The organism is Paraburkholderia sp. RL17-347-BIC-D (genome assembly GCF_046027915.1).
In the GTDB taxonomy this organism is placed as follows: Bacteria; Pseudomonadota; Gammaproteobacteria; order Burkholderiales; family Burkholderiaceae; genus Paraburkholderia.
Genome location: NZ_JARESS010000011.1, coordinates 172,857 through 257,638, shown reverse-complemented (window position 1 = coordinate 257,638; position 84,782 = coordinate 172,857). Strand labels below are relative to the sequence as shown.

The following is an 84,782-nucleotide window of genomic DNA, read 5'->3' as shown; positions in this document are numbered from 1 at the left end:
AGCCGGATTCTTCCAGGCCTTTCTTGAGGTAGGCCGCTGTTTTCAGCTCGTCCTCGATCACCAGGATTCGCATCGGTTGCTCCGCGTGGGCGTTGACGGTGAAATCATACCGTCAAGCTCTCCGGCGGGTGATTACGATCCGGTAATGTTCACGCGCTCACCCCGGATTCGCGCCGGCCGTTTGCGACGAACCCTGCATGGTCGGCGCCAGAGCCCAGCCTGTTTCCCCCCGCATGCGGCGCCGCAGCACCGGCATACCGTAGTTTCTTCACCCGGCCGAACAGGCCGCGCGCCGCCCGCTGCAACGCGGCGTAACGACGGTGTTGGTGTCGAAGCGTCGGTATGCGCTCGTGCCGCCGCCGCGAGGGTTGCGACCTATTCGACGTTGTCCGCGACATCGGTCATACGGATCATGTGCGGTTTGACGACGTCGTCCTCGTCGTCATGGGTGTCCGTGGGCGGGTGGATCAAGGCCTCGAGCCGCGCCTTGGTCGCCAGAAACTCGGGCGACGTGACCTGCGAATAATCGCGTGGCCGCGACACCGGCACTTCGATCAGCTCCTGCACCTCGCCGGGATTCGCCTTCAGGACCAGGATACGGTCGGCGAGAAAAATCGCCTCGTCCAGATCGTGCGTAATGAACAGCACGGTCACGTCGATGTTGCGCCAGATATCGAGCAGGTGCGTCTGCATCTTCGCGCGCGTTTGCGCGTCGAGCGCGCCGAAGGGTTCGTCCATCAGCAGAATGCGCGGCCGGTTGGCGAGCGCGCGGGCAATCGCCACGCGCTGCTTCATGCCGCCCGACAACTGATGCGGATAGGCATTGGCGAATTTCGTCAGGCCGACCAGATCGAGCCATTGCAGCGCCTCGCGTTCCGCATGCAGGGTGCTGTGGCCGTTCATCTTCAGACCGAACATGACGTTCTTCTTGACCGTCAGCCACGGAAACAGCGTGTAGCCCTGAAACACCATGCCGCGGTCGGCACCCGGCCCCTGCACGGGCTTGTCGTCGAGCAGCACGCTGCCGCTCGTCTGCCGCTCCAGCCCGGCGAGAATGCGGATCAGCGTGGACTTGCCGCAGCCCGACGGTCCGATCACGCAGACGAACTCGCGCCGGTGCGTCTTGAAGCTGATGCCGTCGAGCGCCGTGCACTCGCCTTGCGGCGTCTCGAAGCGCTTGCCGAGATCGCGCACCTCCAGAATCACCTCGCGCGATTTCAGGCGGTCGAAACGCTCGCGTACCGCTTCGGACTGGATCAGGTACGACGGAATCGGTTGCGGATTTAACATGATGGAATCCTTTGAATGCGGTGCGGTGCGGTGCGGTGCGGTGCTGTGCTTGCGATAGGCCGTGTCACGAAGCCGTCCACTACGCCTTGAGCGTGCGGTCCCACGGGAACAGCTTGCGGCCGAGCAAGGCCAGCACGAGATCGGTGCCGAGCCCGATGATGCCGATCATCATGATCGCCGCGTAGACGTTGTCGAAGTGCTCGTAGCGCGCCTGCTGCGTGATGTACCAGGTGATGCCGGAACTGGTGCCGACCAGTTCCGCCACGATCAGGTAGGTCCACGCCCAGCCGAGCAGAATGCGCTGGTCGCGGTACAGGTCGGGCAGGATGCCGGGAATCACCACATGGGTGAGCAGCTTGAGCTTCTTCGTGCCGAGCGTCATGGCGGCTTCGAACAGGCCGTACTCGAGCTTGCGGGTGGTGTTGGCCACGATCAGCACCTGCTGGAACAACGTGCCGATCACGATGATCGCGATCTTCGGGCCGTCGTAAATGCCGAGGATCGCCACCATCAAGGCGCCGAACGCGGGCGCCGGCAAGTAGCGGAAGAACTCGAAGAACGGCTCCTGCAGGCGGGCGATCGCGCTGTACGTGCCGCACACGATGCCGATCGGCACGCCGATCACCGACGACAGCACGAAGCCCCAGAAAATCACCTGAATGCTGTGCCACAGGCTCTGATGCAGCCACACGCCGTCGCGCGATGCGGGCGGCGTGGTAAACGCGGTGTAGAACGCGCGCAGCACTTCATGCGGCGCGGGCAGATACACCGGGTTGACCGGCTCGCCTGCCGGCAAGGCCGTATGGGCCTCGCGCGCGTGGGCGAGTTCGTCGGCGAACACCTCCTTGTCGACGCGCATGCCCGGCTGGAAATAGTCGACGCTGCCCGGGCTGTCGATCAGCACCTGCGGATGCCAGATGATCGGCACGTAGCTGACCAGACACCAGACGAGAAGCGGCAGCAGGAACGAGCCCGCCCCCAGCAGCCATTTGCCGCGCGCGGAGAGTTCGCGGCGCACCGCGAACCATTCGGTTCTGTCAATGACGGCCATGTGATTCTCCGGGGCGGACTGCGGTTGCGTCGTGGGCGAACGTCGGGACCGCGGCCCTTTCGTCGATTTTGTCGATTTCGTTGCTTTCGTCGAGCCACGCACGCGCCAGATCGAGCAGCATGGCGTCCTCGTGTGCGCGCGCGACGAAGGTCACACCGAACGGCAGCCCCGCGTGTTTGCCGACCGTGCAGACGCCGGCCGGCACCGCCAGCGCGGACAGGTCGAGCAGGTTGACGAAGTTCGTGTAGTAGCCGAAGCGCGAATTCACGCGGATCGGGTCCGCTTCCAGTTCGTCGACGGTGGCGGTCGTCGCCGAGGTCGGCGTGACGATGGCGTCGATCCGCTGCCAGACGTCGGCGGCCTGCATGCGCAGGAACGCGAGGCGGTCGAAGGCGGCGAACGCATCGGCCGCGCTCCAGCGCGCCGCGCCGCCGATAATCTCGCGGATCACCGGATGCAGCGCGTCGGGCTGCGTGTCGACGAACTCGCGGATCGCCGCGAGCCGCTCCGCCACCCACGGCCCTTCGTAGAGCAGCCGCGCGGTGGCGAGGAACGGCTCGAAGTCGATTTCGATCAGTTCGGCGCCGGCCGCACGCAAGCACGTCAGCGCGGCGTCGAACGCGTGCGCGTACGAGGCGTCGCCGAAAAATTCGAGCTGGCTCGCGCGCGGCACGCCGAAGCGCACACCGCGCAGCGACGCTTGCGTGGCAAGCGGTGCGGATGTCTGCGGCGGCTGGAATTCGCGCGCATAGGGGTCCTCCGCCGTCACGCCGCGCGCGGCGTCGAACACGCACTGCGCGTCGTTCGCCGAGCGCGCGAAGATCGACACGCAGTCGAGCGATTTGCACGCCGGCACCACGCCGAGCGTGCTCAACACGCCCTTGGTCGGCTTCAGTCCGATCAGGCCGTGAAATGCCGCGGGCACGCGTCCCGATCCGGCCGTGTCGGTGCCCAGCGAAAACGCCGCCAGCCCCAGCGCGACCGATACCGCCGAGCCGGAACTCGAACCGCCCGACGCGTAACGCCGATCGAGCGCGTTGCGGCACGCGCCGTGCGGCGAGCGCTGGCCGGACAAGCCGGTGGCGAACTGGTCGAGATTGGTCTTGCCGATCGGAATCGCGCCGGCGGCGATCAGGCGCGCGACCACCGCAGCGCTGGCCGTGGGCGTGTACGCATAGGCGGGACACGCGGCGGTCGTCGGAATCCCCGCCAGATCGATGTTGTCCTTGATGGCGAACGGCACGCCGTAGAGCGGCAGCGTGTCCATGTCACGGCCTTCGAGCGCATCGGCGTAACGCATCATCTCAGCGCGGCTCAACGGGCGGATCCACGCGTGATGCGGGTCGTCGCCCGAGGTGCGGGCGGCAATCGCGTCCACCAGTTGCGCGGGCGTGAGACTGCCGGCGCGGTAGCGCGCCCGCAGCGCGGCGATCGACATGGACGGGAACAGATCGTCGGGTGATTTCATTTGCACGTAGCCTCCTCGGCGGCGTCCGCTGCAATGCCGGCGCGCATCACCATCAAACGTTGACCCGCGACGACCGCCGCGCCCTCCGCGCAGTCGATCGTTTCGATCACGCCGTCGCCGATCGCGGTGACGGAGATTTCCATCTTCATCGACTCGACGATCGCCACCACTTGCCCGTCGCTCACCCGTTCGCCTTTGCCGACCAGCAGCTTCCAGACGCTGCCCGACACGTCGGCGACGATGCCTTGCTGGCCGGCCGCAAGCGCGTCGTTCGCAGGGTTGCCGGCGGCTGCATCGCCATCCGTTTCGCCGACGTACTCGGCATGTCCGGCCGCGTTCCAGCGCTCGCGTTCCGCGTCGAAGGCGGCTTGCTGCGCGCCTTTGAAGGTGGCGATCGACTCGGCTTCGGCCTTCAGGAAGCGGTTGTACGCGCCGAGATCGAACATGGACTCCTCGATCTTCAGACTCGCGCGGCCCGCGATGAAATCCGTGCGCAGCTCGGCCAGTTCGGCCTCGCTGACTTCGTAGAAACGGATCTCATCGAAGAAGCGCAGCAGCCAGGGCTTGCCCGCCTCGAATTCGCGCGTCGTGCGATAGCGGTTCCACATCTGCACGGTGCGGCCGACGAACTGATAGCCGCCCGGCCCTTCCATGCCGTACACGCACAGATACGCACCGCCGATGCCCACCGCGTTCTCCGGCGTCCAGGTGCGCGCCGGGTTGTATTTGGTGGTGACGAGCCGGTGGCGCGGATCGAGCGGCGTGGCGACCGGCGCGCCGAGATACACGTCGCCCAGACCCATGACCAGGTAGCGCGCGTCGAACACGATGCGCTTCACGTCGTCGATACTATTCAGCCCGTTGATGCGGCGGATGAACTCGATATTGCTCGGGCACCACGGCGCGTCGGGACGCACCGATTGCATGTAGCGTTCGATCGCGATCCGCGTCGACGGGTCGTCCCAGGAGAGCGGCAGATGCACGATGCGGTTGGGCACGCGCATCGCGTCCACCGCGGGCAGCTCGCGCTCGGCCTGCTGCAGATGCGCGAGCAAAGCGTCGTGCGACAGCACGCGCGGGTCGAAATGCACCTGCAGCGAACGGATGCCCGGCGTCAGATCGACGATGCCCGGCAAGCGGTGCGCGTCGAGCCAGTTCATCAACGCATGCACGCGAAAGCGCAGGTTCAGGTCGAGCACGAGCGGACCGTATTCGATCAACACGTTCTGATCGCCGGAGCGGCGATAGACCACGCCCGTGCCCTCGCCTGCGGTGGGATCGCGATAGAGGATGCAATCGTGAGCCGGCTCGCTCGCCTGCGTCATGCGTTCCGCCGCCAGGACCGGCCCCCGTTCGAAGCGCACCGTATCGCCGGGGCGCAGTTGGCCGAGCTTCCACAACTCCTCGCCCACCACGGTGACCGGACAGACGAAGCCGCCGAGGCTCGGACCGTCAGGGCCGAGAATCACGGGCATGTCGCCGGTGAAATCCACCGCGCCGACCGCATACGCGTTGTCGTGAATATTCGACGGATGCAGCCCCGCCTCGCCGCCGTCCGTGCGCGCCCATTGCGGCTTCGGGCCGATCAGGCGCACACCTGTACGGCTGGAGTTGTAGTGCACTGTCCAGCGCGTGCCGTAGAGCATCGCGATGTCGTCGGGCGTGAAGAAATCGGGCGCGCCGTGCGGGCCGTCGAGCACGCCGAGCGTCCAGTCGTGCGTCAGCACCGGCACCCGCGCCGGATCCAGTTGCGCGCCCGCTTCGCCGCGGCCCGCGCCGTCGGCGAGATGCAGCACGTCGCCCTTGCGCAGCGCGCGCCCCGCGTGGCCGCCGAACTGGCCGAGCGTGAAGGTCGCCTTGCTGCCCAGATAGTCCGGCACTTGCAGACCGCCCTTGAGCGCGAGACACGCGCGCATGCCCGCGCCCGTCACGCCGCCGAGCTTGAGCACCGAACCCGCCGGCGCGCGTGTGACCTGCCAGAGTACGACCGCTTCGCCGTCGAGCGTGGCGGCAAGCGGCGCGCCACCCAGCACGAAGAGCGTCGCGGTGTTAAAGCGCAGCGTGGCGCCGACCATCGCGCATTCGAGCCCCGCGGCGTCGGCGGGATTGCCGAGCAGTTCGTTGGCGAGGCGGAACGACAGATCGTCCATCGGACCCGACGGCGGCACGCCGATGTCCCAGTAGCCGGTGCGCCCCGGCGTCTGCTGCACCGTGGTCTGCACGCCGCCGTCGAGCACGTCGATCGTATGCGGCGCGAACATGAAGCGCGACAGGAACGCGGTGGTCTGCTCACCACGCGCAAACGTCGCCGAGCCGGCTATGGCGCGCAGATAGTCGAGATTCGTCTCGATACCGTAGAGCTGCGTTTGTTCGAGCGCGGCACGCAACGCGGCAAGCGCGGCCTCGCGCGTCTCGCCTTTGACGATCAGCTTCGCGAGCAACGGATCGTAGAACGCGCTGATTTCCGTGCCGGAATCGACCCAGGTGTCGACCCGCGCGTCGGCGGCGAACGCGACATGCGTCAGCACGCCCGCACTCGGTTGAAACTGCTTGTGCGGGTCTTCCGCATACAGGCGCACCTGGATGCTCGCGCCCTGCGGCGCCGGCGCCAGCGTGTCGAGCGGCGCGAGTTCACCCGCGGCCTCGCGAATCATCCACTCGACCAGATCGATACCCGTGACTTCCTCCGTAACGCAGTGCTCCACCTGCAATCGCGTGTTCACTTCGAGGAAATAGAAACGGCGCGTGTCGGCATCGAAGACGAACTCCACGGTGCCCGCGGATTTGTACTTCACCGCCTGGGCGAGCCGCACGGCGCTCGCATGCAGCGCGCCTCGTTCCGCGTGTGTGAGTCCAGGCGCGGGGGTCTCCTCGATCACCTTCTGGTTGCGCCTCTGTACCGAGCAATCGCGTTCGCCGAGCGATATCACGCCGCCACGGCCATCGCCGAAAATCTGCACTTCGACGTGGCGCGCGTTTTCCACGAACTTTTCGAGGTACACGCCCGCGTTGGCAAAGTTCGCCTCGCCGAGCCGCGCGACCGACGCAAACACGCTCTCCAGTTGCACTGCGTCGCGGCACAGCGACATGCCGATTCCGCCGCCGCCCGCGGTGCTTTTCAGCATCACCGGATAGCCGATCGACTCCGCCTCGCGCAACGCCGTGCCCACGTCAGGCAGGAGCGCGGTGCCGGGCAGCAAGGCGACGTCGTTGGCTTGCGCAAGTTCGCGCGCCGTGTGCTTCAGGCCGAATTCGCGCATCTGCGCGGGCGTTGGGCCGATGAAGCGAATCCCGACGTCGTCGCACGCTTGCGCGAAGGCCGCATTCTCGGACAGAAAACCGTAGCCGGGATGCACGGCGTCGGCGCCGCACGCGCGCGCCGCTTCGAGAATCGCCGCACTGTTCAGATAGCTCTGTGCCGCGAGTGCCGGGCCGATGCACACGGCTTCGTCGGCGAGCATCACATGCATGGCGTGGCGATCGGCTTCGGAATACACCGCGACCGACGCGATGCCAAGCCGCTTGAGCGTGCGTATCACTCGACAGGCAATCTCGCCGCGATTGGCGATCAGGACTTTGCGGAAGCTCATTGGGCGTCCCATATCGTCAGTCGCACGGGCGTCGGGTTATAGCCGTTGCACGGATTGTTCAACTGCGGGCAGTTCGAAATCAGCACCGTGACATCCATCTCGGCGCGCATCTCGACGTATTTGCCCGGCGCGGAAATGCCGTCCTCGAAAGTCAGTTTGCCGAGCAGCGTCACCGGCACGTTCATGAAGAAGTTGATGTTGCTGACGATGTCGCGCTTGTTGAGCCGCGTCCCCACGCCGCATGTGCAATGCGTGATCGCATGCAGGAAGCTGTCGCGGCAGCTATGCATGTAGCGCTTGTCTAGCGTGTAGCGCACCGTGTTGCTTTCGGCCGCGCAAGCGCCGCCGAGCGTGTCGTGGCGGCCGCACGTGTCGGCCACGATGCTCAGCATCGGCTTGCCGAGGTTCGACATCAGTACGCTGCCGGCGGACAGATAAAGATTGCGTTGCGCGCGAATCGTGTCCTGCGCGCTATAGCGTTCGAGCGGATCGGCGCTGTTATAGAACAGCGTGTCGACCGCCTGATTGCCTTCCAGGTCGAGAATGCGGAACACCTGTCCGCGCTTGACTTCGTGCAGCCACGGTTCGCCGGAAGGCAGCGTGAGGTCGTAGACCGCATGACGGAGTTCGAGCTTGCTTTCGATGATAGGCATCGCGGGTCTCCTTAAACGAACAGACGGTCGGTGTTGACAAAGCCGCGCCCGTTCTCGGGGCACGCCGAGCGGCAGGGGTCGTCGGCCGGTACGCAGGCGTCGGCCGCATACGCGCGGTACGCGATCAGCTTGACGGGCCTCGGTTCGTATTCGGATGAAGGGTCGAGCGGATGCGGCGCGCTCGAAAACACCGCGAGCGTATCCATTTCGAAGCGCAGATCGAACGCGGCGCCGGCCGGCGAATGGCCCACCACGAAGTCGAGCGCGCCGTCCTCGCCGATCGCGAGTTTGCTGAAGAAGTTGATGTTGGCGACGAGGTCGCGTGTGCCGAGCCCATGCTTCGCCAGTTCGAGCAACAGGCTGTCGCGGCCGTTGCGGATCATCGCATTGCGATGCTGCTGATAGCGGGCGACGCCGTATTTAGCGGCGAACAGTTCCGCGTCGCCGACGCCGCCGAGCGGATCGTGCCAGCCGAGCGTGTCGGCGGTAATCGAGGCCAGCACGCGGCCCATGTCCGAATAGAGCACGTGGCCGCGCGTCAGATGCGCGGTGTGCTGCGCCTTCAGCGTATCGGCCATGTTGTAGCGTTCGAGCGGTTCGTCGTGCCGGTAGAGCACGGCGGCCAGGTTCGCGCCGCCTTCGGTATCGACCACGCGCAACGCCATGCCACGGCGCAGCACGCCGGACCAGTGCGTGCCGGCGGGAATCACCGTTTCCCACGCCACATGCGGGATCGGTGCGAGTTCGACAGGGGATTGCGTCGACATGGAGGCTCCAGGGTATCGGTTGGGAATAAGCGTGAGAGGGCGATTGACCGACATCGCGACCTCCCGGGCTTTTATCCCTCCGTGGAGCCTCGCCGGCGCCTTGAAAGAAGGTGAACGGCAAGACCGGATTGCTCTCGGACCAGGCATCGTGCGCATCAAGCGTTCGACCGGAACCCTAGCGATCCTGAAGATGATGCAAATTACTTCGCACCTCTCGCTGCGTAGCTAAGCGAGTTGTGTGCCAGGCTCATGTCGAGCATGCGGCAAGCGCGGCGTGGCAAGGGATTGGATGTGATGAGCGATTCAGTTTGCTAGGTGAGGGTCGGCGGCACGCGCACCAGCGTCGTTTGTGAATCCGCACCAGTTGAATGCGCCGGGCACCACGATTGGGCTCGATATGAGCGCGCGCGACACTGGCGATGGCTCTAGCCGATGGCATGGTGTGTGCGTATCGATGCACCACGTCCACCACCTTCATCACTCGACCATGCCGACGCTTGCCGCTATTCGACGCGCGCTGTACACCCTGATGTCGGCACGTTTCATCGAACTGCAAAAGCAGCAGCGCCGCTCGTAGTCAGAGCGGCGCTGTTGTCGTGACACTCAACCTTGGGCATCCAGTTCCGTGCTCGCATAGCGCGCCTGCTGGCCGAAGCTCGCCAAGGCCTTCGAACCGTCGGGCAACACCAACTCCCCTCGTTCGAGACGTTCCTTCAGATAGGTAAAGCTCTGCGCCGTCTGCGCGAACAGATGGTCGCCGGCCGACACGGGCGGATATTTCGCCACCGCTTCGGGCGTCGCGAACTGCTGCAGCGGTGCGACGATCGTGTGATAGTCGCAGGCAAAAAAGAGCGGGAACGAGTAGCGCTCCTCCCTCACTTTGCGCACGCGATGCGACGTCGCGACATAGGTCCCGCCTGTCCACACTTCCAGCATGTCGCCGATGTTCACGACGAACGCGTTCTCGACCGGCGGCGCATCGATCCACTCGCCCTCGCCGTTCATCACTTCAAGTCCGGGCGCGGTCGGCAGCAGGATCGTGAAGCATTCGTAGTCGGTATGCGCGCCGATGCCGGGGCGGTCTTCCGCGGATGGATCGAGCGGATAGTGGATCAGGCGCAACTGGCTCGGCGGCTTGCGCAGATACTGGTCGAAGTGCTGTTCGGGCAAGCCGAGCGCAAGCGAGAAGCCGCGAAACAGGGCGCGGCCGAGTTCGAACGCCGCTTCGTAATAGCCGCCCACCGCCTCGCGAAAACCCGCTTGCTCGGGCCAGCTATTCGGGCCGAGCATCGGCGTGCCGGCGCGTACATCGGGGTCGTCGGCGGGCAGTTCGCGGCCGGTGTCGAAGGCTTCCTTCCTGTCGCGCTTGCCGTCCGCGAAAACTTCCTCGCCTTCGGGCACGTAGCCGCGATGCGCCGCCGACTTGCCGATGTAGTAGCGCATCTTCCAGTCATGTTCGGCGGCGAAGAAGCGCTTGGCCTGCTCGATCAGCGCGCGTTGCTGTTCGCGTGATACCTGGTGGCCGGTGACATAGAAGAAGCCGGCCTCGCGTGCCGCGCGATCGAGTTCGCGCGCGGTCGCGAGGCGCCGGTTCTGGTCGTCGCTGAAAAGGCCGCTGACGTCGACGATGGGTAACTGCTGAAAACGGGTGTGGGTTTGGCTCATGAGAGGCGCCTAGGCAAGCTGCGGGTTAGTGTGCGTTTGCCGTCCGCCGCGAACCTCACGGGCGGCGAGAAATGCAGCCAGATGGCGCCGTTCCTCGCGGCCCATCCATGTGTTGATCTCCCACAGATCGGCCACCGGCGCGTTCGTAAACGGCAGCGTGTGCAGATAGCCGTCGGGGCCGAACTCCGGCGTCATCGTCGTGACGGTGTAGCCCTGCTCGATCTGCGCGGTCCACAGCGCTTCCCAGATGCGCTGATGCGAGGCGAGGCAGTCCGCGTACTCGGGCGCCGCCGGGTGCGGCACCTGCGGACCTTGCGGATAACCGACACGCCCATGCAGATGATGCGCATGCGGCGCCAGTTCGAGGATCGTGTCCCACTCGCTGTCGAGCAGCCGCTCGCACACCGACACCCAATGACTGAAGTCGCAGGTCAGCTTGAGCGCGGGCACGGCGCGCGCGACGTCGCGAGTGATCCACGGGTTGTAGAACGAGCGCCCGCGATGCGTTTCGAAGCTGCAGATCACGTCGTGCTGCGCGGCGATCTCCACGGCGCGCGAGAAAAAGTCCACCTGTACCGCCGCCGGCCACGCGTCACAGCCGGCCATCACGTTGAAGAAGCGCGGTTCGAGCGGCTTGCCCCAGACGATCTTCTCCTCGAAGTCCCGCAGATGATCGGCCGGCGTCGCCGAACGCTCCGGCACATAGCTGCCGGCCGTCGTAATCTCCGCGATGAAGCCGAGGCCTTCGTCCGCGATGGCCTGCGCAAACGCATCTCGCGCCGCTCCGCCGGCCGGCACGGGCGCTTCGATGCCGTCGAAGCCGGCTGCCCGCACGAGCGGAGCGGCATCGCGAGGACCGCCGTCGAATCCCCAGAACGTTTTGAACAATTCGAATTTCATCGCCTCTCCATTTGCATGCAAAATTGCATGCAATAGTACACATGAAAAGCATGAGTCAATAAACTATCAGAGCGTGGCCGCACATTATTTCCGCGCGCCCGATTTCCGGCTCAATTAGCACTTAAACTGTGCAGCCCTCCTCCTCGTGGTGAATCGATGAAGAAGAAAATTGCGCGTACCAAGGGGCAAGCCGTCGCGCGCGCCATTCTCGACATGGACTGGCAGTGGTCGGCGCATTTCGGCGATCTCGGCCTGAACGACCTGAACTACAGCGATCTGTTCTGCCGCATGTGGGTGGATCAGGACGACTACTTCGCCAAGACCGCGCTCTACGAATTCATGCCGGGCGTGAGCCGCCGCACCGCCGTGCGCTACGTGCAGGAGCTGATCGACAGCGGCTGGCTACTGGAGACGAGTTCCGCCGCGGATCGCCGCATCAAGCAGGTGAGCCTCGCGGCGTCGATCGAAGAACGTCTGGAGCAGTTTCTTGCCTATGTGCATCAACGGTTTGCGGCGCTGGATTGACAGTGCCTACGCGGGACGTGGGGGTAAAGCGTCCGCATACTCTCCGCCGCAAATCCCGCTGGCATATTTCTCGCTAGATGTTTGACCGAGAGGTGCGGCAGCGTCGCATCTTAGGGATGCTAGGGTTCCGGTTCGCGAGAATGTCTGGTCCGAGAGCAGCCCGGTGCGCCGACTGGTTCGATTGCAGGCTTCATTGCAAGCACGAACCGACGGCCGCACTACACGGCGGGACAAAAGCCCGGGAGATTGGCGATAGCAATGTCTATCGTGCCTCTCCGTGGCCGGTGTGTGTCTCCCGCAGTTTCCGCGCTTGATCGTAGCTTGCGCGCGGGAACCGGTCATGTTGTTTCATCGCGCAGTCGCCGCGCGGTCCAACTCAACAATCGCAACTGACCGGTCTCCTGGAGAAAACGATGAAACGCTTCGAATCCGTCCGCACTTCCCGTGCTTCACTCGCCTTGCCTGCCCGCTTCGCCTCGGCCCTTCGCGTGCGTGGCGCCCTCGCCGCGGCCGCCGCCGCACTCGCTCTCGGTCTTACGGCGGGTCTTGCCGCCACGCCGGCGCAAGCGGCCGCGCCGCTCGCCATCGGCTATAGCGACTGGCCCGGCTTCGTCGCCTTCCAGGTCGCCATCGAAAAAGGCTGGTTCAAGGAAGCCGGCGTGGACGTCAATTTTCAGTGGTTCGATTACTCGGCGTCGCTCGATGCGTTCTCCGCCGGCAAGCTCGACGCGGTCGGCGCGACCAACGGTGACGCGCTCGTGACCGGTGCAAGCGGCGCGAAGAACGTGATGATCCTGCTGACCGACTATTCGAGCGGCAACGACATGATCGTCGCCAAGCCGCCGGTGCGCACAGTGGAAGGACTGAAGGGCAAGAAGGTCGGCGTCGAAATGGGCCTCGTCGATCACCTGCTGCTCGACACGGCGCTCGAAAAACACGCGCTGAAGGAATCGGACCTCACGCTCGTCAATGCGAAGACCAACGAATTGCCGCAGGTGCTCGCCTCGTCCGGCGACGTCGCCGCGGTCGGCGCCTGGCAGCCGAACGCGGGCGAAGCGCTCAAACGCGTACCGGGCTCGCGGCCGATCTTCACCTCCGCCGACGCCCCCGGCCTGATCTACGACGCGATCACGGTCAATCCCGTCAGCCTGCAATCGCGCAAGGCCGACTGGGCCAAGGTGATCAAGGTCTGGTACCGCTGCGTGGCCTATATCAACGATCCGAAGACACAGCCGGACGCGGTCAAGATCATGTCCGCGCGGGTCGGTCTCACACCGGCGCAGTATCTGCCCTTGCTGAAAGGCACGCATCTGCTTGACTCCGCCGCGGCCAAGAAAGCCTTCACCAAGGGCGACGGGCTCGACTCCGTGTACGGTTCGAGCGTGAACGCCGACAAGTTCAACGTGCGCAACGCCGTGTACAAACAGTCGCAGAATGTGAGCGCCTATATCGATCCGGCACTCGCCAACGCGCAGTAAGCGACCCGCCAGGCACGGCATCCATAACCGCTGAAATAGCCCGCAGACCCGAAACTGTTATTCTTGCGTCTCTCCCGACCGTCAACTGGTCGCCTGCCGCCTTCGGGCGGCACTCCAAGCGGCGCTTTTGCGCCCGACTTCCGAGAGACAGGAATTTGCATGTTCGGTTTTCTGCGCGGCTATTTTTCCAACGACCTGGCAATCGACCTCGGCACGTCGAACACCCTGATTTACATGCGCGGCAAGGGCATCGTTCTCGATGAACCCTCGGTGGTCTCGATTCGTCAGGAAGGCGGTCCGAACGGCAAGAAGATCATTCTGGCCGTCGGCAAGGAAGCAAAACAGATGCTCGGCAAGGTGCCGGGCAATATCGAGGCGATCCGCCCGATGAAGGACGGCGTGATCGCCGACTTCAACATCACCCAGCAGATGATCAAGCGCTTCATCCAGATGGCACACGAGTCGCGTATGTTCGCGCCGTCGCCGCGCATCATCATCTGCGTGCCGTGCGGGTCCACTCAGGTGGAGCGGCGCGCGATCAAGGAGGCGGCGCATAGCGCGGGCGCCTCGCAGGTCTATCTGATCGAGGAGCCGATGGCCGCGGCCACCGGCGCGGGCTTGCCGGTGTCGGAAGCGACCGGCTCGATGGTGGTCGATATCGGCGGCGGCACCACGGAAGTGGGCGTGATCTCGCTCGGCGGCATCGTCTATAAAGGCTCGGTGCGCGTGGGCGGCGACAAGTTCGACGACGCGATCGTCAACTACATTCGCCGCAACTACGGCATGCTGATCGGCGAGCAAACGGCCGAAGCGATCAAGAAGGAAATCGGCTCCGCGTTTCCGGGCTCCGAGGTCAAGGAAATGGAAGTCAAGGGCCGCAATATGTCCGAAGGGATTCCGCGCAGCTTCACGGTGTCCAGCAACGAGATTCTCGAAGCGCTGACCGATCCGCTCAACCAGATCGTCTCGGCCGTGAAGATCGCGCTGGAACAGACGCCGCCGGAACTCGGCGCGGACATCGCCGAGCGCGGCATCATGCTGGCGGGTGGCGGTGCGCTGCTGCGCGATCTCGACCGGTTGCTCGCCGAGGAAACCGGCTTGCCGGTGTTCGTCGCCGAAGCGCCGCTGACCTGCGTGGTGCGCGGCTCGGGTATGGCGCTCGAACGGATCGACAAGTTCGGCGGGGCGTTCTCTTACGAGTGAGCCTGGCTCGCATCAGGAGATTCAAGCCGCTCACGACACGAAGGGCAGCTTGCTATCGCGCGCCGCGGCGAGCATCGACAGTGTGATCTTGCGCACTTCCAGCTTGCTCTGCGTGATATGCGCGCGCAGCAGAATGATGGCTTCGGTCAGGCGGTTGCGTTCGATCAGGTTGAGCATGGTGGCATGCTCGTCGTAAGTGGCGCTGGTGCGGTGCGGCTTCAGAAAATCGAGCCGCCGCACGATGCGGATGCGCTCGGTCACTTCGTTATGCACGCGCAGCATTTCCGCATTGCCGGTGGCGGCGACCAGTTGACGGTGAAAGTTTTCGTCAATGCCGAACATTTTCACCGGATCGCTCTCACGCAATTCCGGCGCGACGCACCAGATCGCTTTCAATTCCTCGACGGCCGCATGCGCGATATCGCCGCCCGCGCCGACCCGCTCCACCGCCGCGACTTCCAGCACGATGCGCAGATCGTACAGCTGATCGAGCTGATCGAAGTTGATCGGCGACACTTTCCAGCCGCGCCGGAAACCCACTTCCAGATAGCCTTCGCGTTGCAGACGGAACAGACCGTCGCGCATCGGCGTGCGTGATACGCCGTAGTGTTGCGCAATGCCGTTCTCCGAAAAACGGTCGCCGGGAAACAGGCGAAAGCTGAAGATGTCGTTTTTGAGCTGCTGATAAACCTGCTCGGCGAGCGGGTTGGCCGCGGCCGGCGCGGCGGGCGTCTCCAGCAGATTGGTCGGGTCGTCGTTCATGATGCCAAGGTCCCTTTTTTCTTAGTTGCCCTGCTTCCACAAACCGCCGCAATGAGCGAATCGCACCTTCGGATACTTCGCGGTCATCTTCAGCACGTGCGGGTCTAAGCAGCCGAACGAGGTCGCGAAGATCAGCGTGGCGCCGTCCTGTTCGATCATCGCTTCCATCGTCTTCTGCACGGCGATGGTCTCGGGCACGTTCTCTTCTTCCACCACCTTCACGTCCGGCATCTTCTTGATCACCGCGGCGGCTTGCGCCTGTGCCTGGTTGTAGCCGTAGTCGCCACGCGCGCCGACGTAGATCTCGCCGACGGTGGTCTTCGGCGCGGCGAACACCGACCGGATGGGCAGAATATTGCCGAGCGTCGACAGGCTGGCGCTCTTGATGAAATGGCGGCGGTTGGTCATGGTGTCCAATTCCTGATCGAAGGTTAAAGAGCGCGGGTCCGGGGATCGGTTGACGTGTTTCACTTCAGGCTGGCGAGATACGCGAGCCAGCCGCCGAACGGCGTGATGTCGAGCGCGCCGCTGTCGTCATCCACGGCCGACGGCTCGCAGATGAAACCCTTCACGCTGTGGCCGTCGGCGAGTTGCAACGTGCCGATGCCGAGCGGCGCGGGCACGTCGGCGACGAATTGGCCGAAGCTGCGCAGCGGCACTTCCCATAGTTCGATGGCGATCGGCTGGCCTTGCCGCTGCGTCGCGCGCACGAGACCGGGTTTCGGCGGCTGCGTGTTGGCGAGCGCGTAGAGCTTGTAACCGGGTGCGGTGTGCGTCGCCTTCACGAAACGCGCGCCGGCTTCCTGGAGCTGCCAGTTCAACGGCTGGCCGCGCAGATGCGCGCCGACCACCGCGAGGGTGATGGTGGGCTCCTGGAACGGCAACGGCGGGATGAGCGTGGGCGTTGCTGTTGAAGCCTCGGCAGCATTCGCGAACAAGGCCTGAATCCGCGCGCCGAGTTCGGCGAGACGGCGGTCCGCGCCACTCGGTGCGATCAGCGTGACGCCGGCCGGCAAACCGTCGCTGCGCCGCTGGCACGGCACCGCCAGCGCGCACAGATCGAGCAGGTTGACGAAGTTGGTGTAGTGGCCGAGCTGGCTGTTCAGTTCGACGGGATTGGCCTGCACGTCGGCGATCAGCGGATGCGTCGGCGTGGTGGGCACGATCAGGATATCGATCGTGCCGAAGAGCGCTTCGGCGTGCCGCTTGAGATCGGCCAGCGCGTACTGGCCATTGAAGGCATCGGCGGCGCTGAACTGCTCAGCCTTGCCGATCACTTTGGCCACGACCGCATCTATCGCTTCGTGATGGGTTTCAAAGAATGTGCCGAGCGCCGCGCGCCGTTCCGCGACCCACGGGCCATCGTAGAGCAACGCGGAAACGGCCTTGAGCGGTTCAAAGTCGATAGCTTGCGTCGGCAGATGGAGATGCGACGTGAGCGTGTCGAGTGCGGTTGAAAACGCCCGGCCCGCGATGGCGTCGCCATAAAACTCCAATCGTTCCGGCACGCCGATGCGCGGCGCCGAACGCAGCAGGCCAAGGCTCGGCACCTTGCGCGAGTAGCCGTCGAGCGAATCGAAGCAGGCGATTTCGCGGAGCACGCGCCAGGCATCGTCGACGTCGTGGGCGAACACGGAGATCGTGTCGAGGCTTCGACACGCGGGCACCATGCCGCGTTTGCTGACCAGTCCCAGCGAAGGTTTCAGACCGACCAGACCGTTGAATCCCGCCGGCACACGACCCGAACCCGCGGTGTCGGTGCCGAGCGAAAACGCTACGCAACCCGCCGCTACCGCGACCGCGGAGCCCGCACTCGAACCACCCGACACGCGCAGGGGCGACTCAGTGTGCCGCACGGCGCCATACGGCGAACGCGTGCCGACCAGGCCGGTGGCGAACTGATCGAGATTGGTCTTGCCGATCAGGATCGCGCCGGCGTCGATGAGCCGCTGCACGGCGAAGGCCGATGTGTCCGGCGTATAGCCGAAGGAGTCGCAAGCGGCCGTGGTCGGCAGGCCGGTTACGTCGATGTTGTCCTTGACCGCGAACGGCACGCCGAACAGCGGCATCTGTTCGAACACGGCGCTGCCCTGCGCTTCGTATAACACTTCGAGCGCTTTCGCGCGAGACTGCACGTCGGCTGTCGGCACGCGCAGAATCCAGACTTCCGGCCGGTCGATGGCGTTGATTTGCGCCAGCGCCGAGGTCACGGCTTCGGTCGGCGTGAGGCTGCCCGCGGCGTATGCCGCGAGTAGACCTTTGACCGTCATGGGTGAGGAAATGGGCACCTGTTTTTCCTTGAGTTCAATCTTGAATACAAGTTTGGACTCAAATTAGCAGGAGCTATGCCAGTTGCTTATTTCATCGCGGAGAATCGGTTCAAAGCCAAGCCGGACGGCGCTTCGCTACGTCAGTCAAAGTGGCCGGGCCGCGCTTGAAACGACGCTGCGCCGCGCTGCCGATGGTGCAGCGCTCACCAACTCGGGGCTCACGCGCCCTGGATTCGCGCCGACGCGCGCATCGTCAAAGCGGGCTGCGACGCGACGGCCATCATGAACGCACGCACCTTTTCGCGCGCCTCGTTTCGTGATCTTGCCGCTTACGCGTATGACCGAAGCATTCGCGGCACGCGAGCGCAACGAATCCGACGAATCAACGCGGTTCGCCGCGCGGGCCGAATCGCCAGGCGCGCAGACATCGCGCAATGTGTTTAGCGTTTGCAAAGCGCGCTGGCCCACGTGCGATTCGCGGCTCACATCATCTAACAATTGGCGGTCTATACTCGCGGCACCTTCCGGCGAACCTTCAGTAGCGGAGCTTCGATGCACAATCCAAATCCCGCCGGCACCCACGGCGGCATGGTCACCAGTCCTCATGCGTTAGCCAGCGAGGCCGGCCGCGATGTCTTGCGCGCGGGCGGCAATGCCATCGAAGCCGCCATCGCGATCGGCGCGGCGCTGTGCGTGACGTACCCGCACTTCACGGGCCTTGGCGGCGATGCCTTCTGGGTGATCGGCGACCGGCAAGGCACGTTGCGCACGCTTTCGGGCATCGGCCAGGCCGCGGCGCAACTGCCGGCGTTCAACGGTGCGATCCCGTTGCGCGGTCCCGCGTCCGCGATCACCACCGCCGCGACCGTCGATACATGGAATCAGGCTTACGAAATCAGCCAAAGCGTTTGGGGCGGCATGCAGTCGTGGTCGTCGCTGTTCGACCGAGCGCACGAGCTTGCCGCTGACGGCTTCCCCGTCACGCCGTCACAGCATTTCTGGCAAACCATGCGCGCCGACGAATTGCAGGCGTTGCCCGGTTTCGCGGCAACTTTCGCGCCGCATGGCCCTATTCCCGCGATCGACGAGCGCTTCGTGCAACCGGCGCTGGCGAAAAGCATCGAGCGCATTGCGCGTTTCGGCGCGCGCGAATTCTATGAAGGCGACCTCGCTGAGCGAATTGCCGATGGTCTCCGGCAAGCCGGTTCGCCACTCACTGCTAGCGACCTCGCCCGCACGCATGCGCGCAACGAAGCGCCGCTGCGTGTCGCTTATCGCGGCGGCGAACTGGTGAGCCTGCAGCCGCCCACGCAAGGCGTGACGACCTTGCAGATCATGGGCACGCTGGAGCGCTTCGATCTTGGATCGATTCCGGAAGGCAGCGCCGATTACTATCACCTGCTGGTGGAAGCCGTTAAATGCGCGTTCGTGGATCGCGACCGCTTCGTCTGCGATCCCGAGTTCAACATCGTGCCGGTCGAAGAGATGCTCTCGCCTGCCACGCTCGACGCCCATGCCCGCTCGATCCATCAGCGTAAAGCACGCGTATGGCCGCATGTTTTCCGTCCGGGAGATACGGTATTCATCGGCGCGACGGATCGCGAAGGCCGCAGCGTGAGCGTGCTGCAAACGGTTTACTTCGACTGGGGCAGCGGCGTGGTGGCGGGCGACACCGGTATTCTGTGGCACAACCGCGGCGCGTCGTTCAGCACGAACCCCGCGCATCACAACGCCGTGCAGCCAGGCAAACGGCCTTTCCATACGCTCAACCCCGGCATGTACGTGAAGGACGGCCGCCCGCAACTGCTGTTCGGCACGCAAGGCGCGGACGGTCAGCCGCAAACGCTGGCCGCGATTCTCACGCGGCTGATCGACTACGGCATGGACCCGCTGAGCGCCCTCGCGCGCCCGCGTTTTCTGCTCGGCAAGACCTTCTCCGACACGCGTGATGCATTGAAACTCGAAGCGGACGCCGGCGCCGACGTCTTCGCTGCGCTCGCCGCACGCGGACATGAAGTGAGCGCGATCGATGCGCAAAGTCCGTTGGCGGGGCATCCCGGCGTGATTCGCATCGAGGCGGACGGGTCGGCGACGGGCGCGCACGATCCTCGCAGCGATGGCCGGGCGCTCGCTGTTTGACGCGATGGGCGCTGACGCGTCACTCTAACGTGAAGCGATCCCGCGTCGTCACATAGTCGCTCGCGCCGAAGCGGCCCACCGGGAAATAGTGTTGCAAGCGCACGCGCCACGTTTCCGTGTCGATCAACTCGTCCCGCGCGTGCAACCGGTGCACGCGTCCGATGAAAATCTGCCGGCTCGTCGTCTCCAGCGTCTCCCATGTCGTGCACTCGAACGCGACCGGCGCTTCGGCGATGCGCGGCGGCTTGACATGCGAGCTCGGCACCGGCGTCAAGCCGACCTCGGCAAGCTCGCTTACATTCGGCGGCAATCGTTCTCCGCAGCGGTGCATTTTCCCGGCGATCGCTTCGTCCGCGAGATGCACCACGAACTCGCCGGTGCGCACGATATTTACCGCCGTGTCCTTCAGCGTGCCGTCGGCCACGCGGTTGACGCTGATCATCACGATCGGCGGCTCCTCGCCGAGCATATTGAACATCGAGAACGGCGCGGCGTTGATCGTGCCGTCCGCACCGAGCGTGGTGACGAGTGCGATCGGACGCGGCACGATCAGGCTCGCCATCAGCTTGTAACGTTGATATTCGGTGATCGCTTCGAAGTCGATTTCCATGTCCGCCGCCTAGTTGGGAGTCGCTGATGCGGTGATGCCGAGCAACTGGCCGAGGCTTTTTTCGCCGCGCATCCGCGAGGTTTCGATGCGTTCTTCGAGGTCGCGCAGATGCGCTTCCATATGCGCGATCGCGCCCGCTGCATCGCGCGCCTCGATGCAATCGACGATTGCCGCATGCTCCGCGTGTTCGCACGGCGCATGCCCCGGCGGTTCATACACGCCGACGATCAGCGAGCAGCGCGAGACCAGTTCCTTCAGGTAGTTTTGCAGAATCGAGTTGCGCGCCAGCGCGGCGATGCGCATATGAAAACCGCTGGCGAGCGTCGCCCACGAAGGCTGGTCGAAGCGATGCATCGCTTCATGTTCGCTCGCGAGCTGTTGACGCAATGCCTTGATGTCTTTGGCGTTCGCGCGCTGCACGGCCAGCTCGACCAGCATCCGTTCGACGGAGCGTCGCGCCTCGAAGATCTCGCGCGTTTCCTCGGGCGTGGGTTCGGCGATCACCGCGCCCTTGTTCGGGCGCAACACGACGATGCCGTCATACGCGAGCTTTTCCAGCACGCGCCGCACCACCGCGCGGCCCACGCCGAACAACTGGCACAACTCGGGCTCCGGCAGCTTCGTGCCCGGCGTCAGACGATGATTCAGCACGCCGTCGAAAATCGACTGGTAGATGCGTGCGTCTTGATCCGCGTCGTCTTTCACGACTTTCTTTGCGGTGGCCACGCCGGCTTTCGGGCTCACGCAATGGCCGGGCGCACGATACCGTCCCGCTCCAGCACGTCCATATAATTCGCAATCGCGCCCGGCGTGGTGATCCACGCGTCGCCTCGGGCGCGTGCCGCGGCGATATGTTCGAGCGCGCGGCGCAGATGCCGCAAGCGATACGGCTGCCCGACCAGATACGGGTGCAGTGCGATACCCATCACGAGTGCCTGCGGCTGCGCGCCGCGATTGGCCTGTTCGAGCATCTCGTCGAACTGATCGATGATCATATCGGCGAAGGCACGGCCATCCATATGGCGGCCCACCATCATCGGCAGATCGTTGAGTTCCTGCGGATATGGGATCGACCACAGCGGCGCACCGCGCGTGGCCATTCGCACGGGACGATCGTCGTGACACCAGTTCAGCGTATAGCGGTAGCCGGTCTCGGCGAGCAGATCAGGCGTCAAGTGCGACTCCGAAATCCACGGCGAAAGCCAGCCGTGCGGCGCTGTGCCGGACACTTCCGCGATCCGTTCGCGGCAATGCAGAAGCAGCTCACGCTCGCTGGTTTCGTCGAGATCGCTCTGGCGATGCGCATTCGTGTGGCCGTGCCCGATCAGTTCGTCGCCGCGCGCCACGCAGGCTGCGATCAACTCCGGGCAATGATCGTAGAGCGCGGTGTTGATGAGCGTGCCCGCGGGCAACTCAAGTTGATCGAACAGTTCGATGCAGCGCCACGCACCGACGCGATTGCCGTACTCGCGCCAGCTATGGTTCAGCACATCCGGCTGCGGCGAGACCGGACCGAGCGCGGCGCCGAGCCCTTCCCCAAAGGCAAAGTGCTCGATGTTGAAGCCCAGATAAACCGCGAGGCCGCTGCCGCCAGGCCAGCGGTACGCGTCGCTGTCGGTGATCGGGCGGTACGCGAAGCGGCCATGCGTGGCGAGCAATTGACGCGCGCGGTTCTCTGCAGCGGGCATGTTCCGTGTGTCGTTCATTTGAAGAAGCCGTGGGTAAGGAAAAGCGCCTGGCCGCAGCAGCGCATGAACCGGAATGGCCAGTTCATGCCCCGCGACGGACCCGGCACGCACCGTGATCGCGCAAAAAGAATCGTTAAATCGCTAACGATCGACGCTGCAGATCGTTTGCAATATGTGAGCCAACTCGTAGACGTTAAGCACACCGGCGCGTCGGCAATTCGTCAACCTCGCGATGCGAACGATGGCACATGTCTTGCATTTGCTTGGCGTCGATCAGGCGCGGCATTGGTTTTCGTGCGCCTTGCTCTGCGTCGCTTCTTCGCCGCTTCTTCGCCGCTTCTTCGCCGCTTTTTCGTCGTTCACGAGGACACCTCTTCATGATTCAGCCTGCTTCAACGGTGCTCGAAACCAAAGCCGCCGACATCGAACTGGTGCACGTGTCGAAGCAATATGGCGACTCGCTCGCCGTCGACGCGATCGATCTGCGCATCGCCGGCGGCCAGTACTGCTGCCTGCTCGGGCCGTCGGGATGCGGCAAGACCTCGACCTTGCGCATGATCGCCGGGCATGAATCGGTCACCGAAGGTGACATTCTGATTGCCGGCCGCAACGTCACGCGCGCCGAGCCCGCTGCTCGCGGCACGGCCATGGTGTTCCAGAACTACGCGCTGTTTCCGCATCTGAGCGCGCTCGACAACGTTGCGTTCAGCCTGAAGATGCGCGGCATCGTCAAAGACGTACGGCGCAAGCGCGCCGCTGAGTTGCTCGAACTGGTCGCCATGTCGGCGTATGGCGAACGCAAACCGGCGCAGCTATCCGGCGGCCAGCAACAACGTGTCGCGCTCGCCCGCGCGTTGCTGAACCGGCCGGGCTGCCTGTTGCTCGACGAACCGCTCTCCGCGCTCGACCCGTTCCTGCGCGTGCAGATGCGCGCCGAACTCAAGCGCTGGCAGAAGGAACTCGGCATTACCTTCGTACACGTTACGCATTCGCAGGAAGAAGCGATGGCGCTGGCCGATCTCGTCGTGGTGATGAGCCATGGCCGTATCGAGCAAAGCGGCACGCCGCACGAAGTGTTCAATCGTCCGCGCACCGAATTCGTCGCGCGCTTTCTCGGCGGCCACAACGTCTTCAATAGCAACGGCCGGTCGTTTACCGTGCGCGCCGATCATCTGCGCATCGTGCCGCATGGCATTACGCCGGTGCAGACCGCGAGCGGCGACAACGGCTTGACGCGCATCGGCGGCGTGCCTTGCACAGTGCGTGAAGCCGAATATCAGGGCACGCATCTACGCGTGACGCTCGATCCGCTCGACGGCTCGCCCGAACTGGTCTCGCTCGTGAGCGACGGCGATTACGACCCGACGCGGCTCGGTCCCGAGGCGCGCGTGGTGGTCTGGTGGGAGGAGCGGGACGCGCATCCGCTCGCAGCCTGAGTATTGAATTTCGCGCATCAGCCAGCCGATAACCGAACGTCAAACGAACGTCAACTGAGGAGAAAGCAATGAGTGAAGCGAACGAAAGCCCGGCAGCGGCCGCAACGGATGTGAAGGAAAAAGGCCTGTCGCGCCGCACGTTCATCAAGGGCGCGGTGGCGGCGGCCGGCATTGCCGGTTTTCCGTACGTGCACGCGCAGGAAAAAATCACGTTGCGCTACCTCGGCACGGCGGTCAACCAGAGCGCCGACATCGCGAAGAAATTCAAGGAAGACACCGGCATCGAGATTCAATACGTGCCGGTAACCACCGACGACGTCGCCAAACGCATCATCACCCAGCCGAACTCGTTCGACATCGTCGACACCGAATACTTCGCGCTCAAGAAGCTGATTCCGGCGGGCACGCTGGCCGGCATGGACGCAAAGCGAATCAAGCTCGCCGACAAGATCACGCCAGTGCTCACGCGCGGCGAAGTCAACGGCAAAAAGATCGGCGATCAAGGCACGGCGCCGAAGAAGGTCATGTTTCTCACCGGCCCGCGTTCCACGGAATTCTCCGCCACGCCGACCGAGTGGATGACGCTGATTCCCACGACATACAACGCGGACACGCTCGGCATTCGGCCCGACCTGATCAAACGGCCCGTCGACAGTTGGGCGGAACTGCTCAATCCGCAGTTCAAGGGCAAGGCCGCACTGTTGAACATCCCCGCGATCGGCATCATGGACTCGGCCATGGCGATCGAGGCGATGGGTCACATGAAATACGGCGACAAAGGCAACATGACCAAAGCCGAGATCGACCAGACCATCAAGATCCTGATCGAAGCAAAGCGCGCCGGCCAGTTCCGCGCATTCTGGAAGGACTTCAACGAGAGCGTGAACCTGATGGCCTCGGGCGAAGTGGTGATCCAGTCGATGTGGTCGCCTGCCGTGACGAAAGTCCGCACCATGGGTGTCGCCTGTAAATTCCAGCCGCTCAAGGAAGGCTATCGCTCGTGGGCGTCGGGCTTCGGTTTCCCGCGCTCGTTGCAAGGCAAGAAGCTCGACGCCGCCTACGAGTTCGTCAACTGGTTCCAGGACGGCTGGGCGGGGGCGTACCTGATGCGTCAGGGCTACTACTCTGGCGTGCTGGAGACCGCGAAGACGCACATGCAGCCCTACGAGTGGGACTACTGGATCGAGGGCAAACCGGCCGCGCAGGACATCAAGGCGCCGGACGGCCAGTTGCTCGAAAAGACCGGTACCGTGCGTGACGGCGGCTCGTACAACCAGCGTATGGGCGCGATTGCCTGCTGGAACGCGGTGATGGACGAAAACATCTACATGGTCCAGAAGTGGAACGAGTTCATCGCGGCTTGATCGGCGCCGTGGTTCGATATGACAGCCGGCACGCGACACGCCGGCTGTCACCACCTGTCCGAATCAACGCATAGTCATTCCTTAGAAACATGCCCATGGCAACGATCGACCTTCCCTCCCACGCGCAGGACGAGCCCGTCAAACACCGCCGAGCGCCGGCGTGGTTACAGGCGACGCCGCTCTCGCTGACCTTCCTGCTGTTTTTCATCGTGCCGCTGGTCATCACGCTGATCGTCAGTTTCTGGGACTTCAACGAATACCAGATCATTCCTGCATTTACGTTGAAGAACTACGCGGCGATCTTCAACGGCTGTTCGTCGCTGACGGATGTCTGCGTCACCTTCAAGACGTACTGGTCGACGCTCAAGTTCTGCGCGATCGTGTGGGCGGTGACCTTGCTGCTGGGGTTTTCGATCGCCTACTTCCTCGCCTTCCATGTGCGCACCACGAGCATGCAGACCGTGCTGTTCCTCGTCTGCACGATTCCGTTCTGGACTTCGAACGTGATCCGCATGATTTCGTGGATGCCGCTGCTCGGGCGCAACGGTCTCGTGAATCAGGCCCTGCTCGGCACGCACGTGATCGATCAGCCGCTGGAATGGCTGCTGTACTCGAACTTTTCGGTGGTGCTCGCTTTCGTTCACCTCTACACGTTCTTCATGATCGTGCCGGTCTTCAACGCGATGATGCGTATCGACCGCTCGCTCCTCGAAGCCGCGCGCGATGCCGGTGCGAGCGGCTGGCAAGTGGTGCGCGACGTGGTCCTGCCGCTGTCGAAAACCGGCATCGTGATCGGTTCGATCTTCGTCATCACGATCGTGATGGGCGATTTCCTGACCGTCGGCGTGATGGGCGGCCAGCAGATCGCGTCGGTGGGCAAGATCATTCAGGTGCAAACCGGCTACCTGCAATTTCCCGCAGCAGCCGCCAACGCGATCATGCTGCTCGCCGTGGTGCTGATGATCGTGTGGGGTTTGACGCGGGTCGTCGACATTCGCAAGGAGCTGTGAAGATGCAGGCCATTCGCGTCAAACATCGGGAGCGCCGTCCGGCGAGTTTCTATTGGCTCGCGCTGCTGTTCGGCCTATTCGTGCTGTTTCTCTACGGACCGGTGATCACCATTTTCATTCTGTCGTTTCAGGGCCCCGAGGGCGGCCTCACGTTTCCGATGCGAGGTGTGTCGCTGCACTGGTTCGCGATGCTGCGCGACGGTGTGGGCGATGTCGACATCTGGGGCGCGTTCGGGCGCTCCGTGCGGCTCGCGTTGGCGGTCACGGTGCTGACGGTGCTGTTTTCCGTCGCGGCGGGCCTCGCGTTTCGCCGAAAATTTCGCGGCGATACAGCGGTGTTTTATGTCTCCGTGGCCAGTCTGATCATGCCGTCCATTATCGTTTCGCTCGGCATCGGCCTGACGTTCCGTCTGCTGGATAACGGCGTGAAGTACTTCGCCTCCGCGTGGGGCTATCAGTCTTTCGCTGACAGTTACACCACTTCGATGGGCCTCTTCACGTCCGCACTCGGCGCACATCTGACATGGACGCTGCCGTTCGGTTTGCTGGTCATGTTCGCGGTGTTCAACCGCTTCAATCCGGCTTACGAAGAAGCGTCGCGCGATCTGGGCGCAACGCCGTGGCAGAGTTTCCGGCACGTGGTGCTGCCTATCATCGGTCCGTCGGTAGTGGGCGTCGCCATGTTCGGCTTCACGCTCTCATGGGACGAGATTGCCCGCACTTCCCAGGCGATCGGCGATCAGAACACTTTGCCGCTGGAGTTGCAGGGCCTCACCACGTCGGTGACCACGCCGGTGATCTACGCGCTGGGCACCATGACGACGGTGTTGTCGTTGACCGTGATGGGCGTGTGTCTGCTTGCCGTGCGATTGCTGGCGCGCAGGCGCGCAGTGGCAGGATTGAAATAAGCCGCGCGCCTTGCCGTGGCAAGCGCCTGGACCATTTCACTCCTGCTGCTAAGAATCGGCCAAATACTTGGTTGCTAGCACCCTGCCGCGTCCCTTACCGTTCTCTGATTGCGCCTCACGCGCACCCCGTTTCGGAGAACCCATGTCCGCAGTTCAATCAACGAATCCCGATCACAGCATCGCCGACGCCGCGCAACTTTTCGGCGACGACCCGCTGACCCGTCGCTTCGCGCCGGTTTTCGCGCGTATCGCCGAGGGCGCGGTCGAACGCGAGCAGCATCGCGAACTCGCTTATGCGCCCGTCGAGTGGCTGCGCGAAGCGGGCTACACCAAACTGCGCGTGCCGAGGCAATACGGCGGTGAAGGCATCTCGCTCGCGCAGTTCTTCGCGCTGGTGACGCGCCTGGGCGAGGCGGATTCGAATCTGCCGCAAATCCTGCGCGTGCATGGTGGCTTTATCGAGTCGCTGCTGGAACAAGACGACGAATCGCTGCGCGACCGCTGGCTCACGCGGATAGCGCAAGGTCAGATCGTCGGTGGCGCGGTGTCCGAGCGCTCCAGCGTCACCAACAACAGCGTGCGTCTCACGCAAACCAACGGCGCATGGCATCTGGACGGCGAGAAGTACTACACCACAGGCACGCTCTACGCGGACTGGGTGGACGTCACCGCGCACGACGGCCAGAGCGACGTGCGCGTGCTCGTCAAAGCCGACGCGCCGGGCCTCGAACGCATCGACGATTGGGATGGTTTCGGGCAACGGCTCACGGGCAGCGGCACGGCGCGCTTCACGCATGTGCCGGTTTCGCACGACAACCTCTACCGTCGCTATAACGCCTCCGAGCCGCGTCGCAACAGCCTGCTCACGGCTTACTACCAGGCGCTGCATGTCGCGAATCTCGCGGGGATCAGCCGCGCGGCGTTGCGCGATGCGGTCGCGTTCACACAAGCCAGGACCCGCACGTTCGGTGTGCCGGGCGAATCGAGTCCGCGTGACAATCCGCTCGTGCATCGCGTGGTCGGTCGCCTCGCGAGCCTGGCTTACTCGACGCAGAGCATCAGCGCGTCGCTTGCGCGCGCCATCGACGATGTCTCGGTCGCCCGGCATGAAGGCCGCACCAGCGAACAGACGTACATCAACCTGGACATCCAGACCTTCCAGGCGCAACAGATCGCCATCGAGCAGACGCTGCAAGCCGCGACGCTGCTGTTCGAAGTGGGCGGGGCGTCGGCGACCAGCGAGACGCGCCGCTTCGATCGCTACTGGCGCAATGCTCGCGTGCTGGCGTCGCACAATCCCGCGATCATTCGCGAGGCCGCGATCGGTGATTTTTACCTGAACGGCAAGGCGCATAGCGAGCGCTTCGGTGTGGCGCGGCAAGCGGCATCGGCGACGGAACTGGCAGCGGCACCGGCATAAAGACCACTATCGCGCGACCGGAACGCGGGTCGCCGGCTTCATGTGGCACAGTATCGTCAGACGCATGCGCTAAGCTTGCGCAACCGAACAGCCCTGACGAGCAACATGAAGAATCTGCCTGCCTACGAGCCGCCGGTCGACGAGAACCAGCTTCTGCTGAAATGGATCCGGCGCGCGCGCGAATCCCAGATGAGCCATTACGACATGGCCGACCTGCTGTCGGCGCGCGACCGCCAGGTCGGCTGGCTGGTGACCGCCCTCACCGCTTTCGTCGGCACGGCGGTGTTCGCATCGCTGAATTTGTCCGCAGTTTCGCCGGGACTCAGGATTTTCATCGGCTTCGTGAGCGTGACGGCCGCGGTCTCGGCCGCGCTGCAAACGTTCCTGCGCTACGCGGAGCGCGCCGAAAAGCATCGTGCGGCCGGCGCGCGCTATGGCGCGGTGCGCCGCAGGCTCGAAGCGATTTTCGCGGGCGATGCCGATGCGCGCGACGGCCACTACCTCACCGCGATCCGCGACGAGCTCGACCGGCTCGCCGAAGATTCGCCTAACGTGCCTCCGCGCGTTTTCTATCGCACGCAGCGAACGCTGTCAGCGGATCGGCAGCGCAACCGCGACAACTAATGCGTGAATTCAACGCGTGGCGGACACCAGCATTATCATCGGGCGTTCGCGTTCTTCCGCGAGTTCGGGGCGCGCGGCGAGGTCCGCCTCCGTTGGTCCCCACTCGTCGACATGGGCAATCGTGAAGCCCGCGCCGATCAGATGATTGAGCAGCGTGCCGATGGTGCGGTGCTGCTTGACGACGCCCTCGGCCAGCCAGTTGCTGACGCGCGGGCCTTCCAGTTGATAACTGTCGATCGGCCACTGTTTGCGGCCATTCGCGTCGATTGACCAGCCGGGCTGCTGTGGCGCCATGAAGATCGGATGCTCAATCGAGAACACCAGCCGCCCGCCCGGCACCAGCGCGCGATGCACGTGGTCGAGCAAGCCGCGCAGATTTTCGATGTAGTGAAACGCGAGCGAGCTATACGCGAGATCGAAGGCTGCCGGCGACAAGTCGAGCTGTTCGAGATCGGCGCGCGCATACGTGAGAGCCGCATCGCTCGAACCCGCGCGGGCGCGTTCGAGCATCTTCTCCGATACGTCGACGCCGAGCACCGAGGCTGCGCCCGCCTCACGCGCCCAGCGGCAGAACCAGCCATAGCCGCAGCCGAGATCGACCACCCGCAAGCCGTGCATGGGCGGCAGCAGCGCGCGCAAAGCCGGCCATTCGGGCGCGCCGGCGAGCCTCTGTTGCGAGCGGCCCAATTGGCTGTAGTTCTCGAAAAAGGCCGGATCGTCGTAAATGTTTTGCGTCATGGTTGACGGCTTTATTCGCCTGCGGTGAGGTCGCTGGCGTCGATCCCCAACTCCGCTGCCATGCGGCGGACTACGGCCTGCAGCCGGCTGACTTCATCCGCGAGACGCTTCTGTTCGGCCTTGACCGCTTCGAATGCGGACAGCGGCACCGAATCGTCTTCCTCACCCGGCTGCGCCAACTCGCTTGCGCTCACTTCACCGCACAGCAGATGCGTCCAGCGGTTTTCGCGCTCGCCCGGCACGCGGGCAAGTTTCACGACGCGTGGCGGGTCGTTGGCCGCGAGTTCGTCGAGAAATGCCTCGACCGACGAGATATCCGCGAAGCCATGCAGACGCGCGCTGTTCAGGCGCAATTCGGCCGCGGTTTGCGGACCGCGCAGCAGCAAGGTGGTGAGCAACGCCGCCGACTGGCTCGGCAGCCCCAACACGCGATTCATGTTGTGTTCGAAACGCGGCACGCGGCTGCTGCTGCCTTCCATCACGAGGCTGAGCCGTTTCAATCCGTCGACGGCGGTCAGCACCTCGGCTTCCGTGGCGTTCATCACCGGCGTGCGGCCGGTTTTCTGGTTGCAGCCTAAAGTCAGCGCGTTGAGCGAGAGCGGATAGCTGTCCGGCACCGTGTGCTGCTTTTCGACGAGCACGCCGAGCACGCGTCCTTCAAGCAAGGTCAACGCGCGGATCGAAGGACGGGAAAAAGCGTCGGGAGTGGAGTTCATAGATGATGTCGCGGCATGAGCCGCCGGGTCTCGTAAATGATGTGCTTTACCGCTGCACAGCCGGGCGGCGCTTTCTGGTTTGTGGGCACTATGATAAACGGCCCAGGCCGCGCAGGTGTATGAATCTCCGCTACGGAAAGGCGCGCGTGAAGCTCCGGTGGCATGAGTCGAGCGGGCGTTATCTGTGGATGCTCTCGAGCGTGTCGCCACACCCGCTGCAAGCGTGAAAGGCGCGTTGATCGAGCGCGTTCGCTCGTCCCTTTACGACACGTCGGCGCTGCGCATGAACCGGCACGCGTAAGCGGAGCCGCCGGGCCCGTGCATTTTTTCGTTGTTGACGATTTTCCATATTAGAGATAATTTCCCTAATATGGAAAACACACTCTCCGACGACAACGCCATCGACCGCCGCATCGCGCAGCGGCTACGTGCGCTGCGCGCCGAACGCAACTGGTCGCTCGACGAGCTCGCCAAACTCAGCGGCGTCAGCCGCGCGACGCTGTCACGCCTCGAAAACGCCGCCGTGAGCCCGACGGCGAGCGTGCTCGGCAAGCTCTGCGTCGCGTACGGCCTGCCGATGTCGCGCCTCATGCATATGGTCGAAGAAGACTTTGCGCCGCTCGTGCCGCGCGACGCCCAGCCGCTCTGGACCGACGCCAGCATCGGCTTCCGGCGGCGCTCCGTGTCGCCGCCCGCGCAGGCGCTGAGCGGCGAAGCGCTGGAATGCGAACTCGACGCGGGCGTGCGCATCACCTACGACGCGTCGCCGCGGCCCGGTCTCGAACATCATCTGATCCTGCTCGAAGGGCAGTTGCAGATCACCGTCGACGGCCAGAGCCACGATCTGCAACCGGGCGACTGCCTGCGCTATCAACTGTTCGGGCCCAGCGCTTTCGTGACGCCCGCGCATAGCGCGGCCCGCTACATTCTCTTCATCGTGTGAGCCAGAGCATGAGCAAGACCACCATCACCCAATTCACCGCCGACGACCTCGTGCGCCATCTTCCCGAACTCGGCGCACTGCTGCGCGCCTGTGTGCATGACGGCGCCAGCGTCGGCTTCGTCATGCCGTGTGCCGTCGACGAGAGTGAAGCGTTCTGGAACGGCAAAGTGCTGTCTTCGCTGCGTGCCGGCGGGCTGGTGCTGTTGGTCGCGCGTCAAGGGGAGACGATCGCGGGCACCGTGCAACTCGACTACGACACGATGCCGAATCAGCGGCATCGCGCCGAGGTGCGCAAGCTGCTGGTCCATCCCGCGTTCCGCCGTCAGGGCATCGCGAGGGCGCTGATGACCGAACTCGAACGCCATGCGCATGGGTTGCAGCGCAGCCTGCTCACGCTCGACACCCGCACCGGCGACCACGCCGAGCCGCTTTATACCGGCCTGGGTTATCGGACGGCCGGCGTGATCCCGGGCTATGCGCGCGGCACGCATAGCCACGAGTACGATGCGACCACCATCATGTACAAGGCGCTATGACGAGCGTGCAGACTGGTCGCTACGGCTCAAGTCGTCCGTGAATACTTGAACGTGCCCTGCGCGCTGGCAATCAGCAGCTTGCCGTCCACCCAGGCCTCGCCGCGCGAGAAGAAAATCGAACGGCCCGCGCGCTCCAGAAAACCCTTCGCGGTGACCGATTCGCCGAGTCCCTTGTCGAGGTAATTGGTGGTCAGCGACAGCGTGAAAGCATGCCGTGCCGGCTCGCCGCTTGCCGCAAAGAGTCCGGCGTAGCCCGCCGCCGCATCGAGCAGCGTCGCGATCGCGCCGCCTTGCAGCACGCCCTGCCGATTGAGCTTGCTCGCATCGATCGGCATCAGCAGTTCGGCGTAGCCATCGCGCCATTGCGTGAGACGAACGCCGAGCGATTCGAGAAACGGATTGTCGATGGGAAAGTCGGACATGGGCGTACCTTTGTGTTCGAGATAAGAAATGCGGGGGCGCGCGTGGTGCGCGGCCAATGATGAACAGTCAGCATACCAGGATTCACGACCGGCAATTGTCCGAGACGGCACCAGACTGCGCCGGCTAACTGTTTTCGGCTTGCGCTCGCTGCATCGCTCGATGACCCATTGATCGGCCGCGCCCCTGCCCGCTTCACCGGCCCGATTGCCCGCTCTCAGGCACAATCGGTTTTTCGCCGCGCCCGCGGCCCGACGTCATTCGCCCGCCTCCCATCCTGCCTCGATGAGTTCAGCCACTTCCACCGACGGCGCGCCGCACTGGCAGCGCAATCTCTATGTCTGCCTGTTCGGCTCGTTCACGACCATCGTCGCGATGACGTTGCTGCTGCCCTTCCTGCCGCTCTATGTGCAACAGCTCGGCGTCCATTCGGCCGCGGCCGCCGTGCAGTGGTCCGGCGTCGCGTTCGGTGCGACGTTCCTCGCCGCCGCGCTGGTGTCGCCGCTGTGGGGACGCATGGCCGACCGCTACGGACGCAAGCTGATCCTGATTCGCGCGAGCCTCGGCATGGCCATCGTGATGTCCTTGCTCGGGCTCGCGCAAAATGTCTGGCAACTGGTGGGGCTGCGGTTTCTGGCGGGTCTCGTCGGCGGCTATGCATCGGGTGCGACCGTGATGATCGCCACGCAGACGCCGCGCTCACGCACCGGATGGGCGCTCGGCACGCTGGCTTCGGGCGTGATGGCGGGCAGTCTCGTCGGCCCGCTGGTGGGCGGCGCGCTGCCGCCGCTGATCGGTATCCGCAACACGTTTTTCATTGCCGGCGCGATGATCTTCTGCGCGTTCATCGCGACCACGCTGCTCGTCAAGGAGCAACCGGTCGAGCGCAAGGGCGGCAAGGCGCACGCAGCGGACGCGGCGACCGGCTGGGCCAGCGTGCCCGACCTGCGGCCGGTGCTGGCAATGCTGTTCACCTCCGGCTTGCTGATGTTCGCCAACATGTCGATCGAGCCGATCATCACCGTGTACGTCGCCCAACTGGTGCACGACGCAAGGCACGTCACGCTGGTGTCCGGCTTCGTGATGTCGGCGTCGGCGTTGGGCAGCGTGCTGGCGGCTTCGCGTGTGGGGCGTCTGGCCGACCGCATCGGCGCGCCCAGGGTGATCGTGGTGTGTCTCGCCGTGTGCGCGGCCTTGCTGGTGCCGCAGGCGTTCGTCACGAGCGGCTGGCAACTGGTGGCGCTGCGCTTTCTGATGGGCTTGGCGCTGGCCGGCCTGCTGCCGTCGATCACGAGCGTGATCCGCCACAACGTGCCCGACCGCTCGGCCGGCTACATTCTCGGTTATGCGACTTCGGCGAATTACGCGGGCCAGGTGGCGGGTCCGCTCGCGGGCGGCTTTGCCGGCGCGCATTTCGGCATGCAGGCGGTGTTCCTCATCACCAGCGCGTTGATGCTCTGCGGGGCGCTGTTCAACGGCTGGGTGTTCAGAGGCTCGGGTGCCGCGTCTGGCTCATCGGGCAACGGATAGCGCGTCTGAAGCGAATCAACGACGCGAATCGAACGCGATGCGTACCGCGAGTCCGGCGAGCACGGTGCCCATCAGCCAGCGCTGCACCAGCAGCCACACCGGACGGCCGGCGAGAAACACGGCGATCGAACCCGCCATGCTTGCGATCAGCGCATTCACCGTCACGCTGATGACGATCTGCACGCAGCCAAGCGCAATGGACTGCGCAAGCACGCTGCCGTGCCCCGGCGAAATGAATTGCGGCAGCAGCGACAGATACATCACCGCGATCTTCGGGTTCGCGAGGTTGGTGACGAGGCCCATGGTGAACAGCTTGCGGCGGCTGTCGTGCGGCAGATCGCGGACCTGGAACGGCGAACGGCCGCCCGGCTTGACCGCCTGCCACGCCAGATACGGCAGATAGAGCGCGCCGCCGAAGCGCAACGCGTCGTACGCGTACGGCACCGTCAACAGCAGCGCCGTGATGCCGAACGCGGCGCAGAACATGTAGAACACGTAGCCGAGCGCGACACCGCCGAGCGAAACGAGGCCCGCGCGCCGCCCCTGGCAGAGCGATCGCGAGATCAGATAGATCATGTTCGGCCCCGGCGTGAGCACCATGCCGAGCGAGACCAGACCGAAGGCGAGCAGCGTTGGGAAAGCGGGCACGTCATTCTCCTCTGCAAATGAAGGTTGGGCGGTGCCGCCAAATATAGCCGATGCCGGCCATTCCGGCGCGACATACGGGCCCGAAAATTCGTAGCGACGCATGTCCCGCCTTCATCTCCACTCAAGCAGTTTCAGACCGCCGCTTGCGCAGTGCATAGCAGGAAAGACTTGCGGTGAAATTTTTTGAACGGTATTGTCGAGCCGTTCTGCAATGCAAGCGCGGGAGAGATCGTCAGACGTTCGTGACGACGCCGACGGAGCAACCGCCCCGGAAACTCTCAGGCAAAAGGACCGCGCAGCAGGAACATCTGGAGAGCGGCGCACTGGACTACCCTGTGCGCCCACCGAAGGGGATTCCCCGCACACGGCTCGCATCGGGCCCGGCTGCCGCGGGGAAGAAACTCTCAGGTACATGGACAGATGGGGCATCGACGCCGGTTTCGACACGAAATCGACACCGGTGATGCTCAACTACTCTGGACCATGTCATGTCACGAATCGCCATTATCGGCGCCGGCATTACCGGCGTCACGACCGCTCACGCCCTCGCTCAGCGCGGCCACCACGTCACCGTCTTCGAGCGCCATCGCTATGCGGCGATGGAGACCTCGTTCGCCAACGGCGGCCAGTTGTCCGCCAGCAATGCCGAAGTCTGGAACAGCGCGGCCACCGTCATGAAAGGCCTGCGCTGGATGCTCACGCGCGACGCCCCCTTGCTGCTCAACCCCGCGCCCACCTGGCACAAGTACTCGTGGATGGGCGAATTCCTGCGCGAGATTCCGCACTACCGGACGAACACGGTTGAAACCGTGCGGCTCGCGATTGCCGCGCGCGAACATCTGTTTTCGATCGCCGAGACCGAAGGCATCGACTTCGATCTGGAGCGGCGCGGCATTCTGCACATCTACAAGACCCGCAAGGAATTCGACGCCGCGAGCAAGGTGAACGAACTGCTGCGCGAAGGCGGGCTCGACCGCAATCCGGTGACGGCGAGCGAGCTGCATGGCATCGAGCCCACGCTGCACGGCGATTTTTACGGCGGCTTTTTCACACCATCCGATTCGACCGGCGATATTCACAAGTTCACGCGCGGCCTCGCTCAGGCGTGCGTGCGGCACGGCGTCGAGTTTCATTACGATGCGCAGATCACGTCGATCGAGCAGCCGGCGGAGGGCCGCTTTACGCTGACGGTCGATCTCGAAGGCGAGTCGCAGCGGTTCGCGTTCGAGCGGATCGTCGTGTGCGCGGGCGTGAAGAGCCGCGATTTCGCCTCGATGCTGGGCGATCACGTGAACATCTACCCTGTCAAAGGCTATTCGATCACCGTCTGTCTCGAAGACGAACTCAGCCAGCAGCACGCGCCGTGGGTGAGCCTGCTCGACGACAGCGCGAAGATCGTCACGAGCCGGCTCGGCGTGGATCGTTTTCGCGTGGCCGGCACGGCGGAGATCAACGGCTTCAACCGCGATATCCGTTCGGACCGCATCGCGCGGCTGGTGGACTGGACGCGGCGTTATTTCCCCGAGGTGTCGACCTCGCGCGTGATTCCGTGGGCGGGCTTGCGGCCGATGCTGCCGAGCATGTTGCCCAAGGTGGGCCGCGGCAAACGGCGCGGCGTGTTCTACAACACCGGGCATGGACATCTGGGCTGGACCTTGTCGGCCGCGACGGCGCAGGTGTTGGCGGGCGCGATTCAGTAGCGCTTGCTGACGCAGGGTTTTGCAGGCGGCGGTAGCGCGATGTCACCACTGCCGCCGCCGAATGCAAAATTCGCCACTTCTGCTAGTGTTCTCCCCATACGCATCAGTGCCGCGGAGAACTCCATGCCCTACACCCGTGCAGCGAACCACAAGGCAGGCGGCGCACGCCTGAGCGACGCGCAGATCGCCGCGGAGGCGACCCGGCGTCTCGCCTGGGACGCCGCGGTCCCCGAACACGCCGTGAAAGTCCACGTCTCGCGCGGCCGCATCACGCTGCGCGGCGAACTGCAACGCGATCAGCAACGCACCGCGGCGCTCGAAGACGTGACACGCCTGTTCGGCGTAACGGGCGTGTCGGATCACACCGTCGTCAAGGCAAGGTGAAGGTCAGCCGGTCTGCGTTTGCCGCAGCAGCATGCGGCAATGCCGCGCGATCTGCTTTTCCTCTTCGGTGTGAATCGCCCTCACCTTGCCCGCCGGATCGCTTTCCGTTAGCCCCATGAAAGCCAGCCCGTCGCACACGCGCCTGCGAATCTCTCCGCTGTGCTCGCCGATGCCGCCGGTAAACACCAGCAAATCGATTCCGCCCAGCAACGCCGCATAGCCGCCGATCGTCTTGCGCACGGCGGTCGCGAACGCATCGAGCGCGAGTGACGCATTGGCATCGCCCGCTGCTGCGCGTTTTTCCAGAGCTTGCATATCGCTTTCGCCATCCGCGTAACCGGCGAGGCCGCTCTGGCGATTCAGCAGCGTCTCCAATGCGCCGGCGTCGAGCTTCTCCACGCGCATCAGATACAGCAGCACGCCTGGGTCGAGATCGCCGCTGCGTGTGCCCATCGGCACGCCGCCGGTCGGCGTCAAACCCATCGACGTATCGATCGATTGGCCGTCGCGCAACGCGCACACGCTCGAACCGTTGCCGAGATGCGCGAACACGGCGCGCGCCGGCAAGTCGGCGCCGAGCCGCGTCACCAGCGATTCGTACGAGAGACCGTGAAAGCCATAGCGCATCACACCGGCTTCCGCATAGCGGCGCGGCAACGCAAGGTGTGCCGCGCGCGGCGGCAGTGTCGCGTGAAACGCCGTGTCGAAACAGGCGAAATGCGGCGCGTCGTCGAAAATCTTCTCGGCCTCGTCGATCAACGCAAGCGCAGGCGGAATATGCAGCGGCGCGAAGTGCACGGCATCATGCAATTGACGGCGCACGTCGGCGGTAATGCGCTGATGCGCGCGCAGATGGGGTCCGCCATGCACCACCCGATGCCCCACTGCCGAAGGCCGCGCATGGTGCTGCTCCGTGAGCACATGGGCGAGCTTTTGCAACGCATCGATCTGCGATTCGAGTACGCGCTCCTGCTGCACCAGCACCTGGCCATCGGGCGCCTTGATCCGCAAACTGCCGTCGTCACGCCCGATGCCTTCCGCACTGCCTTCCAGCAACAGGGATTCGTCATCGCCCGCGTGCTTGAACAGCCCGAACTTCAGCGACGACGAACCGCTGTTCAACACCAGAATCGTTCGATCGTCAGCGCTGTTTTCAGTGTGCATGGTCATGCCTCGCTCAGCCTTTCCACGTCCAGTTGCGGATTTCTTCCTTATCGATGCCTTCGGAATGTGCATAAGCCAGATGTTCGATGATCTGGCCACGCAACCATTCCTTCGCATGGTCGCCGACACCGCGCAGCTTCGGCACGCGGTCGATCACGTCGATCGCCAGCGAAAAGCGGTCGACCTGGTTGATGATCGCCAGTTCGAGCGGCGTGTTGATGTTGCCCTTCTCGTGATAGCCGTGCACATGCAGGTTGTCGTGATTCGTGCGGTTATAGGTCAGCTTGTGAACCAGCGACGCATACGAGTGGAAGTTGAAAATCACCGGCTTGGTCGCGGTGAACAGCGAATCGAAATCGCGGTTGGACAAACCGTGCGGATGCGCATGCTCGGGCATCAGGCGGAACAGATCGACCACGTTGACAAAGCGGATCTTCAGGTCGGCGAACTGCTCCTTCAGAATCTGCACGGCGGCGAGCGCCTCCATGGTCGCGATGTCGCCCGCGCAGGCCATCACCACATCCGGCTCGACGCCCTGATCCGTCGACGCCCAGTCCCAGATGCCGATGCCCTTGGTGCAATGCGTGACCGCCGAGTCCATGTCGAGATACTGCAGGTGCGGCTGCTTGTCGGCGACGATCACGTTGACGTAGTCACGCGAACGCAGGCAATGATCGGCGACGCTCAACAGGCAGTTCGCGTCCGGCGGCAGATAAATACGCACCACGTCCGGGCTTTTATTCGTGACGACATCCAGAAAGCCGGGGTCCTGGTGCGTGAAGCCGTTGTGATCCTGACGCCACACGAGCGACGTGATCAGCAGATTGATCGACGGCACCGGCTGCCGCCAGCCGAGATCGCGCTTGGCCTTCTCCAGCCACTTGGCGTGCTGGTTGAACATCGAAACGATCACGTGGACGAAGGCTTCGTACGTGGCGAACAGACCGTGGCGGCCGGTCAGCACATAGCCTTCGAACCAGCCTTCGAGCGTGTGTTCGCTGAGCATTTCCATCACGCGGCCGTCCGCCGCGAGGTCGCCGCCGTCCGCGTCGCTCGGCTCGGTTTGCGCGAGCCAGGTTTTTTCCGACGCTTCATAGATCGCGGTCAGCTTGTTGCTCGCGGTTTCGTCGGGGCCGAACACGCGGAAGTTCGTCATGTTGTTGCGCATCACGTCGCGCAGGAACTTGCCGAGCACCTCGGTCGGCGACGTGTACGAGCCGCCCGGCTTTTTGACCGCCACCGCGTAATCGCGAAACGGCGGCATGTCGAGCGTCTTGCAGAGCAAGCCGCCGTTCGCATGCGGATTGGCGCTGATGCGGCGCGCGCCCACGGGCGCGAGTTCGCGCAGTTCTTTCACGAGGCGCCCTGCTTCGTCGAACAGCGTCTCAGGCTCGTAACTGCGCAGCCAGCTTTCCACCAGCTTCAGGCTTTTGCCGTTGGTCACCGGATCGAGCACGGGCACCTGATGCGCGCGCCACGAACCTTCCACCTTGTGTCCGTCGACTTCCTTCGGGCCAGTCCAGCCTTTGGGCGAACGCAGCACGATCATCGGCCAGCGCGGCCGCGACGCGTCGTTGCTTTCACGCGCACGCTGCTGGATCGCGCGGATTTCGCCGATGCACTGTTCGAGCGTCACGGCCATCTGCTGATGCATGACGGCGGGATCGTCGCCTTCGACGAAATACGGTTTGTGGCCGTAGCCGGTCAGCAAAGCTTCGAGCTCCTCGCGGGGAATGCGCGCGAGAATGGTCGGATTGGCGATCTTGTAGCCGTTCAGATGCAGCACCGGCAACACCGCGCCGTCGCGGATCGGATTGAGGAATTTGTTCGAGTGCCAGGAGGTGGCGAGCGGGCCGGTTTCCGCTTCGCCATCGCCGATCATCACGGCGACGATCAGATCGGGATTGTCGAACGCGGCGCCGTAGCCGTGCGAGAGGCTATAGCCGAGCTCGCCGCCTTCGTGAATCGAGCCGGGCGTCTCGGGTGTGCAATGCGAGCCGATGCCGCCGGGAAACGAAAACTGCCGGAAAAAACGCTGCATGCCGGCTTCGTCTTCGCTGCGGTCGGGGTAGATTTCCGAGTAGTGCCCTTCCAGATAGCAATGAGCCAGCGTGGCCGGCGCGCCATGACCGGGACCGGCCACGTAGATCATGTCCAGATCGAGCTTTTTGATGAGCCGGTTCAGATGCACGAGCAGGAAACTCTGCCCCGGGTCCGAACCCCAGTGGCCCAGCAGGCGGTTCTTGATGTGTTCGGGCTTCAGCGGTTCGCGCAGCAGCGGATTGTCGCGCAGATAGATCATGCCGGCCGACAGGTAGTTGCAGGCTCGCCAGTAGCGGTCCATGTTGCGCAACGTGTCGGCGTCTAATGTTTGCGGCGGCGTGGGATGAGAGGTTGCTTCAGCCATGGTGTCACTCCTTGGAAAGGACTGTCAGGCAGGTTGGCGGATGCGGCAACGGTGATTCGTGAGGCGGCCGGCGCGAAAGAAATCAGCGGTACCGGCCATGCTGTCATGCGGATGACACAACGAAAGCGTAAGGGCAAAGGCCCGTGGCAGCGGGCCTTTGCGCCCTTGTCTGGTGATCGTCAGTGTGACAGGAAGCGGGCCGCATGGTTCGACGCAATCGTCCAAAGCTTGATCCATCTGCGACTGCGCGACCGTGATGACATTCCGCCTCATGACGCATGCGTTAGACTTTAAGCGCGTATTAAGCGAATGCCTTTAAGCTGCTCATGCTTCATGCGCGACGGCGGACCGCATCTGGCGCGTACCACCTTGCTCGCCCCTTACCAAACATTCCATCATGCCGACACCCAGTCGCCTCAAAGCGCCGTTGATCCTTGTTCTGACATTGGTGTTCCTGTTCGCGGGTGTCGCCATTCTGATCGGCGTGTTCGGCTTGCTGGTCAAGCTGTTCGGCCACGCCTGAGTGCCGCTGCGCGGGCGTCGCCGGCGCAAAATGTGTATCCTGAGCAATCTTCCCGGCGCCTTCACGTGTGGTCTCCCGCCTTCCCGAGACCTGGGGCGCCCAGCCTGATTGCAAGGAGATTCCATTGACGGACCACGCTGATACTTCCCCGCCCTCCGGTCAACCGATCGACCCGGAGTTGCTCGAACTGGCGCACCAGGTTTTCGACCTCGCGCGGAGCGGCGATGCCGCCATGCTCGCGGCGGTGATCGAAAAAGGCGTGCCGCCGAATCTGCGCAACGACAAAGGTGACAGCCTCGTCATGCTCGCCAGCTACCACGGTCACGCGGACGCCGTGCGCACGCTGCTCGAACACGGCGCCGATCCCAATCTGCGTAACGACAACGGACAGACGCCGATTGCAGGCGCGGCGTTCAAGGGCTTCGACACCGTGATCGAAACCTTGCTCGCGCATGGTGCGGATGTCGAAGGGGCGTCGCCGGACGGACGCACCGCGTTGATGATTGCGGCGATGTTCAATCGCACGGCGATCATGGAATTGCTGATTGCGCATGGCGCGGACCCGAAGGCCCGCGATGCGAACGGCGTGACGGCACTGGATGCGGCGGGCCGCATGGGCGCCGGCGATGCGCAAGCGCGCCTGAAGGAACTCGGTTCATAAAGCGAAACGGTATTGGCAGGCGGCGCTGTTGCTCTCCATGTGAATGACACATTCATGGAGACGCGCCAGCGCCGCGAACCCTCTAGCGTTTCTCAGCCAACAACGACTCCACGTCGATCTCCGCCAACTCGCCGATCCGCTCCACCGTCACATCCGCCGGCGGATTGCTGGAGATCTCTTTCGGATCGAATGCATAGTGCCCCTGGCGGGGAAACACCGTCGTCAGTTTCGCGCCCCACGCCTTTTTCATGGCTGTGAGAATGCGCAGCTTGTCGTCGACCATGACATAGTGGCGCGCGGGATAGCACTCCATCACCTGATCGAGCATCAACTCTTTGTGGATGTAGATCAGCACGCGCCCTTCGACCTCGTCCCATAGCCCAGAGCGGGAGATCTTGCGCGGCTGGAACACCACGTCGCCGTCAGAGAGAATCACCGTGGGACCGCGCTCGCCCACATGCCGGAGCGCATCCAGCGCGCCCGGATACAGGCGGTTCGCAAACGGATAGTCGATCAGGAACGACGACATCAACAACAGCCGCGTGTCCCGCGGATGCTCCGAGCGATAGCGCTGCAGCGCGCCCAGGTAGTCGGCATAGCCGAGCTCGGTGCGCAGGTTCTCGAAGATTTCCCAGTACCGCGCGCTGTTCTCCGCGCCGAACTCGCGCATCATGTGCGCGCGCAGATCCGAGAGCACGTGGTCGTTGTCCAGCAAGGTGTTGTCGCAGTCGAACAGAAACACGACGTCGTGCGGCGTGGAGGTGGTGGCTTGCATCGCGGCTCCCTGGAATCAGCTTTTCGGCTTATCGGACGGCGTGGCCGATTTCTCGGCGTGGCCACCGAAATCCTTCCGCATGGCCGAGAGCACGCGGTTCGCGAAATCCGCCTCGCCGCGCGAACTGAAACGCGCGAACAGCGCCGCGCTCAGCACCGGCGTAGGCACGCCTTCGTCGATGGCGGCCGCCACGGTCCAGCGCCCCTCGCCTGAATCGGATACGCGTCCTGCGTAGTTTTTCAGCTCGACATCGCTAACGAGCGACCCGGCGATCAGATCGAGCAGCCATGAACTGATCACGCTGCCGCGCCGCCAGACTTCGGTGACGTCGGCGAGATTCAGATCGTACTGGTATAGCTCGGGTCGGCGCAGCGGCGAGGTTTCGGCGTCAGCCTCGCGCGCCTGCTTGCCGGCGTCGGCGTGATGCAGAATGTTCAGACCCTCGGCGTACGCGGCCATCATGCCGTACTCGATGCCGTTGTGGACCATCTTGACGAAGTGCCCCGCGCCCTGCGGCCCGCAATGCAGGAAGCCTTGATCCGCGGTGCTCGATCCGGCGACACGGCCCGGCGTGGCCGGCTCTGAGCCGGCACCCGGCGCGAGCGTCGCGAAAATCGGTTCGAGCCGCTTCACGACCTCAGGCTCGCCGCCGATCATCAGACAGTAGCCGCGCTCGCGGCCCGCCACGCCGCCGCTGGTGCCGACGTCCACATAGTGAAGTTTGCGCTCGGCCAGTTCGGCGCTGCGGCGGATGTCGTCGTGGTAATAGGAGTTGCCGCCGTCGATCACGATGTCGCCCGGCTCCAGCAACGGCACGAGTTTCTCCAGCGTCATGTCGACCACGGCGGCGGGCACCATCAGCCACACGGCGCGCGGCTTCTCGAGTTGCGCGACGAGGTCTTCCAGCGACGCCGCGCCCGCTACGCCGTCCTGTTTCAGCCTCTCCACCGCCGCCGGTTGCACGTCGAAGGCGATACAGTGCTGACCGCCGTTCGTCAGGCGCCGCACCATGTCGGCGCCCATGCGCCCCAATCCAATCATGCCTAGCTGCATATCTCGCTCCGGAAAGTGCCTCGTTGCGCTGCTGGATTTGCTTCGACGTTTTGCTTCGTTCTACCGCGGCTATGTTGCGTTTTCGCTGAGCGCTTCAGTGGCGGCGTCAGGAATCGCACCTGGCTACACTTACTGTAGTGGTCTTTCTTCGCGTGCGCCGGACACACGGTAGCAGCCCTGATTCGCTCTTGCAGCGAAGCGGGCATCGCCCATGCATCGAAAGACGATACGCCTTTTTGCAGAGGTTTTGCGCGGCGTAAAGTTCCTGGGCAGCGTGCGCTTGCGTCAGGGTTGCGCGGCATGGCGCCCGCGCAGGCTTCGATTCGGCTGACCGCTTTCTTGCAGTTCGTGTTTGCCCTTGAAGCCGGCGCGTCTAGCGCTGTCGCTGTCGTGCCTGGAGTTTGCCGTATTGCGAACGCGCAAAACGCTTCACGGCGTTCCACATCAATGGATAGCGGTAGCCCGGCACGGCGAACAGCACCAGCGCGCACAGCGCCAGCAGGCCGCAGAACAGAAACGTGCCGCGATAGCTGAACGCCTGCACCAGCAAGCCCGACAACACGCCCGAGAGAATCGAGCCGACGCGCGCCGCATTGAAGAACAGCGCGGTGGCGCGGCCCGGCGACTGCGGCATCAGATCCTGCACATAGGTCATGCCGAGGCACGAGGTCACGGCGACCACGAATGCATTGAGCATCTGCATCGGGATCAGCACGTGGACATTCCCCGCCAGCGACATGCCGACGAAATACACCGCGTGCACCGCGGCGCAGGCGGCCAGCCAGTTCGGCTTGTGCAGCGCCGACGACTTCGCGCCGAGCGCGAGCATCATCGGAATCTCCATCAAGGCGCCGAGGCCGAGCATGACCGACACGTCCAGATGCGTGCCGTTCAGCCCATGCACGATGTAGAGCGGCAGCACGATCATGGTCGCGTTCGCGGCGAGGCCGAGCAAGGTGAGCGCGGCGACCGCGCGGCCGATGTCGTTGGCCGAGGCGACGCCCGGCAAGTCCTCGTGCGCATCTTCGCCGGGCGCGGTCAGCGGCGGCACGGTGATCGAAGCCGACGGCTCCGACGCCGTGTCTTCCACCGTGTGATCGCCCAGATGGCCCTGCGGCTCCCGCATGCGCCATACGATCGTCGCGCAGGCGCCGAAACTGGCGGCGGCGAACAGGAAGAGCCCGTAAAAGCTGCTGGCGGCGAGCACCAGCGCGCCCACCGACGGCCCGAACACCCAAGCCGCCGACAGAATGGTCCGCAAGGTCGCGCTGGCGAACACGCGCTCCGCCGGGTCCGCTACCGGCAAGGCCGCGCGGCTGAACGAGAACACCATCGAAATGGCCGAGCCGCCCGCGCCGATGAAGATGATCCCGACCACCAGCAGCAGCCGGTAATCACGCACGACGCATAAGCACAGATAGCCGAGCGCCGCCGCGATCAGCGCGGCCAGCAGCAAGGGCCGGTGCCGCCCGCTCGCGTCGCTCCAGCGGCCCGCGAAGGTGCTGGCGAGCACCCCGCTCGCCGCGATCAGCGTCATGAAGACGCCGAGCCTGAACGGCGTCATGCCGGCGCGCTCGACGCCGAACAGGGAGAGATAGGGAGCGGTGAACGACATCGCCACACCGAGCATGAGCGTCGCGGCGGCGAGCGGCTTGAAGCCGGGAATGCGCAGCAGGTCGAAAAAACGTGAGGTTTTTAACACGAGGGGCGGTGGGTCAGGGAAAGCGAGCCTGCGACGCGCTATGCACGCCGCACACTTCGTGGCCGGAACGACCGGGGCATTATCGGCTTAGCTCGCGGGCGCGTAAACCCGCGCCACCGCATCCCAAAATTGCAGACCGCACCGTTGCCGCGCCACCGACGGCGTGGAGCACGCTACTTGCCGTCCGCCGCGCGCATCTGCTGCGCTTGCGCCTTGTAGTCGTAGGTCGGATAAAACTCGGTGCGATAGCCGCCCCACGCGGTCGTTTCGATCGCCCGGTTGACTTCGCGCAGGCGGCTCGCCGGCACGCGCAGCGTCACCACCTGGCCGATGCCCATCATCACGTACCACGACACCACTTCGATGCCGGGCGGCGGAAAGGTCTTGAAGAATCCTTGTGCGCGCAACTGGTCGTTGATCTTCGGCAGCGGCTTGGACTCGTCGTGCCGCAGGAAGATGGTGAGCAGAAAGGTGTCGTCGGGCGCGGATGCGGCGGCCGTTGCCGGTGCCGTGGCGCTCGAAGCGCCGGAGGCGCTTGGCATGCCCGCGCCCGGCGCGGCGCTCGGTTCGGCGCCATGCGCAAGCGGCGCGACGCCGAGCGACACGGCCAGCGCGGCGCCGGCCAGGCTGCGGCGCAGCAGGTTGAACAACACGGCGGAACGGCGTGGAGCAACTGCATTTGGCATGGGATGCCTCCATGACGCGTTGGGAATCGGTTCGGCGGCGCGCGCTTCGTTGTCTTTGTTTCGCTTCGGTGCGTGCACGTGCGGCGTGAGGCTAGCAATATCCGCTCCCGCGATGCAACTCCCGACCGCGCCTTGCAGCGCGCATTACTGCACGACGTAACCGCGTTTTTCGAGCGTCCAGCGGTGCCACTGATTGCCATACATACCGCAAGCGATGCCGAACAGCACCGACAGCACGAGTCCGATCAGGTCGGCGGTTTCGCCCCATAGACCCGAGCAGAAGAGCAGCAAGTTGATCGCCAGCATGACGAAAGCAGCAAACCACATCTTCTTCGACAAGGCCCAGACGAAGCCCAGCAGACACGCACCCCAACTGAAACCGGTAGCCACCGCGACGGTTTCTTCCTTGCCGGGGTACCGCAGATAAATCCTTTCGTCCATTTCTTTCCCTTCCTGCCTTCGATGATTCGCCGCCTGCCGGCAGCACCGGACGAATGTTTAACACGCCATGGCGGCAAGAATATGAGTTCGCGTGAAATTTACGCCGCCGCGCGCCGGGCCGCGTATCCGGCAAAGCCACGCTCACTGACGATCCCGGCGATAGCTGCTACTCTTGGCAATTCCACCCGCAGGGGCGCCACGGCGGCCCAAGCCCCTGCCTGCACAGGTTAAACCGCTCCGGAGCAAGCATGGCAACCCAGACAGCCTATTCTTCCAAAGCCCCCTCGCGAGCCCAACTCGACGCCCTGGCGGGCGCCACCCTCGTCGAATTCGGCACGGACTGGTGCGGCTACTGCCAGGGCGCGCAGGCGTCGATTGCGCAGGCCCTCGAACCGCACGACGGCCTCAGGCATCTGAAGATCGAAGACGGTCCCGGCCGGCCGCTCGGCCGCTCGTTCAAGGTCAAGCTCTGGCCCACGCTGATCCTGATGCGCGACGGCACGGAAGTCGCGCGCGTGGTCCGTCCGGCCAACGCAGCGGAAATCGCGGGCGTACTGACGTCGCTCTGAGGTCTAGCGGCGCACGCTGCGCCTCATGCGCCGCGCCATCTCCACCCGACAACTATCATGCGACAAGCCATCCACCACCTGAGCGTGAAGGCCCGCAGCCGCGGCCTCGTCGAATTCACTGACGAAGCGCGCCGCTTCGTCGCCGCGCAGGGCATCGACACAGGGCTGCTGACGCTGTTTTGCCGCCATACGTCGGCTTCATTGCTGATTCAGGAAAACGCCGACCCTTCGGTACAGCGCGACCTGGAGCGCTACTTCGCGAGCCTCGCGCCCGAAGACGCCGAGCGTTACGAACACGACGCCGAAGGCCCGGACGACATGCCGGCCCATTTGCGCACCGCGCTCACGCAAGTGCAATTATCGGTGCCGGTCGAACATGGGCAGATGGTGCTCGGCACCTGGCAAGGATTGTATCTGTTCGAACATCGCCGTCACACGCAGCATCGGGACATCGTGCTGCATCTGATCGGCGAATGACGGCGCGCTCCATTGCACTCGAAAGTTCGATAGAGAACCAAACGGAGCGCTCACCGCCTCAAAGCGGCGCCCCGCCGAACGCCTGGCGCTGCGCGAGCGACACGAAGGCCTGCGCGTCGCGCGCTGCCTGCACCACCGCTGCCATGCCGAAGAACTCATGCGTCGCGCCCCGATAGTTGCGATGCTCGACGGGCACGCCCGCGCTGTGCAGTTTCTGCGCGAGCTTCTCACCGTCCGAGCGCAGCGGATCGATGCCCGCGGTCACTATCACAGCCGGCGGCAAGCGTGACAGATCCGCGCTCACCACGTCGATCAACGGACTGGTGAGATCGCTCTCGCTGTTGATCACGTTATGTATGAACCACAGCATCATCGGCTTGTTCAAGGGCTTGGCATTGCGATTCTCTTCATAAGAGATCGACACGATGTTGTTGCTCGCCACCGGATAGATGAGCGCCTGATGCATCGGCATGCGGATGCCCGTGTTGCGCGCGCGGATCGATACGTTGATCGCCAGATTGGCGCCGGCGCTCTCGCCCATGATCGCGATCTTGTCCGGGTCGCCGCCGACGCTCATTGCATTGCCGATCAGCCAGCCCCATGCGGCGAACGCGTCGTCGTGAGCGGCCGGCAGCCGGTGCTCCGGCGCCTGCCGGTAGTGCGCGGACACCACGATCGCCCGGCTCTGGGCGGCGATGGAACGCGGCGTGGCATCGTAGGTATCGAGGTCGGCGATCACCCAGCCGCCGCCGTGAAAATACAGAATCAGCGGGAACGGTCCCTCGCCTTGCGGCGTGTACACCCGCGCCGAATTGCTGCCGGCCGCGCCTGGAATCATGATGTCTTGCGTGCGCACCGCCTCCAGTTCCAGCGCAGGCCGCGCGCTGAACGCGGGGTTCTGCATCAGTTTTTTGACGGCGTCGGCGGGCGTGGGCTGGTGCCTCGCCTCCTCCACCGTGCAATCTTCGATGGGCTTCGGGTCCAGACTCTTGAGCGCGTCGAGCACCGCTTTCATATCGGGATCGGCATGTCCCGTTGGATCCATGCCGACCATGCCTTTGATCGTATCGCCGAGTGTCATGTCCATGCTCCTGCAGAAAATGAAGGGCACGGACTCATCGGAGGCTTTCAGGACCGGCGCTCGACAACCGTGCATGCTGTCAATTTCAGCAAGCGCTATACCCGTCGACGGCAGGTCGCGCGGGCTGTCCGAAGCCCGCGCCAAGACGAAAAATCAGATCGAACCCTCAACGGTTCGGAGTGGTTGCGCGCGCAATCTTATCGAGCAGCGCCTGCAGCGAAACCGGCTTGCCGAGATGCGCGTCGTAGCCCGCGCGAATCGCACGCGTGGCATCCTGCGGACGGCCGAAGCCGGTGAGCGCGAGCGCGGGCACCGACGCCGTGGCCGGCAGTTTGCGCAACGCCGCGATCAGCTCATAGCCGTCCATGCCCGGCATGCCGATATCCGAGAGGATCAGGTCGAACTGTTGATGCGCGGCAACCTCCAGCGCGGCCGCGCCATTGGTTTGCGGCCACACTTGCGCGCCCTCCATTTCGAGCAGGCTCTGGAACGCCTGCAGGCTTTCGACCGCGTCGTCGACCAGCAGAATCCGCATGCCCTTGAGCAGACTGACGTCGCCCTGGCTTTCGCGGGGTTCGGCTTGCACTGTGGCGCTATCGGCGGGCAGCCAGACGCGAAAACGCGCACCCTTGCCCGCACCCGCGGACTCCGCCTGCACATGCCCGCCATGCATTTCGGCAAGTTGCTTGACGAGCGCGAGCCCGATGCCCAGACCGCCGCTATGCCGCCGGTGCGCGCCTTCGGCCTGGCTGAACATATCGAACACGTGCGGCAGGAAGGCCGATTCGATGCCGCGGCCGGTGTCGCGCACCTCGACACACGCGAAGCCGTCCTCATGCGCGAGCCTGATCGTCACGCTTCCGCCCTGCGGCGTGAATTTCACCGCATTGCTGACGAGGTTCCACAGAATCTGCTCGAAGCGCACGGCGTCGGCGTCGATAAGAAACGGTTCGGCCGCACCCTCCACGTTCACCTCGACCTGATGCGACAGCGCATCGGCTTCGATCGCGCTCGCCACCGACGCCGTGATCGCCGCGATATCCACCCGCGAGCGCTCCAGCGCCAGTTTGCCGGTGCGCACGCGCGACAGGTCGAGCAGGTCGTCGATGATCTTTGCGAGGCTGATCACCGAACGGCGGATCGCATCGGCCGCATCGCGCACTACCGGCAGGCCTTGGGTGGACGGCGCGCGGTCCAGCATGTCCGCTTTTACATGAATCAGGTTCAGCGGGTTCTTCAATTCGTGCGAGAGCACCGCGAGGAATTCGTCCTTCAGACGGCTGGCCGCTTCCATTTTCTGCCGCACCGAGCGCTCCAACGAAATCTTGCGCTGCTCGAGCGCCTCGGTGCCTTTGCGCTGCGTCAGATCGCGCACGATCTTCGCGAAACCGCTGAAGGTGTCCGACGCCATCGGCGTGATCACGCCGCTGCAATAGAGCCGCGTACCGTTTCTGTGGATGTACCAGCGTTCGTCTTCGCAACGACCGTCGGTCTGCGCGCGCCGCCGCTCGTTCGCGGGTTCGCCGGCTTCGCGATCTTCCGGCAGATAGACACGGTCGAGCGTCTGCCCCGCCATCTCGCTCTCGCTGTAACCGAAGATGCGTTCCGCGCCCTTGTTCCACGTCACCACGCGGCCATCCATGTCCTGCACGATGATCGCGAAGTCGTTGGTGCTTTGCGCGGCGAGATGCAGGCGCTCCTCGCCGACGCGCACGAGCTGCTCCGCGCGCCGCAACGCCGTGATATCGACGATGGTCAACACCGCGCCGTCGATGTGATCGTCCGTGGTGCGATACGGCGAGAGGCGCGTGAGGAAATAGCCCCCGTCGGTGCCGCGAATCTCGCGCTCGATCAGTTGCAGCGACTCGAACACAGTGAGCGTGTCGTCGTTCAGTTGCGGATAGTGGAGCCGGTGCGTGATGTCGTGCAGCGGGCGGCCGAGGTCGGACGGAATCACGTTGAACAGATCCGTTGCAGCCGGCGTATACCGCTTGATCCGCATCTCGCGATCGACGAACAGCGTGGCGATGCCGGTCGAGGCGATCACGTTCTGCAAGTCGTCCTTGGCCTTGCCGGTCTCCTCGATCTTGGTCTGCAATTCCGCGTTGACGGTGAACAACTCCTCGTTCAGCGACTGCAGTTCTTCCTTGCTGGTCTCGAGTTCTTCGGTAGCCGCGCGCAACTCTTCATTGATCGCCTGCAATTCCTCGTTCGACGCTTTTAGCTCTTCCGTCGACGCCTCCGACTGCTCGACCGTGGAGCGCAACTCCTGTTTCGTGCGATACAGTTCATCCTCGAGATGCACCAGCAGCGAATCCTGCGCCGCCGGACCGGCGGGCTGCTTCGACGGTTGCGCGGCGGCGCCGGCCGCAACTTCCTCGAACAGCACCAGCGCGAACTCCGGTGAATCTTCCGTGCGCCGATAAGGGCGCACGACGATCCGCACCTGCTTGCCGGGCGTGAAATCGATCGGCGGAGTGGCCGCTTCGCGGTTGCCGCGCAATGCTTGAAACAAGGTCGCACGCAGTTGCAGACGCAAATCCGGGTGGACCAGCATGATCAGGTTGTACGACGGCTCGCCCCGCACGAAGCGCAGAAACTGGCCCGCGTGCTCGGACATATGCAGGATGTTCGCGTCCGTATCGACCACCACGCTCGGCGGTGCGTACGACTCCAGGATCCGGTGATGCAAGGCCGAAAACGGCAGCGACTGCGGTAGCGGCGCCGCGGGCCCGACGTTGGCGACACTGGCCGCGCCGCCTTGTGCAACGACCGGCATGCTGATCGGCGGGCGAACCGTGCTGGCCACGACGTTGGCGCGATAGATCCGGTTTTTCTTGTCGACCGCCGTGAACAGATCGCCGGCCGCCTCGGCGGATTCCGAACTGCCGAGCAGCAGATAGCCGCCGGGCTGCAGGGAGAAGTGAAACATCTGCAGCACCTGGGTTTGTACGCTGCGGTCCAGATAGATCAACAGATTGCGGCACGACACCAGGTCGACGCGGGAAAACGGCGGATCGCGCAGTACGTTATGCACGGCGAACAGCACCTTTTCGCGGATCGCCTTGGTGACGCGAAAGTGTGCGCGCTCGGCCGTGAAGAACTGGCGCAGCCGTTGGGTAGGCACGTCCGCAGTGATCGATTCGGGATACAGCCCCGCGCGCGCGAATGAAATCGCGCGTTCGTCGATGTCGGTCGCGAACAGCTGCGCCTGAATGCCTTCATGCCGCTCCGGATGATCGGCAAGCAGCATGGCCAGCGAATAGGCTTCTTCGCCGGTCGCGCAGCCGGCGACCCAGGCGCGCACCGGATCGTCCGCGGACTTCTTCTGGAACAGCTTCGGCACGATCTCGCGCTCGACGACTTCGAAGGTCTCCCGGTCGCGGAAGAAATTGGTCACGCCAATCAGCATGTCCTTGAGCAGCGCCGGCGTCTCGTCGGGATGCGTGAGAACGTAGTCCTGGTAGGCTTGCAGATCGGGAATGCCGTTGACCTGCAAACGGCGTTCAATGCGCCGCAAAATCGTGGCGCGCTTGTAGTGCTGGAAATCGTGGCCGGTGCGTGCGCGCAAGGTGGCGAGCACGCCGAGCAAGGCCCGTTCGGCGATCGAAGCCGCATCGGGCGGTTTGACGGCGAGCGTTTCCGGTTCGTCGTCCGCGGACGGCAGGCGGATGGCGCGCGCGTTTTCGGCCAGCTCGCGGAGTTTGCGCGGCATGTCGGCCGCCGGCAACGTGAGGTCGACCATGCCGGTGGCCATCGCGTTCTGCGGCATTTCCGGGTACTCGGCGTCGGCCGGGTCCTGCGCAATCGTCACGCCGCCCTGTTCCTTGATTCGCCCGATGCCGGTCGCGCCGTCCGCGCCCGTGCCCGAGAGCACGATGGCGATCGCCCGCTCGCGGTGCGCGTCGGCGAGGCTACGAAAAAACAGGTCGATGGCAATCGGCCGGCCACGCGGACGATCGGCTTCAACGGGCGTGAGATGGCCGTGGTCGAGCGAGAGATCGTGTGACGGCGAAATCACATAGACGTGGTTCTTTTCCACCTGGACCGGCTGCTGAACCTGACGCACCGGCATGCGGGTGGCGTGCTGCAACACCTGGTCGGCGCTGCTTGCATGGTCGGGCGACAGGTGCAGCACCACCACGAACGCCATGCCGATATCGGCCGGCGCGTTCTCGAAGAAACGCAGCAGCGCCTGCACGCCACCCGCGGATGCGCCAATGCCGACTACAGGAAAGTCCAGCGAGCCTGAAGCGGCCGCCGTGCTCCCCGCGGTATCGGAGTTCGTCTGTGTGCCTGACTGCGTGCTCGTTTGCGCAACGCTGTGCGTGTTCGTTTGAGACGCTCCTGCTTCACTGCCAGCCATACTCATCCTTGTGCGCTGCGCTGCGTCTCAGCCGACCTCGTCTCGTCCTGGCACGGGCCTGTGCTGTATCAACTCATATTGTCGCGTGTGTTGCACCGCATTGCAAAGCCAGCCCGGCTTCGGCGCCCGTACGCAGCGCGCCTGCCGAGGCTGGGTGCGGGAGTTTCGTGTCATCGGTTGGGATCGGAGGCGCCCGCAGCAGCAAGCGCTCCGGAATCCTCGTTCAGCTTTGCCCACTGTGCCTCTCTACGTTACTGCCCCTTCGTATCGCTGCTCGCGTCCGCGCCCGGCATATTGGTCGAGTCGGTAGCCGGCTTCGCCTTCGACGACTTCATGTGATGTTTCTTAGTCGACTTCGAATGCGCCATCGCGCCCGATGCCTGCATGTCGCCACCCTCACGAGTCGCGCCGGCATTGGTGCCGCCACTTGGGTCATTGCCGGCCGGACCGCCACCCCCGCTGCCTTGCGCCATCGCAATTGAGGAAGCGGCGAGCAAGGCCGAGATGAGGACTGCGCTGCGAGTCTTGTTTCTGAGGTGCATGACTTTCTCCTGTGCGAAAAGAAGTGGGTTGCGCCGGCCGGTTCAGCCAAATACGCATACCTCGTCTTCCTCTCAGCAAGGGGTGTGCCGCGAGTCATGAAACACTTCGAACATGCAAGGCGTGCGCCGCGAATGGCGAGCCTTACGGTTCACACGCCACCAGAGCGTGCAATTCGTCGATGTTGAACGGCTTGGCGAGTATCGCCACGCCCAGTCGCCGCGCGCGTTCGAGTTCGTCGGCATAGCCGGTCATCAAGGCGATCTTCTGTGACGGCCACGCGCTGCGCACCTTCTCCGCGAGGTCAATACCGTTGAGCTTGCCCGGCATCTGGATGTCGGACAGCACGAGCTCGAAGCGCGCGCCGCCGGTCAGCACATCGAGCGCCTGGTCGGCGGTCGGTTCATGGCGCACCTCGCAGCCGAAGGTCTCCAGCACCGCCGCCACGCCCGCCGCGACATCTTCGTTGTCTTCCACCAGCAGCACGACGCCGCTCGGCGCGGGCACCGGCGCTTGCACCGTCTCGGCTTGAACCACGGACGCCTTCTGGCGTTCGCGATATCGCGGCAAATACAACCTGACCGTCGTACCGCTGCCCGGCACGCTGTCGATCTTCGCCGTGCCACCTGCCTGTTCGCACATGGAAAGCACCTGCGCGAGGCCGAGGCCCGTGCCCGAACCGCGCAGCTTGGTGGTGAAGAGCGGCTCGAAGGCGCGCCGCGCGACGGCCTCGGGCATACCCTCGCCGTCGTCGGAACAGGCGATCAGCACGTATTCGCCGTCGGGCAGCAAGGTATCGCTGCCGACCAGCCGGTTGTTCTGGCAGCGAATCACGAAGCGTCCGCCACGCGGCATCGCGTCGCGCGCGTTCACGGCCAGGTTCATGATCGCGAATTCGAGGTCGGTCGGATCGGCCAGCACCTGCCAGACCTTATCGACCATGTTCAAGGCCTGCTCGACGTTGTCGCCGAGCGCGGCGTCGATCAGCGGGGCGGCGCCGGGCATCCACGTGGCGAGATCGAGCGGCTGCTGTTTGAGCGGCTGCTTGCGCGCCACGCTCAGGAGGCGCCGCGTGAGCGATTCGGCGGTGGCGGTGGCGCGCTCCACCGCCAGCACTTCTTTCTCGACGTTGTTAAAGCGCTTGAGCCGCGCGAGCTCCGTGTTGGCGGCGACCACCATCAGCAGATTGTTGAAATCGTGCGCGACGTTGGCGACGAGATTGCCGAGCGCGCCCATGCGCTGCAGTTGCCGGCTCGAGGCTTCGGCTGACAGACGCATCGCCACTTCGCCCTGCCAACGTTCCCACGCGCGGCGCTCGCCTTCCAGTTGGCGCAGCGAGTAGAACACCAGCAGCCAGATGGCGATGCAGGGCACGGCCGTGAGTGCCGTGATCATGATGAAGCGCCGCCGCCATGCTTCGCCGATCGACGACGTCGCGTAGGCGCTCATCACATAGAGCGGATAGTCGCCGACACGGCGAAACGCCAGCAGGCGCTCCACACCATCCACCGTGGAATTCAGACGGACGTGGCCGGACAGCTGTTTGTCGCGCAACGCCTGAGTGAATTTGCTCCGCGGGCTGGGCTTCGCGCCCGCCGGCCACGGCGGATAGCGCACCAGCAAATTGCCGTCCTGCCGGTACAGGCCCAGCGCCAGCGACGAATCGCCGTTGGTCAGTTCACGATAGAAGCGCGAGAAGTACTCGTTGCGCAGCGCCACCGTGACCACGCCGAGGAACTGGCCGTCGGCGCCCGAACGGCCCGTCGCGGTGGTAAACACATCGGTCTGCGAGAGTGGGCCGAACATCGGCAGCGAAAAATACGGCTGCGGGCGCATCGCTCTCGCGCTCGTGAAATCCTCGCGCTGCGCGATCGACATGACGGGCGCGGGAAACGTGCGGCTCGACACCAGCAGATCGCCATTCGCGCCGAGCAGATAGATCGACGCGACCTGCGAAAAGTCGCCGCCGATGCCGCGCAGACGGTCGTGCAACATCGCTTCGCGCGCGCGAATCTGTGCGTCGTCGTCATTGCCGAGCAGTTCCACGATGCGCGAGGACATCTGCTGGTTCAGGTCCAGCACCTTGACGGCCTGTTCCTCGGCGACGCGCGCGAGGCGGTCGATCATGTCGTTCGAATCGGCGATCCGGCGCTGGTAATCGAAGTAGCCGTAGCCCGCGAGGCAGAGCAGAGGAAAGACGACCGAAACGGCGAGGACGATCAGCAGCATGCGCCGCGTCGCCGCGAAATTGCGCGACGGCATGGGGAAATCGACTGCGGCACGTTCCGCACGCTGCACGGTCACGATCTCCATGAAAGGTCAATACAGGTCAGGGACGCCACGGCACGACATGCTTGGAGCATGTTCGTGCGCTATTTCCTTTTCCGGAATTTACCGCACTTCGGCCGTTCTCCAAAGCGTGATGGGCGACGAACCAGCGCTCGTGCAGGCGCGCGCATTCGGGCACATGGATTGCTGAACCATTGGCGTTCGGCGGCCTGAAAGGCGTGCTGCACCGCGGCGTGCTGATGCGCGTCGCGCGCCGCCTGCGCTGCCATTGCTCATGCCACCATCCGCGAGGAACCGGCCATGCCCACGACTGCCCGATGCGTCGCTCAGCTCTCGCAATTGCGAACCGACCGCGCTGAACGTGTCGTGGTGAACGACGAAAAGATTCTGCTGGTGCGCGACGGCGATACCGTGCACGCCTATTCCGCCGATTGCCCGCACGCCGGCGCGCCACTTGAAGAAGGCGCCCTATGCCACGGCCGGATCATCTGCCCGTGGCACAAAGGGACGTTCGACGTCGCCACCGGCAACGTGCTCGAACCGCCCGCGCTGGTCGCGCTCGACCGCTATCCCGTGGTCGTGACAGGCGACGACGTGATGGTCACGCCGGAAAAACTCCCCCGACCGACGCGCAATGCCAGCGCGAAGGAACCGCATTACGTGGTGATCGGTGCGGGCGCGGCAGGCGCAGCCGCTTGCGCCACGCTGCGCGAATGTGACTTTGGCGGCCGTATCACGCTCGTGGGCGATGAGCCGCATGCGCCGTACGACCGCACTTCGCTGAGTAAATTTGTCCCGTCTGGTGAAATGGCGCCTGCCGATGTGCCGCCGCTACTCGCGCCGGACTGGCTCGAGCGGCACGATGTCGAGCGGATTGTCGGCAAGGTCGCGCGGCTCGATGTGCCCGCCCGCACGATTCATTTCGAAAGCGGCGGCGAACTGACTTACGACACCGCCTTGCTTGCTCCGGGCAGCGTGCCGAAGCTTCCACCGATTCCCGGTGTGGAACTCGGCGGCTTGCACGTGCTGCGCAGTCTCGACGATGCCGCCACGCTCGTCGACGCCATCGGCGACGATGCCAGTCAAACCCAGGTCGTCATTCTCGGCAGCAGCTTCATCGGACTCGAAACGGCTTCCTCGCTGCGCAAACGCGGCACGCAAGTGACCGTGATTTCGCCGGAGAAAGTGCCGTTCGCGAGGCAGTTCGGTGAGCGCGCGGGCGCCATGTTCCGCACGCTTCACGAGCGCAATGGCGTGGTGTTCCATTTCGAAGCAAAGGTCACGTCCCTCGAAGGCGAAGAAGGCAACGTGCATCAGGTGATGCTCGAAAACGGCGAGCATATCGCCGCCGACATCGTGCTGTTAGGTACGGGCGTCGCACCGGCCACCGGTTTTATCGAAGGACTGCCGCTGCAAAAAGACGGCGGCGTGCTCGTCAACGCGGGCATGCAAGCTGCGCCTGGTCTCTATGCAGCGGGCGATATCGCCGTGTTTCCGTTGCATGAAGATCAGGAACCGTTGCGGATCGAACATTGGCGCGTCGCGCAGCAGCATGCGCGCATTGCCGCGCAAAACATGTGCGGCGCGCGTCATCGCTACGCCGGTGTGCCCTATTTCTGGACCTATCACTTCGGCAAGAACTTCGAATATCTTGGCCATGCGAGCGAGTGGGACGAGATCGTGACCGACGGCGAACTCGATAAGCAGCAATTCGTCTCGCTGTACGTGAAGAACGACATCGTGGTCGCTGTGCTCGCCTGCGAACGCGAAGCGCAGACCGCGCGCCTGATCGATGCGATGAGAGGCGGCGTGTCGCGCGCGGATGCAATGGCAATCGTCGGCGGCGCATCGTGCGCCACGAAATGAACACCCGTAACCTGAAGGAGAAACGCGATGACAGAACACAAGGAAAAGCACCCGCACTCGAACAAGAGCGAAAAGCAGATCGACAAGCAGGTCGAGGATAGCTTTCCCGCGAGCGATCCGCCTTCCACCGGCGGCACCACGAAGATCGTCCCCGACAAGGACGCCGCTTCGAAAGACAAGTCGGCCGCAAAGAAACCGGCCAGGCATTAGGCCTTGCTGACCGAACGTGAACCGCCCGACGCGCTGCCGACGGGCGGTTCTCCACTTCTGCAAGTGCAACCCCTCTGACCGACACTCGCGACCCTCATCACCTTCGCTTTGATGACGTGTCAAGGCGGGGGACGTGCAGGGATTCGTGGCACGCTAGCTATTGACCACGAGCGGCAGTTCTTCCTCGGTCTGGGTTCTGGCCGTCTCGACACGCCGGCAAGCAGCGACGATTTCCTGCAATGAGGTGGCGTAACATTCCGCACCCATCGCGCTTTGCAGATCCGCGCTCCACTTCTCCGTATCCTCCGCCGCCCACAGTCCGACCACGATCGACACCTTCGGCAATCGCGCGCGAATGCGCCTGACCAGATAACGCAAATGCGATGGGATGCCGTCGATCTGCAAGTAAAGAATGCAGACGATGCCGACATCGTCCGCGTCGAGTTGATCGATCGACGCGCGCGATGCGGCCTCATGCGGCAATGCGCGTGACGTAAAGCCGTGCTTGCCGAGCAACTGCAACAGAATCGTTGTCGCTAATGCGTCGAGTGGACCGCGGCCGGGAATGCACAGCACACGGTTGCTGGCTGCGAGCGGCGACGGGTCTGTTGCACGTTCTTCTTTCGAATTGCCTGGAGAAACGAGCCGCGTATTCGCGGGTTGAGCTTGTGCATCGTCGGATGTCTCGGACGCTGAAGAAGGTGCCAACGGTCCCGCCGCGCTCCAGTTTTCTCCCGCCGCGGATGCGACCGGCTCGCGGTCGTCGTAGCCGTCGAGGCCGTCCACGAGGTCGTTCGTCGTCGCCTCGATGCGTGCAAGCTGCGTTGCCGTGACGCTGCCGCGCTCGACGTCGTTGGCCGCGAGCTGCAAGCCCTTGATCGCAACCTCATCGTAGTATGCGGACAATGAGCGCTCACGCAGCAGCACTTCGGCTTGCTCGATCGCCTCGTCCGGGTCGCCCGCCAACGCACGTTGGTAGAAGTTTTCGATGGGCGTGAGCGCCGGCTGGTCGCCCAGCAGCACATCGAGAAATTCCAGGCGCCGCACATGCCGGCCGAGCACGAGCAGGCAAAGCGTCAACGGTGTCGACAGAATCAGTCCTATCGGCCCCCAGATCCAGCTCCAGAAAATCGCCGCCACTACCACTGAAAACGGCGAGAGCCCCGTGCTGCGACCATACAGCAGCGGCTCGACGATCTGCCCCACCAACAACTCGACAGTGGCGAATAGCGCCAGCGACCAGATCGCCATCGCCCACCCCGGACTCACGGCGGCGGCGAGCGCGGTGGCCAAGGTCGCCGAGATCCAGATGCCGACGTACGGCACGAGCCGCAGCAACGCCGCGAGAATGCCCCATAGAATCGGACTCGGCACACCGATCATAAAAAGCCCCGTGCCGATCACCACGCCGACGCCCGCATTCAGGCCGAGTTGCGACACGAAGTAACGGCTCAGACGGCGCGCGGCTTCATCCATCACCGTGGTCGTGCGGTGCAGATCGCGCGAGCCGAACAGACGGATTGCGCGGTCGCGCAGATCGTCGCGTTGCAGCAGGATCACCACCATCACGACGAAAACGATAAACGCCGTTTCGAGCGGGCTGATAGCCGGCGACAGCACGCGTCTCGCGAGTTCGAACGGCGTCGGCACCGGCTCGCGCACTTCGACGGGCACGGCGGCGGGTTCACTGGCCGTGGTGTGCGCGCTGCCGCGAGAGGCCGGCCCAGCCTGCGGTGCGGGTTGCGGCGGCTCGACGGTCGCGCGTTGCAGCGCCTGACCTGCCGCGCTGGCAAACCGGTTCAGTTTGCCGATGGTCAGGCTGTGCGCCGTTTCCATCTTCTGCTCGATGGTCGCCTGATAGCGTGGCATGCCGGCCGCGAGATCGGTCAGTTGCGTGGCGATCACCGCGCCGAGCATCCCGATCACCGACACCGAGATCACCACCGCGGCGAACACGGACGCCACGTGACCGAGCCGCAAACGCGTCAGCGCATCGGCGAGCGGCGCGACGAGAAAGCTGAGCAGGATGGCGAGCGTAATCGGAATCAGCACGGCGCTCGCAAAGTAAAGGCAAGCGACCACCGTGACGCCCACCGCAAGCGCGATCAGGCTGTCCAGGCCGAAGGCCGTGGCGGGCGCTTGAATGCGGGCGGCCGGCCTCACGCCGCGCGGTTGGGGTATGTCCTTCATTTGCGCGAATCTGTCCGGTTACGTTCGGTTGCCGTTCTTGTGTCTTGTGAGGCGTGACAATCTTGTTGGCCAATATGCCGGTCAATAGGACTATCGGACCATCGTCGAAGTCCCATTGCGATAGCGCACTTACTTCAAAGGCTCGTCAGCGATCGGGCCACTTTCTACCGGCGGTGCTTCCTTTTCTATCTCGGCGCGTGCCTGGTCCCAGTACTCGTCAGGCGTGCCTTTCGGATCGTCTGCCTGCTCCCACAGGTAATAAGCGCGCATGCGGATCTGTTCCTCTACAGAGGTTTGTTCCTGTTCCATTTGATCACCTCGGTTAAACCTGGCGTGGGCCGATGTCGGCTGCGCTGCGCGTCCGCCGCAAAAAGAGCGGCATGGCGCGCAGTCCCTTGCAATCGAGCAAGCGCTATACCCGGCAGCGCAAGCTCGACGGCGTTTTACGCCTTGGTGTGTCAGGCTTAGGCGGAGGGTTCGCTTTCGTCGGTAGTGAGCTGCTCTTCGAGGCGGTCGAAAACACGCTGCGTCGCGCGGTTCGGTGCGTCGAGCGCGAACAGCAACAACGAGCGTGCCGTCACCTGATACGCGTCGCCGGCACTGAAGAGCGGCAACTCGGAGCGCACCGGCATGTTGGTATCGAGCAGGCAGGTCCACTGATCGCCGTCGGGAATATCGGGCAACGTGAAGTTGACGACATCGTGATGCGCATTCAGCACCAGCAGCAGGGTCGCATCCGAGGCCGGACGGCGAATGCCGCTCGCCTGCGCGCGGCCGTCGATCACGAGGCCGAAGCAGCGCATCGACGGATCGTCCCACTGCTCCTGCGAGAGATCCGTGCCGTCCGGCGAGAGCCAGCGTGCGTCAGTCACGTCCAGCGCCTCGTTGTATTCACCGATGATAAAGCGGCCACGCCGCAATACCGGCAGACGGTGGCGCAACGTGGTCAGATTCTTGACGAATTCGATGAGCGCGCGGCCGTCGTCATCGATGGCCTCCCAATCGACCCAACTGATCTCGTTGTCCTGGCAATAGGCGTTGTTATTGCCCTTCTGCGTGCGGCCGAATTCGTCGCCCGCGAGAATCATCGGCGTGCCTTGCGAGAGCAGCAGCGTGGCGAGCAGATTCCGTTTCTGGCGCTCGCGCTGCTGACGAATCTCCGCGTCGTCGGTCGGACCTTCCACGCCCATGTTCCAGGACTTGTTGTCCGAATGGCCGTCGTTGTTGTCCTCGCCGTTGGCGTCGTTGTGCTTGTCGTTGTACGAGACCAGATCGTTGAGCGTGAAGCCGTCGTGCGCGGCGATGAAGTTCACGCTCGCCCACGGGCGGCGGCCGCGATGATTGAACTTGTCGCCCGAACCGGTGAGACGCGTGGCGAGATCGGCGACCTTGCCTTCGTCGCCCTTCCAGTATTCGCGCACCGTGTCGCGAAAGCGGTCGTTCCACTCGGCCCAGCCGGGCGGAAAGCCGCCGACCTGATAGCCACCGGGGCCGCAGTCCCACGGCTCGGCCACCAGCCGCACGCTCGAGAGCACCGGGTCCTGCCGGCAACTGTCGAGGAAACCGCCGCCTTCGTCGAAACCATGCAATTCGCGCCCGAGAATCGTGGCGAGGTCGAAACGGAAACCGTCCACCTTCATTTCCGTCACCCAGTAACGCAGGCTGTCGGTCACCATTTGCAGCACGCGGGGATGCGACAGGTTCAGCGTGTTGCCGGTGCCGGTATCGTTGATGTAATAGCGCGGCTCGTCGGGCATCAGCCGATAGTACGACGCGTTGTCGATGCCTTTGAACGAGATCGTCGGGCCACGTTCGTTGCCTTCGGCAGTGTGGTTGTAGACCACGTCGAGAATGACTTCGAGATTGTTGTTGTGAAAACGGTCCACCATCTCCTTGAACTCGCCCACTGAATCAATCGACGACGCGAAGAAGCGCGGATCGGCGGCGAAGAAGCCGATCGTGTTGTAGCCCCAGTAGTTGGTGAGGCCTTTGTCGAGCAGATAGCTGTCGTTGACGAAGGTCTGGATCGGCATCAGTTCAACCGACGTCACGCCCAGGTTTCTGATGTAGTCGAGCACGACCTGCTGCCCGAGCCCGGCAAAAGTACCGCGCAGATTTTCCGGTACTTCCGGATGTTGTTTGGTAAATCCGCGCACATGGGTTTCATAAAAAATCACGCGCTCCCACGGCAGCGCGTTGCGTTCGGGATGACTCCACGAAAAATTGGCGTCGACCACCTTGCACTTGGGCACGAAGGGCGCGCTGTCGCGCTCGTCGAACGACAAGTCGCCCTCTTCAGAATCCAGCGTATAGCCGAAGATTTCCGGCGCCCATTTGAGTTCGCCGATATGCGCCTTCGCATACGGATCGAGCAGCAGCTTGTTCGGATTGAAACGATGGCCCTTCTCCGGTTCATAGGGGCCGTGCACGCGATAGCCGTAAACCGCGCCCGGCTTGAGGTTCGGCACGTACACGTGCCACACCTCATCGGTGTATTCCGGCAGTTCGATGCGTTCGATTTCGTTTGCGCCGGTTTCATCGAACAGACACAGTTCGACCTTGGTGGCGTGCGCCGAGAACAGCGCGAAGTTGACACCGCTTCCGTTCCATGTCGCGCCAAGCGGAAAAGGCGTGCCTTCCGAGATGCGCGTCGAGTAGTTGGCCTGGGATGACATAGTGGGTCCTGTGGAAGCAAGAGGCGCTGACGCGCGTGTCTTAGTGTAGGCAGAGGATCCGTCGATGCAGGGATTTCCGTCCGCATGGAATGCATCATCGGAACATCAAACAGCAAGCCCGCTGATTTAGCAAGTTCCGGACCTGAGAGGATTGACGTAGGTATTGGCGCTGCGCGGCACAACTTTTGCAGCAAGCAAGGAGAAAGCTGACTCAATGAAGCGGCGCGGCACAAGAAGCGCCGGACATGTCATCAGGGAGAACAATCATCATGCAACGAATACAGATCAATTCACTGGCCGCCACCGCCCTGCTCCTCGCCACGCTCGCGTCGTACGGCAATGCGTACGCTCAGGGCGCGCCTCAGGCAATTACGGAAAAACGGACGGACGTGGTGCAACTCGCAAGCGGCTACCGCGCGTCGAAGTTGAGTGGCGCCGATGTCTATAACAAGAACAAGGACACTATCGGCACGCTGGACGATCTGATCGTCTCGCCAAGCGGAGACCGCAGCACGTACGCGATCCTGTCGGTAGGCGGATTTCTCGGCATGGGCAAACATCTGGTCGCCGTGCCCTTCAACGACTTACAGATCAATAACCGGCGTGTGGTACTGCCTGAAGCCACCAAAAAGTCGCTCGAGGCGCTGCCTGAGTTCAAGTACGCGCCGGACTAAGCGCGGGTCTCTGATCCGGTCGACCGGTTGCAAGGGACTGCCCTTGCAGACCGGTAAGTTGCGCTGTTATCTGTAACAGGTCAACAGCCCGTCACGGCGATATATTCAATTAACCTAAATAATCTGAGTGCCCCTTGACACTCTGCATCTGCTTCAATCTGCCGCGAATTCCATAGTTGCCGCATGGAGAATTTCTTTCAAAGCGCACGCAGCCCTTACGGCGGTCCGGCCGCATGCAGCGCCGCAGCCGATTCGAGCACACGCAACAGACGCTCGGGCGTCAACGGCTTCGCGCAATGCGCATCGAAACCGGCGGCCTTGGCACGTGCCCGGTCGTCGCGCGAGGCGAATGCGGTGCACGCCACCAGCAACATATGCGAAGTCGAAGGATGGGCGCGCAGGCGGCGAGCCAGTTCCAGGCCATCCAGGCCCGGCATCTTGATGTCCAGCACCACCGCAAACGGCTGCCATTCATGGGCCATCGCGCAGACTGCAAAGGGATCCTCAAGCGCGCGGCACTCGAAGCCGTCAGCAGTCAGCAACATCTGCAATGCCTCGGCCGCTTCCCGGTAATCGTCCACCACGAGGACGCGCCGGTGCGACGCCATCGCATACTGGATAGGCCGCCACACTACGACGTCTTCGTTATCGTCCATCCGGTCGTCGAACGTCACCATCTTCTCCTTGGCTTTTTTCCGTGCGCCACTCGCGGGCACTTCGGAACACGCGCGCAAGATTCGCTCCTGACGCGCAGACAAAGCTCATCGTTCTCCAGACGATGGTTTCTGTTCGCGTCGCACCGCGCTTGCAGCGCCGCAGCGTACGCCTTACCTCACCATAGCTCACGCAATAAAACGCCGCTGGTTGATTTAAGTGCGTTGAGGCATTGAGAACGGACGTTCACGCGTCGGCGAGACGCACTCGCGTCGTGCAGGCCGCCCTTGCCGCGTGCGATGGATGGCACGCCTTGAGGCTAACATCGATAACGCAGGAATCCTGTCGAGAAAAACCCGGCACCCTTTTAGGGATTTGTACTCAGCGGGTTATCCCGCACGATCATCGATGAAGCCCTTGAGCATGGCCAGCGTATCGGCGTCGTCGATATGTTTGTCGGTGCGCCAGCGCAGCATGCGCGGAAAGCGCACCGCCACACCGGATTTATGACGCGGACTTGCCTGAATGCCCTCGAAGCCGATTTCGAATACCAGGGTGGGGGTCACACTGCGCACAGGGCCGAACTTTTCGATCGTGGTCTTGCGAACGATGGCATCCACCTGACGCATCTCTTCGTCGGTTAGTCCGGAATAAGCCTTCGCGAACGGCACCAGCGTACGCACGCCGTTCGCTTCGTCCCACACCGCGAAGGTGAAATCGGTGTAGAGGCTGGCACGGCGGCCGTGGCCGCGTTGCGCATAAAGCAGCACGGCATCGACTGCAAACGGATCGATCTTCCATTTCCACCATGTGCCAGATGCCTTGGTGCGGCCCACGCCATACATCGATTCGCGTTGCTTGACCATCAGCCCTTCCACACCGCGTGATCGGCTCTCGTCGCGTAACGCCGCGAGCGCCTGCCAGTCCGCGGCGCGCACTAGCGGCGACACACGCAGCAGATCGCGCGCGAGCGTGCTGTCGATGGAAATGGCCAGCTCATCCAGTTGCGCCCGCCGCTCGGCGAGCGGCGTCATGCGCAAATCCTTGCCGTGAGCTTCGAGCAGATCGTAGGCAAGCAGTGTGGCGGGCGAATCGGCAAGGATTTTTTTAGTCAGCGTTTTACGGGCAATCCGTGGTTGCAGGCGCGCGAACGGCAAGGGGGCCATCGCGCCCGGCTCCCACGCGAGAATCTCTCCGTCGATCACGCAACCGTCCGGTAACGCTTCGCCTAAAGCCGCCACCTCGGGGAATCGATCCGTGATCAGATCCTCACCGCGTGACCACAGCCAGACACGTCCACCACGTTTGACCAGTTGCGCGCGAATGCCGTCCCACTTCCATTCGATCTGCCACTGCGACGGATCGCCGAGCGTCGCCGGATCGGCCTGCAATGGATGCGCGAGAAAGAACGGATACGGCAGGCCGAGATCGCTCTCCTGCGGGTGATCGCCGGACTGCGTCTCGTCACCTGTCGCTTCGGGCGCGATCAAACGCAGATAGCGCGCGGCATCGGGCTTCTGTTGCGAGTCGGTCCAACCGACCATGCGTTGCGCGATCCGTTTATGATCGACGCCCGCTACTTCCGCCAGCGCCCTCACCACCAGTTGCCGCGCGACGCCGACCCGAAACCCGCCGCCGATCAGTTTGGTCAGCAGGAAACGGCCGCCCCAGTCGAGTTCGTCCCAGTAGCCGATCAAACGCGTGCGCAACTCTTCCGGCGCGACGCCACGCAAAGTCAGCACGCGTTGCTCGATCCATTGCGTGAGGCCCAATTCGGAACTGCGTTGCGCGGGCGGCAGGATATGGGCGATGGTTTCGGCGAGGTCACCCACCGCGTGATAGGACTCCTCGAATAACCAGGCGGGCAAACCGGCGCGCTCGCGGGCAATCTCCGTCAGTAGACGCGTCGGTACCGACTGGCGCGGTTTGCCGCCGGCGAGAAAATACGAGGCCCACGCCGCATCTTCCGGCTCGGCCACGGCGAAGTAGCTCGTGAGCGCTTCGAGTTTGTCGTGCGTGGACGTGGTCGCGTCGAGCGCGGTGTAGAGGGCGGCGAAGCGTTTCATGCGCGGCTCGGCGGGTCGGCGGCGTTGGCCGTGTCGTCAGTGGCGGCGTCTTGCTCGGTGGCCTCATGGAACTCGTGTGGCACGCTACCCGTCGTGGCTGTTTCATCCGCGCCCGCGGCGTCGGCCTCGACGGTATCGTCGCCATATTGTGTTTCAAACGCGCCGGCCTCGAGGCCTTGCTCACGCAACCAGCGCACCATCGGCTCGACTGAGCCATGCGTGACGATCACACGTTCAGCGCCCGTCGCCTGAATGGCCGTTTGCAGGCTGGGCCAATCGGCGTGATCCGACAGCACGAAGCCACGGTCGACGCCACGCCTGCGGCGCGCGCCACGCAGACGCATCCAGCCCGACGCGAACGCGTCGCTATAGTCGCCGAAGCGCTTGAGCCATGCGCTGCCCTGCGCGGACGGCGGCGCCACGATCAACGCCTGCCGGAACGCCACCTTGTCCTTGAGCGGGATCTCGCTCACGAGACGCACCGGCGGCAAGCGCACGCCGGCCTCCCGATACGCGCGATTGAGCGGCTCCACGGCGCCGTGACAGAAGATCGGCCCAATGCCGGCATCGACGCTCGCCAGCACGCGCTGCGCCTTGCCGAACGAATAGCAGAACAGCACCGATGCGCGTCCTTCGGCCGCGTTATGCCGCCACCACGAATCGACACCGTCGAACACGGTTTGCGGCGGGTCCCATCGATAGATCGGCAGGCCGAAAGTCGACTCGGTTATGAAGGTATTGCAGCGCACCGGTTCGAAGGCATCGCAGGTCGGGTCGGGGTCGAGCTTGTAGTCGCCCGATGCCACCCATACGCGCCCGCGGTGTTCGATCCGCAGTTGCGCCGAGCCGAGTACATGCCCAGCGGGATGCAGCGACACCGTCGTGCCGTTGAGATCGAGCCGCTCGCCGTACGCCAGGGTTTGCAGTGATACGCCGGGCAAACGAGACAGCAGCACGGTCGCCCCCGCTTGCGACGCGAGATAGTGCCGATGTCCGAAGCGCGCGTGATCGGAATGCGCATGCGTAATCACCGCACGTTCCACGGGGCGCCACGGATCGATATAGAAGTCGCCGGGCGGGCAATACAACCCCTCGGGCCGCGCCACCACCAGGTCCGCGAGATCTGCTTCGTCAGAGGCTATAGTCAATGGTGATTCCGATGGGAAAGATGGCACGTCGCGTCTGCGAGTGGTAGATGTCTATATGACAATCGCCGTTTTCATACGTGTTGAAGCATGTCGACGCAAAGTCGATACAGCCGCCAAGCAAACTGCATTCCTGGCGCGCATTGGCGAACCGGCGTGACAGCAAGAAACGGCAACGCCAGCGTGGCTGCATTCTTGCTTAAGTATGCGTGAGCAACAAGGCAAGCGCGTCGGCAAAACCGGCATTCCGGCAGGCCAGCCACGCGCGCTGTGAGGTCACATGCAATCCATCATCGACGACCACGCGTTATATGTGGCGAAACATCCCGGTACATTCGCGCTGCAAACCTTGAAGGCATTTCGCGCCAACCAGGGCTTGCTGCTCGCGGGCGCGGTCGCGTATTACGCGTTGCTTTCGATCGTGCCGCTCATGATCCTGATCGTGATCGCCCTGTCGCGCTTCGTGCCCCAACATACTTTGCTCGCGGCGCTCGCGCATCTATTGCAATGGCTGGTGCCGGGCCAGTCAAATGCGCTGGTGCGCGAACTGGCCAATTTTCTCGCACATCGCGCGGTGATCGGCTGGGTCTTGTTGCTGACGATGATCTTCTTCAGTTCGCTGGCCTTCACCGTGCTCGAAAACGCCATGTCGCTGATTTTCGTCCACCGCGTGGTGGTAAGGCGACGTCACTTCCTGCTCTCGGCGATGCTGCCGTATTGCTACATTCTGTGTCTCGGCGTCGGCCTGCTGATCGTCACCTTCGTATCGAGCGGCCTCGAGGCGATCGGCGCCGAAGGCATCGAACTATTCGGCCTGCATGTTTCGTTGCAGGGACTCTCGCGCGTCGTGCTGTATCTGCTCGGCCTCGCGGGCGAGGTGTTCGTGCTGACCTCGATCTATATGGTGATGCCGGTCGGGCGCCCTTCGCTCAAACATGCGCTGTTCGGCGGCGTGGTCGCCGCGGTGCTATGGGAGATTACGCGGCACGTGCTGGTCTGGTATTTCGCGACTCTCTCGCAGGTGAGCCTGGTGTACGGATCGCTGACCATGGCCATCGTGATCCTGTTCAGCCTGGAGTGGCTGGCGACCTTGCTGCTGCTGGGAGCCCAGGTGATTTCGCAATACGAACGATTCGGAAGCGAGCCGCTTCAGGCGCCGCAACCGGAAATCAAGACCGATTGAGCCTCGCCGCGATGCGCCCTACTCCTCGGGCAACATGGCGAATGGCAAGACTGGGGTAACATTCTCCTGAATACCGGCCGAGGCGCACGCCTGGCGTAACCGCCTCCACCCGGCAGGCTTCAGGACCCGACAATGAGCATCACCCTGCGCAACAACATACAGATTTCCGGCAACGGCAAGCGGACCATGGTGCTGGCGCACGGCTTCGGTTGCGATCAAACCATGTGGCGCTACCTCGCACCGTCGTTTCATGACGAATACCGGACCGTGCTGTTCGATCACGTCGGCAGCGGCTCGTCGGATCTGAGCGCCTACGACATCGACAAGTACGACTCGCTGTACGGCTACGCCAGCGACCTGATCGAGATCATCCGCGAAGTCGCCGAGGGCCCGGTGGTGTTCGTCGGGCACTCCGTCAGCGCGATGATCGGCCTAATCGCGAGTCTCAAGGCGCCGCAACTCTTCTCCGCGCTCATCATGGTGGGCCCCTCGCCCTGCTATGTGAACGACGGCGACTACGTCGGCGGCTTCTCGCGCGACGATATCGAAGACCTGCTGCGCACCCTCGAAAGCAACTACCTCGGCTGGTCGAGCACGATGGCGCCGGCCATCATGGGCGCGCCGGAGCAGCCGGAGCTCGGCGTCGAACTGACCAACAGTTTCTGCCGCACCGACCCCGAGATCGCGCGGCAATTCGCGCGCGTCACGTTTCTCTCCGACCATCGCGCGATACTGTCGCGCGCCACCACGCCCACGCTGATTCTGCAATGTAGCGACGACATCATCGCGCCGTGCGCGGTCGGCGAATATCTGCACCGCATGATGCCTGGCAGCACGCTGCATCTCATCGAGAACGTCGGCCATTGTCCGCACCTCAGCTCACCGAGCGCAAGCGCGGACGCGATGAACGCCTTTCTCGGGCCGATGAGCCTGTAGCACGATGCAAACCACGGACCGCCCGCTGCCCTCAGCCGACGCACTATTCGAGCACGCCGCCTGCGGCCTGCTCGTCACCGATGCCAACGGACGCATCCTGCGCGTGAACGCGACCTTCTGCGGCTGGCTCGGCTATGAGACCGCGGAGCTTGCCGGGGCGAAGCAAATCCAGGATCTGCTGAGCGCCGGCGGCAAGGTGTTCTATCAGACGCATTGGGCGCCGCTCCTGCAAATGCAGGGTTCGGTGGCCGAGGTCAAGCTGAACATGATGCATCGCGACGGCCACATGGTGCCGATGCTGCTCAACGCGGTGCGCCGCCGGCACGGCGACGTGACGTATCTCGAAGTGGCGGTGCTGATCGTCGCCGACCGTCATAAGTACGAGCAGGAGCTGCTGCTCGCGCGGCGCAATGCCGAGGCGTCCGTGGCCGCGCATCAGCTCGCGCAGCGGGAGTTGCAGGAAAGCCGCGACGTGTTGAGTCTCGCCATGCGCGGCGCGCGCATGGGCGCGTGGTCGCACGAACCGAATTCGGGCAAGTTCTGGTGGAGCCGCGAACTGGAAGCGCTCGCGGGTTATGCCGAAGGCCGCTTCGCCAACACGCCCGGCGGCTTTTTCGAACTGATTCATCCGGGCGATCTGGTTGCGCTGAACGAGGCAGTGGACCATGCGGTGGAAGCCGGTGACGACTACGTCGCCGAATTCCGCTTTCTGCATGCGAGCGGCGACTGGTGCTGGATGGAAGGCCGCGGGCGCGCCACGTATGACCGCCACGGCGAGCCGCTGATGATCTACGGCCTCGGCATCGACATTACCGAACGCAAGGAAGCGCAGACAGTCCTGCTACGCCAGGCCGCGATCTTCGAGCACCTGAGCGATGCGATCGTGATCACCGACCTGCGCGGCAATATCACCGACTTCAATGTGGGCGGCGAGCGCATGCTGGGTTATCGCATGCGCGAGATTCTCGGCAAACCGGTCGCGCTTTTCCTGCCGCCGGAAGAAGCGCTGAGCATCCGCCGGGTAGCGCTCGCGGCGCTGGCCGCCGAAGGCACTTGGCGCGGCGAGTTGCCGTTCGTGCGGCGCGACGGTTCGCGCGGCGTGTGCGAAACCGTGGTCAAGCCGCTCGCGAACGCGCGCGGCGATATTTACGGCGCGGTCAGCATCAACCGCGACATTACCGAGCGACGGCGCGCCGAGCAGCAACTCACGCGGCTGAATCTCGAACTCTCGAAGGCCGATCGCCGCAAGGACGAGTTTCTCGCCACGCTCGCGCACGAACTGCGCAATCCGCTGGCGCCGATGCGCAACGTGCTCGAGATTCTGCGTCTCAAGGAATTCGCCGATCCACAATTGAACTGGTCGCGCGACGTGTTCGACCGGCAACTGCAACATATGACACATCTGGTCGACGATCTGCTGGAGGTCTCGCGCATCACCCAGGGCAAGCTCGAGTTGCGCAAGCAACGTCTCGAACTGGCGCGCGCAATGCAATCGGCCATGGAAGCGGCGCGGCCGACCGTGCAGGCGTCGTCGCATCATCTGAGCGTGACGCTGCCACGCGAGCCGCTTTATCTGGTTGCCGATCCCACGCGCCTGTCGCAGATGATCCTGAATCTGCTGAACAACGCCGCCAAGTACACGCCGCCTGGCGGCAGCATTTCGCTCGCTGCGGAACGCGAGGGCGATGAAGCGGTAATCGTCGTGCGCGATTCCGGCATCGGCATTCCGGGCGAGCATCTGGACAGCGTGTTCGAAATGTTCTCGCAACTCGCGCCCGCGCTGGACCGCTCGCAAGGCGGCCTCGGCATCGGCCTCGCACTGGTGCGCGGCCTCGCGGAACTGCACGGCGGCACGGTCGCGGCCTTCAGCGACGGCCCCGGCAAAGGCAGCGAGTTCGTGATCCGCCTGCCGCTGACCAAATCCGCTTCGTTGCCGTCCGACAGTGCGCCGACCGAGACGCCGCACGCGGCGGGTTTGCGCGTCGTGATCGTCGACGATAATGCGGACGCCGCCGACAGTCTCGCGATGGTGCTCGAACTCGAAGGCCACGAAGTGCGCACGGCCGGCGACGGCATCGCCGGTCTTGAACTGATCGGCGCGTTCGCGCCGCAGGCGGTGATTCTCGACATCGGCTTGCCGCTTCTGAACGGCTATGAAGTGGCGCGGCGCATTCGCCACGATTACCAGGACGCCGGCATTGTGCTGATCGCCGTGACCGGCTGGGGCCAGCAGCAGGACAAGCAGACGGCCGTGGCCGCCGGCTTCGACCATCACTTCACGAAGCCGGTCGATCCGGGCGAGTTGCAACGGGTGTTGAGCCGGCAGCGGGTATGAGCGCGCCTTGTTAAACTGACGCGATTTCCGCCCGCCGCCCCTTTATGCCCATCGACACCGCTGCCGCATTCGCCGCCATCTCTTGCGAAACCGTTTCGCCACGCACCGGCACCCTTGCTCATGCTTGACGGCGCTCAAGTCACACGCACCTTGGCCGCGCGTGGCATCGCGCCCGATGCGAGCCAGCGCGAAGCGATCGCCGCGCTCGTTGCACTGCTCGGCGCGAATGGCCGGCGCGCGCGGTCCAACTCGCCAGCGGCGCATCGAGGCGTGTATTGCCACGGACTGCCTGGGCGCGGCAAGAGCCTGGTGGTCGACACGGTGTTCGAGTTGGCGACCTGCCGCAAGCGGCGTCTGCACTTTCACGAATTTCTGCGTGAGATGAACCGGCGGCTCGTGAGCGAGCCGCGCGGCGACGACCGGCTTGGCTCGGTCTCGCGGCAATGGCTCGATGGAGTCGAGCTGCTGTGCTTCGACGAATTCCACGTACACGACATCGCCGACGCGTTCCTGATGGGCCGCTTTCTCGATACCGCAATCGGTCTCGGCACACACATCGTGCTCACCTCGAACTACGCGCCGGATGGCCTGCTATCCGACCCGGAGTTTCACGAGCGCTTTCTGCCGACCATCGACCAGATCAAACGCTGCTTCACCGTGATTCATTTCGACGGCGCGCGCGACTACCGTTTCGGCGGTGAAGAAGCACAAGTGCCGCATTTCTTCGCGCCGCTCGATGCCGCCAATCGTGAAACCATGCGCCAGATTTTCGTGCGTTATGAAGGCAGCGAAACGCTGGATCCGGTTACGGTGAGCGCGGCCGGCCGCCCGCTTGCCGCACGCGCGGCGGGCGCGGCATTACTGTGGGCGGACTTCGAGAATCTGTGCGTGGCGAGCCGCTCGCATCTCGACTATCTGGATCTCGCCGAGCAATGGCACGGTCTGATTCTCGACAATCTGCGCACCGAATGGCTGAGCCAATCCCACACGCTACAACGGCTGATCTGGCTGGTCGATATTCTCTACGACCGCAAGCGTGCGCTGTTCATCGCCTCGGACGAACCGATCGAAGCGGCGCTCAGCGGCCTGGTAGGCGCGCACGATCTGTCGCGCACGCTGAGCCGGCTCGCCGAAATGCAATCGCGCGCTTATCGCAACACGCTCGACGGGATGGACGAGGACTCGGCGGACACGCCGGCAGATGCAATGGACGGTTCCTCTTAAGCTGCCGGGCAGCTACTTACGTGCGTATTCTGCAAATCTTGCAAAACGATCGCAAATCCTGCGCACCCTCTTTGCATCGCCATGGTCGGGAGAAAAGCCCGCTATTCATAGGATGAAACGGCGGATGGCGCCTGCGTGCCGCCATTCGGGAATAGGACCTGCTACCGCCGTTGCGGGCCCATTCTTCAGCGGATAGCGTTCCGCTCTTCCCGTCCTCATGATCAGAACCGCTTCTGTCGCCGCGGCATTGTGCGCGGCCTGCGTCACTTCCGCCTGCGTCCACATCGGACCATCCCGCCTCAAAGCCGATCAGGTCGACTATGCGCGTGCCCTCGGCGATGCGAAGAAACGCGAGATTCTCGCCGCCGTGGTCGGGTTGCGTTACGGCGACGCGCCCGCGTTCCTGACGGTCAGCAGCATCATCGCCGCCTATACGTTCGATGCCACCGCGGGCGCCACGGCCAACGTCGGCTCGGGCAGCCAGCCGAATTACGCGCTCGCAACGGGCAGCGCTTCGTATTCGAATCACCCGACCTTCACCTTCACGCCGACCACGGGCGAAGCCTTCGCGTCAGCGTACATCCGCCCGCTTGCGCCGTCGCTGGTGTTGCCGCTTGCCGAAGGCGGCATTCCGATCGATCTGCTGTTGCGCATCACCGCGCAATCGGTGGGCGGCTTGCAGAACGGCAATGCGCTCGGCGGCGAAAACAGCGCGGGTGCGCCGGGTTTCTTCGAGTTGCTGCAAGCGCTGCGACGTCTGCAACTGGCCGGCGAACTAAACGTCGAGTCGCGCCAGGCGGACGGCAAAAGCGGAGCCATGGGCGTGTATCTGGTGATGGGCGCGACCACCAGCGGCGAGTCGCCGGCCACGGCGGCCGATCTTGCCCGCGTGCGCAAACTGCTGCATCTGTCGTCGAATACGCGGACCTATGAGATAGTCTACGGGCCGTCGTCGGCATCGCAAAAGGGCGACAAGATACCGATGGTGACGCGCTCGGTGCTCGGCATCCTTTCCGACCTCGGCGCCCAAGTGCAGGTGCCGGTCGAGCGTATCAGCGATGGCTCGACCAAGCCGACCGTCGGCCTGATCGGCGGCGAGACGCGGCCGACCATCATCGTGCACTCCGGCAAGACACCGCCTGAGAATGCCTACGTGATGATTGCGCACGGACCGTCGACGTATTGGGTCGATCGCAACGACTTCGATTCGAAATATGCCTTTACAGTCGTTCAGAATCTGATGGCGCTAGCGGAAGCCGATACGAGCAGCAAGGCGCCGGTGGTGACGATTCCGGCGAATTGATCGCGCGATAGCGGCGGCGGCCCGCGAGTTCGCGGCGGCGGATAAAAAAGCCGGCGGCTCTTATCAAGCCACCGGCTCTTTACCGCGGCGGACCTATCCGTGCCTTTACTCCTGACTGCGCTTGGACTGCACCCGCGCGATCTGCTGCTTCGCCGCTTCGTACACACGCTCCGGCGTGAAGCCGAACTTCTTCTTCAGATCGGCGAGTGGCGCGGACGCGCCGAACGTATGCATCACCACCTGCGCACCGAGACGGCCCACATAGCGGTCCCAACCGAGCGAGGCAGCCTGTTCCACGGCGACACGCGCGTCGACGTCCGGTGGCAGCACCGAGTCCTGATACGCCTCGTCCTGGCGCTCGAAGATGTCCCACGACGGCATCGACACCACGCGCGCCGCGATCCCCTCGCCTTTGAGCTTCTCGTACGCGTCGACGCAGAGGGAGAGTTCGCTGCCCGTCGCCATCAGGATCACTTGCGGCTTCTGTCCATCGGGCGCATCGGCGAGTATATAAGCGCCCTTCCGCGTGCCGCTGGCGGCGGCATAGCGGCTGCGGTCCAAGGTGGGCAGCGCCTGACGCGACACGACGATGCATGACGGCCGCCGCGGATCCGACAGCGCCACCCGCCAAACCTCGGCGACTTCGTTGGCATCGCCCGGACGCAGCACGGTGAGCCCCGGCACGCCGCGCAGCGAGGCCAGTTGCTCGATCGGCTGATGGGTCGGGCCGTCTTCGCCCACGCCGATCGAATCGTGCGTGAACACGAAGATGGACGGCACTTCCATGATCGCCGAGAGGCGGATCGGCGGCTTCATGTAGTCGCTGAAAATCAGGAACGTGGAGCCAAACGGCCGCAGATTCGACAGTGCGAGGCCATTCACCGCCGCACCCATCGCGTGTTCGCGGATGCCGAAGTGCAGATTGCAGCCGCCATAGCTATCGTGCTCGAAGCTGCCCGCGCCCTCGAATTTCAGGTTGGTTTTGGTGGACGGCGAGAGATCCGCCGCGCCGCCGATCATCCACGGCACGCGCGCGGCAATCGCGTTGAGCACCTTGCCCGACGAATCGCGTGACGCGACGCCCTTCGGATCCGCGTCGAACGTGGGGATGTCGCTGTCCCAGCCCGCCGGCAATTCGTGCGCTTCCATCTGCGCGAATTCACGCGCGAGTTCCGGGTACTTTTTGGTGTACGCGTCGTACTGCGCCTGCCATTGCTCGCGTGCCGCCTTGCCGCGTGCGCCGATGCCCGCCGCGAAGCGCTCGTGCACGCCATCCGGCACATAGAAGAACTTGTCCTCCGGCCAGCCGTACGCCTTCTTGGTGAGCGCCACTTCTTCGACGCCGAGCGCTTCGCCATGCGCCGACGAAGTGTCCTGCTTATGCGGCGAGCCCCAGCCGATGATGCTGTGCACCACGATCAGCGTCGGCCTGTCGGTGATGCTTTTCGCTTCGACTAAAGCGGCTTCGAGCGCGGCGGCGTCGTTGGCGTCGTTCACACGCAGCGTATGCCAGTTGTAACCGTGGAACCGGCTTTCCACGTCGTCGCTGTATGCGAGGTCAGTATGGCCCTCGATCGTCACGCGGTTGCTGTCGTAGATCCAGATCAGATTGGACAGCTTCAGATGCCCGGCGAGCGAAGCCGCCTCGTGCGAGATGCCTTCCATCATGTCGCCGTCGCCGCACAACGCGTAGACGCGATGGTCGAAGAGCGGCGCATCCGGCTTGTTGAAGTGGCTCTCGCACCAGCGCCCCGCCATCGCCATGCCGACGCTGTTGCCGAGCCCCTGGCCGAGCGGCCCGGTGGTGGTCTCGACGCCGGTGGTCATGCGGTACTCGGGGTGCCCCGGCGTATTGCTGTCAATCTGGCGGAAATGCTCTATGTCGTTGAGCGAGACGGCGGGCGCGCCGGTCGGTTTGCCCTCCTCGTCCACCGCCTTCACGTTGGCCAGATGCAGCAGCGAATACAGCAGCATCGACGCATGTCCCACCGAGAGCACGAAGCGATCGCGGTTCGGCCACAACGGCTCGTCCGGGTCGTAACGAAGATGGTTTTGCCACAGATGATAGGCAACGGGTGCCAGTGCCATCGGCGTGCCGGGGTGACCGGAATTGGCCTTTTGCACAGCGTCCATCGACAGCGTGCGGATCGTGTTGATGCACAGCTGATCGAGGGCGGGATCGTTTTGCATGGGACACTCCTTGTTCGGCGGTTGAAGAGAAAGCCGGGACGCACTGTTTCGGCGCACCCGGCGAACCGTGTTACGTGGAAGAACGCATGAGGAACCGCTGCGAGGCTCAACGATGATGCGCCGATGCGCGCAAATCTGCACGGAGCGTTACACGCGGCATCGGATGGGTTGGCTGCGGGAAGCGGATCTTTCGGAGGGCTTGCGACGCGAGCCCGTTCCGATCGGCGCGGACAAGGGGGAAGAAACGGCGTGCGCCAGTATCAAGCCGCGCGCAGCCAATACTCGACTAGTGGACCATGTTTGCCGTCAATCGGATCCAGCGGCGGAAAAGGCAACGCCTCCATGGCCGCGAGTTCGTCCGGCGTGAGCGCCTCGCGGCGGATGTCCCACTGCTGGCCTTCCGGATAGCCGGCCACGACCCGAAAATGCCGGGCGAACGATTGCAGGCAATGGCCAGTCCCGGACGGCAGCAGGATCGCGTCGCCGGCGGATAGCGTCACCACCTTGCCGCCCGGTCCGCCGATGATCACTTGCGCGGAGCCGTCCGTCACGCCCAGTATTTCGTGCGCGGTGGCGTGGAAATGGTGGTAGTCGAAAATGCCGTCGCGCCACTGCGGCGGCCACGCATTGCGTTCGAAGAGAATTTCGAACGCGGCCGCGAGGTCGCCGCTATCCGGCATGAGGGCGCGCCTGTAAATCACGACCGGCAATGTGCGGTTGTTCGGCACCCAGTCGTGCGGCTTGAGCATGAAGGCTTCGTACTCGGTCTTGGCGGCGTCGAATCCATGCTTTGAATCGTTGAACATGGTTTGCTCCTTTGCGTCCTGAAGATCGCTGTGCTCCCCTGCAGCTGGCGTTGACGACAACGCGCCAGCCGGCTCGGGCGATCTTTTCAGCGCCGCATAAAGCGCGCCTGCTTTCGCGCGCGCTTCTTTTTGGGCAATTCTGTGCGCGCTGCCGTGACGATGGACGAATTTCGCAAACATATGAAGTATTGGTCGCTTAGTTGTTTATCTCAGTCTGCGTGGCACCGGCAGCGAGGGTCGAGTGCCGCGCATGCCCGTCACCGCTGGTCAGCCGCCGCCGACGCCAGGCGCATCCGCCGAGGCTTCGTCGCCGGGGTTCAGCGGTTCGTTTTCCTGCTGCATGCATCTCTCCCTCGGATTTCCGGCTTGTACTCCGGAACCAGCATACGCCGCATCATTGCTTGCGCTGCGATTCACGTCCGCCGCCTCCGGGCGGCTCGGCATGGGAGCCGGTGCCGAGCGGGACTTCGGTGGTTTGAGCCGGGCGCTCGTTCGAGCGCGGCGGATTGGTCGCCTTGTCCACGCCGGTCTGTTCGACGGGCTCGATACCGAGTGGGCTGGGTTCGACATAGTGCGTGCCACTCGGCTTGTTGCGCTGTTTCACTTCGTCTGTAACTAGCGCGTCGAGCTGGTTCTGCGGTTTGGTGTCCTGCGGTTCGGTCTGCATGCCGCCCTCCTTCTGATTTCGGATATGTCTTCGATGCAGCAACATCCGGTCCCTCTCCGTCAACACGCCCCACAGCACGCCAAGAGCAAGCTGGGCACAGCCGTTGCGGCAAGTGCGGTGGAGGTCTGGACCGACATTTGTAAAAAGGAGAACCTCATGACAATGACGACGATTCGCGTATCCGATACTGAAGTACAAGTCGAACGCACCCTGTACACCTTCGCGCAAAAGAACGACGCGGACTCATTCCAGCGCTGCCTCGCCGATACCTCGATCGACAGTTGCTATCGCACGCATCCACCGCTCTCGGCGCGGCCGACGCTGCCTGACGAACATCCCGACGACCCAGGTCGTGGCAGCACGATTTCTCCGTCGCTCGGCGGCATGCCATAAGGCAATCCCTGCTTCCGGCGGCGCGAGTGCGCCGCCATCCGTCAGTTCTCAGGGCTCGCGCGATCCGCTGCCACGATCTCACGGCCATAGTCGATCGCGGCGCGGCGCGCCTCGTCGGCGGTCGCGTAGGGCCCGATTTCGGGCGCGCCATCGAATGGAAACAGAATTCTTCTGTCCGCTTTTCTGACAACCTTCAGTCCACCTACGTAACGGCCGTCGCCTGTTCCGTGATAGCTGGCGTAAATCTCGAAGTCATCGTCAGCAACGTCGGCCTTATGTCGCGCCATTTTTCTTTCCCTTGTCCCTGCACTTCAGTGCGTCATGTCCGGTGTGATATCGCGGCGCGTTCCGCCGCTGTGGCGCCACGCGCATGCTGTGGTCGAGCAATAGCTGTTCCACACTGTGCGGCCCGCATTCGCGGCGAATGAAGCCGGTGGCATGCCGGTTGCGATCGACAGGCATTCACATCACGGAGCCCACGATGACTATGACGAGCACGCGTTGCATGCCGAGTCTGCATCTGCATACACCGATGCCACCGGAAGTCGACCCCGACGCCCCGCGCCCGACCAGCGATCCCGATCCGTCGCCGCCGCCCGACGACGTGCCGCCGAATGATCCGGATCGTGCGCCCGAAGGCGATCCGCCTGCCAGGCCGCCGCCAGTCAGCGCCGCATGATCCTATCCAAGTGGCGTTGCAAAGCGAGGGCTGGGGGAATGCTTGTAAGCGCCAATTAAACCAGTGGTCCGGTAATTGCGGACTCTTCGGGTAAGCCGGCGCTCGGGGACCGGCAACCCGCCAGGAGTCAACATGAGCACCGATCACATTGTCGAAACCGCGCCGGAGAGTGCAACGAAAGGCACACCCGGCACACCCGATAGCGCGCCCATCAAGGAGTACCGCAACGCCGCGGGCGGCTGGGGCTCGGTTAAAGCGGTCGCGTCGATCCTCGTGCAGGAACACGTGACGTTGAACGGCAGCCGCATTCTCTCGCAGCAGAACAAGCCCGACGGCTTCGCCTGCGTGAGCTGTTCATGGGCCAAACCCGCGGACCCGCACCTCTTCGAGTTCTGTGAAAACGGCGCAAAGGCGACCGCGTGGGAAATCACCAGCAAACATATCGATACGGACTTTTTCGCCGGCCATACGCTGAGCGAATTGCGCTCATGGAGCGGTCTGGAACTCGAGTCGCGCGGGCGGCTGACCGCGCCGATGCGCTGGGATCCGGCGACCGACCGCTACGTGCAGACCACCTGGGAACATGCGTTCGCCGAAATCGCGAGCGAACTGCAAGCGCTCGATCCGAATGAAGCGGTGTTCTATGCATCGGGCCGGGCGTCGCTCGAAACGTCCTACATGTATGCGCTGATGGCGCGCGTGTACGGCACCAACAACCTGCCGGACAGTTCGAACATGTGTCACGAAAGCACCTCGGTCGGCTTGCCGAAGTCGATCGGCGTTCCGGTCGGGACCGTGCAACTCGAAGACTTCACGCATACCGACTGCATGCTGTTCTTCGGCCACAACACCGGCACCAACGCGCCGCGCATGCTGCATCAGTTGCAGGATGCGCGCAAACGCGGCGTGGAAATCATCACGTTCAATCCGCTCAAGGAACGCGGGCTCGTCACATTTGCGAACCCGCAGTCGCCGCTCGACATGCTTACCCCGGCCGATACGCGGATCAGCACGCAATATCATCAGGTGAAGATTGGCGGCGATGCGGCGGCGATTGCCGGACTTTGCAAGCTGCTGATCGAATGGGACGACGACGCGCAACGCAACGGTGAGCCGCGGGTGCTCGACGCGGCTTTCATCGCCGAACATACACATGGCTTCGAAGCCTTCGCCGACGCGATGCGCGCCACTTCATGGGAAGAGATCGAACACCACTCGCAACTCAGCCGCGGCGCGCTCGAAAGCGCGGCACGTGTCTACGCGAAAGCGAATGCCGCGATGGTGCTGTACGGCATGGGCATCACGCAGCATCGCAGCGGCGTGCACAACGTGCAGATGCTGTCGAACCTGCTGCTTCTGCGCGGCAATATCGGCCGGCCGGGCGCGGGCATCTGCCCGATTCGCGGTCACTCGAACGTGCAGGGGCAGCGCACGGTCGGCATCACGGAAAAGCCTGAACTCGCGCCGCTCGACAAGCTGAAAGAACTCTACGGCTTCGAGCCGCCGCGCGACAAAGGCATGACCACGGTCGAAGCCTGCCGCGGCGTGCTCGACGGCAAGGTCAAAGCCTTCATCGGCCTGGGCGGTAATTTTCAGGTGGCGATTCCCGATCATCATGTGATGGACCCCGCGTGGCAGCGGCTGCGGCTCACGGTGCAGATCGCCACCAAACTCAACCGGAGTCATCTGCTGCACGGCGAGGTCGCGTATTTGCTGCCATGCCTCGGGCGCATCGAGATCGACCGCCAGGCGAGCGGCGAGCAATGGGTCAGCGTGGAGGACAGCACGGCCTGCGTGCATGGCTCGCACGGACTCGCCGAGCCGGCCGGCGACATGCTGCTGTCGGAACCCGCGATCGTCGCGGGCCTTGCAAAAGCTCTGCTGCCGCGCAATCCGAAGATCGACTGGGATGCGTGGGTGGACGACTACTCGCTGGCGCGCGATGCAATCGAGCGCACCTATCCGGATCAGTTCAAGGACTTTAACCAGCGCTTCAGGCAACCAGGCGGGTTTCACCGGCCACTCGCCGCTTGCGAGCGCAAATGGAATACGGCAAGCGGCAAGGCGAATTTCATCGTGCCCGAGACGCTCGACGAAGACGCGGACATGCCGTCGCGAGGTCCAGACGTACTGCGCCTGATGACGGCGCGCGGCGACAGTCAGTTCAACACCACCGTGTACGGTCTCGACGACCGCTTTCGCGGCGTGCGTGGCAGCCGCAGCGTACTGCTCATGCATCAGGACGACATGACGCGGCTCGGCTTTTCGGAGGGCGACGCGGTGTGCATCTCCACCGTCTCAGACGACGACGTGACGCGCGAAGTGGACGGCATGCATGTCCACGCGTTCGACATTCCGCTGGGTTGCATCATGGGCTACTACCCGGAATGCAATCGCCTGATTCCGCTCTCGCATCACGCGGAATCGAGTCAGGTGCCGGCGTCGAAGTCGATTCCGGTGCGGCTGCGCAAGTCGGCGGTGAGCGAGGATTTGGCGGCGTGAGAATGCAGAAAGGGCGCGCCGGCCTGAATTGGAGCGCCCTTTCTGCGATGCCAAACTGCCAGCCGCCTATGCTGCATCAGAACTGATGCAGCATGCCCACATAAGCACCGGTTTGCGATTCACCCACGAGCGGACTCGTATTGTTGCTCGCATCGCGCGGCGATGCTTCGAGCGAGAAATTCGAGTTGCTGCCATTGCGCACGTAGCCCACGGTGCCGTACAGGAAGGTACGTTTCGACAGGTTGTAGGTGGTGCCGAGCACATACATCATCGCGTGGCCGGACGGGTCGTGGGCGGCATCGCCCGAGCCGTCGCCGACCTTCACGTAGAAGCCGCCCGCCGTCATGGCCCAGCGCGGCAGGAAGTTGTAGGTAGCGCCGAGCCAGTAGTGATCGGCCGAGTCGGCGACGCCGACCGGCGAATCGGGCGCCGAGTAATGCGTGTAGGCGCCCTGGATCTTCACCGCGTCGAAATGCACGTTGACGCCGGCGAAATATTCGCGCGATGCCTGGAAGATGTTGCTGAATCGGCCGTTGTTGTCGCGCAGTTCGTCGTAGATGCCGCGCACGTCGAAGAGCGGCGAGTGGTAGCTCAGCATGATGCCGTCCGAGCGGCCGAACTCGCCGGCCGCGCCGCTGTTGAAAGCGCCCGCCTGATTGCCGAACGCATATTGCGCCTGCACATCGAAACCCCAGAACACCGGGCTGTGATACTCGACGTTGTTGCTGGTTTGCTGCCAGTTGCGCCCGCGCACGAGCGAGGCCGACGAAAACGCCTGCTGCACGAACGGATCGAATTCCCAAACGCCGTCGCTGTCGATAAACAGATTACGGCCAGCCTGCAAGGTGCCCCACTGCTCGCTCTTCAATCCGACGAACGCGCGCCGCGACCAGAGCCGCCCGCCGCTCGTCGTGCCGTTCATGACCTGCAAACCGGTTTCGAGGTTGAAGATCGCATTGAGTCCGCCGCCCAGATCTTCGTTGCCTTTGAGGCCGAGCATGCTGGTGCCCCAGTCGCCGCCTTCAGCGCTCCAGCGGCTCGAACTGCCGCCCGCGCCATTGTTGATGTGGTTCAGGTATTCCAGACCGGCGTCGAGGCGGCCATACAAGCTCACGCTGGTTTGACCATATGCCAGCGGACTTGCCACGGCGAGCGCCGCCATTAATTTTGTATGTAGTCTCATTGTTTTGCCGTCAATTTTTTGTGTCGCGATGTAGGGCAAAGAGGACTGCGGATGCTTCAAACACGATCCGCGAGAAAGACGTTTGTAAACTACAGCGCTGGGTCCGTCGAACTATAGGCGATACGCGCTCCACGACCTATTCGCTTGACGCAATAAATATTTGCCCGGCCTGGGCTCGACAAGGCCCGGTTGCCAATGGAATGGGAAGATCGAAAGCCGCTCAAGATAAGATAGTCGCTCATTCGGCCCCAGCCAAATTGCAATGCACGATTCGTTATTGACTATTCAACTTTCGCCATGAACTCGCCCGAACTGACCGAAGACGAAAACCTTGGCCTTTACCAACGCGCAACGGAACACGGCGCCGAATGGTGGCGCGTGAGCGTGGCCGACCGGCCGGAAAATTATCGGCTCGAACATGGTGTCGACAATGGCAGCGGCCCTGGCGCGGTCGATATCGATCTCGTGGTGGACGCGGAAAATCTGCGTGCGAAGCTGAAGAAATGGCGCCGCGAAGGCTTCGCCATCGATACGGACGACGCCGCAAGCGAGCAGTCCGCGGCCGGCCGCGTCGCCTTCATGCCGGAATTGCAGCGCGTCGCGGCGCGAGCTTCGGCGGCGAAACATCGGCAGTTGGAAGGCACCGGCGCGACCGTGCGCATCGGTCATGTGGAGGTGCCTTGCGGCTTCGACAATCCGCTCGTGCCACGCCTCAATCCGGCCTATCTGTTCTCCGAGCGCTTTAACGACATCGTCGAGGACATTGTCGAGAACCGGCGCGTGATGCTGATCGGCCACACCGGCGCCGGCAAGACCAGCCTGATCGAACAGGTCGCGGCGCGGTCGCGTCACGGCGTGCTGCGCTCGAACATGAACGGGCAGACCACGGTTGGCGACTTCGTCGGCTTCTGGACCGTCAAGGGCGGCGAGACGCTGTGGGTCGACGGCGTGCTGCCCACGGCCATGCGCGAGGGGCTCTGGCTGATCGTCGATGAAATCGATTTTGCCGAACCGTCGATTCTCGCCGCCCTCACCGCCGTGCTCGAACCGCACGGCCGCCTCGTGCTGAAGGAAAAGGGCAACGAGATCGTCGCGCCGCATCCGGCCTTCCGGTTGTTCGCGACAGCCAATGCGGTCGGCGCGATGAGTCAGTTCCGGCATCTGTATCAGGGCGCCAATCTGATGAACGAGGCGTTTCTGGACCGCTGGCGCGTGTATCTGCTCGACTATCTGACGCCCGCCGAAGAAGCCGACGTGCTGATCGCCACCCTCGCCCCGCACATGACGCGCGCGCTCGCCACCACGCTCGCCGCGATCGCCGCCGACTGCCGCGCGGCGTTCGCTCGCGAAGATCTCTCGAGCGCGTTCTCGACCCGGCGCCTGCTCGACTGGGCCGAACTGATGCTGCGCACGGGCGACCCCGAACGCGCCGCCGGGCCGGCCATCTACGCGAAGGTGAGCCCGGAAGACGCCGCGTTGATTCGCGGCATCGTTCGCCATCACATCGCGCCGGCGCCTGAAGCGTGAGCGCGATGCACGCAACGCGCGACACGCGCGGCTTCGCCTTCGAATCCACGCTCAGCAAGGTGGCCCGCGTGCTGACCGGGCAATACGGCGTGACGGTCGCGTTCAGTCCGGACGGTCCGCGCGTGGAGCCCGGCCGCATTGTGATTCCCGAATATGAGTTGAATGGCGAAGTCGAGCGCGATGTGCTGATCGGCTATCTGGATCTGCTGGTCGCGCGCGCCAAGCATGCGTCGCTCGCGCAACTCGATGCGCTGCCCTCGGGCGTCGCCGCGAATCTCGCGCAGGTGATCGAAGACCGCCGCGTGTGTGGACAGTTGCTCGACGAATATCCGGGCGCGCGCTGGTTCATCGGCAAGCTGCGCCTGCATGCGACCGAGCGCGTGCGGCAGCGCTGGCCGAAGCTGCACTGGCGCGACCGGCTGGTCTGGCTGGTCGAACGCGCGTTGTGGGATGAACCGCCCACCCGGACCGAAGCGAGCCATTCGCTGCTCGCCGCCTTGCATGCCGCGGAGGATCTGCTGCACGAAGCGCGCGCGAGCCGCTCGACCGCGCAGAGCATCGCGGCGGCGCAGGCGCTCGTGGCGCGCGTGCGCGCGTTGTCGGCGGGTGAGGTGAACAGCATGGCGTTCACGGCGGATCCGGTCGAGGACATCGATACGGAAACGGCCGCTTCGTCATCCGTGCCGCTCGAAGACGACGACACCGTGCTCCCCGACCAGGACAGCGCGAACTCGCCGCCGTCCGATCGAAGCGGTGGCGCGCAGGCGGACAACGCGGTCGGCATGGGTCAATCGCTGGCGGACGCGCAGCAACCGTCCGCGCGTTCGGAAGGCGAAGCAGGTAACGTCACTGCGGCTGCATCACAAGCCCGGCTGTCGATTCCGCTCGCCACCGAATTCGACGACATCCGCGATCTCACGGGCCAGGGCGACAGCGCCGCCTGGCGCGAGTTGCGGGCGCAGGCTCGCGCGGACACCGCGCCGCTGAAGGAAAAGCTCGAACGCGCGCTGAGCGCCGACGAGCGCACGCGCTGGCGCCGCGAGCAGGAGCGCGGCGAGATCGATCGCACCGCGCTGGCGAAGCTCGCGACCTCGCCCGGTTATCGCACGCCGTTTCGCACGCAGCGGCCCGCCAAAGGACGCGACGTCGCCGTGACGCTGCTGATCGACCGCAGCGGCTCGATGGCCGGCCGCAAGATCGAACT

At 63.9% G+C, this 84,782-nt stretch carries 73 protein-coding genes, 2 pseudogenes and 3 riboswitches (1 of these 78 only partly in view); of the genes and pseudogenes, 34 read left to right on the top strand and 41 right to left on the bottom strand.

The features are described from left to right. From P0D96_RS17865 to P0D96_RS17835, 7 genes and pseudogenes are all read right to left on the bottom strand, one after another. Window positions 1-73, bottom strand: a pseudogene (locus tag P0D96_RS17865) (DNA-binding response regulator); the annotation flags it as partial. Between the two features lie 302 nt (window positions 74-375). Further along, the gene (locus P0D96_RS17860) at window positions 376-1,290 is read right to left on the bottom strand and encodes an ABC transporter ATP-binding protein (RefSeq protein WP_342960411.1); all 915 of its coding nucleotides are present in this window, start codon (window positions 1,288-1,290) and stop codon (window positions 376-378) included. 79 nt (window positions 1,291-1,369) lie between these two features. Continuing rightward, a complete protein-coding gene (locus P0D96_RS17855; RefSeq protein ID WP_408180130.1) occupies window positions 1,370-2,341 on the bottom strand; it encodes an ABC transporter permease in 972 nt (323 codons plus the stop codon). Beyond that, complete coding sequence (atzF, locus tag P0D96_RS17850; RefSeq protein ID WP_408314576.1) at window positions 2,328-3,809, bottom strand: allophanate hydrolase; 1,482 nt, start codon at window positions 3,807-3,809, stop codon at window positions 2,328-2,330. The genes P0D96_RS17855 and atzF (P0D96_RS17850) overlap by 14 nt, the downstream gene beginning before the upstream one ends. Further along, window positions 3,806-7,399, bottom strand: a complete 3,594-nt coding sequence (uca, locus tag P0D96_RS17845; protein WP_408314574.1) for an urea carboxylase — start codon at window positions 7,397-7,399, stop codon at window positions 3,806-3,808. The genes atzF (P0D96_RS17850) and uca overlap by 4 nt, the downstream gene beginning before the upstream one ends. Continuing rightward, a complete protein-coding gene (locus P0D96_RS17840) occupies window positions 7,396-8,052 on the bottom strand; it encodes an urea amidolyase associated protein UAAP2 (protein WP_408314573.1) in 657 nt (218 codons plus the stop codon). Before P0D96_RS17840 ends, uca begins: the two co-directional genes overlap by 4 nt. 11 nt (window positions 8,053-8,063) lie before the next feature. Further along, on the bottom strand, window positions 8,064-8,819 hold the full coding sequence (locus tag P0D96_RS17835) for an urea amidolyase associated protein UAAP1 (protein WP_408180133.1): 756 nt from the start codon (window positions 8,817-8,819) through the stop codon (window positions 8,064-8,066). 58 nt (window positions 8,820-8,877) lie between these two features. Further along, window positions 8,878-9,009, bottom strand: a riboswitch (guanidine-I (ykkC/yxkD leader). A 159-nt stretch (window positions 9,010-9,168) separates the two neighbouring features. On the opposite strand from P0D96_RS17835, the gene P0D96_RS17830 reads away from it, so the two are divergent. Continuing rightward, window positions 9,169-9,396, top strand: coding sequence for a hypothetical protein (locus tag P0D96_RS17830; protein ID WP_408285835.1), 228 nt, complete (start codon window positions 9,169-9,171; stop codon window positions 9,394-9,396). A 26-nt stretch (window positions 9,397-9,422) separates the two neighbouring features. Here the strand turns inward: P0D96_RS17830 and P0D96_RS17825 are convergent, their stop codons facing one another. Both P0D96_RS17825 and P0D96_RS17820 read right to left on the bottom strand, forming a co-directional pair. Then, entirely contained in the window at window positions 9,423-10,484 is a 1,062-nt protein-coding gene (locus P0D96_RS17825) for an isopenicillin N synthase family dioxygenase (RefSeq protein WP_408180134.1), read from the bottom strand. Between the two features lie 9 nt (window positions 10,485-10,493). Further along, on the bottom strand, window positions 10,494-11,384 hold the full coding sequence (locus P0D96_RS17820; RefSeq protein WP_408180135.1) for a sugar phosphate isomerase/epimerase family protein: 891 nt from the start codon (window positions 11,382-11,384) through the stop codon (window positions 10,494-10,496). Between the two features lie 156 nt (window positions 11,385-11,540). On the opposite strand from P0D96_RS17820, the gene P0D96_RS17815 reads away from it, so the two are divergent. The 3 genes from P0D96_RS17815 (at window position 11,541) to P0D96_RS17805 (ending at window position 14,590) form a co-directional block, all read left to right on the top strand. Then, window positions 11,541-11,909, top strand: a complete 369-nt coding sequence (locus P0D96_RS17815) for a helix-turn-helix domain-containing protein (RefSeq protein ID WP_132377224.1) — start codon at window positions 11,541-11,543, stop codon at window positions 11,907-11,909. Window positions 11,910-12,017: 108 nt separating this feature from the next. Continuing rightward, window positions 12,018-12,156, top strand: a riboswitch (guanidine-I (ykkC/yxkD leader). A gap of 166 nt (window positions 12,157-12,322) precedes the next feature. Beyond that, window positions 12,323-13,387, top strand: a complete 1,065-nt coding sequence (locus P0D96_RS17810; protein WP_408314570.1) for an ABC transporter substrate-binding protein — start codon at window positions 12,323-12,325, stop codon at window positions 13,385-13,387. A gap of 159 nt (window positions 13,388-13,546) precedes the next feature. Further along, window positions 13,547-14,590: a rod shape-determining protein gene (locus P0D96_RS17805; RefSeq protein WP_007177320.1), complete on the top strand. Its 1,044-nt coding sequence runs from the start codon at window positions 13,547-13,549 to the stop codon at window positions 14,588-14,590. Window positions 14,591-14,620: 30 nt separating this feature from the next. On the opposite strand, the gene P0D96_RS17800 is transcribed toward P0D96_RS17805, so the two are convergent. The 3 genes and pseudogenes from P0D96_RS17800 to atzF (P0D96_RS17790) form a co-directional block, all read right to left on the bottom strand. After that, on the bottom strand, window positions 14,621-15,352 hold the full coding sequence (locus P0D96_RS17800; protein WP_132377225.1) for a GntR family transcriptional regulator: 732 nt from the start codon (window positions 15,350-15,352) through the stop codon (window positions 14,621-14,623). Window positions 15,353-15,376: 24 nt separating this feature from the next. Further along, window positions 15,377-15,760, bottom strand: a pseudogene (locus tag P0D96_RS17795) (BMP family ABC transporter substrate-binding protein); the annotation flags it as partial. A gap of 59 nt (window positions 15,761-15,819) precedes the next feature. Next, the gene (atzF, locus tag P0D96_RS17790) at window positions 15,820-17,622 is read right to left on the bottom strand and encodes an allophanate hydrolase (RefSeq protein ID WP_408180204.1); all 1,803 of its coding nucleotides are present in this window, start codon (window positions 17,620-17,622) and stop codon (window positions 15,820-15,822) included. A 552-nt stretch (window positions 17,623-18,174) separates the two neighbouring features. On the opposite strand from atzF (P0D96_RS17790), the gene P0D96_RS17785 reads away from it, so the two are divergent. Further along, on the top strand, window positions 18,175-19,761 hold the full coding sequence (locus tag P0D96_RS17785) for a gamma-glutamyltransferase family protein (protein WP_408180138.1): 1,587 nt from the start codon (window positions 18,175-18,177) through the stop codon (window positions 19,759-19,761). A 19-nt stretch (window positions 19,762-19,780) separates the two neighbouring features. Here P0D96_RS17785 and P0D96_RS17780 read toward each other — a convergent pair whose 3' ends face one another. Genes P0D96_RS17780 through P0D96_RS17770 form a run of 3 tightly spaced genes read right to left on the bottom strand, consistent with a single transcriptional unit; the run spans window position 19,781 to window position 22,077 of the window. After that, complete coding sequence (locus P0D96_RS17780; RefSeq protein WP_408255102.1) at window positions 19,781-20,371, bottom strand: flavin reductase family protein; 591 nt, start codon at window positions 20,369-20,371, stop codon at window positions 19,781-19,783. Window positions 20,372-20,380: 9 nt separating this feature from the next. Continuing rightward, window positions 20,381-21,115 carry a GntR family transcriptional regulator gene (locus P0D96_RS17775; RefSeq protein WP_132377228.1) on the bottom strand — a complete coding sequence of 245 codons (735 nt, stop codon included), beginning with the start codon at window positions 21,113-21,115 and terminating at the stop codon, window positions 20,381-20,383. Continuing rightward, entirely contained in the window at window positions 21,112-22,077 is a 966-nt protein-coding gene (locus P0D96_RS17770) for a polysaccharide deacetylase family protein (RefSeq protein ID WP_408314569.1), read from the bottom strand. Before P0D96_RS17770 ends, P0D96_RS17775 begins: the two co-directional genes overlap by 4 nt. A gap of 45 nt (window positions 22,078-22,122) precedes the next feature. Here P0D96_RS17770 and P0D96_RS17765 point away from each other — a divergent pair, with 45 nt between their 5' ends. The 7 genes from P0D96_RS17765 (at window position 22,123) to P0D96_RS17735 (ending at window position 28,821) form a co-directional block, all read left to right on the top strand. Continuing rightward, window positions 22,123-22,440 (top strand): hypothetical protein, encoded by a 318-nt coding sequence (locus P0D96_RS17765; RefSeq protein ID WP_408314568.1) that lies wholly within the window; start codon window positions 22,123-22,125, stop codon window positions 22,438-22,440. Next, window positions 22,437-23,495 (top strand): ABC transporter ATP-binding protein, encoded by a 1,059-nt coding sequence (locus P0D96_RS17760; protein WP_408314567.1) that lies wholly within the window; start codon window positions 22,437-22,439, stop codon window positions 23,493-23,495. The genes P0D96_RS17765 and P0D96_RS17760 overlap by 4 nt, the downstream gene beginning before the upstream one ends. Before the next feature lie 68 nt (window positions 23,496-23,563). After that, window positions 23,564-24,859, top strand: coding sequence for an ABC transporter substrate-binding protein (locus P0D96_RS17755; RefSeq protein ID WP_408314565.1), 1,296 nt, complete (start codon window positions 23,564-23,566; stop codon window positions 24,857-24,859). Between the two features lie 95 nt (window positions 24,860-24,954). Beyond that, window positions 24,955-25,869 (top strand): ABC transporter permease, encoded by a 915-nt coding sequence (locus P0D96_RS17750; RefSeq protein ID WP_408314563.1) that lies wholly within the window; start codon window positions 24,955-24,957, stop codon window positions 25,867-25,869. A 2-nt stretch (window positions 25,870-25,871) separates the two neighbouring features. Further along, window positions 25,872-26,777, top strand: coding sequence for an ABC transporter permease (locus P0D96_RS17745; RefSeq protein WP_408285814.1), 906 nt, complete (start codon window positions 25,872-25,874; stop codon window positions 26,775-26,777). Window positions 26,778-26,919: 142 nt separating this feature from the next. Beyond that, complete coding sequence (locus P0D96_RS17740; RefSeq protein WP_408285813.1) at window positions 26,920-28,197, top strand: acyl-CoA dehydrogenase family protein; 1,278 nt, start codon at window positions 26,920-26,922, stop codon at window positions 28,195-28,197. 105 nt (window positions 28,198-28,302) lie between these two features. Then, window positions 28,303-28,821: an SLATT domain-containing protein gene (locus tag P0D96_RS17735; RefSeq protein ID WP_132377235.1), complete on the top strand. Its 519-nt coding sequence runs from the start codon at window positions 28,303-28,305 to the stop codon at window positions 28,819-28,821. A gap of 9 nt (window positions 28,822-28,830) precedes the next feature. Here P0D96_RS17735 and P0D96_RS17730 read toward each other — a convergent pair whose 3' ends face one another. Together P0D96_RS17730 and P0D96_RS17725 are read right to left on the bottom strand one after the other, a co-directional pair. Beyond that, window positions 28,831-29,559 carry a class I SAM-dependent methyltransferase gene (locus tag P0D96_RS17730; protein WP_408314561.1) on the bottom strand — a complete coding sequence of 243 codons (729 nt, stop codon included), beginning with the start codon at window positions 29,557-29,559 and terminating at the stop codon, window positions 28,831-28,833. Window positions 29,560-29,570: 11 nt separating this feature from the next. Further along, window positions 29,571-30,275: a YceH family protein gene (locus P0D96_RS17725; protein ID WP_132377236.1), complete on the bottom strand. Its 705-nt coding sequence runs from the start codon at window positions 30,273-30,275 to the stop codon at window positions 29,571-29,573. 370 nt (window positions 30,276-30,645) lie between these two features. On the opposite strand from P0D96_RS17725, the gene P0D96_RS17720 reads away from it, so the two are divergent. Together P0D96_RS17720 and P0D96_RS17715 are read left to right on the top strand one after the other, a co-directional pair. After that, complete coding sequence (locus P0D96_RS17720) at window positions 30,646-31,218, top strand: helix-turn-helix domain-containing protein (RefSeq protein WP_408314559.1); 573 nt, start codon at window positions 30,646-30,648, stop codon at window positions 31,216-31,218. An 8-nt stretch (window positions 31,219-31,226) separates the two neighbouring features. After that, window positions 31,227-31,754, top strand: a complete 528-nt coding sequence (locus P0D96_RS17715; protein ID WP_408314558.1) for a GNAT family N-acetyltransferase — start codon at window positions 31,227-31,229, stop codon at window positions 31,752-31,754. A gap of 26 nt (window positions 31,755-31,780) precedes the next feature. On the opposite strand, the gene P0D96_RS17710 is transcribed toward P0D96_RS17715, so the two are convergent. Beyond that, window positions 31,781-32,176, bottom strand: a complete 396-nt coding sequence (locus P0D96_RS17710) for a PaaI family thioesterase (RefSeq protein WP_408255127.1) — start codon at window positions 32,174-32,176, stop codon at window positions 31,781-31,783. A gap of 283 nt (window positions 32,177-32,459) precedes the next feature. Here P0D96_RS17710 and P0D96_RS17705 point away from each other — a divergent pair, with 283 nt between their 5' ends. Beyond that, window positions 32,460-33,704: an MFS transporter gene (locus P0D96_RS17705; protein WP_408314557.1), complete on the top strand. Its 1,245-nt coding sequence runs from the start codon at window positions 32,460-32,462 to the stop codon at window positions 33,702-33,704. Window positions 33,705-33,719: 15 nt separating this feature from the next. Here P0D96_RS17705 and P0D96_RS17700 read toward each other — a convergent pair whose 3' ends face one another. Next, window positions 33,720-34,352, bottom strand: coding sequence for a LysE family translocator (locus P0D96_RS17700; RefSeq protein ID WP_408314556.1), 633 nt, complete (start codon window positions 34,350-34,352; stop codon window positions 33,720-33,722). A 210-nt stretch (window positions 34,353-34,562) separates the two neighbouring features. Next, window positions 34,563-34,656: riboswitch (glycine riboswitch) on the top strand. Between the two features lie 184 nt (window positions 34,657-34,840). Here P0D96_RS17700 and P0D96_RS17695 point away from each other — a divergent pair. Next, complete coding sequence (locus P0D96_RS17695) at window positions 34,841-36,052, top strand: D-amino acid dehydrogenase (protein ID WP_408314554.1); 1,212 nt, start codon at window positions 34,841-34,843, stop codon at window positions 36,050-36,052. A gap of 123 nt (window positions 36,053-36,175) precedes the next feature. Further along, window positions 36,176-36,436 (top strand): BON domain-containing protein, encoded by a 261-nt coding sequence (locus P0D96_RS17690; protein WP_408314552.1) that lies wholly within the window; start codon window positions 36,176-36,178, stop codon window positions 36,434-36,436. A gap of 3 nt (window positions 36,437-36,439) precedes the next feature. On the opposite strand, the gene P0D96_RS17685 is transcribed toward P0D96_RS17690, so the two are convergent. Together P0D96_RS17685 and P0D96_RS17680 are read right to left on the bottom strand one after the other, a co-directional pair. After that, the gene (locus P0D96_RS17685) at window positions 36,440-37,600 is read right to left on the bottom strand and encodes an acetate/propionate family kinase (RefSeq protein WP_408314592.1); all 1,161 of its coding nucleotides are present in this window, start codon (window positions 37,598-37,600) and stop codon (window positions 36,440-36,442) included. 13 nt (window positions 37,601-37,613) lie between these two features. Next, window positions 37,614-40,007 carry a phosphoketolase family protein gene (locus P0D96_RS17680; RefSeq protein ID WP_408314550.1) on the bottom strand — a complete coding sequence of 798 codons (2,394 nt, stop codon included), beginning with the start codon at window positions 40,005-40,007 and terminating at the stop codon, window positions 37,614-37,616. 397 nt (window positions 40,008-40,404) lie between these two features. Between P0D96_RS17680 and P0D96_RS17675 the strand changes: the two genes are divergently transcribed. After that, window positions 40,405-40,530 carry a hypothetical protein gene (locus tag P0D96_RS17675; RefSeq protein ID WP_408180155.1) on the top strand — a complete coding sequence of 42 codons (126 nt, stop codon included), beginning with the start codon at window positions 40,405-40,407 and terminating at the stop codon, window positions 40,528-40,530. A gap of 124 nt (window positions 40,531-40,654) precedes the next feature. Next, window positions 40,655-41,191 carry an ankyrin repeat domain-containing protein gene (locus P0D96_RS17670; protein WP_408180156.1) on the top strand — a complete coding sequence of 179 codons (537 nt, stop codon included), beginning with the start codon at window positions 40,655-40,657 and terminating at the stop codon, window positions 41,189-41,191. An 82-nt stretch (window positions 41,192-41,273) separates the two neighbouring features. Here the strand turns inward: P0D96_RS17670 and P0D96_RS17665 are convergent, their stop codons facing one another. The 5 genes from P0D96_RS17665 to P0D96_RS17645 form a co-directional block, all read right to left on the bottom strand. Then, window positions 41,274-41,966 carry an HAD family hydrolase gene (locus P0D96_RS17665; RefSeq protein ID WP_132377245.1) on the bottom strand — a complete coding sequence of 231 codons (693 nt, stop codon included), beginning with the start codon at window positions 41,964-41,966 and terminating at the stop codon, window positions 41,274-41,276. 15 nt (window positions 41,967-41,981) lie between these two features. Continuing rightward, window positions 41,982-43,019, bottom strand: coding sequence for a phosphogluconate dehydrogenase (NAD(+)-dependent, decarboxylating) (gene gnd / locus P0D96_RS17660; protein ID WP_408180157.1), 1,038 nt, complete (start codon window positions 43,017-43,019; stop codon window positions 41,982-41,984). A gap of 373 nt (window positions 43,020-43,392) precedes the next feature. Next, on the bottom strand, window positions 43,393-44,721 hold the full coding sequence (locus tag P0D96_RS17655; protein ID WP_408314549.1) for a sugar efflux transporter: 1,329 nt from the start codon (window positions 44,719-44,721) through the stop codon (window positions 43,393-43,395). 173 nt (window positions 44,722-44,894) lie between these two features. Beyond that, window positions 44,895-45,407, bottom strand: a complete 513-nt coding sequence (locus tag P0D96_RS17650; RefSeq protein WP_408180159.1) for a hypothetical protein — start codon at window positions 45,405-45,407, stop codon at window positions 44,895-44,897. A 144-nt stretch (window positions 45,408-45,551) separates the two neighbouring features. Then, entirely contained in the window at window positions 45,552-45,848 is a 297-nt protein-coding gene (locus tag P0D96_RS17645; protein WP_408314547.1) for a DUF2628 domain-containing protein, read from the bottom strand. A 248-nt stretch (window positions 45,849-46,096) separates the two neighbouring features. On the opposite strand from P0D96_RS17645, the gene P0D96_RS17640 reads away from it, so the two are divergent. Together P0D96_RS17640 and P0D96_RS17635 are read left to right on the top strand one after the other, a co-directional pair. After that, the gene (locus P0D96_RS17640) at window positions 46,097-46,417 is read left to right on the top strand and encodes a thioredoxin family protein (protein ID WP_408314545.1); all 321 of its coding nucleotides are present in this window, start codon (window positions 46,097-46,099) and stop codon (window positions 46,415-46,417) included. A gap of 57 nt (window positions 46,418-46,474) precedes the next feature. Next, window positions 46,475-46,894, top strand: coding sequence for a secondary thiamine-phosphate synthase enzyme YjbQ (locus P0D96_RS17635; protein ID WP_408180162.1), 420 nt, complete (start codon window positions 46,475-46,477; stop codon window positions 46,892-46,894). A gap of 58 nt (window positions 46,895-46,952) precedes the next feature. On the opposite strand, the gene P0D96_RS17630 is transcribed toward P0D96_RS17635, so the two are convergent. The 4 genes from P0D96_RS17630 to P0D96_RS17615 all read right to left on the bottom strand — a co-directional run bounded on the left by P0D96_RS17630 (window position 46,953) and on the right by P0D96_RS17615 (window position 55,194). After that, the gene (locus P0D96_RS17630) at window positions 46,953-47,975 is read right to left on the bottom strand and encodes an alpha/beta hydrolase (RefSeq protein ID WP_408314543.1); all 1,023 of its coding nucleotides are present in this window, start codon (window positions 47,973-47,975) and stop codon (window positions 46,953-46,955) included. Between the two features lie 166 nt (window positions 47,976-48,141). After that, entirely contained in the window at window positions 48,142-52,341 is a 4,200-nt protein-coding gene (locus P0D96_RS17625; RefSeq protein WP_408314541.1) for a CheR family methyltransferase, read from the bottom strand. A gap of 251 nt (window positions 52,342-52,592) precedes the next feature. Next, window positions 52,593-52,883: a hypothetical protein gene (locus P0D96_RS17620; RefSeq protein WP_132377254.1), complete on the bottom strand. Its 291-nt coding sequence runs from the start codon at window positions 52,881-52,883 to the stop codon at window positions 52,593-52,595. Window positions 52,884-53,025: 142 nt separating this feature from the next. Next, window positions 53,026-55,194, bottom strand: coding sequence for a hybrid sensor histidine kinase/response regulator family protein (locus tag P0D96_RS17615; RefSeq protein ID WP_408314539.1), 2,169 nt, complete (start codon window positions 55,192-55,194; stop codon window positions 53,026-53,028). Between the two features lie 276 nt (window positions 55,195-55,470). Here P0D96_RS17615 and P0D96_RS17610 point away from each other — a divergent pair, with 276 nt between their 5' ends. Further along, window positions 55,471-57,036: an FAD-dependent oxidoreductase gene (locus P0D96_RS17610; RefSeq protein WP_408314538.1), complete on the top strand. Its 1,566-nt coding sequence runs from the start codon at window positions 55,471-55,473 to the stop codon at window positions 57,034-57,036. Window positions 57,037-57,063: 27 nt separating this feature from the next. Beyond that, window positions 57,064-57,246 carry a hypothetical protein gene (locus P0D96_RS17605; RefSeq protein ID WP_132377257.1) on the top strand — a complete coding sequence of 61 codons (183 nt, stop codon included), beginning with the start codon at window positions 57,064-57,066 and terminating at the stop codon, window positions 57,244-57,246. Window positions 57,247-57,399: 153 nt separating this feature from the next. Here the strand turns inward: P0D96_RS17605 and P0D96_RS17600 are convergent, their stop codons facing one another. The 3 genes from P0D96_RS17600 to glgX all read right to left on the bottom strand — a co-directional run bounded on the left by P0D96_RS17600 (window position 57,400) and on the right by glgX (window position 62,111). Continuing rightward, window positions 57,400-59,436, bottom strand: a complete 2,037-nt coding sequence (locus P0D96_RS17600; RefSeq protein WP_408314536.1) for an AI-2E family transporter — start codon at window positions 59,434-59,436, stop codon at window positions 57,400-57,402. A gap of 129 nt (window positions 59,437-59,565) precedes the next feature. After that, window positions 59,566-59,745, bottom strand: coding sequence for a DUF2934 domain-containing protein (locus P0D96_RS17595; protein WP_132377259.1), 180 nt, complete (start codon window positions 59,743-59,745; stop codon window positions 59,566-59,568). A 155-nt stretch (window positions 59,746-59,900) separates the two neighbouring features. Beyond that, window positions 59,901-62,111, bottom strand: coding sequence for a glycogen debranching protein GlgX (gene glgX / locus P0D96_RS17590; protein ID WP_408314534.1), 2,211 nt, complete (start codon window positions 62,109-62,111; stop codon window positions 59,901-59,903). A gap of 269 nt (window positions 62,112-62,380) precedes the next feature. On the opposite strand from glgX, the gene P0D96_RS17585 reads away from it, so the two are divergent. Beyond that, entirely contained in the window at window positions 62,381-62,785 is a 405-nt protein-coding gene (locus P0D96_RS17585) for a PRC-barrel domain-containing protein (protein ID WP_408180171.1), read from the top strand. Window positions 62,786-63,000: 215 nt separating this feature from the next. Here the strand turns inward: P0D96_RS17585 and P0D96_RS17580 are convergent, their stop codons facing one another. The 3 genes from P0D96_RS17580 to P0D96_RS17570 form a co-directional block, all read right to left on the bottom strand. After that, window positions 63,001-63,459, bottom strand: coding sequence for a response regulator (locus tag P0D96_RS17580; protein ID WP_408226228.1), 459 nt, complete (start codon window positions 63,457-63,459; stop codon window positions 63,001-63,003). A gap of 369 nt (window positions 63,460-63,828) precedes the next feature. After that, window positions 63,829-65,505, bottom strand: coding sequence for an ATP-dependent DNA ligase (locus tag P0D96_RS17575; protein ID WP_408180172.1), 1,677 nt, complete (start codon window positions 65,503-65,505; stop codon window positions 63,829-63,831). Continuing rightward, entirely contained in the window at window positions 65,502-66,653 is a 1,152-nt protein-coding gene (locus tag P0D96_RS17570) for a ligase-associated DNA damage response exonuclease (protein ID WP_408180173.1), read from the bottom strand. Before P0D96_RS17570 ends, P0D96_RS17575 begins: the two co-directional genes overlap by 4 nt. A gap of 277 nt (window positions 66,654-66,930) precedes the next feature. On the opposite strand from P0D96_RS17570, the gene P0D96_RS17565 reads away from it, so the two are divergent. From P0D96_RS17565 to P0D96_RS17545, 5 genes are all read left to right on the top strand, one after another. Then, complete coding sequence (locus tag P0D96_RS17565; RefSeq protein ID WP_132377264.1) at window positions 66,931-67,833, top strand: YihY/virulence factor BrkB family protein; 903 nt, start codon at window positions 66,931-66,933, stop codon at window positions 67,831-67,833. 132 nt (window positions 67,834-67,965) lie between these two features. Beyond that, entirely contained in the window at window positions 67,966-68,769 is an 804-nt protein-coding gene (locus tag P0D96_RS17560) for an alpha/beta fold hydrolase (protein ID WP_132377265.1), read from the top strand. Window positions 68,770-68,773: 4 nt separating this feature from the next. Further along, a complete protein-coding gene (locus P0D96_RS17555; protein WP_408314532.1) occupies window positions 68,774-71,104 on the top strand; it encodes a hybrid sensor histidine kinase/response regulator in 2,331 nt (776 codons plus the stop codon). Between the two features lie 120 nt (window positions 71,105-71,224). After that, entirely contained in the window at window positions 71,225-72,328 is a 1,104-nt protein-coding gene (zapE, locus tag P0D96_RS17550; protein WP_408314530.1) for a cell division protein ZapE, read from the top strand. A gap of 217 nt (window positions 72,329-72,545) precedes the next feature. Next, a complete protein-coding gene (locus P0D96_RS17545) occupies window positions 72,546-73,631 on the top strand; it encodes a hypothetical protein (RefSeq protein ID WP_408314528.1) in 1,086 nt (361 codons plus the stop codon). Window positions 73,632-73,736: 105 nt separating this feature from the next. On the opposite strand, the gene tkt is transcribed toward P0D96_RS17545, so the two are convergent. The 3 genes from tkt to P0D96_RS17530 all read right to left on the bottom strand — a co-directional run bounded on the left by tkt (window position 73,737) and on the right by P0D96_RS17530 (window position 77,294). Further along, window positions 73,737-75,821 carry a transketolase gene (tkt, locus tag P0D96_RS17540; RefSeq protein ID WP_408180177.1) on the bottom strand — a complete coding sequence of 695 codons (2,085 nt, stop codon included), beginning with the start codon at window positions 75,819-75,821 and terminating at the stop codon, window positions 73,737-73,739. Window positions 75,822-76,081: 260 nt separating this feature from the next. Beyond that, window positions 76,082-76,627: a cupin domain-containing protein gene (locus P0D96_RS17535; RefSeq protein WP_408314526.1), complete on the bottom strand. Its 546-nt coding sequence runs from the start codon at window positions 76,625-76,627 to the stop codon at window positions 76,082-76,084. 394 nt (window positions 76,628-77,021) lie between these two features. Then, the gene (locus P0D96_RS17530; RefSeq protein ID WP_408314524.1) at window positions 77,022-77,294 is read right to left on the bottom strand and encodes a hypothetical protein; all 273 of its coding nucleotides are present in this window, start codon (window positions 77,292-77,294) and stop codon (window positions 77,022-77,024) included. 156 nt (window positions 77,295-77,450) lie between these two features. On the opposite strand from P0D96_RS17530, the gene P0D96_RS17525 reads away from it, so the two are divergent. Beyond that, a complete protein-coding gene (locus P0D96_RS17525) occupies window positions 77,451-77,687 on the top strand; it encodes a hypothetical protein (RefSeq protein WP_132377272.1) in 237 nt (78 codons plus the stop codon). Between the two features lie 41 nt (window positions 77,688-77,728). On the opposite strand, the gene P0D96_RS17520 is transcribed toward P0D96_RS17525, so the two are convergent. After that, window positions 77,729-77,974, bottom strand: a complete 246-nt coding sequence (locus P0D96_RS17520) for a DUF6723 family protein (protein ID WP_132377273.1) — start codon at window positions 77,972-77,974, stop codon at window positions 77,729-77,731. Window positions 77,975-78,168: 194 nt separating this feature from the next. Between P0D96_RS17520 and P0D96_RS17515 the strand changes: the two genes are divergently transcribed. After that, a complete protein-coding gene (locus P0D96_RS17515; protein ID WP_408180181.1) occupies window positions 78,169-78,366 on the top strand; it encodes a hypothetical protein in 198 nt (65 codons plus the stop codon). A gap of 132 nt (window positions 78,367-78,498) precedes the next feature. Continuing rightward, window positions 78,499-80,868 (top strand): FdhF/YdeP family oxidoreductase, encoded by a 2,370-nt coding sequence (locus P0D96_RS17510; RefSeq protein WP_408314523.1) that lies wholly within the window; start codon window positions 78,499-78,501, stop codon window positions 80,866-80,868. Window positions 80,869-80,944: 76 nt separating this feature from the next. Here P0D96_RS17510 and P0D96_RS17505 read toward each other — a convergent pair whose 3' ends face one another. Further along, a complete protein-coding gene (locus tag P0D96_RS17505; RefSeq protein ID WP_494471457.1) occupies window positions 80,945-82,051 on the bottom strand; it encodes a porin in 1,107 nt (368 codons plus the stop codon). Between the two features lie 297 nt (window positions 82,052-82,348). Between P0D96_RS17505 and P0D96_RS17500 the strand changes: the two genes are divergently transcribed. Both P0D96_RS17500 and P0D96_RS17495 read left to right on the top strand, forming a co-directional pair. Beyond that, on the top strand, window positions 82,349-83,578 hold the full coding sequence (locus P0D96_RS17500) for an AAA family ATPase (RefSeq protein ID WP_408285754.1): 1,230 nt from the start codon (window positions 82,349-82,351) through the stop codon (window positions 83,576-83,578). 5 nt (window positions 83,579-83,583) lie between these two features. Next, window positions 83,584-84,782: the 5' portion of a cobaltochelatase CobT-related protein gene (locus P0D96_RS17495; RefSeq protein ID WP_408314589.1), read on the top strand. Its footprint extends 547 nt past the window's final position; 1,199 of the gene's 1,746 nt are visible here — the first part of the coding sequence; it begins with the start codon at window positions 83,584-83,586; its stop codon lies off the right edge, out of view.

Bases quoted from the DNA above. Each gene is read 5' to 3' on its own strand.
- P0D96_RS17860 (WP_342960411.1), bottom strand. From the start codon at position 1,290: ATGTTAAATCCGCAACCGATTCCGTCGTACCTGATCCAGTCCGAAGCG.
- P0D96_RS17855 (WP_408180130.1), bottom strand. From the start codon at position 2,341: ATGGCCGTCATTGACAGAACCGAATGGTTCGCGGTGCGCCGCGAACTC.
- atzF (WP_408314576.1), bottom strand. From the start codon at position 3,809: ATGAAATCACCCGACGATCTGTTCCCGTCCATGTCGATCGCCGCGCTG.
- uca (WP_408314574.1), bottom strand. From the start codon at position 7,399: ATGAGCTTCCGCAAAGTCCTGATCGCCAATCGCGGCGAGATTGCCTGT.
- P0D96_RS17840 (WP_408314573.1), bottom strand. From the start codon at position 8,052: ATGCCTATCATCGAAAGCAAGCTCGAACTCCGTCATGCGGTCTACGAC.
- P0D96_RS17835 (WP_408180133.1), bottom strand. From the start codon at position 8,819: ATGTCGACGCAATCCCCTGTCGAACTCGCACCGATCCCGCATGTGGCG.
- P0D96_RS17825 (WP_408180134.1), bottom strand. From the start codon at position 10,484: ATGAGCCAAACCCACACCCGTTTTCAGCAGTTACCCATCGTCGACGTC.
- P0D96_RS17820 (WP_408180135.1), bottom strand. From the start codon at position 11,384: ATGAAATTCGAATTGTTCAAAACGTTCTGGGGATTCGACGGCGGTCCT.
- P0D96_RS17815 (WP_132377224.1), top strand. From the start codon at position 11,541: ATGAAGAAGAAAATTGCGCGTACCAAGGGGCAAGCCGTCGCGCGCGCC.
- P0D96_RS17810 (WP_408314570.1), top strand. From the start codon at position 12,323: ATGAAACGCTTCGAATCCGTCCGCACTTCCCGTGCTTCACTCGCCTTG.
- P0D96_RS17805 (WP_007177320.1), top strand. From the start codon at position 13,547: ATGTTCGGTTTTCTGCGCGGCTATTTTTCCAACGACCTGGCAATCGAC.
- P0D96_RS17800 (WP_132377225.1), bottom strand. From the start codon at position 15,352: ATGAACGACGACCCGACCAATCTGCTGGAGACGCCCGCCGCGCCGGCC.
- atzF (WP_408180204.1), bottom strand. From the start codon at position 17,622: ATGACGGTCAAAGGTCTACTCGCGGCATACGCCGCGGGCAGCCTCACG.
- P0D96_RS17785 (WP_408180138.1), top strand. From the start codon at position 18,175: ATGCACAATCCAAATCCCGCCGGCACCCACGGCGGCATGGTCACCAGT.
- P0D96_RS17780 (WP_408255102.1), bottom strand. From the start codon at position 20,371: ATGGAAATCGACTTCGAAGCGATCACCGAATATCAACGTTACAAGCTG.
- P0D96_RS17770 (WP_408314569.1), bottom strand. From the start codon at position 22,077: ATGAACGACACACGGAACATGCCCGCTGCAGAGAACCGCGCGCGTCAA.
- P0D96_RS17765 (WP_408314568.1), top strand. From the start codon at position 22,123: ATGAACCGGAATGGCCAGTTCATGCCCCGCGACGGACCCGGCACGCAC.
- P0D96_RS17760 (WP_408314567.1), top strand. From the start codon at position 22,437: ATGATTCAGCCTGCTTCAACGGTGCTCGAAACCAAAGCCGCCGACATC.
- P0D96_RS17755 (WP_408314565.1), top strand. From the start codon at position 23,564: ATGAGTGAAGCGAACGAAAGCCCGGCAGCGGCCGCAACGGATGTGAAG.
- P0D96_RS17750 (WP_408314563.1), top strand. From the start codon at position 24,955: ATGGCAACGATCGACCTTCCCTCCCACGCGCAGGACGAGCCCGTCAAA.
- P0D96_RS17745 (WP_408285814.1), top strand. From the start codon at position 25,872: ATGCAGGCCATTCGCGTCAAACATCGGGAGCGCCGTCCGGCGAGTTTC.
- P0D96_RS17740 (WP_408285813.1), top strand. From the start codon at position 26,920: ATGTCCGCAGTTCAATCAACGAATCCCGATCACAGCATCGCCGACGCC.
- P0D96_RS17735 (WP_132377235.1), top strand. From the start codon at position 28,303: ATGAAGAATCTGCCTGCCTACGAGCCGCCGGTCGACGAGAACCAGCTT.
- P0D96_RS17730 (WP_408314561.1), bottom strand. From the start codon at position 29,559: ATGACGCAAAACATTTACGACGATCCGGCCTTTTTCGAGAACTACAGC.
- P0D96_RS17725 (WP_132377236.1), bottom strand. From the start codon at position 30,275: ATGAACTCCACTCCCGACGCTTTTTCCCGTCCTTCGATCCGCGCGTTG.
- P0D96_RS17720 (WP_408314559.1), top strand. From the start codon at position 30,646: ATGGAAAACACACTCTCCGACGACAACGCCATCGACCGCCGCATCGCG.
- P0D96_RS17715 (WP_408314558.1), top strand. From the start codon at position 31,227: ATGAGCAAGACCACCATCACCCAATTCACCGCCGACGACCTCGTGCGC.
- P0D96_RS17710 (WP_408255127.1), bottom strand. From the start codon at position 32,176: ATGTCCGACTTTCCCATCGACAATCCGTTTCTCGAATCGCTCGGCGTT.
- P0D96_RS17705 (WP_408314557.1), top strand. From the start codon at position 32,460: ATGAGTTCAGCCACTTCCACCGACGGCGCGCCGCACTGGCAGCGCAAT.
- P0D96_RS17695 (WP_408314554.1), top strand. From the start codon at position 34,841: ATGTCACGAATCGCCATTATCGGCGCCGGCATTACCGGCGTCACGACC.
- P0D96_RS17690 (WP_408314552.1), top strand. From the start codon at position 36,176: ATGCCCTACACCCGTGCAGCGAACCACAAGGCAGGCGGCGCACGCCTG.
- P0D96_RS17685 (WP_408314592.1), bottom strand. From the start codon at position 37,600: ATGCACACTGAAAACAGCGCTGACGATCGAACGATTCTGGTGTTGAAC.
- P0D96_RS17680 (WP_408314550.1), bottom strand. From the start codon at position 40,007: ATGGCTGAAGCAACCTCTCATCCCACGCCGCCGCAAACATTAGACGCC.
- P0D96_RS17675 (WP_408180155.1), top strand. From the start codon at position 40,405: ATGCCGACACCCAGTCGCCTCAAAGCGCCGTTGATCCTTGTTCTGACA.
- P0D96_RS17665 (WP_132377245.1), bottom strand. From the start codon at position 41,966: ATGCAAGCCACCACCTCCACGCCGCACGACGTCGTGTTTCTGTTCGAC.
- gnd (WP_408180157.1), bottom strand. From the start codon at position 43,019: ATGCAGCTAGGCATGATTGGATTGGGGCGCATGGGCGCCGACATGGTG.
- P0D96_RS17650 (WP_408180159.1), bottom strand. From the start codon at position 45,407: ATGCCAAATGCAGTTGCTCCACGCCGTTCCGCCGTGTTGTTCAACCTG.
- P0D96_RS17645 (WP_408314547.1), bottom strand. From the start codon at position 45,848: ATGGACGAAAGGATTTATCTGCGGTACCCCGGCAAGGAAGAAACCGTC.
- P0D96_RS17640 (WP_408314545.1), top strand. From the start codon at position 46,097: ATGGCAACCCAGACAGCCTATTCTTCCAAAGCCCCCTCGCGAGCCCAA.
- P0D96_RS17635 (WP_408180162.1), top strand. From the start codon at position 46,475: ATGCGACAAGCCATCCACCACCTGAGCGTGAAGGCCCGCAGCCGCGGC.
- P0D96_RS17630 (WP_408314543.1), bottom strand. From the start codon at position 47,975: ATGACACTCGGCGATACGATCAAAGGCATGGTCGGCATGGATCCAACG.
- P0D96_RS17625 (WP_408314541.1), bottom strand. From the start codon at position 52,341: ATGGCTGGCAGTGAAGCAGGAGCGTCTCAAACGAACACGCACAGCGTT.
- P0D96_RS17620 (WP_132377254.1), bottom strand. From the start codon at position 52,883: ATGCACCTCAGAAACAAGACTCGCAGCGCAGTCCTCATCTCGGCCTTG.
- P0D96_RS17615 (WP_408314539.1), bottom strand. From the start codon at position 55,194: ATGGAGATCGTGACCGTGCAGCGTGCGGAACGTGCCGCAGTCGATTTC.
- P0D96_RS17610 (WP_408314538.1), top strand. From the start codon at position 55,471: ATGCCCACGACTGCCCGATGCGTCGCTCAGCTCTCGCAATTGCGAACC.
- P0D96_RS17605 (WP_132377257.1), top strand. From the start codon at position 57,064: ATGACAGAACACAAGGAAAAGCACCCGCACTCGAACAAGAGCGAAAAG.
- P0D96_RS17600 (WP_408314536.1), bottom strand. From the start codon at position 59,436: ATGAAGGACATACCCCAACCGCGCGGCGTGAGGCCGGCCGCCCGCATT.
- P0D96_RS17595 (WP_132377259.1), bottom strand. From the start codon at position 59,745: ATGGAACAGGAACAAACCTCTGTAGAGGAACAGATCCGCATGCGCGCT.
- glgX (WP_408314534.1), bottom strand. From the start codon at position 62,111: ATGTCATCCCAGGCCAACTACTCGACGCGCATCTCGGAAGGCACGCCT.
- P0D96_RS17585 (WP_408180171.1), top strand. From the start codon at position 62,381: ATGCAACGAATACAGATCAATTCACTGGCCGCCACCGCCCTGCTCCTC.
- P0D96_RS17575 (WP_408180172.1), bottom strand. From the start codon at position 65,505: ATGAAACGCTTCGCCGCCCTCTACACCGCGCTCGACGCGACCACGTCC.
- P0D96_RS17565 (WP_132377264.1), top strand. From the start codon at position 66,931: ATGCAATCCATCATCGACGACCACGCGTTATATGTGGCGAAACATCCC.
- P0D96_RS17560 (WP_132377265.1), top strand. From the start codon at position 67,966: ATGAGCATCACCCTGCGCAACAACATACAGATTTCCGGCAACGGCAAG.
- P0D96_RS17555 (WP_408314532.1), top strand. From the start codon at position 68,774: ATGCAAACCACGGACCGCCCGCTGCCCTCAGCCGACGCACTATTCGAG.
- zapE (WP_408314530.1), top strand. From the start codon at position 71,225: ATGCTTGACGGCGCTCAAGTCACACGCACCTTGGCCGCGCGTGGCATC.
- P0D96_RS17545 (WP_408314528.1), top strand. From the start codon at position 72,546: ATGATCAGAACCGCTTCTGTCGCCGCGGCATTGTGCGCGGCCTGCGTC.
- tkt (WP_408180177.1), bottom strand. From the start codon at position 75,821: ATGCAAAACGATCCCGCCCTCGATCAGCTGTGCATCAACACGATCCGC.
- P0D96_RS17535 (WP_408314526.1), bottom strand. From the start codon at position 76,627: ATGTTCAACGATTCAAAGCATGGATTCGACGCCGCCAAGACCGAGTAC.
- P0D96_RS17530 (WP_408314524.1), bottom strand. From the start codon at position 77,294: ATGCAGACCGAACCGCAGGACACCAAACCGCAGAACCAGCTCGACGCG.
- P0D96_RS17525 (WP_132377272.1), top strand. From the start codon at position 77,451: ATGACAATGACGACGATTCGCGTATCCGATACTGAAGTACAAGTCGAA.
- P0D96_RS17520 (WP_132377273.1), bottom strand. From the start codon at position 77,974: ATGGCGCGACATAAGGCCGACGTTGCTGACGATGACTTCGAGATTTAC.
- P0D96_RS17515 (WP_408180181.1), top strand. From the start codon at position 78,169: ATGACTATGACGAGCACGCGTTGCATGCCGAGTCTGCATCTGCATACA.
- P0D96_RS17510 (WP_408314523.1), top strand. From the start codon at position 78,499: ATGAGCACCGATCACATTGTCGAAACCGCGCCGGAGAGTGCAACGAAA.
- P0D96_RS17505 (WP_494471457.1), bottom strand. From the start codon at position 82,051: ATGAGACTACATACAAAATTAATGGCGGCGCTCGCCGTGGCAAGTCCG.
- P0D96_RS17500 (WP_408285754.1), top strand. From the start codon at position 82,349: ATGAACTCGCCCGAACTGACCGAAGACGAAAACCTTGGCCTTTACCAA.